The sequence below is a fragment of the Lentzea fradiae genome (assembly GCF_900100955.1).
GTDB classification, from domain to species: domain Bacteria; phylum Actinomycetota; class Actinomycetes; order Mycobacteriales; family Pseudonocardiaceae; genus Lentzea; species Lentzea fradiae.
Map to the genome: position 1 here is coordinate 1 of NZ_FNCC01000005.1, position 115,343 is coordinate 115,343.

93 protein-coding genes (1 of these 93 running past the window's edge) are annotated in these 115,343 nt (G+C 70.2%); 60 read left to right on the plus strand and 33 right to left on the minus strand.

The window, feature by feature from the left end; all coding sequences use genetic code 11:
• The 3 genes from BLT23_RS12220 to BLT23_RS12230 form a co-directional block, all read left to right on the plus strand.
• Positions 1–707: glycosyltransferase (locus tag BLT23_RS12220; protein WP_143035910.1), on the plus strand; the 707-nt coding region annotated here is incomplete at its 5' end.
• Positions 708–743: 36 nt separating this feature from the next.
• Positions 744–1,871, plus strand: a complete 1,128-nt coding sequence (locus tag BLT23_RS12225) for a hypothetical protein (protein ID WP_090048630.1) — start codon at positions 744–746, stop codon at positions 1,869–1,871.
• 17 nt (positions 1,872–1,888) lie between these two features.
• Positions 1,889–3,064, plus strand: a complete 1,176-nt coding sequence (locus BLT23_RS12230) for a DUF5624 domain-containing protein (protein ID WP_090048632.1) — start codon at positions 1,889–1,891, stop codon at positions 3,062–3,064.
• A gap of 50 nt (positions 3,065–3,114) precedes the next feature.
• On the opposite strand, the gene BLT23_RS12235 is transcribed toward BLT23_RS12230, so the two are convergent.
• On the minus strand, positions 3,115–4,920 hold the full coding sequence (locus tag BLT23_RS12235; protein WP_090048634.1) for an AMP-dependent synthetase/ligase: 1,806 nt from the start codon (positions 4,918–4,920) through the stop codon (positions 3,115–3,117).
• A 1,029-nt stretch (positions 4,921–5,949) separates the two neighbouring features.
• Here BLT23_RS12235 and BLT23_RS12240 point away from each other — a divergent pair.
• The 17 genes from BLT23_RS12240 to BLT23_RS12320 all read left to right on the plus strand — a co-directional run bounded on the left by BLT23_RS12240 (position 5,950) and on the right by BLT23_RS12320 (position 25,379).
• Complete coding sequence (locus BLT23_RS12240) at positions 5,950–6,849, plus strand: alpha/beta hydrolase family protein (RefSeq protein WP_176946711.1); 900 nt, start codon at positions 5,950–5,952, stop codon at positions 6,847–6,849.
• Complete coding sequence (locus BLT23_RS12245; RefSeq protein WP_218133728.1) at positions 6,846–8,540, plus strand: aldehyde dehydrogenase family protein; 1,695 nt, start codon at positions 6,846–6,848, stop codon at positions 8,538–8,540. The genes BLT23_RS12240 and BLT23_RS12245 overlap by 4 nt, the downstream gene beginning before the upstream one ends.
• A gap of 50 nt (positions 8,541–8,590) precedes the next feature.
• Positions 8,591–9,088, plus strand: a complete 498-nt coding sequence (locus BLT23_RS12250) for a hypothetical protein (protein ID WP_090048637.1) — start codon at positions 8,591–8,593, stop codon at positions 9,086–9,088.
• Positions 9,085–10,068 (plus strand): bifunctional lysylphosphatidylglycerol flippase/synthetase MprF, encoded by a 984-nt coding sequence (locus BLT23_RS12255; RefSeq protein ID WP_090048638.1) that lies wholly within the window; start codon positions 9,085–9,087, stop codon positions 10,066–10,068. The genes BLT23_RS12250 and BLT23_RS12255 overlap by 4 nt, the downstream gene beginning before the upstream one ends.
• Positions 10,069–10,094: 26 nt before the next feature.
• Complete coding sequence (locus BLT23_RS12260) at positions 10,095–11,042, plus strand: ferritin family protein (protein ID WP_090048640.1); 948 nt, start codon at positions 10,095–10,097, stop codon at positions 11,040–11,042.
• A gap of 31 nt (positions 11,043–11,073) precedes the next feature.
• A complete protein-coding gene (locus BLT23_RS12265) occupies positions 11,074–12,690 on the plus strand; it encodes an aldehyde dehydrogenase family protein (RefSeq protein ID WP_090048641.1) in 1,617 nt (538 codons plus the stop codon).
• A complete protein-coding gene (locus BLT23_RS12270; RefSeq protein ID WP_090048643.1) occupies positions 12,687–13,817 on the plus strand; it encodes an acyl-CoA dehydrogenase family protein in 1,131 nt (376 codons plus the stop codon). The genes BLT23_RS12265 and BLT23_RS12270 overlap by 4 nt, the downstream gene beginning before the upstream one ends.
• A 40-nt stretch (positions 13,818–13,857) precedes the next feature.
• Positions 13,858–15,123: an aspartate aminotransferase family protein gene (locus BLT23_RS12275; protein ID WP_090048672.1), complete on the plus strand. Its 1,266-nt coding sequence runs from the start codon at positions 13,858–13,860 to the stop codon at positions 15,121–15,123.
• An 11-nt stretch (positions 15,124–15,134) separates the two neighbouring features.
• The gene (locus BLT23_RS12280) at positions 15,135–15,608 is read left to right on the plus strand and encodes an SRPBCC family protein (protein ID WP_090048674.1); all 474 of its coding nucleotides are present in this window, start codon (positions 15,135–15,137) and stop codon (positions 15,606–15,608) included.
• Entirely contained in the window at positions 15,605–17,329 is a 1,725-nt protein-coding gene (locus BLT23_RS12285) for a GMC family oxidoreductase N-terminal domain-containing protein (protein ID WP_090048676.1), read from the plus strand. Before BLT23_RS12280 ends, BLT23_RS12285 begins: the two co-directional genes overlap by 4 nt.
• Positions 17,330–18,025, plus strand: a complete 696-nt coding sequence (locus BLT23_RS12290) for an ABC transporter ATP-binding protein (protein ID WP_090048678.1) — start codon at positions 17,330–17,332, stop codon at positions 18,023–18,025.
• A complete protein-coding gene (locus BLT23_RS12295) occupies positions 18,025–20,538 on the plus strand; it encodes an FtsX-like permease family protein (RefSeq protein WP_090048680.1) in 2,514 nt (837 codons plus the stop codon). The genes BLT23_RS12290 and BLT23_RS12295 overlap by 1 nt, the downstream gene beginning before the upstream one ends.
• Positions 20,539–20,673: 135 nt before the next feature.
• Positions 20,674–21,831, plus strand: a complete 1,158-nt coding sequence (locus BLT23_RS12300; RefSeq protein ID WP_090048681.1) for a sensor histidine kinase — start codon at positions 20,674–20,676, stop codon at positions 21,829–21,831.
• Complete coding sequence (locus BLT23_RS12305; protein WP_090048683.1) at positions 21,828–22,454, plus strand: response regulator transcription factor; 627 nt, start codon at positions 21,828–21,830, stop codon at positions 22,452–22,454. Before BLT23_RS12300 ends, BLT23_RS12305 begins: the two co-directional genes overlap by 4 nt.
• A gap of 47 nt (positions 22,455–22,501) precedes the next feature.
• Positions 22,502–23,113 (plus strand): VanZ family protein, encoded by a 612-nt coding sequence (locus BLT23_RS12310; protein WP_090048685.1) that lies wholly within the window; start codon positions 22,502–22,504, stop codon positions 23,111–23,113.
• Positions 23,110–24,216 (plus strand): glycosyltransferase 87 family protein, encoded by a 1,107-nt coding sequence (locus BLT23_RS12315; RefSeq protein ID WP_176946712.1) that lies wholly within the window; start codon positions 23,110–23,112, stop codon positions 24,214–24,216. Before BLT23_RS12310 ends, BLT23_RS12315 begins: the two co-directional genes overlap by 4 nt.
• Positions 24,217–24,341: 125 nt before the next feature.
• Positions 24,342–25,379 (plus strand): NADPH:quinone reductase, encoded by a 1,038-nt coding sequence (locus BLT23_RS12320; RefSeq protein ID WP_090048689.1) that lies wholly within the window; start codon positions 24,342–24,344, stop codon positions 25,377–25,379.
• Between the two features lie 58 nt (positions 25,380–25,437).
• Here BLT23_RS12320 and BLT23_RS12325 read toward each other — a convergent pair whose 3' ends face one another.
• The 4 genes from BLT23_RS12325 to BLT23_RS12340 are packed head-to-tail and all read right to left on the minus strand — an operon-like array spanning position 25,438 to position 30,378.
• Positions 25,438–26,682, minus strand: a complete 1,245-nt coding sequence (locus BLT23_RS12325; protein WP_218133729.1) for a CHAT domain-containing protein — start codon at positions 26,680–26,682, stop codon at positions 25,438–25,440.
• Positions 26,676–28,160 carry a tetratricopeptide repeat protein gene (locus tag BLT23_RS12330; protein WP_143035911.1) on the minus strand — a complete coding sequence of 495 codons (1,485 nt, stop codon included), beginning with the start codon at positions 28,158–28,160 and terminating at the stop codon, positions 26,676–26,678. The genes BLT23_RS12325 and BLT23_RS12330 overlap by 7 nt, the downstream gene beginning before the upstream one ends.
• A complete protein-coding gene (locus BLT23_RS12335; RefSeq protein ID WP_090048693.1) occupies positions 28,157–29,155 on the minus strand; it encodes a hypothetical protein in 999 nt (332 codons plus the stop codon). The genes BLT23_RS12330 and BLT23_RS12335 overlap by 4 nt, the downstream gene beginning before the upstream one ends.
• Positions 29,152–30,378, minus strand: coding sequence for a hypothetical protein (locus BLT23_RS12340; protein ID WP_143035912.1), 1,227 nt, complete (start codon positions 30,376–30,378; stop codon positions 29,152–29,154). Before BLT23_RS12340 ends, BLT23_RS12335 begins: the two co-directional genes overlap by 4 nt.
• Before the next feature lie 101 nt (positions 30,379–30,479).
• Between BLT23_RS12340 and BLT23_RS12345 the strand changes: the two genes are divergently transcribed.
• Both BLT23_RS12345 and BLT23_RS12350 read left to right on the plus strand, forming a co-directional pair.
• Positions 30,480–31,247 carry a hypothetical protein gene (locus tag BLT23_RS12345; protein WP_090048697.1) on the plus strand — a complete coding sequence of 256 codons (768 nt, stop codon included), beginning with the start codon at positions 30,480–30,482 and terminating at the stop codon, positions 31,245–31,247.
• 10 nt (positions 31,248–31,257) lie between these two features.
• Positions 31,258–32,046: a hypothetical protein gene (locus BLT23_RS12350; RefSeq protein WP_090048699.1), complete on the plus strand. Its 789-nt coding sequence runs from the start codon at positions 31,258–31,260 to the stop codon at positions 32,044–32,046.
• Between the two features lie 48 nt (positions 32,047–32,094).
• Here BLT23_RS12350 and BLT23_RS12355 read toward each other — a convergent pair whose 3' ends face one another.
• From BLT23_RS12355 to BLT23_RS12365, 3 genes are read right to left on the minus strand one after another with little or no spacing between them, the layout of a single operon-like run.
• Positions 32,095–32,760 (minus strand): 3-oxoacid CoA-transferase subunit B, encoded by a 666-nt coding sequence (locus tag BLT23_RS12355; protein WP_090048701.1) that lies wholly within the window; start codon positions 32,758–32,760, stop codon positions 32,095–32,097.
• Positions 32,757–33,437, minus strand: a complete 681-nt coding sequence (locus tag BLT23_RS12360; RefSeq protein WP_090048703.1) for a 3-oxoacid CoA-transferase subunit A — start codon at positions 33,435–33,437, stop codon at positions 32,757–32,759. The genes BLT23_RS12355 and BLT23_RS12360 overlap by 4 nt, the downstream gene beginning before the upstream one ends.
• Entirely contained in the window at positions 33,434–34,624 is a 1,191-nt protein-coding gene (locus tag BLT23_RS12365) for a thiolase family protein (RefSeq protein ID WP_090048705.1), read from the minus strand. Before BLT23_RS12365 ends, BLT23_RS12360 begins: the two co-directional genes overlap by 4 nt.
• Positions 34,625–34,712: 88 nt before the next feature.
• Here BLT23_RS12365 and BLT23_RS12370 point away from each other — a divergent pair, with 88 nt between their 5' ends.
• Positions 34,713–35,597 carry a LysR substrate-binding domain-containing protein gene (locus BLT23_RS12370; protein ID WP_090048707.1) on the plus strand — a complete coding sequence of 295 codons (885 nt, stop codon included), beginning with the start codon at positions 34,713–34,715 and terminating at the stop codon, positions 35,595–35,597.
• 29 nt (positions 35,598–35,626) lie between these two features.
• Here the strand turns inward: BLT23_RS12370 and BLT23_RS12375 are convergent, their stop codons facing one another.
• From BLT23_RS12375 to BLT23_RS12405, 7 genes are all read right to left on the minus strand, one after another.
• Complete coding sequence (locus BLT23_RS12375) at positions 35,627–37,744, minus strand: DEAD/DEAH box helicase (protein ID WP_090048709.1); 2,118 nt, start codon at positions 37,742–37,744, stop codon at positions 35,627–35,629.
• Positions 37,741–39,063, minus strand: coding sequence for a BREX system ATP-binding protein BrxD (gene brxD, locus BLT23_RS12380; protein ID WP_090048711.1), 1,323 nt, complete (start codon positions 39,061–39,063; stop codon positions 37,741–37,743). Before brxD ends, BLT23_RS12375 begins: the two co-directional genes overlap by 4 nt.
• Positions 39,060–41,765 carry a BREX-2 system phosphatase PglZ gene (gene pglZ, locus BLT23_RS12385; protein ID WP_090048712.1) on the minus strand — a complete coding sequence of 902 codons (2,706 nt, stop codon included), beginning with the start codon at positions 41,763–41,765 and terminating at the stop codon, positions 39,060–39,062. The genes brxD and pglZ overlap by 4 nt, the downstream gene beginning before the upstream one ends.
• Positions 41,765–45,580 carry a BREX-2 system ATPase PglY family protein gene (locus BLT23_RS12390; RefSeq protein ID WP_090048714.1) on the minus strand — a complete coding sequence of 1,272 codons (3,816 nt, stop codon included), beginning with the start codon at positions 45,578–45,580 and terminating at the stop codon, positions 41,765–41,767. Before BLT23_RS12390 ends, pglZ begins: the two co-directional genes overlap by 1 nt.
• Before the next feature lie 6 nt (positions 45,581–45,586).
• Entirely contained in the window at positions 45,587–49,210 is a 3,624-nt protein-coding gene (gene pglX, locus BLT23_RS12395; RefSeq protein WP_176946745.1) for a BREX-2 system adenine-specific DNA-methyltransferase PglX, read from the minus strand.
• 21 nt (positions 49,211–49,231) lie between these two features.
• Positions 49,232–53,581 (minus strand): BREX system serine/threonine kinase PglW, encoded by a 4,350-nt coding sequence (gene pglW / locus BLT23_RS12400; RefSeq protein WP_090048716.1) that lies wholly within the window; start codon positions 53,579–53,581, stop codon positions 49,232–49,234.
• 182 nt (positions 53,582–53,763) lie between these two features.
• Positions 53,764–56,052, minus strand: coding sequence for a GmrSD restriction endonuclease domain-containing protein (locus BLT23_RS12405; protein ID WP_090048718.1), 2,289 nt, complete (start codon positions 56,050–56,052; stop codon positions 53,764–53,766).
• A gap of 188 nt (positions 56,053–56,240) precedes the next feature.
• Between BLT23_RS12405 and BLT23_RS12410 the strand changes: the two genes are divergently transcribed.
• The 4 genes from BLT23_RS12410 to BLT23_RS12425 are packed head-to-tail and all read left to right on the plus strand — an operon-like array spanning position 56,241 to position 58,589.
• Positions 56,241–56,753 carry a YbaB/EbfC family nucleoid-associated protein gene (locus BLT23_RS12410; RefSeq protein WP_176946713.1) on the plus strand — a complete coding sequence of 171 codons (513 nt, stop codon included), beginning with the start codon at positions 56,241–56,243 and terminating at the stop codon, positions 56,751–56,753.
• The gene (locus BLT23_RS12415) at positions 56,750–57,049 is read left to right on the plus strand and encodes a hypothetical protein (RefSeq protein ID WP_090048722.1); all 300 of its coding nucleotides are present in this window, start codon (positions 56,750–56,752) and stop codon (positions 57,047–57,049) included. The genes BLT23_RS12410 and BLT23_RS12415 overlap by 4 nt, the downstream gene beginning before the upstream one ends.
• Positions 57,046–58,101, plus strand: a complete 1,056-nt coding sequence (locus BLT23_RS12420) for a hypothetical protein (RefSeq protein ID WP_090048724.1) — start codon at positions 57,046–57,048, stop codon at positions 58,099–58,101. Before BLT23_RS12415 ends, BLT23_RS12420 begins: the two co-directional genes overlap by 4 nt.
• A complete protein-coding gene (locus tag BLT23_RS12425; protein ID WP_090048725.1) occupies positions 58,098–58,589 on the plus strand; it encodes a DUF6346 domain-containing protein in 492 nt (163 codons plus the stop codon). Before BLT23_RS12420 ends, BLT23_RS12425 begins: the two co-directional genes overlap by 4 nt.
• A gap of 21 nt (positions 58,590–58,610) precedes the next feature.
• Here BLT23_RS12425 and BLT23_RS12430 read toward each other — a convergent pair whose 3' ends face one another.
• Entirely contained in the window at positions 58,611–60,308 is a 1,698-nt protein-coding gene (locus BLT23_RS12430; RefSeq protein WP_090048727.1) for a M14 family zinc carboxypeptidase, read from the minus strand.
• Between the two features lie 512 nt (positions 60,309–60,820).
• Here BLT23_RS12430 and BLT23_RS12435 point away from each other — a divergent pair.
• The 4 genes from BLT23_RS12435 to BLT23_RS12450 all read left to right on the plus strand — a co-directional run bounded on the left by BLT23_RS12435 (position 60,821) and on the right by BLT23_RS12450 (position 64,562).
• A complete protein-coding gene (locus BLT23_RS12435; protein WP_245743909.1) occupies positions 60,821–62,350 on the plus strand; it encodes an alpha/beta fold hydrolase in 1,530 nt (509 codons plus the stop codon).
• Between the two features lie 245 nt (positions 62,351–62,595).
• Positions 62,596–63,483, plus strand: a complete 888-nt coding sequence (locus tag BLT23_RS12440) for an IS5 family transposase (RefSeq protein ID WP_218133730.1) — start codon at positions 62,596–62,598, stop codon at positions 63,481–63,483.
• A gap of 456 nt (positions 63,484–63,939) precedes the next feature.
• Entirely contained in the window at positions 63,940–64,176 is a 237-nt protein-coding gene (locus BLT23_RS12445; protein WP_090048728.1) for a hypothetical protein, read from the plus strand.
• 113 nt (positions 64,177–64,289) lie between these two features.
• Positions 64,290–64,562, plus strand: coding sequence for a hypothetical protein (locus BLT23_RS12450; RefSeq protein ID WP_090048729.1), 273 nt, complete (start codon positions 64,290–64,292; stop codon positions 64,560–64,562).
• A 188-nt stretch (positions 64,563–64,750) separates the two neighbouring features.
• Here the strand turns inward: BLT23_RS12450 and BLT23_RS12455 are convergent, their stop codons facing one another.
• Both BLT23_RS12455 and BLT23_RS12460 read right to left on the minus strand, forming a co-directional pair.
• Positions 64,751–65,182, minus strand: coding sequence for an ATP-binding protein (locus BLT23_RS12455; RefSeq protein WP_090048730.1), 432 nt, complete (start codon positions 65,180–65,182; stop codon positions 64,751–64,753).
• 624 nt (positions 65,183–65,806) lie between these two features.
• Positions 65,807–66,379 (minus strand): chorismate mutase, encoded by a 573-nt coding sequence (locus tag BLT23_RS12460; protein ID WP_090048731.1) that lies wholly within the window; start codon positions 66,377–66,379, stop codon positions 65,807–65,809.
• A 177-nt stretch (positions 66,380–66,556) separates the two neighbouring features.
• Here BLT23_RS12460 and BLT23_RS12465 point away from each other — a divergent pair, with 177 nt between their 5' ends.
• Both BLT23_RS12465 and BLT23_RS12470 read left to right on the plus strand, forming a co-directional pair.
• The gene (locus BLT23_RS12465; protein ID WP_090048732.1) at positions 66,557–66,985 is read left to right on the plus strand and encodes an organic hydroperoxide resistance protein; all 429 of its coding nucleotides are present in this window, start codon (positions 66,557–66,559) and stop codon (positions 66,983–66,985) included.
• 17 nt (positions 66,986–67,002) lie between these two features.
• Entirely contained in the window at positions 67,003–67,569 is a 567-nt protein-coding gene (locus BLT23_RS12470; protein ID WP_245743910.1) for a hypothetical protein, read from the plus strand.
• Between the two features lie 56 nt (positions 67,570–67,625).
• Here BLT23_RS12470 and BLT23_RS12475 read toward each other — a convergent pair whose 3' ends face one another.
• Complete coding sequence (locus tag BLT23_RS12475) at positions 67,626–68,408, minus strand: SDR family NAD(P)-dependent oxidoreductase (RefSeq protein ID WP_245743911.1); 783 nt, start codon at positions 68,406–68,408, stop codon at positions 67,626–67,628.
• A gap of 55 nt (positions 68,409–68,463) precedes the next feature.
• Here BLT23_RS12475 and BLT23_RS12480 point away from each other — a divergent pair, with 55 nt between their 5' ends.
• The 4 genes from BLT23_RS12480 to BLT23_RS12495 all read left to right on the plus strand — a co-directional run bounded on the left by BLT23_RS12480 (position 68,464) and on the right by BLT23_RS12495 (position 72,986).
• Positions 68,464–69,063 carry a TetR/AcrR family transcriptional regulator gene (locus BLT23_RS12480; protein ID WP_245743912.1) on the plus strand — a complete coding sequence of 200 codons (600 nt, stop codon included), beginning with the start codon at positions 68,464–68,466 and terminating at the stop codon, positions 69,061–69,063.
• A gap of 175 nt (positions 69,064–69,238) precedes the next feature.
• Positions 69,239–69,847: a (2Fe-2S)-binding protein gene (locus BLT23_RS12485; RefSeq protein ID WP_425434376.1), complete on the plus strand. Its 609-nt coding sequence runs from the start codon at positions 69,239–69,241 to the stop codon at positions 69,845–69,847.
• On the plus strand, positions 69,844–70,815 hold the full coding sequence (locus tag BLT23_RS12490; protein WP_090048735.1) for an FAD binding domain-containing protein: 972 nt from the start codon (positions 69,844–69,846) through the stop codon (positions 70,813–70,815). Before BLT23_RS12485 ends, BLT23_RS12490 begins: the two co-directional genes overlap by 4 nt.
• Positions 70,812–72,986: a xanthine dehydrogenase family protein molybdopterin-binding subunit gene (locus BLT23_RS12495; RefSeq protein WP_090048736.1), complete on the plus strand. Its 2,175-nt coding sequence runs from the start codon at positions 70,812–70,814 to the stop codon at positions 72,984–72,986. The genes BLT23_RS12490 and BLT23_RS12495 overlap by 4 nt, the downstream gene beginning before the upstream one ends.
• Before the next feature lie 18 nt (positions 72,987–73,004).
• Here BLT23_RS12495 and BLT23_RS12500 read toward each other — a convergent pair whose 3' ends face one another.
• Together BLT23_RS12500 and BLT23_RS12505 are read right to left on the minus strand one after the other, a co-directional pair.
• Positions 73,005–73,481: a DinB family protein gene (locus BLT23_RS12500; RefSeq protein WP_090048737.1), complete on the minus strand. Its 477-nt coding sequence runs from the start codon at positions 73,479–73,481 to the stop codon at positions 73,005–73,007.
• Positions 73,478–74,092: an SAM-dependent methyltransferase gene (locus BLT23_RS12505; RefSeq protein WP_090048738.1), complete on the minus strand. Its 615-nt coding sequence runs from the start codon at positions 74,090–74,092 to the stop codon at positions 73,478–73,480. The genes BLT23_RS12500 and BLT23_RS12505 overlap by 4 nt, the downstream gene beginning before the upstream one ends.
• Before the next feature lie 236 nt (positions 74,093–74,328).
• On the opposite strand from BLT23_RS12505, the gene BLT23_RS12510 reads away from it, so the two are divergent.
• Complete coding sequence (locus BLT23_RS12510) at positions 74,329–75,225, plus strand: DUF1963 domain-containing protein (protein WP_090048739.1); 897 nt, start codon at positions 74,329–74,331, stop codon at positions 75,223–75,225.
• Between the two features lie 46 nt (positions 75,226–75,271).
• Here BLT23_RS12510 and BLT23_RS12515 read toward each other — a convergent pair whose 3' ends face one another.
• Positions 75,272–76,462, minus strand: a complete 1,191-nt coding sequence (locus BLT23_RS12515) for an FAD-dependent monooxygenase (RefSeq protein ID WP_090048740.1) — start codon at positions 76,460–76,462, stop codon at positions 75,272–75,274.
• Positions 76,459–77,856 (minus strand): MFS transporter, encoded by a 1,398-nt coding sequence (locus tag BLT23_RS12520; RefSeq protein WP_090048741.1) that lies wholly within the window; start codon positions 77,854–77,856, stop codon positions 76,459–76,461. Before BLT23_RS12520 ends, BLT23_RS12515 begins: the two co-directional genes overlap by 4 nt.
• Before the next feature lie 364 nt (positions 77,857–78,220).
• Between BLT23_RS12520 and BLT23_RS12525 the strand changes: the two genes are divergently transcribed.
• A complete protein-coding gene (locus BLT23_RS12525) occupies positions 78,221–79,654 on the plus strand; it encodes an alpha/beta fold hydrolase (RefSeq protein ID WP_090048742.1) in 1,434 nt (477 codons plus the stop codon).
• Positions 79,655–79,661: 7 nt separating this feature from the next.
• Here the strand turns inward: BLT23_RS12525 and BLT23_RS12530 are convergent, their stop codons facing one another.
• Both BLT23_RS12530 and BLT23_RS12535 read right to left on the minus strand, forming a co-directional pair.
• Positions 79,662–80,357, minus strand: coding sequence for a GAF and ANTAR domain-containing protein (locus tag BLT23_RS12530; protein WP_090049394.1), 696 nt, complete (start codon positions 80,355–80,357; stop codon positions 79,662–79,664).
• 58 nt (positions 80,358–80,415) lie between these two features.
• Positions 80,416–81,267, minus strand: a complete 852-nt coding sequence (locus BLT23_RS12535; protein WP_090048743.1) for a YhjD/YihY/BrkB family envelope integrity protein — start codon at positions 81,265–81,267, stop codon at positions 80,416–80,418.
• A 90-nt stretch (positions 81,268–81,357) separates the two neighbouring features.
• Between BLT23_RS12535 and BLT23_RS12540 the strand changes: the two genes are divergently transcribed.
• Positions 81,358–82,071, plus strand: a complete 714-nt coding sequence (locus BLT23_RS12540; protein ID WP_245743957.1) for a CDP-alcohol phosphatidyltransferase family protein — start codon at positions 81,358–81,360, stop codon at positions 82,069–82,071.
• Here the strand turns inward: BLT23_RS12540 and BLT23_RS12545 are convergent.
• Genes BLT23_RS12545 through BLT23_RS12555 form a run of 3 tightly spaced genes read right to left on the minus strand, consistent with a single transcriptional unit; the run spans position 82,033 to position 85,398 of the window.
• The gene (locus tag BLT23_RS12545; RefSeq protein WP_090049398.1) at positions 82,033–83,487 is read right to left on the minus strand and encodes a phytoene desaturase family protein; all 1,455 of its coding nucleotides are present in this window, start codon (positions 83,485–83,487) and stop codon (positions 82,033–82,035) included. The two genes, BLT23_RS12540 and BLT23_RS12545, sit on opposite strands and share 39 nt — an antisense overlap.
• Complete coding sequence (locus tag BLT23_RS12550) at positions 83,480–84,601, minus strand: glycosyltransferase family 2 protein (protein WP_245743913.1); 1,122 nt, start codon at positions 84,599–84,601, stop codon at positions 83,480–83,482. The genes BLT23_RS12545 and BLT23_RS12550 overlap by 8 nt, the downstream gene beginning before the upstream one ends.
• Positions 84,598–85,398, minus strand: coding sequence for a carotenoid biosynthesis protein (locus BLT23_RS12555; RefSeq protein ID WP_090048744.1), 801 nt, complete (start codon positions 85,396–85,398; stop codon positions 84,598–84,600). The genes BLT23_RS12550 and BLT23_RS12555 overlap by 4 nt, the downstream gene beginning before the upstream one ends.
• Positions 85,399–85,505: 107 nt before the next feature.
• Between BLT23_RS12555 and BLT23_RS12560 the strand changes: the two genes are divergently transcribed.
• On the plus strand, positions 85,506–87,047 hold the full coding sequence (locus BLT23_RS12560; RefSeq protein WP_090048745.1) for an FAD-dependent oxidoreductase: 1,542 nt from the start codon (positions 85,506–85,508) through the stop codon (positions 87,045–87,047).
• Between the two features lies 1 nt (position 87,048).
• Here BLT23_RS12560 and BLT23_RS12565 read toward each other — a convergent pair whose 3' ends face one another.
• Entirely contained in the window at positions 87,049–87,717 is a 669-nt protein-coding gene (locus BLT23_RS12565; protein ID WP_090048746.1) for a GntR family transcriptional regulator, read from the minus strand.
• 149 nt (positions 87,718–87,866) lie between these two features.
• Here BLT23_RS12565 and BLT23_RS12570 point away from each other — a divergent pair, with 149 nt between their 5' ends.
• The 12 genes from BLT23_RS12570 (at position 87,867) to BLT23_RS12625 (ending at position 102,716) form a co-directional block, all read left to right on the plus strand.
• Positions 87,867–89,066, plus strand: coding sequence for a CaiB/BaiF CoA transferase family protein (locus BLT23_RS12570; RefSeq protein WP_090048748.1), 1,200 nt, complete (start codon positions 87,867–87,869; stop codon positions 89,064–89,066).
• Between the two features lie 11 nt (positions 89,067–89,077).
• A complete protein-coding gene (locus tag BLT23_RS12575; RefSeq protein ID WP_090048750.1) occupies positions 89,078–91,165 on the plus strand; it encodes a hydantoinase/oxoprolinase family protein in 2,088 nt (695 codons plus the stop codon).
• Between the two features lies 1 nt (position 91,166).
• On the plus strand, positions 91,167–93,035 hold the full coding sequence (locus BLT23_RS12580; RefSeq protein WP_090048752.1) for a hydantoinase B/oxoprolinase family protein: 1,869 nt from the start codon (positions 91,167–91,169) through the stop codon (positions 93,033–93,035).
• Positions 93,036–93,040: 5 nt separating this feature from the next.
• Positions 93,041–93,655, plus strand: a complete 615-nt coding sequence (locus BLT23_RS12585; RefSeq protein WP_090048754.1) for an isochorismatase family protein — start codon at positions 93,041–93,043, stop codon at positions 93,653–93,655.
• Positions 93,652–94,545: a hydroxymethylglutaryl-CoA lyase gene (locus tag BLT23_RS12590; protein WP_090048756.1), complete on the plus strand. Its 894-nt coding sequence runs from the start codon at positions 93,652–93,654 to the stop codon at positions 94,543–94,545. Before BLT23_RS12585 ends, BLT23_RS12590 begins: the two co-directional genes overlap by 4 nt.
• A gap of 89 nt (positions 94,546–94,634) precedes the next feature.
• Positions 94,635–95,540, plus strand: coding sequence for an SDR family NAD(P)-dependent oxidoreductase (locus BLT23_RS12595; RefSeq protein WP_090048758.1), 906 nt, complete (start codon positions 94,635–94,637; stop codon positions 95,538–95,540).
• 77 nt (positions 95,541–95,617) lie between these two features.
• The gene (locus tag BLT23_RS12600; protein ID WP_090048760.1) at positions 95,618–97,612 is read left to right on the plus strand and encodes an oxidoreductase; all 1,995 of its coding nucleotides are present in this window, start codon (positions 95,618–95,620) and stop codon (positions 97,610–97,612) included.
• 100 nt (positions 97,613–97,712) lie between these two features.
• Complete coding sequence (locus BLT23_RS12605) at positions 97,713–99,311, plus strand: ABC transporter substrate-binding protein (RefSeq protein WP_090048762.1); 1,599 nt, start codon at positions 97,713–97,715, stop codon at positions 99,309–99,311.
• A gap of 31 nt (positions 99,312–99,342) precedes the next feature.
• Positions 99,343–100,191, plus strand: a complete 849-nt coding sequence (locus tag BLT23_RS12610; protein WP_090048764.1) for an ABC transporter permease — start codon at positions 99,343–99,345, stop codon at positions 100,189–100,191.
• Complete coding sequence (locus BLT23_RS12615; protein ID WP_090048766.1) at positions 100,191–101,165, plus strand: ABC transporter ATP-binding protein; 975 nt, start codon at positions 100,191–100,193, stop codon at positions 101,163–101,165. Before BLT23_RS12610 ends, BLT23_RS12615 begins: the two co-directional genes overlap by 1 nt.
• Entirely contained in the window at positions 101,158–101,937 is a 780-nt protein-coding gene (locus tag BLT23_RS12620) for an ABC transporter ATP-binding protein (RefSeq protein ID WP_245743914.1), read from the plus strand. Before BLT23_RS12615 ends, BLT23_RS12620 begins: the two co-directional genes overlap by 8 nt.
• Before the next feature lie 11 nt (positions 101,938–101,948).
• Positions 101,949–102,716, plus strand: coding sequence for an IclR family transcriptional regulator (locus BLT23_RS12625; RefSeq protein WP_090048767.1), 768 nt, complete (start codon positions 101,949–101,951; stop codon positions 102,714–102,716).
• A 113-nt stretch (positions 102,717–102,829) separates the two neighbouring features.
• On the opposite strand, the gene BLT23_RS12630 is transcribed toward BLT23_RS12625, so the two are convergent.
• The 4 genes from BLT23_RS12630 to BLT23_RS12645 form a co-directional block, all read right to left on the minus strand.
• Positions 102,830–103,135 carry a Dabb family protein gene (locus BLT23_RS12630; RefSeq protein ID WP_090048769.1) on the minus strand — a complete coding sequence of 102 codons (306 nt, stop codon included), beginning with the start codon at positions 103,133–103,135 and terminating at the stop codon, positions 102,830–102,832.
• Between the two features lie 64 nt (positions 103,136–103,199).
• Positions 103,200–103,946 (minus strand): maleate cis-trans isomerase family protein, encoded by a 747-nt coding sequence (locus tag BLT23_RS12635; RefSeq protein ID WP_090048771.1) that lies wholly within the window; start codon positions 103,944–103,946, stop codon positions 103,200–103,202.
• A 3-nt stretch (positions 103,947–103,949) separates the two neighbouring features.
• Positions 103,950–106,019 carry an FAD-dependent oxidoreductase gene (locus tag BLT23_RS12640; protein WP_090048773.1) on the minus strand — a complete coding sequence of 690 codons (2,070 nt, stop codon included), beginning with the start codon at positions 106,017–106,019 and terminating at the stop codon, positions 103,950–103,952.
• Positions 106,020–106,228: 209 nt separating this feature from the next.
• Entirely contained in the window at positions 106,229–109,105 is a 2,877-nt protein-coding gene (locus BLT23_RS12645; RefSeq protein ID WP_143035914.1) for an AfsR/SARP family transcriptional regulator, read from the minus strand.
• A gap of 289 nt (positions 109,106–109,394) precedes the next feature.
• Between BLT23_RS12645 and BLT23_RS12650 the strand changes: the two genes are divergently transcribed.
• From BLT23_RS12650 to BLT23_RS40680, 7 genes are all read left to right on the plus strand, one after another.
• Positions 109,395–109,709 (plus strand): 2Fe-2S iron-sulfur cluster-binding protein, encoded by a 315-nt coding sequence (locus BLT23_RS12650; protein ID WP_090048777.1) that lies wholly within the window; start codon positions 109,395–109,397, stop codon positions 109,707–109,709.
• 38 nt (positions 109,710–109,747) lie between these two features.
• The gene (locus BLT23_RS12655; RefSeq protein ID WP_090048778.1) at positions 109,748–110,950 is read left to right on the plus strand and encodes a cytochrome P450; all 1,203 of its coding nucleotides are present in this window, start codon (positions 109,748–109,750) and stop codon (positions 110,948–110,950) included.
• A 470-nt stretch (positions 110,951–111,420) separates the two neighbouring features.
• Complete coding sequence (locus tag BLT23_RS12660; RefSeq protein ID WP_143035915.1) at positions 111,421–112,089, plus strand: cupin domain-containing protein; 669 nt, start codon at positions 111,421–111,423, stop codon at positions 112,087–112,089.
• Between the two features lie 48 nt (positions 112,090–112,137).
• A complete protein-coding gene (locus tag BLT23_RS12665; RefSeq protein ID WP_176946714.1) occupies positions 112,138–113,367 on the plus strand; it encodes an ABC transporter permease in 1,230 nt (409 codons plus the stop codon).
• A complete protein-coding gene (locus BLT23_RS12670) occupies positions 113,351–114,136 on the plus strand; it encodes an SDR family NAD(P)-dependent oxidoreductase (RefSeq protein ID WP_090048783.1) in 786 nt (261 codons plus the stop codon). The genes BLT23_RS12665 and BLT23_RS12670 overlap by 17 nt, the downstream gene beginning before the upstream one ends.
• Positions 114,137–114,232: 96 nt before the next feature.
• The gene (locus tag BLT23_RS12675) at positions 114,233–115,048 is read left to right on the plus strand and encodes an acetoacetate decarboxylase family protein (protein WP_090048785.1); all 816 of its coding nucleotides are present in this window, start codon (positions 114,233–114,235) and stop codon (positions 115,046–115,048) included.
• Positions 115,049–115,050: 2 nt separating this feature from the next.
• Positions 115,051–115,343, plus strand: partial view of an SDR family NAD(P)-dependent oxidoreductase gene (locus BLT23_RS40680; RefSeq protein WP_176946715.1) — the 5' end (the start) only. The gene runs 466 nt beyond the window's last position; the window shows 293 of its 759 coding nt (coding positions 1–293); the start codon lies at positions 115,051–115,053; its stop codon lies beyond the right edge, outside the window.

Below are 115,343 nucleotides of genomic sequence, written 5' to 3' on the forward strand. Positions count from 1 at the left end.
CCCGCGTCTTCGGCCGCGCCGACATCGTCACCGCCCCCACCCCCCGCGCCGTGCAGCTGCTGCACGACAGCGGCTTCCCCGAACGCGCCCTGCCGGTCTCCTGCGGCATCGACATCTCCCGCTACCAGCGCGAGGTCACCCACAACGACCGCCCCACCGCCCTGTTCGTCGGCCGCCTCGATGAAGAAAAGCGCGTTGGTGAGTTCCTGCGCGCCTTGGCTCGTGTGCCCGCAGCCGTCGGTGAGATCGTCGGTGACGGCACGTGCCGATCCGAGTGGGAGAAGTTGGCTCAGGATCTCGGCATCACGGACCGGGTTCGGTTCCACGGCTTCGTCTCCGAGGACGAGCTGCTCGACGCCTACGCCCGCTGCGACCTGTTCGTCATGCCCGGCGTCGCCGAATTGCAGAGCCTCGCCACGATGGAAGCCATGGCCGCGGGCAAGCCCGTCATCGCCGCCAACGCCATGGCCCTGCCCCACCTCGTGCACTCCGGCCGCAACGGCTGGCTGTTCGAACCCGGCGACGTCAACCAGCTCACCCAGCGCCTGCACACCCTCGTCCACGACGCACCCCTGCGAACCCGCATGGGCGCCGCCAGCAGGGAAATCATTTCCCGTCACGCACTTGCCGCCACGTTGCAGCGGTTCGAAGAGCTGTACGCACAGGCGATGGGCCGCACCGCGCCCGTCACCGCACTGGCGGCCTGACCCCGATCCATCCAGCCTTTGAGACAAGGAGCATCAGTGTCCAACACCGAACCAAGCCACCCGAACGCGAAGATCCTGTCGGTCCACCAACATCTCGCCACGTCCGGTGCGCGCGCCGCGCACCTCTTCCACACCAGTCGCGGGCTGCACCTCGTCGTTCCCCAGCTGGCCGAGGACGTGCCGGGACGCGCACCGGACATGAACGGTGGCAACGCCGACGTCGACGCCATCGTCTACCGCTGGGAGAACGAGCAGTTCGTCGAGGTGAACCGCCTGCCCTCGCCCAGCGGTGAGGACGCGCTGACCTTCCACAGCGGAGGGAAGCACTACCTGGCGTTCGCCAACCTCCGCACCGGCCAAGGTCCTTACGAGACCGACGTCCACTCGCTCATCTACCGCGAGGACGAGGACGGGGAGTGGATCGTCGACGAGACGCTGCCCACCTTCGGAGCCAAGCAGTGGCACCACTTCTCGATCGGCGACCGCGAGTTCCTGGCACTGGCCCAGGGCCTGACGATGCCCGGTCTCACGCCCAAGGGCCACGGCCGTTCGGTCATCTTCGAACGCGTCGACGGGCGCTGGAAGGAGTTCCAGGTCCTGGGTGGACGGTGGGGCTACAACTGGGCGCACTTCCGCATCGCCGGACAGGACTTCCTGGCCTACGCGGACCACGTCACGCCCAGCGTCGTCTACCGCTGGGACGGCGAGTCCTTCATCCCGTACCAGACCTTCGCGGAGAAGTTCGGCCGGAGCTTCCTGCACTTCTCGCAGGACGGCGAGGAGTGGCTGGCCTTCGCGTGCATCAACGGCGACTCGACGCTCTACCGCTGGAACGGTGAGCTCTTCGAGCCGCACCAGTCACTCGGTGGCCTCGGTGGCCGTGAGTTCACGCTCTTCCGCCACGGGGGCGGCCTGTTCCTCGTCCGCGTCTGCTTCATCGAGGGCAGGCCGCCCGTCGCCAGGACCGACCTGATGTCGCAGCTCTACAAGTGGGCCGACGGGAAGTTCGAGGTGGTCGAGGAGTTCCCCACCTTCGGCGGCACGGACGCGGGCTTCTTCGAAGCCGGCGGGAAGACCTTCCTGGTCGTCGCCAACAGCCTCACCCCGGACGTGCGGTTCCGCCAGGACAGCGTCGTCTACGAGCTCTCACTCGACAACGCCTGACCCAGAAGGACGATTCGATGCGATACCAGCCCAACCCGCACTTCATGAAGCTGTTCGAGATGTTCACCTCCGCCCCAGACAGCATCGGGCACACCCTGCAGCGGCGGCTGGGCGACGCCCACTCCGACGCCCCGTTGCTGCTCGCGACCGGCACCGACCTGGTGCTGTTCCCCGGCGGCGGGCGCCCGCCCACGTCGGTCGACTTCCGCAAGGGCACCAGGGGGTTCTTCGAGATCACCGCGGTCTCGCACCTCGGCCTCGCGGTCCCCTACCTGGCCAGGCTGCGCGAGCTCGGCGACTTCGGCTGCAAGAAGACCGCCAGGGAGCTCATCGCGCAGTGCCGCGTCGTCCAGGACTTCAACAGCGTCTCGTACTGGCGTGACGAGGTCGCGGTCAGCGCGTGGCGCGGGCACGAGGAGAAGATCACCGACCTCGTCGACTACACCTGCGCGACCACCGCGGACTACCTGGAACGCGCGATCGGCGACCCGAAGCTGCTGAACTTCGAGTACCTGCGGGCGAACCTGATCGAGGGCGACGGACCGGACGCGGTGCCCGTGTCGTTCAACGACATGATGGCGGCCACCTTCGCCCTGTCGGCACTGGACTCGCTGCACCGCAGCCTGAAGTGGCTGCACGAGCAGTCCGTCGACTGGGCCAGGCTGATGGTGATCGTCGCCGGTGGCGCCGGACGTCCGAGCGCAGGGCTGACGTGGCAGAGCAACAACCTGTGCCCGCTGCTGTACGAAGCCTCCGGCCACCGGCTCGACCCGGCCAAGGTGATCATCGCGCCGTCCGCCCCGACCGTCGAGCCCGAGCAGCTCGCCGACCGCGAGTTCTCCGCCAGGGCGGAGGCGCAGTACCGCAAGTTCTGGTACGGCTGCCTGTCGTCGGCGGAGATGAGCCGGGTGATCTGGCCGGGCTACCCGGCGTTCGAGAAGCGCATCGACCAGGTGCCGGTGGTCGACGCCGACACCAGGGTGGTCGACGCCATGCCGCGCGTCCGGTCCGTCGACGACAAGCGGGCGATCGTGACCAGGCTGCGCTACGTCATGGAGGACCCCGGCGCGCAGATCGCGACCGCCGGCATGCAGTTCGTGCTGGACCAGCTGAGCGCCAACGGGAACCGGCCGGAGCTCGTCGAGCTCCCCGGCTTCACCCACATCACCTACCCGGTGGCGTCGCGGAGGTAGGGCACCGCGACAGCCCTGGTCCGGAGAGGACCAGGGCCGTCGCGGCGGGGTCAGCGCGAGGGGACCTGCTCGGAGTAGCACGCCTCGACCTCGTCGGCGAACGCCTCGACCACCACCCCGCGTTTGATCTTCAGCGAGGGCGTCAGGTAGCCGTTCTCCGCGGTGAACTCCGCCGACAGGACGCGGAACCTGCGGATCGACTCCGCCTGGGACACCGCGGCGTTCCCGAGGTCGACGGCCTCCTGGAGGTCGGCGCGCAGGTCGGGGTCGTCGCGCAGGTCGGCCACGGTCGCCTCGGCCGGCTTGCCCCTGTTCCGCTTCCACAGCTCGAACTGCTGGGGATCGACGGTGAGCAGCGCGGCCACGTACCGGCGGCCGTCGCCCACCACGACCGCGTTGCCCACCAGCGGGTGGCTGTTGACGCGGTCCTCCATGATGCCGGGGGAGACGTTCTTGCCGCCACTGGTCACCAGGATGTCCTTGCTGCGCCCGGTGATGACGAGGTAGCCGCCGTCGTCGACCCGGCCGAGGTCGCCGGTGGTGAACCACCCGTCCGCGAAGGACTCCCGGGTCGCCTCCTCGTTGTTCCAGTAGCCCTGGAACACGGTCGGTCCCTTGATCAGCACCTCGCCGGCCTCGGAGATCCGGATCGACATGCCGGGCAGCGGCCGTCCCGCCGTGCCGGGCCGGAACGCGTCAGGGGTGTTGAGGGTGGCGGTCGAGGTGGTCTCGGTCAGCCCGTAGCCCTCCAGCACGGTGATGCCCGCGGAGTGGAAGAAGTGGACGAGCCTCGGCGAGAGCGCGGCGCCGCCCGACAGGACGTACCGGCAGCGGCCACCGAGGACCTCGCGCAGCCTGCGGTACACGAGCCGGTCGAAGACGGCGTGCCGCGCGCGCAGCAGGGGTCCCGGCGAAGCGGACGACGAGTGCGCGACGGCCGTGTCCTCCGCGGCGTCGAACACCTTCCCCTTGCCGCTGCCGTGGGCCTTCTGCCGGGCACCGTGGTAGATCTTCTCCAGCACGTACGGGACGGCGAGGACGAACGTCGGGCGGAACGTGGCGAGGTCGGCCACCGCGTCGCGGACGTGCGAGGTGTGGCCCAGGGTGACCCCCGCCGACACCGCGCCGATCTGGAGCATCCTGCCGACGACGTGCGCCAGTGGCAGGAACAGCAGGGTGGACGCGGCCTCCGCGCCGTCCGCCTTGAACAGCGGCTGCAGCATCTCCACCGTGTGCCGCGCCTCGGCGAGGAAGTTCGAGTGGGTCAGCACGCATCCCTTGGGGCGTCCGGTGGTGCCCGACGTGTAGATGATCGTGGCGACCTCGGAGTTCTCCGTCGCCGCCCGGTTGGCCAGGACGTCCTGCGCGGGAACCGCGGAACCGGTCTTCGCCAGCTCTCCGGCCGCGTCCTCGATCCGCCACACGGGGGCGTCGCGCCCGGCCTTGGCGAACGCGCCGCGCGTCAGGCGCTCGTGCTGCTCGGTCTCCACGATCGCCGCGCTCGCCCCGGAGTCGGCGACGATCCAGTCCACCTGTTCCTCGGAGGAGGTGACGTAGACCGGCACGGAGATCGCGCGGGCCGCCCAGAGGGCGAAGTCGAACAACGTCCACTCGTAGCGGGTCGACGACAGGATCACCACCCGGTCGCCGGGGCGCACCCCGGACGCGACGAGACCTCGCGCCACCCGCACGACCTCGTCCCGGAACTCGCGGGCGGTCACGGGGGTCCAGCCCGCTCGCGTCTTGCGGCGGAACGCGACGGACGCCGGGCTCCGCTGGGCGTTGAGGTGCACGAACTCGGCCAGGCCGCCGGTGGCCTGCTCGGTGGGCAGCGGAGCGGTGGCGACCTCGCGCATGGGAACTCCTGGTGTGAGAGCCGGTGCCCGAGGTGTTCGAAAGCAACCGGCTCGCGACCCGTCATGTGAACGACGGGCGAAGTCCGCGCCGGATACCCGAATGCGAACGCGAGCGGTGGCGGAAGATATTCGAGAAACGGGCCGGGACGTAACGGCAGAATATTAACGGCCATGATCGGGTGATGCGCGTCACTGTGGCGGCGATGCGCGAATGCGAATTCCTGGACAGGTGTTGTGAGCTGCTCTTTTGCTTGAGGTCGGGTGCGGTTTCCCGGACGGGGGCCTGGTGGGGAGCGCTGTGTGATCTCATTTGGTGGCTCAAATGCATCGGTCGTTGATGTAAATGTGCCTCCGTAGGTCGCGGGGGGAGAGGGGGAATGCTTTTGGAATGCCGCCCCGGTGGCGGGTCGCACTCTGGGGGACGGATCGCGGCTGTGGCGGGAGCGTGCGGGAAGATGATGTTGAAAAAGCTTGTTTGTGCAGGTTGACGTGGTGGCGAGCGTTGATCTTGCGCGTGTCGTGCGTCCGTTTGGCCGCGTCCGTCGAGCGGACGTCATATAACGAGACAATCACAGATGCATGGTGTGGACAACTTTTCAGGTGCCCTTTCGTTCATGTTGTTCGGGTCCGTTGGACGTGTCTCAACAGGGTTCTCCGGCTCGCGCGGACAGGGCTTCGACAGCATTTGAGCTGATCATGGGACGTCTGGGCGGTCCGTGCGGCGCCGTTTCGGTGGGCCTCGCCCGGAAATGCATCGGTGACCAATGCGTTCGCGAGGTGGTCCGATTCGCGGCGAGCCGGTCCGGGCGGGTTGTTTCCTTGGTTATGGTTGACGTGCTCCGCGACCCGCAGTCGTGTCCATTCCGGGAGTCCGGCGACTTCGACCTGGTTCACGCGGCGCGAATCTGCTTATCCGAACGTTCTCGCGTTCGTCCTTGCACACAGTCAGGCCCTGGTCCCGTGGAGGCGTGTCGTGGTTCACCTGTTCTGCTCCGCTCCGGCGGCGGCACCGCTGGGCGGGTGCCCGCGATGAGCGGTGACGTGACCACGGACGACGCGCGGCTGCTCGTGCTCCCGGTCGACGACCGGGACCACCTGGGCCTGCGGGTGTTCGACCCGGCCGCGCAGGACGACAGGGCGCCGGTCGTCCTCGTCGTCCCCGCGATGGGGATCGTCGCCACCTACTACGACCCGCTGGCGCGCGGCGTGGCCGCTACCGGCTCCCCGGTCGTCGTCTGCGACCTGCGCGGTCACGGCGGCAGCACGCCCGGTGTCTCCCGCGCGTCCCGGTTCGGGCAGCAGGAGCTGGTGGCGGTCGACCTCCCGGCGGCGGTCGCGGTGACGCGGCGGGAGTTCCCCGGCAGGCCCGTCGTGCTGCTCGGCCACAGCATCGGCGGACAGCTCGGCGCCGCCTACCTAGGCAGGCCGGAGGCGGACGTCGACGGGCTCGCCCTGATCGCGTCCGGCACCCCCCACCACCGCGTCTACCCGCGGCTGCGGGGCCTGCGGGTGCTGCTGGGCACCCAGACCGCCGCCCTGCTGGGCAGGGCGTGGGGTTACTTCCCCGGTGACAGGGTCGGGTTCGGGGGCAGGGAGTCCGCCCGCGTCATCACCGACTGGGCGCGGTTCGCGCGCACCGGCCGCTTCGCCCCCGCCGGCGCCGACCTCGACTACGAGCAGGCCATGTCGCGTGTGGACCTGCCGGTGCTCGTCGTGTCCGTCGAGGGCGACCTCATGCACACGCCCGCCGCGATGGACGAGCTGACCGGGAAGCTCGCGAGCAAGCGGGTCACCCGGCTCCGCTACACCGCGGCGGACGCGGGGCAGAAGCTCGACCGGTACCGCTGGGTCCGCGTCCCCGGCCCGCTGCCGGGGTGGCTGCGGGACTGGTGGCGCGACGTCTCGGACGACGAGGGGGCACAGTCGTGAGCACGGCTGACGGCAAGGCGTCCGACCCGCTGGCCGCGGTGCACGGGCAGGCGGGGGAGTGGGCCGCGCTGCCGCTCGCCGAGAAGCGCGACCTCCTCGCGCGGATGCGGGAGCGCGTCGCGCGCGTGGCACCGGAGTGGGTGCGGTTGTCCTGCGAGGGCAAGGGAATCCCGCTCGGGTCGACGCTGGAGAGCGAGGAGTGGCTGGCCGGCCCTTACGCCGTGCTCGGCTACCTCGGCGCCCTGGAGCGCACCGTGGCCGTCCTCGCCGACGGCGGTGACCCGCTGGAGCGGGTGCGCGTCCGGCAGCGCCCGGACGGCAGGCTCGCCTTGCGCGTGCTGCCCCACGACCTGTCCGACCGGTTGCTGCTCAACGGTTTCGGCGCCGAGATGTGGACCACGCCCGGTGTCACGCGCACCGAGCTGCGGGAGAGCGTCGCCCGGCGGCTGCGCGCACGCGAGGTCACCGGGGGCGCGGCGCTCGTGCTCGGGGCCGGCAACGTGTCGGCCACCGCGCCGCTCGACGTGCTGTACAAGCTCTACTACGACAACGCGGTCTCGGTCTGCAAGCTCAGCCCGGTCAACGGCTACCTCAAGCCGGTGCTGGAGGACGTCTTCGCGCCGTTCGTCGAACGAGGGTTCGTCGCCTTCGCCTCCGGCGGCGCCGACGTCGGCGCGCGGCTCGTGACCGACGACCGGACCGCCACCGTGCACATCACGGGTAGCCGCGCCGCCCACGACCGCATCGTGTTCGGTGACGCCGCACCGGGTGCCGGCCGCGCCCCGTTGCTGAGCAAGCCCATCACCAGCGAGCTGGGCGGGGTCGGCGCCACCGTCGTCCTGCCCGGCCCGTGGACCGCGGCCGACCTGAGGTACCAGGCGTGGCACACCGCCACCCAGAAGCTGAACAACAGCGGGTTCAACTGCACGGCCTCGCAGGTCGTGGTGCTGCCCGCCGACTGGGAGCACGCCGACGTCTTCGTCGCCGAGCTGCGCGCCGCCCTGCGTGCCGCGCCGTCGCGCCCCGGCTACTACCCCGGGACGGACGACCGCCTGGACGCGGCGCTCGCCGCGCATCCCGGCGCGGAGGACCTGGGCACCGGCTGCCGGAGGCTGTTCATCCCCGCCCTCGACCCGGACGCCGCGGCGGAACCGTTGTTCCGGGAGGAGTTCTTCGCTCCCGTGCAGGGTGTCGTGCGACTGCCCGGCACGCCGCCGGAGTACCTGCGCTCCGTCGTCGACTTCTGCAACACGACGCTGGACGGCACGCTCGGCGTCAACCTCGTCGTCCACCCGAGGACCCGCGCGGCGATGGGCGCCAGGTTCGACGAGACCCTGGTGGCACTGCGCTTCGGCGCCATCGCGGTCAACACGTGGACCTCGCTCGGCTACATCACGCCGAGGGTCGGCTGGGGCGCGTTCCCCGGCCACGACCTGCACGACGCGGGCAGCGGCGTCGGCCGCACCCACAACGCGCTGCTCGTCGACCACGTCGAGCGCACCGTCCTGACCGGCCCGTTCCGCCCGGCACCCCGGTCGCTGCTGCACGGCGAGGCGGCGGTCATGCCGTTGCCGCCGTGGTTCCTGAACAACGCCACCGGACAGCGCACGGCCCGCCTGCTCACCCGGTTCGCCGCAGAACCGGGGCCCCTGCGGCTCGCGGCCGTGGCTCTGTCCGCGGTCAGGCCCTGACCCCACCGACGCACGCCCGCTCTTCCCGAGGCGGCCCCGAAAGGATTCCTGTGGACCACGTCAACCACTTCGACACCAAGGCGACGTACTGGATCATGCGCGCCGAGTACCTCGTCGGGTTCATCGTGTGCGCGGTGCTGATGCTGACGCACCTGGGCGACATCCGGTGGTGGGCCGCCATCGTGCTGTTCTTCTCGATCGACGTCATCGGCTACTACCCCGGCGCGATCGCGTTCAAGCGCGCCGGCGGCGGGCCGATCCACAAGGCGTACTACGTCCTCTACAACACGATGCACAACTGGTTCGCGGCCGCGGCCATCGTCGGTGTGTGGATCCTGGTCGCGGGCCCGGAGTGGGCCCTGCTCGCCATCCCGCTGCACCTGTGCGCCGACCGCGGCCTGCTGGGCAACACGCTCAAGCCGTTCAGCATCGCCTTCGAGCCCGAGCCGCTGCCCGCGTTCCAGGCGTTCATGGCCCAGGTGACCGGGCAGCGCCCGCAGCGCCAGGTGCGCGTCGACCGGGCGGAGCCGAAGGTCGCCGCGTCGTGATCACCGCGGAGGACGAGGAGATCCTGACGTCGCTGCGGAAGTACGGCGACCACCCGAGCGGGTTCCTGGCCTACAACCAGGACACCAGCCATTTCCGCGGCGAACGCGTGCCCGGCACCGTCGCCTACCGGGTGCGGGGCCGGCACGTCGTGCAGCTGTGCGGTCCTCTCACGCACGAGGAGCACAAGGCCGCCCTGCTGGCCGAGTTCCGCGCGTGGGCCGCACGCGAGCGGCTGCGGATCTGCACCGTGCAGCTGTCGAGGAGCGACGCCGGCCTCTACGCGGAGGAAGGCTTCGTGGTCAACCAGCTCGGCCGCTCCTACAGCGTCGACCTGGAACGGTTCACGATGCGCGGCGGCCCGCTGGCCAAGGTCCGGCAGAACATCGCCCGCGCCAAGCGGGACGGCGTCACCGTCGAGGAGAGCACCGGGCAGGACGACGCGCTCGCGGCGATCGACGCCCGGTGGCTGCGCGCCAAGGGCCGCCACGTCAAGGAGCTCGACTTCATGATCGGCGAGCGGGGCGGCAGGGGCGCCGCCCACCGCCGGGTCTTCGTGGCGAGCGTCGCCGGCCGCCCGATCGCCTACATCTCCTACTCCCCGGCGTTCGGCAGCAGGCCGGGGTGGCTCTACGACCTGACCCGCCGCGACCCCGGCGCACCCGTCGGGACGATCGAGCTGGTCAACGTCACCGCCCTGCTCCGGTTCCAGGAGGAGGGCGCGGGCTGGCTGCACCTCGGCCACACGCCGTTCGCCGGTCTGGCCGCCGGAAACGAGCTGCCGGGAGCGTCCAGCAAGGTCGTCTCCCGCGTCACCGGTGTGATCGCCGAGCACGGCAAGGCGGTCTACCCCGCCCGCACCCAGGAAGCGTTCAAGCGCAAGTGGGCGCCGCACGTCGTCGAGCCGGAGTACGTCGCCTTCGAGGGCGGCGTCTCCCTCTCCGCGCTGTGGAACCTGCTCCGGCTCACCAGAGCCGTCTGACATCCCATCTCGAGGAAGAAACACCGATGGACAACACGATCAGGCCCGAAGTCGACTGGGACAACACCGTTCCCGTGCTCGAAGGGGCCAGGACCCTCGAACTGACGCCGGAGAACTGCGACCTGCAGTACTGGCTGGACGAGGTCGCGGGCAGGCTGCTGCGCCGCATCCCCACCGGCCACACGCCCGGCGCCGACGTCCCCGAGCAGGTGCTCAAGCCCGGCCCGCTGCGCGACGCGCTCATCGAGGAGTTCGCCTTCCGCTCGATCGCGGAGGAGAAGGTCGCCCGCGCGCTCGGCCACCTGGTCGCCCTCGCGCCGGACCGCATCACCACCGAGTTCTTCGCCACCCAGCTGCTCGACGAGGCCCGGCACGCCCGCGTGTTCCGCGACCACCTCGCCGAGATCGGCATCCCCGAGGCCGAGATCGACAGCACCATCACCGCGGTGGCGGGCAAGCCGATCGAGTCCGTGCTCGACCCGCTGGAGGACTTCGGCCTGACCGTGATCCGCGACCAGCGCGACTTCTACGGCGGCGTCATCATCCTCACCGTCCTCGTCGAGGGCGTGCTCGCGCCGTTCGGCGAGCTGAGCGAGCGCAAGTGGGCCGAGCTGGACCCGGCGGGCGCCGAGATCGAGCGCGGCGCGGGCATGGACGAGATCCGCCACCTCTCCGTGGGCAGCAGCGTGGTCAAGCGCCACCTGCAGGAGCAGCCCGGCGAGCGGGGACGCATCCTCGAGCTGATCGGCCGCGGCCGCGCGATGTGGGAGAACCTCCCGATGCAGCCGGTGCTGTTCCAGCGCGAGAGCCTGTTCCAGCAGGGCCTGGAGGAGTGGGGCCACCTGATCCCGGACTACGAGGTCTGGCCGGGCCGCAAGCTCGTCGACACCAGCGCCGAGGAGCGCATGGTCACGGCCGCCACCTGGTCCCAGGAGACGCAGGACATCCGCCTGCGCTACATGGGCCTCCTCTGAACGACCTCCTGCGAACAGAACCAGTGAAGACGTGAAGACATATCCTTCGTACATCGCGGGACAGGACGTCCCGACCGACAAGTGGATCTACACGATCCGCGCGTCCAGCCTGTTCGCGGACGCGTTCAGCGCCATCAGGCTGAAGCGCGAGCTGGCCGGTGCCGGTGAACCCGACACCACCGACGAGCGCATCGTCGGCCGCGTCGCGCTGACCTCCGCCGAGCAGTGCCGGCAGGCGCTGCGGGCCGCCCGTGCCGCGCAGCCCGCGTGGGCGGCGATGCCGCTGGAGACCAGGCTCCGGTTCGGCCGGCTCTTCCACGAGCGGGCCATCGCCCGCCGGGAGGAGTTCATCGAGGTCCTCGTCGCCGAGGGCCACCCCCGCAGGCTCTCCGAGTGGGAGGTCGCGGGTGTCATCCAGGGCACGGCCCCGGAGACGCTCGCCGTCAACGCGCGGATGATGGAGCAGCGGGAGCACATCGGCGACCGGGAGGTCCGCCTGGTCCGCAAGCCGGACGGCGTCGTGTGCCTGAGCCCGCCGCAGAACGCGGCGGCCTCCAACTCGCTGCTCGGCGTGCCGGCCCTCATCGCGGGCAACAGCCTCGTGGTGAAGGCGCCGCGCAGCGCCCCCTACGGCGTGGCCTGGGCGTGGCGCGAGCTCGTCGTGCCGTCGTTGCAGGACGTCGGCGCTCCCGACGGCGTGCTGAACATCGTCTGCGGCGTGCCGAACGTGCTGCTCGACCAGTGGCTCGCCAGCGACGACGTCGACGACATCATGTACTTCGGCGGCAGCGAGCGCGGCATCGAGATCGGCAAGCGCTGCGTCGAGCACGGCAAGAAGTCGGTGCTGGAGCTCGCGGGCAACGACGGTGTGCTGGTCTGGGAGGACGCCGACCTCGGCAACGCGGCGCAGGCCGTCGCGGAGTGCTTCTACGGCTCCAGCCAGATCTGCATGGTGCCCAAGTACGTCATCGCCCACCCGCGGATCGCCGACGAGTTCATCGAGCGGGTCAAGACGATCGTCGCCGAGATCCGGCCGGGCCGGCCGGAGGACCCCGACGTGCTCCTCTCTCCGGTGTTGCGCACCACCGAGTTCTTCAGCGTCCTCGACGAGGCGGTGGCCGCGGGCGCCGAGCTGGTGCACGGCGGCCAGCGCATCGCGGAGGACGGCACCCCCGACTCGTCCGGCGTGTTCCTGCAGCCCACCCTCGTGCGGGTCGACGGCTACGACAGCGCGGACAAGCTGCGGGCGGTGCGCAGCGAGACGTTCTACCCGCTGCTGTCCATCGTCGTGCCCGGGGTGGACGTGCCCGGTGACGCGTTCGGCGAGGCGCTGCGGTTCATGAACGGCAACCCCTACGGGCTGCGCAACTCGCTGTGGTCGGAGGACTCCGCGCTCGTCGAGCGGTTCTGCGCCGAGCTGAGCTCCGGCGGCATCCTCAAGGTCAACGACAGCCACCTCGGCTTCGTGCCCGGCCTGCCCACGCACGGCGGCACCGGGCTGTCCGGCGGTCCGTTCGGCGAGGTCAACTTCCCGATGCTGCGGACCAGCCACCTGCAGGCGATCTCCATCGCCACGAACGTGTCCCCGCGTTCGCGGGTGTTCGAGAGCGCGCTGCCGCCCGCCGGAACCCCCGAGGTCGCGCTGTGAAGTTCCTGCGGCGCGAGTACGACACCCTGGAAGCACTGCTTCCCGGACTGGACAAGGCGTTGAGCGCGGTGCCGCTCAGCGAGCTGGAGCGGCGCGGCGGTCCCGGCATCGCCGCGTTCCGCGAGGCGGGCGGGGCCGGGCTGCTGGTGCCGTCCGAGCACGGCGGCATCGGCGCCGGCGCACGCGACGCGGTGCGCTGCACGCGTGCCATCGCCACCCGGTCGCCGTCCGTGGCCGTCGCGGCCACGATGCACAACTTCTCGGTGGCCAGCCTGGTGACGCTCAACGCCACCAGCACCGGCTTCGAGTGGCTGCTGCTCGACGCGGTCGCCCGCGACCGGCGGATGATGAGCAGCGCGTTCGCCGAGGGGCGCACGGGCCAGGGCGTGCTGACGCCCACGATGTCCGCGCGCCGCACCGAGGGCGGCTGGCTGGTCTCCGGCAGCAAGAAGCCGTGCAGCCTGTCCGCCTCGATGGACCTCATCACGGCGAGCGTGGCGCTGACGGAGGACGACGGCACGAGCAGCCTCGGCATCGCCGTCATCCCGGCCGCCACCGAGGGCATCACGGTGCGGCCGTTCTGGAACTCGCTCGTGCTCGCGGGTGCGGAGAGCGACGAGGTGGTGCTCGCCGACGTGCTGGTGCCGGACGAGCTGATGATCAAGCCGGTGCTCGACCCGGAGACGAACCTCGACGACCTGAACACCACCGGGCTCGTGTGGTTCACGCTGCTGGTCTCCGCCGTCTACCTCGGCACGGCCAGCGCGCTGGTGGACCGGCTGCTCGAGTCCGGTCGCGGCGACACCGCGACGCGCGTCGACGTGGTGACGGACCTGGAGGCGAGCGCGCTCGCGCTCGACCGGGTCGCCTGGACCGTCGACTCCGGCCAGTCGGGCAACGACGTCCTGGCCGAGGCGCTCACCACCCGGTACGCCATGCAGCGCACGATCCGGCGGGTCGTCGGCACGACCGTCGAGCTGCTCGGCGGCATGGCCTTCGTGTCGTCGCCGGACGTCAGCCTCCTCGCGGCCAGCGTGCACGCGCTGGCGTTCCACCCGCCGGGGAGGACGTCCACGGCGGCCTCCCTCGAGCGCTACCACGCGGGACACCCGCTCCGCATCGACTAGGGACGGGCACCCCTCCCTTCGTTACCGAATCCTGGAACCAATGACCTCCACACAGTCAGCGCTCCCGTCGGAGCGCGAGCTCCTCGACGCCTTCCGCACCCACCTGAGCCGCGGCCGCGCCTCGCTCGGCGAGATGTTCGGCGGCTTCTGGGAGACCGCGTCCAGCGGTGCCTCCGTGCACACCTCCGACGGGCAGCGGTTCGTCAACTGCGCCGGCTACGGCGTGTTCATCCTCGGCGGCACCCACCCGCACGTCACCGAGGCCGTCGCGACCCAGGTGCGCACCAACCCCGTCGCCACCCGGCTCCTGCTCGAACCGGTGAGCGCCGCCGCCGCGAAGACCCTCGTCGACGTGTGCCCGCCGGGACTCACCAAGGTCCACTTCGTCGGCTCCGGCACCGAGGCCACCGAGACCGCCATCAAGATGGCGCGCGCCAACGGCAGGCGGCGGCTCATCACCACCGTCAACGGCTACCACGGCAAGACCCTCGGGGCGCTCAGCGTCACGGCCCGCGAGATCTACCAGAACTCCTTCACACCGCTGCTTCCCGACGTCACCGCCGTGCCGTTCGGCGACGTCGAGGCGATGGAGGCGGCGCTGCGCGACGGCCCGCCCGCGTGCATCATCGTCGAGCCGGTGCAGGGCGAGGGAGGCGTCGTGTTCCCGCCGGAGGGGTACCTCACCGCGCTCGGTGAGCTGCGCACCCGCTACGGCGCGTTCCTGGTCGTCGACGAGATCCTCACCGGGCTCGGCAGGCTCGGGCGCTGGTGGGGCCACGGCACCGAGACCGTCACCCCGGACGTGATGCTGGTCGGCAAGGGCCTGTCCGGCGGTGTCGTGCCGGTGGCCGCCGCCGTCGCGACGGCCGAGGCGTACGCGCCGTTCGACAAGGACCCGTTCCTGCACACCTCCACGTTCTCCGCGGCGCCGATCGCGGTCGCCGCCGCGAAGGCCGCGATCGAGGCGATCGTCATGGAGGACGCCGTCGCGAAGGCCGCGAAGATCGGCGCGGAGCTCAAGCGGCGCGTCAGCGACTCCGCCGGGCGCCACTGCCCGCACCTCGTCACCGAGGTCCGCGGCGAGGGCCTGCTCGTCGGCGTGGAGATGGCGGACCCCGGCCTGGCAGGCGAGCTGGTGCTGGAGCTCATCGACGGGCGCGTGCTCGTCAACCACTCGATGAACAACTCACGGGTCCTGCGTCTGACGCCGCCCGCCACGATCTCGGCGGACGACCTCGACCAGGTGACCACAGGCTTCGACAGCGCGTTTTCCGTGCTCGCCGGGCGTTTCCCGGCGAGCCGGTGAGGAGGGACGCCATGCAGATCGTGCGGATCGACGGCATCGTGCCGGGCCGGCAGGCCACCGAGGTGTACGAGACCGTCATCGACTTCGGCCGCTACGTCGAGCTCGTCGAGACGGTGCGCGAGATCGAGATCGAGCCCGCCGCGGCGGACGGTTCGGTCGTGAGCCACTGGGCGGTGAACTTCCGCAACGGCATCCTGCGCTGGACCGAGCTCGACGAGTTCGACCGGGACGGCCTCGTCAGCCGCTTCACCCAGACCGCGGGCGACTTCGAGACCTTCGCGGGCGAGTGGCGGGTGAGCCAGGAGGGCGACGACGTGGCCGTCTCCTTCCACGCCGAGTTCGACTTCGGCGTGCCGACCCTGGCGAGCATCATCGACCCGGTCGCGATCCGCGTGCTGACCGAGTCCATGAAGGACATCCTCACCGGGCTCTTCGACGGCACCGTCGAGTTCCTGCCGCCGAGGCTCCCGGCCGGCGTCCGGTGAGCACCGCCGGGCACGACTACGACGTGCTCGTCGTCGGGTCGGGGTTCAGCGGCGCGGTGACGGCGCTGCGGCTGACCGAGAAGGGCTACCGGGTCGGTGTGCTGGAAGCCGGGTGGCGCTTCGCGGACTCGGACTTCCCGAAGAGCTCGTGGCACCTGCGGAAGTACCTGTTCGCGCCGAAGCTCGGGCTGCGCGGGTTCCAGCGCATGAGCAAGCTGGGCCCGCTCATCGTGCCCACGGGCGCCGGTGTCGGCGGTGGCTCACTGGTCTTCGCGAACACGCTCTACGAGCCGGGGCAGGGCTTCTACGACGACCCGGCCTGGTCCGGCATCACGGACTGGCGCGACGAGCTGGCGCCGCACCTCGACCAGGCGCGGCGCATGCTCGGCTCGGCGGTGAACCCGACGACGACACCCACCGACCGGGCCGTGCGCGCGGTCGCCGAGGAGATGGGCGCCGGCGCCACGTTCCGGCCGCTGCCCGTGGCCGTCCACTTCGGACCGCCGCGGGAGGTGGACGACCCGTACTTCGGGGGGACGGGACCGAAGCGCTCCGGCTGCCGGGAGTGCGGCGAGTGCCTGACCGGCTGCCGGTACGGCGCGAAGAACACGGTCGTCAAGAACTACCTGTACCTGGCGGAGAAGGCGGGCGCGGAGGTCCTCGCGCAGACCACCGTCCGCTCGGTCCGCCCGCTCGACGGGACCGGCGCCGCCGGGTACGCCGTGCACACCGTGCGGACCGGGGCGTGGTTCCCCGGCCGGACGGCGAAGGTGCTCACCGCGCAGCAGGTCGTGTTCGCGGCGGGCGCTCTCGGCACGCAGCGGCTGCTGCACCGGCTGGTGCGGGAAGGCGCGCTCACCGAGGTCTCGCCGAAGCTCGGCAGCCTCACCAGGGCGCCCTCCGACCTGCTGGCCGCCGTCGCCCCGAAGGTGACGGAGGACGACTACAGCACCGGTGTGGCCGCCACGTCGGCGTTCCGCCCCGACGAGGACACCCTCGTCCAGGCGGGTCGCTACGGCCGCGGCTCGAACTCGATGGGTCTCGCCACGACGCCGTTCGTCGACGCGGTGGGCACGGCGCCGCGCTGGCTGCGCTGGCTCGGCCAGGTCGTGCGGCACCCGCGCACCGCCGCGCGGTTCCTGAACGTCCGCCGGTGGTCCGAGCGGTCGATCATCGTGTTCGTGGTGCGCCGCGGCGCGGGCACGCTGACCGTGTCGCCGAAGGCGCGGGGAGGGCTCACCGCCCGCCCCGACCCCGGTGCGCTGCCCACCGTCACCTCCGAGCTGGTCGGCGACGTCGTGCGCAGGACCGCCGCGCGGATCGGCGGCGTTCCGGCCGGCACCCTGCCGGGACTGGCGCACGTGCCGGTGGTCCTGCCGTTCGTCGGCGGCTGCCCGATCGGCGAGACGCCCGAGACCGGTGTCGTCGACCCCTACCACCGGCTGCACGGGTACACCGGTCTGCACGTCGTCGACGGCTCGACCGTCACGGCCGACGCGGGCGTGAACCCGTCGCTCACCATCACCGCGCAGGCCGAGCGCGCCATGGCGTTCTGGCCCAACCGCGGTGAGACCGACCAGCGGCCCGCGCAGGGGACCGGCTACCGGCGGGTCGAGCCGGTGCCCCCCGCGAAGCCGGTCGTCCCGCCGCACGCGCCCGGCGCGCTGCGCTGGTCCCGCCCCGCCGATCAGAAGTCGTCCGTTGCCCAGAAAGGGAGTTGAGTGACCGCGAGCCCAGTGTTGCGCGCCGAGGGAGTGAGCCGGGAGTTCGGCCGCGGCGAGACCGTGACGAAGGTGCTGCACGACTGCCACCTCGAGGTGTACGCGGGGCAGACCGTGGCCATCGTCGGCAAGAGTGGCAGCGGCAAGTCCACGTTCGCCAACTGCCTGTCCGGCCTGGACCGGCCCACCGGCGGCCGGATCACCCTGCTCGGCCAGGACCTCGCCGAGCTGGACGAGCCCCGGATGGCGCGGATGCGGGCCGAGCACATCGGGTTCGTGCTGCAGAAGGACAACCTGGTCCCGACGCTCACCCTGGAGGAGAACGTCGCGGCCCCGCTGATCATGTCCGGGGTGAAGCTCTCGGCGGCGCTGGAACGGGCGCGGGCCGCACTGGCGGAGGTCGGTCTCACGCACCGGGCCCGCAGCTGGCCGGGGCAGGTCTCCGGCGGCGAGGCGCAGCGCGCCGCGGTGGCCAGGGCGTGCGTGAGCGAACCCGCGATCGTCTTCGCCGACGAGCCGACCGGCGCGCTGGACGAGGAGAACGGCCTGCGCGTGCAGGAACTGCTGCGCGCGATGGTGAAGGAACGCGGCGCGGCCACCGTGATCATCACGCACGACCTGGACCTGGCGGCGGGCGCCGACGTCGTCGCCACCATGACGGCGGGCACGCTGCGCGCGGCGGGACGGGTCTTCTGATGGCCCTGGACGCGACCATGCTGGTGTCCCGCTCCCTCATGCGGAGCTGGTACTTCCGGCCTGCCAGGCTGGCCGCGGCGATCGCCGCGGGCATCGCGGGCGTGCTGCTGACCACCGCGGTGCTGGTCGTCTACTTCGCCGTCTACGACGCCCTGCGGGGAGCGCCGATCACGGCCGTGCGCGACGAGGTCGTCGCCGTGGAGGCCAGTGCCCCCGCCGGCCTGGCGCCGTCGGTCGTCGACGAGGTCGGGCAGCGGACCGGCCTGCCGACGACCTCGATGCTCGTGGTCAGCGCCAGCCGCCTGCAGGACGACGGCACCACCACGCCGATGCTGGTGTTCGGTGTCGAGCCGGAGCTGGGTGACTTCGTCGACGACGACCTCGCCGAGCAGACCCGCGAGCACCCGCTCGGTCCCGGCGAGGTGTACCTGGCCGCCGCGTGGGCCGACCAACGCGGCGTCAAGGCGGGGGACGAGATCCGCGTCGGCGGCACGACCGACGTGCGGACGTGGAAGGTCGCCGCGATCCTGCGCGGCGAGGTCGCCAACCGCGGCTCGGTGATCATCGCGCCCCGCCCCGTCGTCGCGGAGGCGTTCGGGCGCGGCGAGTTCACCGACGTGGTCCTGGTCGACCAGCGCGGCCAGGACCGGGCCCGCGTGGTCGCCGACGCCACGGCCGCCGTCGACGGCGCGGCCGCGGTGAAGGACCCGAAGGACCTGCTGTCCGGGTACCGCAAGTCGTTCCAGACGTTCCTGACCATCCTCGCCATGTTCGCGGTCATCGCCGTGCTCACCGCGGGGGTCGTGCTGTACCTGACCTGGCGGCTCGCGCTGGACGACGCCCGCCCGGCGCTCGCGCGGATGCGCCTGACCGGGGTGCGCACGTCGCACCTGATGGCGGGCTCGGCCGCGGTGATGGTGCCGATCCTGCTGGTCAGCTACGCGATCGGCGTCGTGCTCGGCGTGCTCGTCGGCAGCAGGCTCGACTCGTTCAGCCGCCAGATCACCGACCTGAGCCAGCAGGCCGTCACCCCGGGCACGCCGTGGCAGCTGCCCGCACTGGGCGCGCTGCTGGCGGTCGTGCTCATGTTCCTCGCGGCGTGGGTGTCCGGCGTGCGGCGGTTCACCAAGGTGGAGGCGATCGAGGCGGTGTCCGGGCGCGGCGAGGTCGCCGTGCTGCCGGGCGGCGTGCGCAAGCCGTTCCTCCTCGGGGCGGGCCTGCTCGTCACCGGGGTGCTCGTCGTGCTGCTGGGGCCTCCGCTCGTGCAGTCGGTGGGCCTGGTGCCGCTGCTGGGCGGCGCGGCGCTGCTGAGCGTCGTGCTGCCGGTCGTCATCGGGCTGGCGCTGCGCAAGGGCGAGCCGGGCCCGGTGCGGCTGGCCGTGAGCAGGCAGCTGCAGCTGGGATGGCGGCGCAACGCGGCGCTGTGCGTGACGTTCACCGTGTCCGTGGTGTCCGCGGTCGGCATGGCCGGCGTCGCGGGCAGCATCCGGCACGAGGTGGCCGCGTCCGTCGAGCGGTGGACGCCGGGCGACCTCTACGTGCAGGCCGCGCCGCTGGGCACCAACCTGCGCAACGAGACCCTGCCCAGGGAGCTGGAGCAGGAGCTGCGCGCGGTGGACGGGGTCGAGGCGGTCACCACGTTCTCGTTCACCTACCTGGAGCTCGACGGACGCCGCGTCCAGGTGTGGAGCTGGGCCCGGTCGGACCTCGACCGCCTCTCGCGCCTCACCGTCACCGAGGGCCCCGCGGACGTCCTGACCCTGCTGGGCCAGGACGACATCGCCGTGTCGGTCAACTACGCGGACGCCCAGGGCGTGGAGGTCGGTGACCGGCTCGACCTGCCGCTGCCCACCGGCCACCGCTCGGTGACCATCAAGGCCGTGGTCGACGACTCGGCTTCGGACGGCGGCATGCTGATCGCGAGCCCCGAGCTGTACGCGGAGCTGACCGGGTCGACCCAGGTCTACGCGTTCTTCGTCGGGGTCGGCGCCTCCGCCGACAAGGCGGTCGTCCGCGACGCCTTGGCCGCCGTCGTCTCCGACGCCCACCCGAGGTCACGGGTCGTGACGCAGCAGATCCTGCGCGACACCGTCGCGAACATCACCGCTCGGCTGGTCAGCGCCTTCGAGGTGTTCGCCTGGGTGATGTTCGTGCTGGCCGTGCTGATCGGCGCGGCGTCGCTGGCGTCGGGCCTGGTGGACCGCAAGCGCGCCAACGCCCTGCTGCGGCTCAGCGGTGCGACGGCCAAGACCGTGCGCAGGCAGCTGACGGTCGAGGTGGTGCTGATCGCCGCCGGGTCGGCCCTGGTGTCGCTGCCGGTGGGGTGGCTCGCGATCGTGGCGCTGCTCGACGCGCAGGCGGTGCAGAGCGGGATCAGACCACCGGTCGAGATCCCGGTGCTGCTCAGCGCGCTGAGCCTGCCGCTGGTGATCGCCTGCATGCTGCTGGCGCTGGTGATCGCCAAGCCGGGCAAGGCCAACACCCCGTTGCGGGACCTGCTCGCGCAGGACTGAGCACGGCGCACGGGAGCGGCGGCGACGACCGGGTCGCCGCCGCTCCCGTGCGTTCGCCCGGACTGGCCGGATGGCCAGTCACCTCGGCTGGAAGGGCGAGGCAGGTCGTCCACCCCGGCTCGTACGATCGCGGACGTGTCGGAACTCCGCAACGGGCTGCTGGTCGCGACCGCGGTCACGGCGACCTTGCTCTCCCAGGTCGCGGCCACCTGGCCACTGCGCGGCCGGGAGGTCGCCGTCCTGGCGCTGGTCGCCGTCACCGGCGCGGCGGCGGCGTTCCTGCGGCCCACCGTCGTCGCGGCCGTCACCGCGGGCGTCTCCGTGTTCGTCGTCACCGGGCTGCTCATCGGGTTCAGCCGGGCGTTCTTCCAGAAAGGCCCCGGCGTCGGCGGGGAGGCGGACCTCCAGTTCGCCCCGCTGAACGCGGCCGAGGCGGTGGCGCTCGTCGTGCTGGTCGTCGAGCTCGTCCGGAAGGCGAGTCCACGGGTCGCGGCGGTGGGCGTCGCGGCGGTGACACTGGCCGCCCTCCACGCCGCGCTGGTTCGCCGGGCTTCCGCTTTCTCCGTCGGTGACGACGTCCTGCTCGTTCTGCTCGTCGGGGTCGCCGCCGTGTGCGTCGGCGTGGCGTTGCGGATGCGGGGGCAGTCACGTGCCCTGCTGGCGGCTGCGGCAGAGGAACGGGCGCGGCGCGACGAGCGGCTCGACATGGCCCGTGAGCTGCACGACGTCGTGGCACACCACGTGACCGGCATGCTCGTGCAGGCGCAGGCGGCGCTCGTGGTGGCGGAGCAGGACAAGGACAGGGCCTGCGCGATGCTGCCGGGGATCGTGGACGGCGGCACGGACGCCTTGGGAGCGATGCGGTCGATGGTCAGGACGCTGCGCGACGACAGTGCCGCGGCCTCGGCCGCGACCGCCACCACCGACCTCACGGCCGACCTGCGCGCGCTGGGGGAGAAGTCCGGTCTCCCCGTGAAGATGAGCATCGAGCTGCCGGAGATCGTCCGGCCGGAGCTGGGAAGATCGGTGCTGAGGCTGGTGCAGGAGGCGTTGACCAACGTGCGCAAGCACGCGCGTGACGCGACGTGCGTCGAGGTCGACGTGCGGCTGACGGCCAACGCCGTGTTGTTGTCCATTGTGGACAACGGGTCGGCGCGGCCGTCGCATTCGGGAGGCTTCGGGCTGGTGGGGATGCGGGAGCGGGTGCACGAGCTGGGCGGGCGCTTCTTCGCGGGCGCCACGGGTGAGGGCTGGCTCGTGACGGCCGAGCTGCCGCTGGAGGTGGCCGCGTGATCCCGGTGCTCATCGCCGAGGACCAGGACATGGTCAGGGCGGGGTTCCGGCTGATCCTGGAGGCGCAGCCGGACGTCACCGTGGTCGCGGACGTGGCGGACGGGCTCAGCGCGGTCCAGCGGGCCCGCGAGCTCCAGCCGCAGGTGTGCCTGGTCGACGTGCGGATGCCCGGCCTGGACGGCCTGGAGGTCACGCGGCGGCTCGTGCCGCACACCCGCGTCGTGGTGGTCACGACGTTCGACACCGACGAGGTGCTGGACAAGGCGCTGGACCTCGGCGCGTGCGGGTTCCTCACCAAGGACGCGAGCCCGGGCCTGCTGGTCGAGGCGGTCAGGTCGGCGGCGCGGGGTGACGTCCTCGTGTCACCGCAGGTGGTCTCACGGGTGTTGCGGCGCTCGGCGCAGCCGGTCGTGAACACCGAGTCCGACGTGCTGAACGCGCGTGAGCTGGAGGTCGTGCGCCTCGTGGCGCAGGGGATGAGCAACAACGAGATCGCGGCCGGGCTGAAGCTGTCCGTGTCGTCGATCAAGGCGTACCTCGCGTCGGTGCAGGCGAAGGTGGGCGCCCGCAACCGCGTCGAGATCGTCGCGTGGGCGTTCCGCGCGCGCGTGGTGGCCACCTGACCGTGGCCGTCCGGCCAGTCCCGCGCTGATCGCCTGTCCTGACGGCCATGATCTTGTGGCCGTCGGACCGATCCGGCGGCACCCCGTCCGGCGGCACGCTCGTCCACATCGGATTCGGTGTGGACGAAAGGTTCTGGGCTGTGGTGGAAGAGGCGTGGTACGCGCTCCTGCAGATCTCCGAGGCGCTCTCGAACCCGCTCATCGCGGCAGGAGTGGTGCTCGGAGCGGTCGCGCTGGGCGCGGGCGGGTGGTTCGCGGCCGTCCGGTGCGGGTGGAGGCCGGTTCCGTCGGTGCTGGCGGGCATCTCACTGGGTGTCGTGCTGGGCGTGACGTTCTCGCGCACACTGCCGGACTGGGCGGGCCGCGACCAGTTCTGCCAGCTCAACGGTTTCTCGTTGAACGGCTCGGCGGAGCTGTTGAACGCCTTGCTGTTCGTGCCGCTGGTGTTCTGCGCGGTCCTGGCGACCCGGCGCCCGCTCGCGGTGGCGGTGTCCGGGGTGGCGTTGAGCGCGGTGATCGAGATCGTGCAGCCGCTCACCAGGCGCGGGCTGTGCGAGACGCAGGACTTCCTCAACAACAGCGCGGGAGCCGTGGTGGCGGCCGCTCTCGCCGCCGGTGTGGTCGTGCTGGAAAGGCGTCGCCGGGCGGTGGCGCGGTGAGCTTCCTGCGCGACCCCCGGCGGGTCTGCGCCGCCGTCGCGGCCGGCCTCCTCGTCTGGGTCTGCGTGCGGAGCCTCGGTTCCGGTGTGCTGGACCTGAGGGTCTACCTCGAAGGCGGCGCGGCCTGGCGGTCGGGGACGGACCTGTACACCGCGGACTTCCACGGGCCCAACGGGTTGCCGTTCACCTACCCGCCGTTCGCGGCGCTGTTGTTCAGCGCGTTCACCCCGCTGCCCCTGCCGGTCGCCGCCGCAGTGTTCACCGCCGCCGGCATCGCGCTCTTCGTCGCCGCCTGCCGTGCCGCCGCCCCGCACGGGCAGGCCGCGTACGGGCTGGCCGCGTTGTGCCTGCTGCTCGAACCGCTGCGGGGCGGCCTCGACCTCGGCCAGGTCAACCTGGTCCTGATCGGCCTCGTCGCCCTCGACTGCCTGCTGCCGCGCACCCCGTGGCCGCGCGGCCTGCTCGTCGGACTGGCCGCCGCGATCAAGCTGACCCCGCTGGTCTTCGTGCTGTTCTTCCTGTGCCGCAAGCGTTGGCGACCGGCGCTGACCGTCGTGGCGACGTTCGCGGCGTGCGCCCTGACCGGCTGGCTGCTCGCACCCGGCCAGTCGCAGCGGTTCTGGTTCCACGCGATGCTCGACCCGGAGCGCGTCGGCGGTCTCGCCTACAGCGCCAACCAGTCGTTGCGCGGCCTGCTGTTCCGGCTCGGCGCACCCGAGTCCGTGTGGCTGGTCCTGGCGCTGGCCGTGGTGGCGGTGACCGTGCTGGTGCTGCCAGGACTCCGCGACGACCTCACGGCGCTCGTGGCCGTCGCGGCGGCGGGACTGCTGATCTCGCCGGTGTCCTGGTCGCACCACTGGGTGTGGATCGCACCCGCCCTGGTGCTGCTGCGCGGCCGGACGCGGGTCGCGGTCGCCGCGGCGTTCGCCGTCGGCCCGCACTGGCTCCTCCCGACGGCGGGCGACCGCGAGCTGGCGTGGACCTGGTGGCAGCACCTGGTCGGCAACAGCTACGTGTGGCTGGGCCTCGCCTTCCTCGGCTGGTGCGTGGTCGCAACGGCCAAGACGCGGCGGCCCGCCGAGGTCCGCACCGCAGCTGTGTGAACGCGGGAAAAACATCCGGCGCCGGGGAATTAACCGGGGTATCCCCCGGTTGTCCGGGGTGCGGCACCGCTGTGACAGCGCTGTCCCGAATGCGGTCGAACCAGGCTTTGGGAAGGAAATCTTCGGTGAAAGCAGTCGTCTACAGCCGGCACGGCGGTCCGGAAGTCCTGTCGCTGACCGAGCGCGACGTGCCGGAACCCGGCCCCGGTGAGGTGCGGGTGCGGGTGGTCGTCTCCGCCGTCAACCCCACCGACTGGAAGGCCAGGACGGGCCTCGTCCTCGCGGATGCGCCCGACATCCCGGAGACCGTCCCCAACCAGGACGGCGCGGGTGTCGTCGACGCGGTCGGGCCCGATGTCACCGGCTACGCCGTGGGTGACCGCGTCTGGCTGATCCTGGCCGCCGCCTACGGCCCTGACGCGGGCACCGCGCAGGAGTACGCGGTGCTGCCGGTCGAGAAGCTCGCCCCGCTGCCCGATGGCGTCGGGTTCGACGAAGGCGCGGGCTTCGGCATTCCCGCGCTCACGGCGCACCGCGCGCTCACGGTCGGCGAGGACGGCCCGTCGCGTCTCGCGCCCGGTGCGCTCGAAGGCAAGACCGTGCTGGTCAGCGGAGGCGCCGGTGCCGTCGGCAACGCCGCCATCCAGCTCGCCAGGTGGGCGGGGGCCGTGGTGGTCACCACGGTCAGCAACGACGCCAAGGCCGCGCTCGCCGAGGCCGCCGGCGCCCACCACGTGCTGCGCTACCCCGACGCCCAGCTCGGCTCGCGCATCCGCGAGATCGCTCCCGAGGGCGTCGACCTGGTGGTCGAGGTGGCGGCCAGCGTGAACGCCGAGCTGAACCTGGAGGTGCTGCGCACCCGCGGCACGATCGCGATCTACGGCGACGACCGGGGTACCGGCATGCTCAGCCTGGAGTTCATGGCGAACGTGTCGCTGAACGTGCGCTACCAGTACCTGGTGCTGTACACGGTCGGCGTGGACAAGCTGCTGGCCGGTGCCGAGGACGTCAACGCGGCGCTGGCCGACGGCGGGCTGCGGCTCGGCGAGGACAGGGGAGTTCCGGTGCACCGGTTCCCGCTGGCCGACACCGCCGAGGCGCACCGCGCGGTGGAGAACGGCGTCACGGGCAAGGTCCTGATCGACGTCAGCCCGGCTTCGTGAGCGATGTCCTCCCCGCTCCGGTCGGGGGAGCGGGGAGGACGTTCCATTGTGGACTGTCCTAGCCCCGGGTGGTGGTGAACGCGGCCCAGAACACCGGTGCGTCCTCGATGCGGGCGTGCTGTTGCCAGGCCGCGGCCTTCGACCGTTGCCACGCACCGAGCTCCGCGATCGGGTCGGGCTGGTCGTGTGCGTGGTCGACGGCGACCACCGCCTCCGGCAACGCCGTCGTCGTCTCGGTCGCGCCCACTGCGAAGCGGCGCAGTCCCGCGTCGGTCGGCAGGGTCCACCTCGTCGCCGTCACGTACTCGGCGCCGTTGTGGATCGCGGCCGCGACCAGGCCCAGCGGTTCGGCGAACCGGGTTTCACCGCCGCTCTCGCAGGCGATCAGCGCGACCCGGTTCGGCATCGGCCACGGTTCGCCCGCGCGGTGGCCGAAGACGATGTCCGCCGCGGTCACCGGGCGGTGGGCGCGGACCAGCCCTGCCCGTCCGGTGCTGGTGGCGCCGCAGCTCAGGTGCAGGCGGGTGTCGAGGCTGTGCTCCGGGGTGGTGACGTGGCCGACGTAGAGCAGGCGGGCCGCCTCGCCGAGCACGGCCACGAGCTCGTCACGGGTGATGTCGGCACGGCGGACGCCGGGGGCGGGCACCAGCCGGTCGCCGAGCCGTGCCACCAGGTCCGTGATCGCGCCGGGCGCGGGGCCCAGGACGCTGCCCAGCGCCGAGTCGTCGGGGAACCCCGGCACCACCGGGTCGAGCACGCAGGCGACCGGGCCACCGGGCCGCCACGCGGACACCCGCCTGCCGGGCGCGTACCGGACGGTGGCGGGCGGCAGCGCCGAGACGTCCACTTCGTCGACCATCCGCGTGCCGTGGTCGACCAGCAACGCTTCCCACGGCACGTGCGCGGTGGACGGCGATGGCTGGATGCGCAGGTGCGGGCGCGTGCCGCGGTCCAGCAGGAGGGTGAGCTCCGCGGCGAGCGGATGCGGGATCAGCTCGGCGGCCAGCGCCGCCGAGAGAGCGTTCTCCCGGTCGCGGTCGGCGAACGCGCCGTGGCGCAGGGCCCGGTCGAGGGCCTCCGGCACGGTCTCGGAGGGGAGCGGGGACGGCAGCGCGACGGTCAGATCGTCCAGCACAGGGCCTACACGGGCGCGGTCGAGCACCATCACGCGCGGGTCGTCCGGCGCGTGCTCCCACCGCCACGTCAGGTAGAGGTCGCCCGCGTCCACGTACTTCACCTGCACCACCGGCCTGGCCCCGCGCGGTAACCGGTCGACGACACGCAGGTCCAGCCGCGTCACCACGCCCGCACCCGTTCCGCCGAACGGACCGGGAGCCGGTAGCGCTCCTGCGCCGCCTCGATCCACGGCTCCAGCAGGGACTCACCCGAGGGTATCGCCTGCACCGCCGGCGGCACGGCGAACCCCTTGACCGGAGCGCTGTCCGGTCCTCCCCGCAGACCCGCCGTCAACGCGGCCGCCGCATACGGCAGCTCCTCGTCCGTGTCAGCCATCCGGTACGCGGAGCGGAAGGTCAGCGCTTCCGAGTCCGGTGTGGACGGTCCGGTGTCCAGGGCGACACCGGCCGCCTTGTTCTCCAGCACCTCCAGGGCGAGGTCGGTCAGCCCCAGCTCGGCGATGATCCGCAGGGCGAGGGCCAGCACGGGGTCCGCGACCGAGCGCACCCACCGCTCCCGTGCCGTACCGGGAGCGAACCGGTGGCGCAGGGCGTCGGTGGCCAGCGCGGCGGGCAGGGCGAGGTTGAGCGCGGACCTGAGCCGCTCGGCCCTGGTGGACCCGCGGGTCAGCCTGCCGATCGAGCCCAGCGCCGCCTCGGCACGGCCCGCGTCGACGCGGGCGACCTCGTGCCACGCCTTGTGCTCGACGGCCAGCGCCCGTGCGGCGAGGAAGGACTCGTCGGCGGCGCGGTGCAGCCGGGCCTGGAGAAGCATCCGCCCGTGGATCGTGTGGCACTCGATCAGAGCCAGGTCGTCACCGGCCCGCACGAGAGCCTCGGCGGCCTTGCGCAGCAACCGGTTCGCCTTGGTGAGCCGCGTCCGCCGGACCGCGACGGCGGCGCGTCCGAGGAGGCAGTGCGCGGCCCGCACCTCGATGCCGAGCGCCGCGTACTGCTCGGCGGCCAGGTCGTAGTGCCGGTCGGCGGTGCCGAGGTCACCCGCGCCGAGCGCGAACCGGGCCAGGTCTTCGCGTTCCGGCGGGGCCGGTGCGGCGGTGCGCAGTTCGGCGGCGAACCGGACGTGCTCCCCGGCTTCCTGGTCGCCGGTGGCCTGCACGGCCAGGGCGAGCGTGACCAGAGCGCCCGGTGCCAGGGCGGGAGCCGTGACCAGTGCCAGGTCGAGCGCACCGCGGGCAGCGGGTTCCGCCTCGGCGGGACGGCCCAGTGCGACCAGGGCCCGCGCCCGTGTGTGCGCGGCGAGCGCAGAATCGTCCACTTCGGACAGAACGGCGAGCGCTTCGTCGTACCGGGCGGCCACGAGCAGAGCACAGCCCAGCCGGGCCGTCGCGGCCTCACGCACGTCCGGAGAAGCGATGTCCACCGCGGCACGGGCGAACCGGATCGACTCCTCGACATCGCCCCGGTCGAGCGCGACGGCGGCGAGGTTGCTCAGCGCACGGGCGCGCGTGTCGCCGGAGGAGGAGTCGGCGACGCGGTGGAGCAACGGCAGAGCCCCGTCGAGGTCTCCCGCCGTGAGCCGTTCGACCGCCTCGGTGAGCAGGCCGTCGTCAGGCCCCGGCGGAACGGGGTCACCGGTGAACATCATCGGCGGCCCGCCTCGCGTTCGGTGAGGCTCGCGGCGGGGGAGGTGAGCCGGGTGCGGGCGAGGGCGATGACGGCCGTCTGCGTCGCGATGTCCACCGGTGCCCCGATTCTGTCGGCGTCGGCGAAACGCGGTGCGAACACAACGGGCGCGATGTCCTCGCTCAGCCACGTCGCATCGACATCGCTGGCGCCGACGAACGCGCCGCCGTCCGGATACAGCGGCACCTCAAGGTCCGGCCCGCACCGCGCGAGCAAGTCCACCGGCTTGGCTGCGGGCGCCGCCTCGACGGACACGGACAGCACCGTCGCCCCCGCTGTCCGGCGCACCTCCCACCACACCGGTGCCACCGCGTCGAGCACTCCGGCGGGCACCAGCGACCAGTCCACCGCCGTGGCACCCGACCGCAGCCGCAACCCGTCCCGCGACGGCGCCTCGCCCGCGGCCAGTGCCCACTCCACGCGCCGTTTTGCTGCCGCCGGGGACACCGTCACGCCGAAGTCCTCCGCGATGGTCTCGACCTGTTCGTACAGGGCCAGAACTTCCGCCGAGACGTTCCCCGCCGGTGCGGTGACGTTGGCCAAGGCCCGTGTCACGGCTTCGTCGTCGTCCAGCAGGTGTTCGACGGCCGCCGTGTGCACCGCGATCTCGGCGGCGAGCAAGGCCGGGTCGAGCGCGGGGATGCCGCCGATCGTCGACGCGGGCCACCACGCCTGCGCCCACCGCAACCACGCCAGAGCTTCGACGGAACCACCGAGGAGAGCGAGCTCGACCTCCGTGACGTCGCCGAGGATCGCCGCCGCCGCGGTCGGTCCGTAGACCTCCCAGAGCCACTCGGCGGCCTGCTCGGCGTCGTGGATCTCCACGGCGGGCACCGGGTCGCCGAGGACGTCCCAGGCGAGCAGTGCGCCACGTGCCTCGACCAACGCCGTCCGTTCGGGTCGCGAGGGGAGGGAGCCGACCCGGATCACCCCGTCGGCACGGCGCACGGCCGTCATGCGGTGCCCGCCGCGAGCGCGGCCTTGACCCGGTCGCGCTGGTCCAGGATCACCGAGCGCAGCGCCCCGTCGAGCAGGTCCCGCAGCTGCCCGACGTCCTCCGCCCGCAGCTCACGACCGTGCAGGCGGCTCCACAACCGGCGCAGGTACGCCTGCCGCACCTCGGTGACCCCGGCGTCGGACGCGGGCATCCGCAGCGCCCGCTGGACGTACGGCTCGCGCTGCCAGCGCCGCCGCATCCGCAGCTGCGCCGGTGCCGTCACCGGTTCGGCCGGGTCGAGCGCGCTGCTCGCCGCTCGTCCCGCGGCCATCGCCAGCCTGCCGCGTTCCTCCGCCAGCTGCCACGGCTGGGCGCACCGGCTGATCTCGTCGCGCACGAGCGCAGGGACGGCAGGCATCCGTTCGCGGTGACGCGCTGACGTGAACGCCGCGAAGAGCCGTTCGAACACCGACCGGTCGAACGGCATCGGCATCGCCCGCTTCGTCGCGCGGTGCCCCAGCGCGGGCTGCGCCGGGACGTCCTGGCCGGTCAGGCCGAGGTCCCTGGCCACACCGGGCGACTCCAGCCCGGCGGCGGCCGCCGTGCCGGCACCGGCCGCGACCAGCCGGTCGAACACCTCCTGGTCGGTCAGCGCCGCCAGCACCGCCTCCGGGTCCGGCGCCGGACCGCGCGGCGGCGTGCGGGCCGTCCACGCGGCCGCGAGCAGGGCGGCCAGCTCGGCGCCGGTGGCCGGGTCCGTGACGTGGGCGCGCAACCGTTCCACGGTGACCTCGCCGCCCGCGTCCCGGATCTCGGCGACCACCGCGTCGGCGACCCGGTCGGCGTCGGGTCCGGGCGGGCCTTTGGTCACCGCCAGCTCGTAGCAGCGCTGGAAGTAGCTGTCCTGCGGGTTGCCCCCGGTGATCCGCGCCCGCCGCCGCGCCTGCTTGAGCACACCGAACCACGCGGCGGCCGCGGCCAGCGCCGGTCCCGCGGCGGCGATCAGGGCGCGCAGCTCGCCGACGTGCTCACCGGCCACCACGGCGCCACCGAGGTGCGGGTGCAGGGCCGGGCGCAGCACCAGCGGGTCGAGGACCAGCTTCACGGTCCTGGCCAGCGGTCCGCCGTCCCTGTTGCTCAGCGCGGCGACGGACGCCCCCAGCTCCCGCCACTCCTCGGCGATCACCAGAGCACGCGGCGAAGCCGCCGTGAGCTGCGCTGTTGCCGGTCCGTCCGCTGTCATCACCCGCAGTTTAACGGCGCCCGGCGGCCCGGAAGTTGTGATCGGGAGGCACCGCCCGAGGCCGCAGCATGGTCTCTGGTGACGACGAGAGGGGGCGACCGGTGGCGATCAAGGTGATCTTCACGCTGATGACCGCGGCCCTGGTCGGGCTGTGGGTGCTGCTCGGCAGGGTCACCGGGGACTGGTGGGACGGCGGCAACCCGATGATGTACTTCGCGATCGGGATCGCGGTCGTGGGGGTGGTGTTCGGCTTGGTCGACTGGGGCGACACCGACGAACGCCGGGCGAAGTCCTTCGCGGACCTGCCGCTGGCGGTCGGCGTGGTCGTCTCGGTCCGCGCCACCGGGCTGACCGTCAACGACGAGCCGCACGTGGTGGTCGGCCTCGACGTGCTCACCCCGGACGGCGACCGGTTTCGCGCCCAGGCCCGGCACGTGGTGCGGCGCAACGAGATCGGCACGCTGACGGCGGGCACCCGGCTGCCGGTGCACCACCGTCCTGGCGCCACCGACGGCTTCGTCACGATCGCGGCCAGCCTGGACGACGTGGCCGCGCAGGAGCTGTCGCAACGCGTCGACCTCGCCGCCGGGTGGCTGACCGAGGCCCAGTGGCACGTGCTCGCGCACGGCACGGCGTTCGAGGCCGTGGTGATGCGGGTCGAACCCACCGGCGTGGTCGATGACGGCGCCACCGAGATGGATCTGGCGTTGTCGTTCGATGAAACCGTGGTGCGCCAACACATCCCGCAACGCGCGCTCGCCGCGGTCCAGGTCGGTGCGGTGGTGACAGTGCGGCACCTGCCCGGCGCGCAACCCACGTCCGTGATCGTGGTGCCGCACGGCCTGCGCGTCCCGGCGATGACCTGGTGAGGAGATCGACATGACCGAACGCAACCGCCTGTTGTGGCGCCGAGTCCTGCTAATCTGCGGCCTGATCGCGTCGGCAGCCGGCGTGTACGCGTGGACCTCGTTCAGCGAAGACCTCATGACCGCCGGTCCCCAGGGGGTGATCGCGCTCATCGTCGCGATCAGTGTCGTGGTCTGGCTGTGGGGCGGCGAAGACGACTCGTTGGTGCCGAAGGAGTTCGTGAACCTGCCGGTCGGCATCGGAACGCTGCGGTCCATGAAACGCACCACCCTCGAAGTCAACGGCGTGCCGCAGTACGACGTGACGTTCGACGTGGCGACCGCGCAAGGCGCTCGTTTCACCGGAACGCAACGCATCCTGCTGGACAGGGAGATCGTCGAGGAGCTGCACCCCGGCCTGGAACTGCCGGTGCACCACCGGGTCGACGGACGCACCGACGTGGCGATGGCGTTCGACGTCGACGGCGAGGACATCGACCTGACACGGCTGGCCGTGCAGGTGGCCCAGGGCTCGCTGTCCCCCGAACTGGCCGACGTCGCCCGGCGCGGGCTGCGCACCAAGGCCGAGGTCGTGTCGTTCGAACCGACCGGGGCCATCCGCGCCGGACAGGCCGTCGTGATCGTCGGGCTGCGGGTGAGAAGGCCGGACGGCAGCACGTTCGACCACGTCAGCGAAAAGCTGATCGGCGCAGAGGAATTGCCCTACCTGCGCCCTGGCTGCATCGTCGGCGTGCGGTACCTGCCCGAGCGGGAAGACCTGGTGGTGACCGCCGTCGTCGTGCCGCAGCGGGGCACGCGGTGATCATGGTGAGCCAGTCACCACCTGCCGTCCCCGTATCCCGGAAGCGGTTCAGGCGGCCCGCAACGGCACGTCCAGCCGGGCGGCGAGCTCGTCGTAGGAGATGCCGAACGTCTCCACGACCACGGCCCCCTCGGCACCGAGCTCGAAGACCGCGAGATCGGTGTAGAGCCGGCTGACGCACCGCAACCCGGTCAAGGGATAGGTGCACTCGCGGACCAGCTTGGCGGTGCCGTCCTTGGCGAACAGGGTCATCATCACGAAGACCTGCTTGGCGCCGATGGCGAGGTCCATCGCCCCGCCCACGGCGGGGATCGCGTCCGGCGCGCCGGTGTGCCAGTTGGCCAGGTCGCCGTGCGCCGAGACCTGGAAGGCGCCCAGCACGCACACGTCGAGGTGGCCGCCGCGCATCATCGCGAACGAGTCGGCGTGGTGGAAGTACGCCGCCCCCGGCAGCTCCGTCACCGGCACCTTGCCCGCGTTGGTCAGGTCGGGGTCGATCTCGTCACCGGTCGCGGCCGGGCCCATGCCGAGCATGCCGTTCTCGGTGTGCAGGACCACGCCCGCGCCGGGGCCGAGGTGGTCGGCGACCAGGGTGGGCTGGCCGATCCCCAGGTTGACGTAGGATCCGGCGGGGATGTCGCGCGCGATGCGGGCGGCGATCTCGTCCTTGCCGAGCGGGCCCCTGCCGGTGTGCTCGCGGATCGGTGCGGTCATGAGGTGGCTCCGGCTCGGTCTGGGACCACGACGACGCGGTCCACGAAGATTCCCGGCGTGACGACGACCTCGGGGTCGATGTCACCCGGCTCGGCCACGGCACCCACCTGCACGACCGTGGTCGTGGCGGCGGTGGCCATCACGGGGCCGAAGTTCCTGGCCGTCTTGCGGTAGACCAGGTTGCCCACCCGGTCGGCGACGTGGGCCTTGACCAGCGCGACATCACCCTTGATCGGGTACTCCAGCACGTAGGCGCGGCCGTCGATGACCCTGGTCTCCTTGCCCTCCGCCAGCGGCGTGCCGACGCCGGTGGGGCAGAAGAACGCGCCGATCCCCGCACCGGCCGCGCGCAGGCGTTCGGCGAGGGTGCCCTGGGGCACGACCTCCAGCTCGATCCGGCCGGACCGGTAGAGGCCGTCGAACACCCACGAGTCGGACTGGCGCGGGAACGAGCAGACGACCCGGCGCACCCGTCCCGCCGCCAGCAGCGCGGCCAGCCCGGTGTCGCCGTTGCCCGCGTTGTTCGACACGATCGTGAGGTCCTCGGCGCCCTGCCGGATCACCGCGTCGATCAGGTCGACCGGCATGCCCGCCATGCCGAACCCTCCGATGAGGACGGTCGACCCGTCCTCGATCCCGGCGACCGCCTCGTCGGTGGACTCGCACACCGTCGTCACGCCGCACCCCGCACGTTCTCGATCACGACGGCGAGCCCCTGACCCACACCGATGCAGATGGCGGCGACACCCCAGCGTCCGCCGGACTCGCACAACCGGTGTGCCAGCGTGCCGAGCACCCGCCCGCCCGAAGCGCCGAGCGGGTGGCCGATCGCGATCGCGCCACCCTTGGCGTTGACGATCTCCGGGTCGACCTTCCAGGCGTCCACGCACGCGAGCGACTGCACGGCGAACGCCTCGTTCAGCTCCACCGCCGCCACGTCGCCCCAGCCGATCCCGGCGCGTGCCAGCGCCCGTTCCGCCGCCTCGACCGGCGCGATCCCGAACCGCTGCGGCTCCACCGCGAACGACCCGCGCCCGGCGACCCTGGCCAGCGGCGCGAGGTTCGCGCGGTCGCCGAACGCCTCGGTGCCGAACAGCAACGCCGACGCCCCGTCGTTGAGCGGCGAGGCGTTTCCGGCGGTGATCGTGCCGTCCTCGCGGAACACCGGCTTCAGCCCGGCCAGCTTCTCCGGCGTGCTGCCGTCGCGAATGCCCTCGTCCCTGGCCAGCTCCACCCCCGGCACCGGCACGACCAGGTCGTCGTAGAAACCTTCGGACCACGCCCGCGCCGCCCGCCGGTGCGACTCGGCCGCGAACGCGTCCTGCCGGTCCCGAGGCACCCGCAACGCCTCGGCCAGCTGCTCGTTCGCCTCGCCGAGGGACACCGTCCACTCCTTCGGCATCCGCTCGTTCACCAGCCGCCAGCCGAGCGTCGTCGACACCGCGGTCACGTCCCCAGCGGGGAACCCGCGTGACGGCTTCGGCAGCACCCACGGCGCACGGGTCATCGACTCCACGCCCCCGGCGACCGCGACCTCCGCGTCCCCGGTCTCTATCAGCCGCGAGGCGATCATCGCCGCGTCCAGCGACGACCCGCACAGCCGGTTCACCGTCGTCGCGGGCACGCTCACCGGCAACCCGGCCAGCAGCACGGCCATCCGCCCGACGTTGCGGTTGTCCTCACCGGCGCCGTTGGCGTTGCCCCAGACCACCTCCCCGATCTCGGCGGGGTCGAGCCCGGGGGCCTTGGCCAGCACACCGCGCAGCGCCACGGCCGCCAGGTCGTCGGGCCGGACATCGGCCAGCGCGCCGTTGAACCGCCCGAAAGGCGTGCGCGCCGCCGCGTACAGGTAAGCGGAGTTCACAGCCCCGACGCTACGTCCGCGGCTTGATATCGTGAAGTACAAATATCATGACCAATAGATACGTCCTCCATATCAATGGACTGAACCCATGGACCTGCGCCAGCTGCGGTACTTCGTCGCCGTCGCCGAGGAATGCCACTTCGGCCGCGCCGCCGCCCGCCTGCACATGGCGCAACCCCCGCTGTCCCAGCAGATCCGCACCCTGGAAGACGACCTCGGCGTCCAGCTGCTGCGCCGCACCACCCGCCGCGTGGAGCTGACCGAGGCAGGCGCGGCCTACCTGGACCGGGCCAGGAAGATCCTCGCCGCCGTGGACGATGCCGGTCACGAGGCCCGAAGGGTCGCGGCAGGCTCCGTGGGCCGCCTGGCCATCGGCTGCGTGGGCTCCGCGACCTACAGCCTCCTACCGGCCCTGGCCCGCGGCCTCTCCGCCGAACTGCCCGGCGTCGACTTCGCGTTCCGCGGCGAGATGCTGGTCCCCGACCAGGTCCGCGCCCTGCGTTCGGGCGACATCGACATAGCGCTGCTCCGGCCACCCGTAGCCGACACCACCATCGCGATGAAGGTCCTGCGCCGCGACCGCCTCGTCGCGGCACTCCCGTCCGACCACGCCCTGGCATCCCGCCGCAGGCTCTCGGTCGCGAAACTGCGCGACGAACCGTTCATCGTGCACTCGGGCCGCCGCGACTCGGTGATGTTCGAGACCGTCCTGCACCTGTGCCGGGCCGCCGGTTTCGACCCCGCGGTCCGGCACGAGGTCGACGAGACGTCCACCCTCGTCACGCTCGTCGCCGGTGGGCTCGGCGTGGCGATCGTGCCGGAACCGGTGTCCGCGCTCCGGCTGGGCGGGGTGGTGTACGTGCCCCTGTCGGACCGTGCCGCGACGAGCGAGCTGGCCGTGGCGCACCTCGCCGACCGCGCGGAGCCGCACCTTCAGCGAGCCGTGAACGCCGTGACGGCACTCGTCCGGTAGCGCTTCGTGCGGTGCGGGTTCTGCCTTGATCAACGACGTTCGACGACGTTGAAACGGATCGGCTCTTCCAGCGTTCGTTGAGCCCCTTCGAGATCAGCGAGGCGTGATGCCAGCGTGGCCATAGCCAGATGCCGTGGCAGCGCCTCGTTGAACTTCAGCCCTGTCAGAGCCCTCTCGTCAACGTCGGGCAGGACGAGACGTGCAACCGCATCACTTGTCGCCGCTCGCCACATCTCACGAGTCAGATCCGTGCGCAGGCGGATCGACACGTCATCGACTCGCTGCTTCTCGTCGGTTAGTTCCGACAGCGTGGAGGCGAGGGTGGCATTCGCGCGATATCCCGCCCACGTCCACCATCGAACATCGGTGCTGCTTCTCGTGACCAGCGTTCCGCCGGGGTGCACATGCGCTTCCGCCTCTTCGCGCTCGTCGCTCAACGCGCTCAACGCCCGCCGGGTCAGCTTCACCGGTGGATCAGCGCCCAGCAGAACCTCGCGGACGGCACGTGTCAGCTCGAACGAGGCCGCACCGGTGCCAGGCGTGTGCCACCGTGCCTTACCACCGTGCTCCGCTTCTTCGACAAAACAACGGCGCCGTTTCCAGTCGATCCAACCGACTTTCCAACTGCGGCCTGCCAGCAGGAGCAGCCGCGGTCCGTCGACCTTCTCGGTCAGCAGAGCAGGATCGGTGCGGCCGATCTCGCGGCGTCCGTGCAGGACGGTGAACTGCGGCGGAGCGGTGAACACCGCTGTCATGTCCATGAAGTGCCGCCTGCCGAACTTCTGCTCGGCAGCAGGACCGATGAACAGCAGCTCACCGTCCTGATCAAGGAAACCGTTCTCCACCAGGTATTTCAAGATCGGCGTCGCGCTGTGGTCGAACGGTGCCAGGCCGTTCCAGCCCTCGGCCCACAGCCGAGAGCCGATTCGGTTCTCCTGCAGGGCAAGCGCCAGCAGCTGCTGAGCCACGATGTGTCGTGGTTGCGGCGGCGCGGTCACCGGCTCGACGAACCCGCGGCTCCACAACAGGAGCAGTGCCGCCGTCCAGGGCACCTCGTGACGCTGGATGGCGAGGAACAGGCAGTTGCGAGTGGTACCCGGCCTGCGGCCGGTACGCCCGAGTCGCTGGAGGAACGATGCGACGGAACTTGGTGCATTGATCTGGATGACCCTGTCGAGGTCGCCCACGTCGATACCGAGCTCGAGCGTGCTGGTCGAGACGATCACGCAGTCACGCGCCTCTGCGAACGCGAGCTCCGCTCGGCGTCGTTCGTCAACCGACAGCGACGCGTGCGACAAGAACGTAGTCACGTTCAGATCGCGCAAAGCGGCACCAAGCTCTTCCACGAGCTGGCGGGAATCACAGAAAACCAGGCGTTTCTCTCCGCGGTGCAGGGTCGAGATGACCGTTGCGGCGTTGAACACCGAACCGACGTAGTCCATCTCGATGTCGACCGTCGCCACGGGAGGGGCTGGAGCGGCGACCACTTCCGGGGCGATCACCTCAGCCGCTCGTGAACCCCTGCTTGAGCCTTGTAGCCAGCGAAGCAAGTCATGAGGGTTGCCTACGGTTGCAGACAGGCCGACGCGTTGGATTTCTCTGCCCGCTACGTTGGTCAGCCGTTCGAGGACAGCAAGCAGATGCCAGCCCCGATCGTCGCCGGCGAACGCGTGAACCTCATCGACGACGATGGTCCGCAACGAAGCGAACAGGTGCTGCTGCTCCACCTTCACACTGACGAGCATTGCTTCCAGCGACTCGGGTGTGGTGAGCAGGATGTCCGGCGGATCACGCAGAATGCGCTGGCGGGCGGCCTGGGTGGTGTCACCGTGCCAAAGCGCGACCCTTCGGCCGAGCCAGGACGTGTAGGACTCCAGTCGTGGAAGCAGGTTGTTCAGCAGTGCCTTGATCGGGCAGACGTAGATCACCGAAAGACCCGTCCACTTGTGCTGTTCCATCGCGCTCAGCAATGGAAAGCAAGCGGCCTCGGTCTTTCCTCCCGCAGTGGGGGCGAGCAGGACTGCGTCATTGCCCGCCATCAAGGGCCGGATTGCTTCGGCCTGCAGCGGCCGCAACGACCTCCATCCGAGCGTGTTGACGATGTGGTGCACCAGAACGGGGTTCAGCTCGTCGAGTCCGGTGTTCACGGCAGATCCAGCTCGACATCGCCAGCGCTGGCAGAGGCGTTCCTCTCGACCTCGTTCAGCTCAGCGGAGGTGACCGTCAAAGCGTAGTGAACGCGCGGGTCGAAATCAGGATGCTCGTCAACGCGATCCAGCACTTCGGCCACGAGCTTGCGCAGGAACACCCGGGGCGCGACACCGACCCGGCCACCCAGCTCACCAGTCACAGCAGCCGCCAGAACACCGAGATAAGCGTCATCGACGGTAGAAGTGATCCGACCCGCGTTGCGAGCCACACCGGCGTAGAGGTCACGCACAGCGCGCCCGAGCTCTGTCAGCCGGTCGAGGTCGAAACCTGGTAGCCGGAGCTGGACGGCTCTGGGCGAGTCGAATCGTGGGTCTGTGGTGAAGTCGGTGGCCAAGCGCTGTGCCAGAGGAGGCAACCGCTGTACGCCTTGCTGTCCGTCGAAGAACGCGGGTGTCCCTGTGATGACGAGGAAGAGACCGGGGAAACGACCCGCGTCGATCTCGTCGAGCAGCTGGCGAAGGGCGTTCAGGCCCTTCTCCCGCACGTCCCCTCGAACACGCTGGAGTGTCTCGATCTCGTCGAGGACGAGCAGGAGGCCCGGATGGCCACAGTCGCGCAACACGGTGAGCAGCCCCTGGAGGAAGCCCAGTGCGGCGAAGTGGTCCAGATCGCCTCGCACACCCGCGGTACGACGCGCGGAGGCGGCCACCGACTTCTGGCCGCCCAACCAGGCGATCAGTGCCTCCGCTGTGGCTGGGTCGCCGTTGACACGTGCTTGTCGGTAACCGCGCAGAGCGGCCGCGAAGGCCGGGGTGGTGCGGGCCACCTCGGCCAGCCGCTGCTCCAGCAACACATCGACAGCGGCCGAGAGGGCGGTGTCGTCGTCTTCGTCGACCTCTCCCGCGTCCAGCACCTCTTCTTCGAGCGTGTAGAACCACGAGTCGACCACGGGACCGAGTGCGCTGGGCCGATGCGTGGCTGTGCTCAACCGCTCGGTCAGCCTGCGGTACACCGTCTCCAACCGGTGCAGTGGGGTCTCGGTCTCCGAGATCTGCACCTCCGAGGTGGCGAGCCCGGACCGTTTCGCTTTCTCGGAGAGCCAGCGAGAGAAGAACGTCTTACCTGACCCGTACTCGCCCCGGACAGCGTGAAAAGCCGCACCGCCCTTGGCAACCGTTGCCAGGTCCTCGTCCATCGCAGGTGCGAAACGGTCGAGCCCCACTGCGAAGAGGTCGAGACCGGCCTGCGGCACCGTGCCACGCCGCAGGGCTGCGATCACCTCGCGGCGGCGTGCCTCGCTGACGGGCCCGGTCACGGCTTCTCCACGTTGAACTGTTCACGCAGCAACTGCAGGTTGAGCTCCAGAGTCCGCCCTCCATCCACAGAGGACAACACCGGGTATCCCTCGACGTTCAGCAGCCGCTGCAGGATGCTGACGAGGAACTCCGGGTTGCGTCCAGCCCGTCCGGCCGCTGTGGCGGCCTCGGCGAGTGAGCACCGGCCGCCGGCTGCGCTCAGTTTGTCGATCACGGCGGCGACCTCCGGCTTCTTCGGAGCCTTCGGCACAAACGCCTTCTGCGCGTCGTAGATTTTCGACGCGACGACTGATGCTCCCAGAGTCGGCGTGGCAGGTAGTGCCTCTTCGACGGTGAAAAGTGGTGCCGACTGTTCCGCGGCCTTCGCCTCCTTGCGGCTTTCCGGCTTCTGGTTCTTGCGCCCGGGGACAGGCTTGACACGCACCGTGGTGCTGCGCCACCACGTCGGCGTCACCATCTCAGGTGACAACAGATGCCATCCGGACGGCAAAAGATCCGCGGAGGGCAGGAAGACCAGCACAGGCACCGTCATCTCGGCGAGTGCGGCGCCACCGTGGTATCCGGCCTTTCGCGGCGTGTAGTGGATGTCCTCACGCCAGGGGACGACGACGCTGCCGGCGCCATCCAACACGCGCGGACCCGTCAGCGCGATTTCCCCGGCTTCCGGTGTGCCGGTCCGCCATCGTGCGGACTGCACTCCGGACGCGGGAACCGGGCCTGAACCGGCAGGGGTCCTGTCGAGGACATGTCCGTGGTCTGACACGAGCACGACGGGACGCGCGTAGGCACGGGCAGCGTCCAGCAGTTCGGCAAGATAGGTGATGTCGGTGAGCCGCCATCCCGTGCGGTCGCCTTCACGGCCGTGATCCAGAGCGTCGTCGATGGTGTTGAGCACGACGGCGACGACGTCATCCCCAGCCAGCGAAGCGATCAGCGGCTCCGCCAACCGTTGCCCGGCATGACCTGCGATGTCGCCTTTGTGGAGCAGAAGGGCGTTCTTGCGGTGCTTGCGCCAGAACGACTCGAAACCGTTCCTCTCGGTGGCCTGATCGCCACTGGAGAGTCCTCCGGTGAGCAGACAGGCTCGACTGACACGAGTAACGGAGGGAACGGCCGAGACAGCCGACGTGCGTTCTCCAACCCGTGGCGACGCTTCGCTCCAGCCTCGACCGGCCAGCTGTTCGCCGAACTCGGTGGCGACAGCGCTGCTCATGCCGTCCAGCACGATGACCAGAGGTGCGTGCGCGGCACCTGACAGGGGCAATGCGACTCGTTCGAGAACGTCCTCGATGAGCAGGCATCCGCCCGGAGCGTGAGTGGAAGCGCTCTGGGTCCACACTGTGAGGTGTTTCGCGAACTGCTCGTCCAGCCTGTCACGACGGGCACGAACAGCGTCATACAGCGACCGGTATGCCTGCCCGACCACTGGATCGTGCACCGAGTCACCAGCCCACAACAACGCGAGTGCCCGGTCCACCCAGCCCCAGTCCGCGAGATGAGCACGCACCCCCGAAGCGACGGAGTCGACCACTTCCTCGGGCTCAGCAAGCCATCGGGCGAGGCGAACAGCAGTCGCCGCGGCTGTGGCGCGCTCCGGGAACAGGCGAGCAAGCGCATGCTCTTCGACGCCGCCCAAGGCGGCTTCCGCAGCTTCCAGCCGACCACGGGCGAGCGCGGCCGTGAGCACGCGCAGCCGCGCGCTGAAACTGCTCGTCAAGAAGCGGTTGCCGACCAAGGCGTCGGTGAGGTCGGCGCTGACGGCCAGGTCGTCCGCTTGGCGGATGACGTCCAGAACCTGCTGGCGGGCCATCGCGGCATGCGCGGCACCACTCGCCGCCTCGATCGCCCAGCGGTCGAGAGTTCCCTCGACCGCATCGACGAAGGCCGTCAGCTCATTGCCGCGAGGACGCACCTGACCGAGCAAGCGACCGATCTCGAGAGCCGTCTGCGTGGAGGCATCAGGCGCCGTGATGGCAGAGGCGAGGACTCCCAGAGCCATGGCGTCTTGAGCGCGTCCCTCCGAGGCGAGGGACATCAGCACGACCGCGGCTCCACCGACTTTCTCCGTGAGCCACGACGTCAGCCCGGCCTGTTCGGACCGAGGCAGGGAGGCGAATGCCGATCCCGCCACGCTGCGAGACCACGTCAACAGGCTGCTGGCGTCGAGAGTTCCCTCAGCGAGATCTCCACTGCCGAGCCGCGCGCCGATCAAGGCACGCACCGCGGCGTCCCTGGTCAAGACCTGACCCGAGCGGCGCCACCCACTGGCAGGCTCCGCGTCGAGAAGAGCGTCGACGAGCCAACGCTCGCGGCGGATGCGCGGGTCCACGTCCACCGCGCCGAACCGCTGCTTCACGATCTCCACCCGGTCGACCGTGCAGGTGGCACGGCCGAGCGCGTGTCCTCGGAGATCCCAGCCCAGCTGGGCGTCCTCGACGCTGGTCGTCACGACGAGCACGTCGTCGGTGTCCGAAGTCGCCGACCGATGTGCACGCCACGCATCGACGATGCCGAGCACGGACGGTTGGTCGGTCACCGCGACCCGTCGGGACTTGCCGCTGATCCGCACGGTGAACTCACTCGGCGACGACCGGTCGTAACGACCGTGCACGAGCACCAGACGGCGGTCTTTCGCGCCAGGCAGCCTGGCCTCGAGCAACGCCTCGAGGATCCGCCGGTTCACCTCAGGAACAGCACCCATCAGGATCCGTTCTCCTCGGACACCACACGCCACATGATCTCGATCTTCTCACCGGGGTGCCGACTCGCGTAGGTGCGGATCTCCTTCTGCATGTCCGCGATGAGCCCGGCGAGCTCCTGCTCCACCTCGCTGGACCGCACGACCCGTGCGGCGCGGGTGGGACCGGACGGGGCGGATTGCGGTTCTGCCGGCGGTGTCCTGGACACAGGCGGGTTGCCGTGGCCCGTCAGACTCACGTCGGCCGGGCCTGCCACCGGGGCGGCCTGAGCCGGCCCACTCGCGGAGACGGCCTTGTCGGCCGCTGCCCTCCGTGCGACTTCGTTGATCAGTGCGACAGCCCGCTGGCGGACCGACCCCAGCACGGGGACGAGAGCCCGGGTGAACTCGTCGTCCGCCGCGGCTTGCCGCACGTCGGCGACCAGCCGCTCCGCCTGGTCACCCACGTCCCCGCGACCGACCAGCCCGTGCACGGAGTCCAGCAGGGACCAGTCGACGGAGTCGAGGGCCGCGAGCACGGACGGTGCGGAGGTGATCGAAGCACCGATCACCTGGTCGGAAGCGTCGTAGTTCGCATTCACGAGCTGCCGCAGCAACGGGGTCGCGTCGTGCGCACCGGACAGCCGAGCCAACAAGTCCGCAGCATCGCGAGCTGTCTTCGCCCGGCCCTCCTGCGCTGAGATCCCCAACGCCGACGCATGCTTCTGAAGCGAAGCATGCAGGCCGTTCACCGCGGACTCGAGTTCCGTGGCCTTCGCTCGCACCTCTGCCGCAAGCTTGTTGACGTTGCGGGCGAACAACAGGTCCGGCGTGTGGACGCCGAACAACGCGGCCGCTCGGTCACGCGCGGCCGCGAACTCCTCGGCCGAGGGCAGCTCCTGCGCACGCAGTGCGTAACCAGGCCCGACCTTGTCCAGGTCAGGTGCCTCGGCCGGCCCGCCGTTGAACATCCACGCGCGATCGGAGATCAGCGCATAGGTGGCGATGACCAGGTTGGCGACGGGCTTGTCGAGCCCCGTGTAACCGAGCCCGGCAATCCACCGGCGGATGTCCTCGACAGCGTGGTCACCTGTCACTTCCTGCTGCGCGGCGTACTGCTCGATACGGCGTCGCCACTCGTTGGACAGGTTCAGCGGCCCATCGCTCACCTCGCCCAGCTCCAGCGGGTGCACGATCCGCTTGACCAGCGCGAGCTGGTTGCGGTCGACCACGACGCGCCGTCCGCCCTCCCACGCCCGCACGATCCAGCCGTAGACCGTGCGCAGCTCGCTCACCGTCACCGGCTTGCGGTTGTGCGACGGGTCGAAATCGGGGTGCTTGGGATAGAGGACGTCGAACATCCCGTCAGCGAGCTCGAGCAGGTTGTACTCGAACCCGGCACCCCCGTGGAGCCGCGGTTTGTGGGCGGGCAGGAGCGTCATCACGTGCCCCTGCTCGCCGACGTCCGAGCCGATCGTGCTCTCCTCGGCGTGAGAGATGCCGTAGAGCTGTTGCAGCGCTGCCGTGAGCTGCGAGGTCAGGTTGTCCCTCTGGGCCTGGAGCTGGTGCCGGACGCGGACACGGTCATCGGCGGACAGGTGAACGGCGTGGTCCTCGAGCCTGTCGCGTTCCAGCAAGTAGCTGATCTTGAGGAGGCGGCCCAGCTGCCCGGACTTCTGCGCGGACATGAAGTGCGGCAGCCAGATGACCGTCGCCGCCTCGGTGCCCGAACGCACCAGCCGGGTGACGCGCCCGGCGTCGTCGCTCGGGTGGTGGTTCGGCGCGTCGAACGGGTAGTCGAGGATGAACCGCACCCGCCCGTCCACGCTGGGGCTGAACTGGGCGTCGACCAGCTCCTGGCTGTCGCGGACGTTGGCGAAGATGAACTCGGCGGTGCGGCGGGTACCTCGCCAGATCACCTCCCGCTCGGAGACGAACTCGCCGGAGTCCTTGACCCCCAACGCCTTCCACAGCTGGTCCCGCACCCAGACGCGGCGGGCACCGACCCGGTCCTGCTCGCCGACCGCGTCCAGCAACGGCTCGATGTCCAGATCGGACAGGTGCAGCGCGAACACCGGGTCTTCGTCGCCTTCGGCACGCAACTCGCCGAACTCGGCCTGCAGTTCGCGGAGACGGCTCACGACCACGTTGCCCGGCGCGACGGTGCGGGAGCGGATGGAGCCGTGGTTGAGCGCGGCCAGACGTGCACCCGTCAGCCTGGCCAGTGCCGGCACCTCTGACGTGAGAGATGAGAGCAGCAGCGTCTTGACCAGCCGGTCGTCCGCGATGTACCGCTGGTCGGTCTCGCTGCCGTACTTCTCCAGCAGATATGCGCGCACCTTGGAGTGGAACCGCTGTGCCGCCTCGGCTTCCCGGCGAAGCCGATCGGTGAACGCCTCGCCGGTACCGTCCGACAGCACGTCCCACAGGTCGCCCAGGGGAATCAGTTCACCCAGCTTCATGTCAGCGCGTCGACGGCGCAACATCTCCTGCAGGAGCTTCAGACCCGTGCGTTCCCTCTGCAACGCACCGGAAAGAGCGACCAACACGTTCAGCAATGCAGGGGACAACGGATACACGTCACGGAAGTCCGACCACGTCGCACCCGTAGCTCCGCCTGAGTCGAGCAGCACGTCCCGCGACATCGCGTTGGCCGACTCGATCCCGGCGAACGCGTCGTTGAGCGCGGCCTGGGCCTCGGGCTTCGGCTTGAGCACACGCTCCTTGATGATGGGGATGAGGTTGCGGTCTTCCAGGTTGACGACGTCGAACCGGCCGGCGAGGTACTCGACCTGCGCCTCCAGGTTCTTCACGTCGGCACCGGTGACGTCCTCACCGACCAGCTTCGAGAGGTCGCGCTGACGTGAGATGAACGAGACGATCGGCAGCACACGGTTGGCGTCACCGGACTCGATCAGCTTCACCAGCTTGCTGACCTGGTTGTTGACGAACTGCTGGTCCGACATGTGGGCCTGCAGCCACAGGATCAGCTCGTCCAGGAACAGCACAAGCCCGTCGTAGCCGAGCTCTTTCGCATGCTGGCTGACGACCGCGAGACCGTTCTCCAGCGGGATGAACGCGTCCCGGTCACCACTGGCGCCGCGCACGTAGGACGCCATCGGCCCCGACAACAGCGCAGAGACGAGCGCGCCACGCACCGGATCACCCGCGGCTGCGGCAAATGCCTGGTCGAGCTTGGACGTGGTCCAACTGGACACGGCTTCCGCATCGATGACGTCGAGGTCGTCATCAGAGCTGCTGGAACCGTCGGCATGGCTGTTGCCGCTGTCCAACCACTGGGCGAACTTGGCGTCATCGCCAAGGAAGTCGCGCTGCCGCCGCGCGTCGTCCAGCATCGCGTCCGCACGGTACACCGGCGGCGTCTTCTCGTTGGGGTGCAACCTGCGCACCGCAGAGACATAGCCGCCGAGGATCGCGGAGTCGATGTCCGCAGCACCGACGAGGTGGTACGGCACCATCATGAACTTCTTGCCGCGCAACCACTCGTCGTGCTCGGCGATGACCGGCTGCAGACCGGGCTTGGCACGTGCCGTCGGCTCGTTGTTCAGCACGGCGTGCAGCACCGTCAGGAAGTGGCTCTTACCAGAACCGAACGACCCGTGCAGATAAGCGGCATGCGAACTGCCGTCCCGGACCGCGGCCCGGACGATCGACAGCGCCTTGGCGAACGCGGCCTGGAGCTGATCGGTGACCACGTACTCGGCGACGCGGGCGTCGGTGTCGGTGAAGCCACCGGACAGCTCGACCTTGAAGTCGCCGGCGTGCACCGACTCGGGGATGTTGATGACGTCCCGGAGGAACATCTCTGTCGTGCTCACTGCCGATCAGCCCTTCTTCGCCGCTCGCCGGCCACGCGTCGATGCAGCAGGTCGCCACTTGCGCAGATCGTCCTCGCTCAGCTGGTGAGTCGCCCGCTGCGCATTGAGGTAAGCCTCGTACTCCTCGGCCGGGCTCCCGCCCCACTCATCGTCGTACTCGCTGTGCCACTGCTTCACCCAGGGCATCAGTTCCTGAAGACCGGCGAGCAGCGGCGTGAGCTTGTCTGCGCCCCACCCGGACTGCTCGACACGGTCGTTGACGGTGTTGACGATCGCCTGCGCTTGGTCCTTGTGGTCCCACCCGGCCCAGCCGAGCAGCAGCGTCGGGTCGGAGTCGGGGCTGGCGTCGGGGTAGGAGATGAAGCGTTCCTTGGGCACGTCGAGCTTGCCGCGCTGGGACCAGTAGCTGGTCTTGCGGAAGTCACCGGAGCCGTACTTGGGCGGCACCGGGATGTCGAGCCGTTGGCCGGTGCGGTCTTCCTCGCGCTGCAGCTCCCAGACGTGCTCCCACTCGGCGCGCTTGCGCAGGCCGGAGTCCTTGTAGCGCAGTGCAGCCAGGTAGGGGACGTGTTGGTCGGCCACAACCTGCTCCAGCACCTGGGCGAGGGTGAGGTCGCGCTTGCCCAGGTGGTCGGTGGCGTACAGCTGCGCGACCGACTGCATGTCTGCGTCGTCGCGGAACTTGTCGGCCAGCTGGTTCACGGTGAGCGCCCTCGGCTGCTTCATGCCGTCGCGTAGGGCGAACCAGATGTCTGGGTTTTCGCAGCGGTCCAGCAGCCAGTTGCGCAGGGCTTCGGCTTCTCGTTTTTCCCAGGGGACTGTGGCCCAGCGGCGCTTGCACTCCGGGCGTTCGATCAGGGCGATATCCCGGCGCTTTTCGATCACGTCGATTCTGGCCTGGACGATGTCGCGGTACCAGTCTGGCCAGTGGGTCGGGATCTCGGTGATCGGGGTGGAGCCGTGGCGCGTGAACCAGGCTGTTTCGGCTTCTCCTGCGGCGACTTTCCTGGCTAGGACGATCTCGAAGGCTCGCTCGCCGAGTTTGATTTCCGGCACCGCGTCGGTGTCAGATGCTTTGAGCTGGGCGGTCTCCTTCTCGCTGAGCAGGCCATACGAGCCGTAGACCTGCCAGTCGAGTTCTTCCTGAAGAGTGATCATCCGTGCACGCATGTGGCGGTGTTCGCCGCGTGCCTTTTTAAGCGCGTCCGGGACAGGGGCTGCTGCGTAAGCTGTTTCAGATGGCTCCAATCGGGAGAGTTGTTGCGCCAATTTATCCATCTCACGGCCAAGAGGCAGCGGCAGGCTCGGGGGAAGCGGGAACTCCTGCAACTTAGTTCCCGTGAACTCATAGAACTCCTCCCAGTCATCTCCTCGGTAACCTTCGTTGACGCCACCGTTTCCCTTGCCGTGGCAGACCTGCTTGAGCCAGAAGCACGCCATGGATGAGTTCAATACACCAAGCAAGGCCAAGTGAACATCTTCGCTCGCGCCCTCGGGAAGCTTGATGACCGGTGCGTGTCGATTAAATACCTTTCCGCCGCGATCGAGAATAAAGTGATTGTGTGTAGCGACGCAGGCAAATGAAATGGTGAGACCGCCGTATCGGCGCCAAAAGAACATGGAGTACTCGTACCACTTGAGTCCGCGTTCCAACTGTGTCTGGCCGTACGCGCTTCGCTCTCGTAGAATTGTTCGGTTCGGCCACAGTAGGCGTTCGATCTCTGGTGTGATCTTTGCTGTGAGTGAGGGATCTTCGGGATCGTATGGCCAAAGGAATGTCAGTGCATTGGCTGTCCGCCAATCTCGGACTGATTCTCCGTCAACCATTGGTCGCTGGAGATCTACGCTCTTTCGGCGCAGGGTATCATTGCCAAGCGCGTAGGCATCGTCTGCGCGTGTTACGGCGCCGAAGCCAATGCTCGCTTGATCGCCGAGTCGGCCTGTTCCTGAAGCTTCTATTTGTGCTTGGAGGGCTCCTGCGCCTCCGCCGCTTAGTGACCAGGGATGTGTTGCAATGGAAGCGCGCTCGACGTCCTCCACGCTGATCCACTCGGACTCGCTGCCTGCTCGGCTGGTCTGGGAGGCGATCGCCGTCCAGACGAGTCCCTTGCTCGGATTTGCTGGTTGTGAAGGTTCTCCGCGGACGCCCAGGACGGCTCGAACTTGCTCTGATGGTCGACTGATGTGGTTTCGCCCGACAAGGATTACGGTTGGTGTGCCATGACCTGGGATGTAGGCGCCTGACGTGTCGATGACATGCGTAAGATGGACAGTTGGAAAAAATTTCTCAATCAGCTTCTTGCCGAACTCGCGCTTCATGAACGAGTTTGCGGTGACCTGTCCGACGAATCCTGCGTTTCGATCTGAACCGTGCCTGCGGATAGCCAGTTGGAATAGGCGTTGCGCGAACGGAACTGAAAGTGCGTATGTTCCCGCGCAGGCACTGAAGCGCTCGCGGTAGTTTTCGTTCTCCTGCTTATCCTTGGCCGTGATATAAGGCGGGTTCCCGACAACTGCATGGTAGCTGGAAGTCTTCAGCAGTTCGCATGAGTTGATGAACTCGCTGACATCTTCGGTTCGATAAATGTGTTCTTTGGTGAATTCGAGTAGGTTGATTTGCTCGTTTTTAATTCCTGCGCCGTGCATGAGCGAGTCGCCTACTGCGATATTGATCGGAAAGTTGGCGGCCTTCCGTAGTTGGGGTTTTCCGCCAACGCGCAGGGCCGCAATCAGAAGTCGAAACCGGGCGATTGAGGCTGCGAACGGGTTCTTGTCGCAACCATGCACTGACTCCAGTGAGCGGCGGATCAATGTCCAGTCATCGGTTCCTGGTTCGGCAGCATGCCACTTGCTGTACAGCCGGGTGAAGATCCCGAGCAGGAAGTGCCCGGAGCCACAGGCCGGGTCGATGGTGCGCAGCCCGGTGAGTCCGAACTCCTCGACCGCAGGTTCCAGCGTGAGATCGAGGATGAATTCCTCGACGAACTCCGGAGTCTGCAGCAGGGCGTAGGTCTTGCGAGCGTGCTCGGACAGGTCCTGGTACAGGTCACCAAGGAACCGCGTATCCCATTCAGGGTCGGTGAAGTTGAACCGAACCTCACCGTCATCGCCGCGCCGCCGCCAGAACGTGATCAGCGCCGTAGCCGCCTCGAACGACGGAGTGATCTCCCACAACGGGTTGTACCGCTTGTCGAACATCCCAGCCACAGTCGGATGCGTGGACGCGAGGTGGTCAAAGGCCTCCACGATCCAGTCACGGTCGTTGAGCTGCGGATTCGCCTTGAAGAACGCCTCGTGCCGCTCCTCGGCATCAACCAGCCGCTCCCCAGGCCCAGCCAGGAACGGCCACTCGATCAGCCCGTTGTCTTCGCAGAACCGCACGAACACTGTCCCGAGAACCCACGCAGCAGCAACCTGCGTAACCCGCTCATCCCGCCAAGCCCCATAAGTGGCCGCAGTGCGCCGAGCCTCAAAAGCCTCGTCGTACTCAGCGCGAAGAGCCTTGGCGAACTCCTCGACCTCGTCACTGCGGATGCGCAGGTCGTCTTCCAGGATGGTGACCTGCTTGCGCAGTTCCTTCACCAGCTCGGCCTGGTTCAGTCGAGTCGCCAACGCTGCGTTTCCCTCCATCGAAGTCATCACAAAGCTCACTCAGGCCGCGCTACCGCGAAGCTCAGCCAAATAGGTGCCAGTCAGCACAACACGCTCGGAGTCACCCAGCACCTCAACGGTCCGGCCGTCGAGCGAGACGCCGTCAACGGCAGACTCGCCCGGACACAGCAGCCACAGGCCGCGAGGCGCATCGGTCGACCTCCTGGCCGCGTTCTGCAGCTTCGTCAGCAGATCGTGACCGCCCTCGTCGAAGTATCTGGCCAGCAGGCCGGCGTCGTGCACGAACAGCACGGCGTTGCCGGAGTCGAGCAGACGCTCCTCGACGCGTTTCCACGCGGCGCGGACGTACGACGCCAGGCCGGGGGACATCTGGCCGGACTCGGTGAACCGCGCGTCCACGCCGAGGACCTTGCCCCAGTCCTGGCCGCGTTCCTCCACCAAAGCACGGAACTCCCGCAGGAACTCCTGGTTGAGATCCACCGGCCGCACCGGGTGGGTGCGTGCGATCGCCTCGGCGGCGCCGGGCAGGTGGCTGCCGCGGAGCGTCAGTGCGAGGAAGCCACCGCGGTCCGCGGCCGCCGCCAGCTTGGCTTCGGTCAGGGCGAACGGGTCGTGGCCGGTGGCGAGCAGGCGCTGGTGGGCGCTCACCGACGTGCCGGTCGACGAACTCAGCCTGGCGGCGTCTGGTGCGGGCGGGCGGAACTTCTTGGTCGCGGTGTCGAACTCCAGCGGGAAACCTGCGGCGTGCAGCGCCTCGGCGACCTGGACGTGCGTGGGCGGATCCGGAACCACCAGTTCCGGGAAACGGGCTCGGACCCTGCTCATCAAGTCGGCCACGGAGATGCCGGTCTCTCGGCGGACGCCGGCGCCGGCCTGTGCGATGCGCAGAGCCTTCGACAGCTCCAGGTCGCGTGGGTACAGCTCGAGCCTGGGTGAGTCCGCCGCGTTCTGCGAGACCGCCGCGGCCAGGCTGACCAGGCGGGTGTCGGCGAGCAGGGCCATGCCTTCCGGTGGGTTGACGGCGCGCAGCTCACGCAGCACCACGCCGCGTCCTGGCAGTGGATCTTGCTGGACCAGCTCGTCGGCGCGCTTGCCCAGGGCGGTCGCGTACTCCGCCAGTTCGGGGCCGCTCGGGTCCTCTGTGCCGATCAGCGACTCGCACGCCACCAGCACGCGTGAGCCGCGACGCAAGACCACCAGACGTGGTCCCTCGTCCTCCTCGGCCGAGTGCAGTCCGCTCCAGATTTCCGCCTCGACGGCGGCACGGACCACGGCGAGCGCCTTCGCGATGGTGCGCTCCGGCGTGTCGTTGGCTGCGCCATGCCGCGCGCGCACGGCCGCGGCGAGCTCGAGTGCTGTCATCACTCGGCCGGCAGTCGTGACGGTCTCCACGAGCTCCTCGCGGACCGCGCGAAGCCAGGACTGAGCTGCCCATTCTTTGACAGCCGCCGACTGGTGCCGGGATACGCCCGTCTGGGCGATGCCGACAAGTTTCGCCACCTCAGCCTGGGTAGGCCAGGGAGCAGGAACACCGGAAGCGTCCGGAAGTCCGAGCGTCAGGCGCAGCACATCCGACTTCGACGACCCCTTGCGACCTGCTGGCGGGGCCAGCAGACCAGCCATCTCGTCGATGGTGAGGAGGCTGCCTTCCGAGAACTCATCGCTTCGCAGCGGGTCCTTGGCCGATCGGCGCGGAGCCTGCCCTGCAGGGCGGCGCAACGCGGCCGTCCACTGCTTGTGCCTCCGGTTGAGCTCCTTGCGGATGACCGCACCAGCGCCGCGGGCCTTCGCGATCTGGTGCAAAGGAACGTCGAGGAGCGCTCCCACGGTGGTCGCGCCGAACGCCTGCGCGACGGACACCGCGCGAGGGGAAAGCCCGGCGGCATCGAGCGGGGTCTTCAAGTCTGCGGCGAGAGCGTGCGCGTCCCTGACTTCGTCCACCGAATCGGTGGCGATGTCCACCGTCTCGGGTGTCGTCGCGGGGCTCGCCGCGTCGGCCTTGGTGAAGATCGCGCGCCAGGCGTCCTGCATCTGACGCAGGGTGTCGAACCGCTTGTCGACGTCCCGGTGGAACGCGCGCAGGAAGAACTCCGTGAGGCCGTCCTGCAGCGCGACCTCGAACAGGTCGGTTGCGATGGCGGGAGTCTCGTCGGTGGTGGTGCGCGGGTCGGTCATCCCGTCGCCCCACACCGGACGTTGCGTGGAGGCCATCTCGTGGAGAGTGACCGCCGCCGCGTACAGCTCGGCGTGGTCGTCGAACACCGGGCGGCGGGCCGTGCCGAGGAACGGGTCCAGGTAACCCGTCGTGCCGGCTTCGACCACTCGTTCCGAGATGTTGTGCAGGGAGAAGTCGAAGAGCATCAGCTGCCACGACCGGTCGGCGCGCTGGAAAACGCCGAAGTTGTCCGGTTTGAGGTCGCGGTGCCGCACGCCTTTGGCAGCGAGCTGGTCCAGGGCGGTGAAGAGGTCACCCCCGAACCGCTCGAGCTCGTGATAGGTCAGGCGCCCCTCGGCACGCAGCCGGGCACCGAGCGAGCGGTCACCGGCGTACTCGAGGTCGAGGACAGTGCGGTCACCAAGCGTGCGCGGTCCACCCAGCAGGCGTACGACGACGCCACCGCCGACCAGTTCCAGAGCACGCGCCTCGTTCTGGAGCCGTTCTGCCTTCTCCTCGTCCAGTGCGATCTTGATGACGCGCTTCTCGGTGCGTGGTTCGTCGTCATCGAGGTCTGTCGAGCGGACCACGAGAAGGGCTTTGGCGGTCGCGCCGGTGCCCAGCACTCGCTCGACCGCCCAGTCGCCGTCGATGCGCTGACCTGGGACGGCTTCCAGCGGATCGACGACCTGGGAGTTCGTCTCCGGTGCGGGAGAGTCCTGCTCGACGCGGTCGAGACCGTCCAGGAACGCGTCGGCCGAGTCCAGCCGGTCCGCGACGTCGGCCCTGGTGGCTCGGTAGACGAGGTCGTCCAGCACGTCGGGCACGCTGTCCGACACCGCGTACGGATGCAGCCCGCTCTCGGCCGTCAGGCGTTCGACCAGGCCGCTGCGTGCGGTCGCCGGTGGCTGGCCGGTGACGATGAGGTACGCGAGCGCACCCAGGCCGAAGACGTCGAGATCCACCGGATCGGCGTACGGCGTGTCGAACTCGGGAGCGAGGTAGACGCCTGCGACGTCCGCGACGTGCTTGCCGCCGGTCGACGTCAGGATCGAGCCCAGACCGGTCGTGTCGAAGTCCCTGGCCGCGCTCTGCCAGTCGATGATCTGCAGGACGGGGGAGGAGCCGTCGTCCTTCGCGGACACGTACACCGATCGAGCGGCGAGTGCACGGTGGTAGAGCGAGCGGCTGTGGGCATACCGCACCGCTTCGGCGAGCTGGCGGACCATGTCCAGGCGTGTTTCCGGCGTCAGCGACTCGCCGTGCAGAGCGAGATACGAGTCGAGCCGGAGGTCCTTGGCCCGGTGCCGGAAGCGGATCGCGGGCCCGCCCTGGTGCTCGCGGATCTCCAGAGCCTGGGCGATGCCGCGGTGCGTGATGCCCTGCAGCACCTGGTACTCGCGCCGGGCCGCGCGTTCGACCGACTGCCTGGCCTCTTCGGTGGCCTGCTGGGCGGTGAGGTAGACCCGCACCCGGCCTTCCTCCCGCACCATGCCGCGCCGCTCGGCGAGCCGGTCCTCCCACGTCGGTCCGGCGTCCAGGGGGTCGGGCGTGAGGCTCCAGTCGTCGCCGAACCTCAGGTGGGCGGTGGAGACCCGGATGCCGATCTTCTTGAGCAGGTCGGGCAGCCTGCGGGAGAAGTCGGCCGTGACTCGCTGTGACTCACGGTGAGGTGGCCGGCTGAGCAGGTCACGCCAGATCCACGGCAACCCGCTCTCGTGGTCGTCGCGTGCGTACACGCGCGTGCTTTGCACCTCGTCGAGGGACGACTCCAGGTCAGGAGCCGACAGGAAGACCACAGGTTCGACCCGGGGGACCCGGCCTTTGATGTTCAGCTGCTTCGCAGCCCACTCGAGCCGGGACTTCAGTTCCTTCGACTTGAGGTCGGTGAGGTGCAGCGGGTTGGACAGCGTCCGGAGACGGTGGGTTCCCTCTGTGCGGAAGCTCCAGGTGTCGCCGTTGTTGACGACCTTGCCGGGGTGTCCTTTCAGCTCGACCAGGTACAGCCCACCGGGCACCGCGATGAGCAGGTCGCACTCGTTGATCCGGCCGGAAGCCGCGGTGAAGGAGAACGTCGCCCACGCGCGATGCGGTTCGGCGTTGGGCATGAGCCGCTTGACCTGGTCGAGACCGTCCTGCTCCCAGGGATAGGGCGAGACCCGCTCCTGGAACCACCGTCGCTGGGCGGGCGGCGGGCCGGGCTTGGGTGGTCCTGGCCGGTCCGCTGATACCACGTTGATCTCCCCGAAGTGCTTTGCACGGCAGTGCCGGCGATGCTACTGCCTGATGCACGAAGCCACTCACGAGTATCGTGCAATCCCCGGGCTGACCTGTGCATCACTCAATGACCTGGTCGTTGATGGCACGCCAGGTGTTACACGACGGACAAGCAGCGGCTAATCCGCCTTTTCGGCGACTAAGAGGGCCACCGGGTTGTGATGTAATCGTGCGCCTGGGCGATGCTCAGCTGCCTGGTCGTGTTGTTCGCGCGGACGAAGAACACCTCTTCGCTTTTGCTCGTGCGGGTGAACACGGGCTTCGACGACGGATGCACGTCGATCAGGACGACCCACTTCCCGTCCGTCTGCTCGGCTCTTGCCCTGACGTGCAGAGTGATGGGGCTGTCTCCACAAGCGCTCATCAGGCCCGAGGTGATCGCGTTGACGTACTTGTCGATGTCCATGCCGCTGACCTGGAAGTCGGTGTCCAGTCCGACGATCTTCTTGTCGTCCGAGATGCCGATGCCCAGCGTTCCGCCCGAGCTACTGTTCAGGAAAGCGGCGACGCTCTTGGTCACTGCGTCGCTGGGGTAATGCGACTTGCCGGACTGCGCGTGCTTGCCCACACCCGTCTGCTTGAACTCGACCTCCGCGGACTCCTCGGTGAGAAGAAGGTCTTTCACGCTGGGGCCCGTCCACACAGGTTTGTTGACGGTTCCGGGGACCGCCGCCGTGCCCGTCCGCAGCTTGTCGAAAGCAGTCTTGATGACCGTTGCGATGTGCTTGCGCCGGCGTTCGAGGAACTCGTCGTATCCGAGCTGCTCCCATCCTTCCGGCAATGCGTGCAGGAATCGTGTGCGATCACGTTGTTCGGCGGGGACGTAGGTCTCCCACAGCTTGGGGAAGTACTCAACAGGAGACTCGTGAGTGGGTTTCTTGCCCGGCCACTGGAGCATCGCGTAGTTCGCCAGTTGGTTCTGGCGGCTCACGGTCTTGATGCCCTCCGACTCGAGGTACTTCCGGCGGAAGAGCTGGTATCGGTCAGCCGCGCCTTTGTAACCCGACGCCGGATCCAGCACCTCGGCGACTTTGAGGGGTGCGAACAGGACGTCGGCGTCCAACAAGACCAGTGCCGCGTGGTACGCGAAAAGGCTGGGCGAGTAGCCGGCGGAGGTGGAGAGCAGGTCGGGCAGTGCCACCTCCCAGAAGTCGTTCGTCAGCTGGGTGGCGATCACCGCGTCGAGCACGCCGATGAACTCCGCGCCGGTCTTGGCCTCGGCGAACCGGCGGAGATCCTGTTCCATCCGGCTCTCGGACGAGCCTGTGTAGCGGCCCGTGATCGTGCACATGAAGAACCAGCGGGCGATGACGGGACGAAGTTCGTGCGCGCTCAAGCCGAAGTCCCGCCGGCCGACCAGGAAGGTCACGTACGAGAACACGATGGTGAACCTGGACGTGACCATCGAACGGCTGCGGTAGCCCGCCAGCCGCAGCGCTCCGAGGAAGTCGTGCCAGTTGTCGAGGTCCAAGGCGAAGTTCTGCGCCTCGCGCAGCACCTCGAACTGACGCAGGCGAGCCTCCTCGGACAGCTTCCCGGTCTCCGCGTCTTTGCCCCGCAACACCGAGTAAACGGCCTGCAACCTCGCTCGTCGCAGCCCGAGTCCGACCGTGACGCGCAGCAGCTCGTCAGGGCTCGGTTCGATGAAGTGGTTGTAGGGCGTCCGCTTGTCGGTGCTCGGGAACTTGGCTGCCCGGCAGAACGCCTCCAGCTCACGGCGACCGGCGTCCCAGTGCACCGACATCAGGGTGAGGATGAAGTCGGCCTGCTTGAGCTCGACGCCCTCGGAGTTGATTCGAACGAAGATGTCGGCGACTTCCTCTTCGGTGGCGTTGGCCGACAGCTCGAGCGCCGTGAACGGGTAGTCACGGAGGTCGTAGAGGCGGTCGATGGCCTCGATGATCCGGTCTTCCTCGTCGTGGCTGACACCCCGGTTGGCGCGCAGGCGTTCGATGAACTCGGTCTGGAACCGGTGCCTGGACTTGGGCCCGGACCACAGCTGCGACACATCACTGATGTACTCGGGGTCCTGCTGGATTGCCGCGTCCGGCACGGCGAAGCGCTGGTCGCGTGGCCGGAAAGCGATTGCCAGGTGCATTTGCCGGTACTCGTTGTCGACGACCGGACGGTTCCTGATCACCGAGTAGAGCGAGGTCAGGCGTTGTTGCCCGTCCACGATCAGCCTTCGTGCGACCTGTTGCTTGTCGTTGGTGCCGATCTGCCTGGTGCCGGTGGGCACCGCGGGGTTCTCCCAGAACAGGAAGTACCCGACCGGGAATCCCCGGTACATGGAGTCGAACAGGTCCCGCACCTTCGTGCGAGACCACACGAAAGGCCGCTGGATCTCGGGCAGTCCGATGTCGCCGTCCTCGATCTCCGCGAGCAACTTGGATAACTGGTAGTTGACCTCGCGGAACAGCGCCTTCATCGAACTTGTTCCCCCTGACCGGCTGTGGTGTCGCAAGCCCTATCGCCAGGCATGGCGGCTTCGTAACACCAGCGCGCTCCAGCTTCTCGCCATGAGCCTATCGGGTGTATTGGAATCGGCTGTATGGTGCATCACGATCCGTTATGGTTCGTCACGTTGTGCATGTACGTCCCCGGGGGAACCACGTGATGGATCCTGACCAGCTGCTCAGCCAGTTCGAGGGCAAGCTGGCGCAGGCGCAGGCCAAGAGCGACGCCATCCGTGAGAACCTCGCGCGGTTGCAGGTCACCGAACGCAGTCCGGACGGGCAGATCGCGGTGACCGTCAACGACGCGGGCAACCTCGTCGGGTTGGAGCTCGGGCAAGCGTTGCAGCGCAAGGACAGCGCGGCCGTCGCCCAGGACATCATGCGCACGCTGCAAGCCGCGCAAGGTCGCATCGCGACCGTGGTGCAGGAGTCGATGGCGCCCCTGGTGGGCGAGGACTCCGAGACCATGCACCTGATGATGGCGAAGCTGCGCAGCGCACAGCCATCGCCTCAGACGTACGGGTCCGGCGCCGGCGGCTGGGGTCCGACGGAGCCCCGGCTGGGTGCCATCGAGGACGACGCGCCGCCTCCGCCACCGCCCCCGCCGAGCCCGCTGCGGCGTCGCCCGGCAGAGGACGACGACGACTTCGGTGGCGGGAGCATCCTGCGATGAACTACCGCATCGACCTCGCCGAGATGGATGCCCACGCCAAGCGCGTCGACGAGATCGGCGGCCGCATCGGCACCGCCATCGGTGCGGGCGGCGCGGCGTCGAACCCCGAGGCGTTCGGCCTGCTCGGCATGCCGCTCGCGGCTCTCTGCTCCGCCGCGCAGCACATGGCCATGAACACCCTCCACGACGCCGCCGAGGCCGCGCTCGACCACCACAGGCGGGTCAAGGCGTGGCGGGAGGACGTCGCGAACAACGAGGACGAGCAGGCCGGTCGCTTCGGAACGGGTGACTCGTGAGCACGCCGAGCATCGGGCCCGCGCCGGTCAAGAACCCCCTGGTCCGCACGGGCGACGACGCACCGGCGACGGAGGGGGCCGGCCTCTTCCACGACGTCCGCGAAGCCGTGACCGGCTTCGCGGACGGCAACTGGGCGGAAGGGCTGCTCAACCTCGCGAGCGCCGCCGGGGACGTCGGCAAGATGCTGACCGACCCGCTGGCGTACCTGGTCAGCGCGGGGTTCGGCTGGATGTTCGAGCACGTCAGCTTCCTCAGGGAACCGCTCGACTGGCTCACGGGCGACCAGCAGACCCTCGACGGCATGGCGCAGACGTGGTCCTCGGTGTCGAGCTACCTGGACGAGATCTCCACCGACCTCAAGAACGCCGTCGACAAGGACGCCGGGCAGTGGGCGGGCCAGGACTCCGCGAGGTACCGCGAGTTCGGTGCCGACCGCGCGGACACCTACGGCGCCGTCGGTACCGCGGCGCGGGGGATGTCGATCCTCATCACGATCTGCAAGACGATCCTCAAGGTCGTCCGCGACATCGTGCGCGACCTGATCACCGAGGCGATCGGCAAGCTGGTCAGCATCTGCCTCCGCTGGGCGCCCGCGATGGCGGCGCTGGGCGCGGGCATCGCGGGCGCCGTGGCCGAGGGTGTGCCGGTGGCGGTGCGCTACGCGCAGAAGTGCATCGAGTGGTGCCGCAAGCTCACCAAGGCGTTCGGCAAGGCCGGTGGCCTGTTCAAGAAGCTCGACGACGTGCTGGCCAACGCGAGCGTCAACCTGGCCAAGCGCGGCGACGACTTCGTGACCGTGCTGAAGCAGGCAGCGAAGGCGGACCTCGCGCGGAAGGCGCAGGACTTCACCGTCGGCGCCATGCTGCGGGATGCCGGAGCGGGTGCGAAGAAGGTCGTCGTCGACGGCGTCACCGGACTCCCGAAGGACATCGGTCCCGCGATGGTGGAGGAGTTCCGCAAAGAGGGCGCCAAGATCGTGGACAACCGGGGCTGGAAGGACTGGCGCGAGCTGAAAGCGGAAGAAGCCGAGAAGGAGAAACAGGGCAGGTGAACGTTCTCCGGCGCGTTCTCGTCGCCCTCGTCGTCCCGCTGATCGGCTACCTGCTCGCCGCCACGATCTTCAACCACTTCTACAACCAGGTCGAACCAGGAGACCTGGCGGAAGCGAGGCTCGTGGCCACGGTGAAGTCCTGTGAGCGCCGCGGTCCGGTGGCGTGGCGCGGTTTCGGCTACTACCACGAGTGTGAGCTCGAAGTCAGGATCAGTTCGAGCGGAGAGACGTACACGTCGGACGTCACGGGGTGGCTCGCACCCGAGGACATCGGCAAGCAGTACGCCGTCCACGCCATGCGGCACAACAGGCCGTTGCAGCCGGATGTGCGGTCGCAGAGCCAGGTCTTCATCGGCTGGCTGTGCACGTTCGTCTTCTCGATCGCCTATCTCATGCTGATCGCCTGGATCGCGAGCCACGTGTGGCCTGGCGAGGGCCTCCCGGGGGCCCGGCGCCCAGCCGTGAAACGTGATCGCCGCCGGCCCTGACGGCCGGCGGCGACCGGCGTGTCACAGGGTCAGGCGCCACCAGTCGAGGTCACCGGTTCCGAACCAGATGACCTCGTGGATGCGCAGCTGCCACTTGCCGTTGCGCGACTCGCGGGACAGGTCGACCTCGATCGAGCTGAACGGGGTCGGCCCCGTGGACGTGCGGTTGGCCTGCAGCTTGTACGTCGTGCCGTCCGGGGCGACGAGGTCCAGCGACATGATCGACGACGGCAGGTTCTTGAACTGCGCCTCCAGGCGGGCGTTGGTCCGCGGGCTGCCCTCGCAGCCGCTCACCGTGATCTCCCTGACGACCGGCGGCGTGCGGGTGATGATCGGGACGTCGGTGTCGTCGCGGACCGTGCACTCCGTCGTCGGCGCGGGCACCGGCGCGTAGGGCGCGGCGGCGTTGCGGGCCGTGTGCGTCAGCATGGGCAACGCCTTGGGCCAGAAGAAGTCCGCCTGGCACGAGTAGGCGGGGAAGAAGCCGCCGCAGGTCTCCTCGGGGCCGGAACCCATCTCCCACACGAAGGAGGCCACGCCGAGCTCGTCGTACACCCAGTCGTCCGTGGTGCCCGACGCCGAGTAGAGCACCTGACCGGACTGCCCGTACTGCCAGCCGGTGCCCGCCATCTCGGCCAGGTCCTGGGCGAGGTCGCGCAACGGGGCGTCGTTGCCGGACCGCCGGTCGATGTCGCCGCCGGTCCACGGGAACAGCACGTAGTTGCCGTAGCTGTGCAGCGACAGCACGATGCCCGAGGTGTCGCCGGGCGCGGGCGCACCGGGCTCGGCCGCGCGGCGGTCCGGGTAGAGCGAACGCCACAACGACTGCAGCGCACGGGTTTCCGGCTCCGAGTCGGGCTCGGTGCCGTGGTAGGTCTGGTCGCACTGCCGGTCGGAGGCGTTCAGAGTGCCCCAGTTCGAGCTGGTGTTGCGGTTGAGGTCGACACCCCAGTGCGACTGCGACACCGTGCCGCAGGAGGTGCCCTGGTGGTTGGTGTCGTTGCCGTTCTTGCGGTGCGACACCGGGGAGTCGCCGCCGCTCACGACCTTGTCGACGCCGTCGGGGTTGGCGATCGGCACGACCCAGAACTCGGTGGTGTCCAGCATGGCCGAGACCTGCGGGTCGGTGCCGCCGACCAGGTGGTCGATCCAGCGCCACGCCATCTCGCCGGTGGTCAGCTCGCGGGAGTGCAGCTGGCCCATGACGAAGAAGCGCGGCTTGGGCGCGGTGGGCGTGAGAGCGCAGTCACCCTGGTTCTTGCGGGTGATGCAGATGGCTTTCAGGTCGTGGCCGCCGCGGTTCTGCGTCTTGAGCCACGAGTCGCCGTAGTCGACGACGGTGGCGAGTCCGGGATGCTCGCTCGCGACCTGGTCGAGGTGCCGGTAGTGGGCGTCGACAGTGCGGTACCCGCCGTAGAAGGTGTCGGCGGTGGCCGAGACCCCACCGGCCGGCTCCGGCAGCACCTGCTCACCGGTGGGAGAGAACCCGGCGCGCTTGAGCGCGGCCTCGGTCCCCGCATCGCCCAGCACGTACAGGCTGTCGCCGTCGCGGTGCTCCATCACGTCGAAGCCGCCGGCGAACAGCGCCTGCTCGGCGCCGAGAGGAGCGTGCACCTCGTACAGGCGCATCCCCTCGTCTGGGGCCGCCACCGCCGGGCCGGCTGCCACGAGCATGGCAGCGGCGCACAGCAAGGCGAGCCGTGATCTGTTTCGCTTCATCAGGTCCTTCCCGTGGGTGCGGGGTTCCGCGGCGCGTTGATCACCTTTCCAGCCCACAAGGTCGGAGGACCTGTCGATACAGACAGGAAAACGTTTTCCGGTCTCAACTGGCAATCGTGAGGCCAGCGTCTCGATTGGCTTGAGGGCGTTCGGCTCCCGTTCGCCAACGTCGCCGCGACACGTCGCCGGTGAGGATGATCGTGAGGCCGAATCGTTGGTCTCGTTGTGCTGAAACGACTTTCGTAGGTGGCCGAAAGTACTAGACGTCGTGGACAGCGCTTCGAAGGTCCTGCTCGGATGGGAAACGCCCGGATCCCCGTCCCGAAAGGACCGCCGTGCGCAGTTCGGCCGTCACCGTGCCCGTGATCGTCACCGCGCTCGTCCTCGCCGTCACGACGGTGCCGGTGAGAGCGTCGACAGATCCGTTCGAACGTTATGCTGGCCAAGAACTGCTTTGGGGCAGCTGTGCTTTCACGCCGCAGCCGGATGCGCTGCCTGCGGAGTGCGCGCTGATGACCGTGCCCAGGGACTGGGCCGCACCGGACGCGGGACGGGACCTCGTCGTCTCGGTCAGCCGGGTCGCCGCTTCCGGGGAGCACGCCGGTTCGGTGCTGCTCAACCCCGGTGGCCCCGGTGTCCAGGGCACGTCCCTGCCCGGTGCGCTGGCGGCTTTGCAGCCGGAGCTGCACCAGGGGCGTGCGTTGATCGGCATGGATCCGCGCGGCACCGGGCAGGAGGGCGGCACTGAGCCCGAGGCGTGTGAGGTGCCTGCCGATCGGCTCTCGCAGCGCACGGATCTCGACGCGCGCGACCGTTCGGCGGGCAGCATTGCCGAGCACCTGAAGCTGCCGCGCGCGGTTGCGGAGGCGTGTCAGAGCGACGCGCTCACGCCGTTCCTCACCACCTGGCAGACCGCGCATGACATGGAACTGCTGCGGATGCTGCTCGGTGAGTCCACTTTGGATTACATGGGGTACTCCTACGGGACTTGGCTGGGTGCCAAGTACGCGTCGCTGTTCCCGCGCAGTGCGGGCAAGATGGTGCTGGACTCCAGTGTCGACTTCCAGGGGCGCCTGCAGGCCGCGTTCGAGGCGTGGCCGCAGATCAACCAGCGGATGTTCGAGGGATCGTTCGTGCCGTGGATGACGCGGCAGTTCCCGGAGGTCGGCGCCACGCCGGCGGAGGCCGCTGTGAACTGGGAGCGGGCCCGCGAGTTCTTCGTGAGCGCGGGCACCGTTCCCGACAACTTCGACGGGATCTTCACGGGCATGGGGAACCCGTTGCGCTGGGTGCTGGGAGCGCTGGTGTTCGTGCTGGGGGTGCGGGGCGCGAACGGGGAGATCGAGACGACGGTGACCGGGTCCGGTCTTGCGGCACGGCTGGACGCGGCGGCTCGCGCGGAGTTCGGCGTGCCGTTGGCGTCGCTGACGCCGGTGGTGTTGGCGAACGTGCTGGCCGACTATCCGGAGGACTACGAGTACTTCCCGCAGACGCGGTATGCGGTGGCGTGCGGTGACCAGCCGACCCGGTCGGCGGCCTGGTACCGGCGGCTGTCCGACCGGCAGGGGCCGCGGTTCCCGCTCTTCGGCTGGCAGTACGGCCTGAGCGAACCGTGCGCCTTCTGGTCCGACGCGCCTCGCCAGGAGCTATCTGTGCTGCCTGCGGAGGTCGTCGGCCGGGTCTTGGTCGTGCAGGCCGAGCTCGACCCGCAGACCGGGTACGAGCAGGGCAGGTCCGCCGTGCGTGCGGCGCCTGGCGTCAGTCTCGTGTCGGTCGCCGACAGCCCGTTCCACGGCCAGTACGCCTTCGAGGGCAACCCGTGCGTGGACGGCATGGTGAACGTCTTCCTGCTGCGCAACTCGCGGCCCGGCGACGTCACCTGCCCCGGTGTTCCGCTGCCGAACGAGACGGAGGTCCACCCGGTGCCCGGACCGGTGCGCGGTGCGCCGGTGCTCACGACGGCGGTTGCCCATCCCTCGCTGGCCGCACTGCGTGAGGCGGTTCGGACGAAGATCGGCGACGCCGGTCCGTCGATGCGCTGACGTTCGGACGGCCCATGGTGGGCAGCCGACACTGATTCGGCCCGCGTGGCCGTGGCCCGCAACCACCGCCTTCTTCGAACAGGGCGGTGGTTGTCGCGGTTGATCGAACATTCCTGTGTCGGGTTGTCGCTGGTGTCCTGAGTGCCTGTTTCCGAGCTTGATCGGGTGAGTGCCCTGTGGTGGGCAGACGAAGGAACTCCTGGTAGATCGGACGTTGTCGAAGCGCCGCTCTGCCAGGAGTTCCGTTGTTATCGTGCCCGATCCCCGCGGGCGGTTCCACCGCGGGTCCCGCTTGTTGCCGCCTGGCCGCCACCCATCAGCCCAGTCGACGGACGTGCCGGTATCCCACCGACCTCACCGACGCCCAGTGGGCCGAACTCGACCCACTGCTGCCCGACCCGGCGTGCCTGGCCGGTCACGGCGGACGCTGGGAGAAGCACTGCCGCCGGCTGATCGTCGACGCGATCCTCTACGTGGTCGACAACGGCATCAAATGGCGGGCACTGCCCGTCGACTTCCCGCCCTGGCCCACGGTCTACAAGCGCTTCGCCGCCTGGGAGAAGGCCGGCGCCACCCAGCGGCTGCTGGACGCGCTGCGTGACCGGGTTCGGTTGGCCGACGGACGGGCCGCCGCGCCGTCGGCGGCGATCATCGACTCCCAGTCCGTGCGCGCCGCACCCACCGTGGCCACATCAACCCGCGGCTACGACGCGGGTAAGAAGGTCCAGGGACGCAAACGCCACATCGCTGTGGACACCCTCGGACTGCTGATCGCGGTACTGGTGACCCCGGCATCCACATCGGACAGAATCGCCGCACGCTCACTGTTGCGACGCCTCCGCTCCGCCGCGGGCCGTCGAGTCCGGCTGGTCTGGGCCGACGGCGGCTACACCGGAACCCTGCTCGACTGGGCACGCAAGACCCTCGCGCTGACCGTCGAGATCGTGAAACGGCCCGACCTGCCGCACTTCACCGTGCTGCCACGGCGATGGGTGGTGGAACGAACCCTGGCCTGGATCACCAATCACCGCCGCTGCGCCCGCGACTACGAACGACTACGCCACCACCACGAGGCCATGGTCCGATGGTCGATGATCCGCATCACCGTCCGACGACTCACACGACCTCAGTAGCTCGGAAACAGGCACTGAGAATTCCTCGTTCGACTGACGATGGTGCTGAATACTTGCCGTGCGTAGTTAGCCGCCCTCCGATGCGGGCGTTCTGCGCGCGCCGTAACCGTGGTGGGGCATATCGAACGAGTTACCTGATTGGCATTCCGTCACCTGAGGTGATCTTGCTGTCGATTGGCAGGCCCTTGTGCGCCAACGTGTCGGTGTGCTCGGTGGTACCACGAACGAGTGGTCGTTCTGTGACGACGCATATCCCCGCGCCCGCCTGGAAACAAGGACCCCTGTAGGTCGCACAGCCGCCTTTTCAACTCGATAGTGTGAATGTTCGTTCTTGTTCACGCATTCGCGTGATAGATGGCTTGTGTGGTCACGTTGTTCGGTTAAGGTTCACGAGGATTGCAGTGGGTCGGCATGCACGCCTCTGTAATCCGAACACCATTCATCTAAGGGGATTTCGTGCTGAAGAAGGCAGGGGCTGCTCTCGCTGTCGCGGGCGCGTTCGTCGGTGTCGGTTCCTCGGCATCGGCCGATGCCCCTGAGGTCGGCGTCACCCAGCAGTCCGGAGTCGCCCACCTCGACGACTCCGAAATCCTGAGTGACCTCGACGCCTGCTTCGTCGACGTCAACGTCATCGCGGTGCCGGTCTTGTCCGGCAACGACAGCGGGCTGTGCGCAAACCCCGACGAGAGCTGACGTGAGTCGGCGCTCCTGGTGAGCGTCGTTGACGGACGGAGCGGGACCGTCCTCGGTTTCCTCCGTCGATCCGCAGTGTCCGGATGAGTACTCAACTTGAAGAAGGGCAAATCATGGAACTGAAGAAGTTCGTTGCCGCTGCCGCTGTCGGCGTGGGTTTCCTGATGGTCGGCACCCCCGCGTTCGCGGGTGGCGAGTACGACCACACGGTCCGCGTTTCGGACTTCGAGTACGAGCACAACCACCAGGTCGGCCTGGTCAACATGAACGAGTCCGACATCCTCAGCGACATCAACCTGTGCCACCTCGACGTCAACGTCATCGCGATCCCGCTCCTGTCGGGCAACGACAGCGGCTCCTGCGTCAACTCGGAGATCGACGACTGACGGACTGAGGTCCAGCAGTAGCGGACGACGTGCCGGCCTTCGGGCCGGCACGTCGTTTTTGCTTTCTGGAGAAGACTGGTTTCCGGGGACGGACTGGGGCGTGTGGTGGGGTCACCAGGTGCGCTGAGTCCGGGAGTCGTGGGTGCGCGTCGACGACGCGGCTGCCGTCGAGGGTGGAGGCGGGAAGGTCAGGACGTCGTCGGGCACGGCACGACGGCCCACACGCGCTTGCCCACCGCTTGCCGAGCCACGCCCCACCGCCGGGACAGTCTGTCGACGATGACCATGCCGCGGCTGCGCACCGAATCCGGCGTCGACTGCTTCAGCCGCGGTGCCGCGGGGGAGGCGTCCTCCGTGACGACGGCGACGAGGCACGGGTCGGTTGACCGGCGCAGCTTCAGGCGCGCGGGGAAGCTGGCGTGGTCGTACACGTTCGAGACCAGTTCCGTGACGACCAGCAGCACGTCGACCAGGTCGTCCTCGTGCAGGTTCGCGAGGACGGCTTCGGTCCAGCGCCGGACCTTGCCGGTGTCGGGTGCGGTGGGGACGAGGTCGAGTGCATGCCAGCCACCAGCAGGTTCTCCTCCGGTCGAGGCATGGCTCCGTTCTGATGGCGTCACTCTGCTGAGGTACCTCAGGGGTGCTGGCCGAAACTTGGCTGACCTCGAGGTGATGCGGTCGACACGTCCAGTCAACGTTGACGAGGCAAGTCAATGTTGATTCGAGGTTGATTGGACGTTGACTGCACGGGATCAATGTTGACTGCATCGTCTCGACGTTGACGACTGCTGGATCACGTTGCGAGTGCAGCTGTCCGCCATCGACCTGGCGACACACCGTGCTGAACGTGGGGCTGGACCCGCGGGTCATCGGAGACCCCGAGCAAGGCGTTCCCGGCGGTGGACGCCGCGCAGGTCGAGGCCGCGTAGGTCGAGGCCGGGCTGCGGAAGGCCGCGGCGGAGCTCGCCCGGCTCGGACTGGAGTTCGAGACCTGTCTGCTGGACAGGGGACCGGCGGCCGAGGAGGTACTGCGCGAGGCGTTGGACCGCGAGCGTTGCGACATCATCGTGATCGCGCCGGTGTCCGTCTCGAACCGGCGTTGACGCCGCTGTTCGAGAAGCTCGTGAACATCGTGCGGACGCGGGCACCGGAATCCGTGCTCTGCTTCGACGTCGGGTCGGACACGACCGTCGACGCGGTCCGGCGGTGGTGGCCGGTAGCCGGCGGATGGGCCGACGCCCAGGTCAGCAGACCGAGTGCACCGCTGTGCCGAGTGCCTCGCGGTGCAGTGCGTCGAGTCGTTCGAGCACGGCCGCGGAACCGGTGGCGATCGCGAGGTGGACCCGGCACGGAATTCGGTGCGCCCGGAGGTCCTCCGTGGACTTGAGCTGTCCGAGCAGGTCCGACGTCAGCCGGTCGAGGCGGGTGCGGATCAGGGAAAGGTCGGGACGGGTAGTGGGTACTTCCTCGGGACGGGCCGTCCAGCGCGCGAACAGTCCTCTCTGGACCACCTTGCTCGCGGTGATCTGGTCGCGGAAGAACGCCGCCGCGTCGTCGGCGTCGAGCCCGAGCGCGGTTGCTTGAGTCCGCACCTGGTCGAGCACCTGCTGTTCGCGGGCGGGGTCGTCGATCGGTGAGGTGGTGCCGAACTTGGCCGCCGCCACGTCGTCGCTCACCCGGAGGCGCTCTACGACGAAGCTGGTCAAGCGGCTGAGCGACTCGTCGGCGGAGGCCGAGGCCGGGGGAGTGGTCAGCGCGACCGTTCCCGCGATCGACAACGCGGCGACGCCGCGGGCCACTCTCGTGCGCGTGCTCACCTGTCTGCCTCACATTCCGTGACGGGATCGGTACCAAAAGTCACTCTAGCGAGCCGAGTGACGGTTGTCCGCAGAAAATGAGATAGAACGTTCGGTCTTGACGCGCGGGCATGACGGTGTCAGGGTGAGAGAAGAGATAGAACGATCGGTCTCGTCATCCGTGAGAGGACTTCCGTCATGAACGCACCCCTGTACACCGGCATCGCCACCTCGACCGGCGACGGCAGGGCAGGAGGCAGGGCGAGGTCCGACGACGGCCTGCTCGACCTCGGTCTGGCGATCCCGAAGGAGATGGGTGGCCCCGGTGGCGCGACCAACCCGGAACAGCTGTTCGCGGCGGGCTGGGCGTCGTGCTTCCACTCGGCCGTCAAGGCTGTCGCGGCGCAGCGGAAGACCGCGATCGCCGATTCCGCCGTCGTAGCGGAGGTGCAGGTGCTGCCGACGCCGGAGGGCGGGTTCAGCCTGAGTGCCGCGCTGCACGTCGAGCTGTCCGGTGTGGACCAGGTGACGGCGGACGAGCTGGTCGAGGCCGCTCACGCGATGTGCCCGTACTCGAACGCGACGCGCGGCAACATCCCCGTCACCGTCGACGCGACCGTCGCCTGAAGCTGGAGGAGAATCCTGTGACTGCCACCAGTTCCACCGCGTCGTCCTTGCGGCGGTTGTACTTCGTCCGTGCTGCTTTCGCTCTCGTCTGGGCCGTCCTCGTGGGCGTGACCGGCGCCGAGCTGGGGCCGGTCGGCATCGCGCTGGTCGTGCTCTACCCGCTGTTCGACGTCGCCGCCGCCGTGGTCGACGCGCGGTCGTCCAAGCGGAGCCAGAACGTGCTGGGCCTGTACGTCAACATCGCTGTCAGCCTGGCGGCGTCGTTCGGCATCGCCGTTGCCGCCGGGGCGTCCGGTGTCCCCGGTGTCCTGCGGGTGTGGGGTGCCTGGGCGATCGTGTCGGGCATCGTCCAGCTCGTCGTCGGCGTCGGTCGCCGGAGGATGGGCGGCCAGTGGCCCATGATCCTCAGCGGCGGCCTGTCCGTCGGTGCCGGCACGTCGTTCGTCCTGATGGCTTCGCAGCCGGGTGCCGCCCTGACCGGTGTCGCCGGGTACGCGGCGCTCGGCGGCATCTTCTTCCTGGTCTCGGCGATCCGCCTCGGGTCGGCGATGAAGTCCTCGGTGAGGGTGCCGTCCGCGGTTTGACGCCTGCGCAAGCGATCCAGCCGGTGCCCCGCGTCGTGCGGGACACCGGCCTCCGCTCAGATCTGGTTCTCGCCGCCGTCGACGTAGACGGTGGCGCCGAGCATGAAGCTGCTGTCCGGCGAGGCGAGGAACGCCACCACGGCGGCGACCTCGTCGGGGTGGCCGAGCCGTTTGGCGGCGATGCGGGCCGCCTCCCTCGCCTTGAACGCCTCCGCGTTCTCGCCCGCGAGCTCGGTCATGCCGGAGGTGTCGGTCGGTCCCGGTGAGACGGCGTTGACCCGGATGCCCCGGTCCTTGAGCTCGTTCGCCCAGGTCCGCGTGTACGACCGCAGCGCTGCCTTGGACGCGGAGTAGGCGCCGAAGCTCGCCGCGCCCCTGTCGGCGGTGGTGGAGGCGTTGATGATCACCGACGCGCCCTCGTTGAGCAGCGGGAGCGCCTTCTGCACGGTGAACAGCGTGCCTTTGACGTTGACGTCGAAGATGCTGTCGAAGTGGTCTCCTGTGGTCTCTTCGAGGGTCGCGAACGAGGCCGTGGCGGCGTTCGCGAACAGCACGTCCAGGCCCTTGCCGCGGGCGGCGACCTGCTCGTAGAGGCGGTCGAGGTCGTCGGCGTCCGTGATGTCGGCGGGGATCGCGGTGACGTTCTCGCCGATCACCTCCACGGCGTCGTCCAGCTCGTTCTTGCGGCGGCCGGTGATGAACACGTGCGCGCCCTCCGCCACCAGCCGCCCGGCGGTGGCCCTGCCGATCCCCCGCGTGCCGCCTCCGGTGATGAGAGCGGTCTTGCCGTCCAGCCTGCCCATCCTGACCTCCGCGTTTTTAAGCACCGATCGGTGCATAAGTCGAACCGTAGCACTTCTGCACCGATCGGTGCAGAAGACGTAGGATGAGGAGGTGGAGAAGGTGCAGATCGGCAGGCCGCGGGAGTTCGACGCCGACGAGGCGCTGGAGAAGGCGATGCTGGTCTTCTGGGAGCAGGGCTACGAGGGTGCCTCGCTGACCGATCTGACCGAACGGATGGGCATCTCCCGCAAGAGCTTGTACGCGGCCTTCGGCAACAAGGAAGAGCTGTTCCGCAAGGCGTTGCGGCGGTACGAGGACGGGCCGGTGGCCTACGTCGCCGAGGTGTTGCGGGCGCCCACCGCTCTTGAGGTGGCGCAGGGCTTCCTGCGTGGTGCGGTCCGTGCCAACACCCGTCCCGACTGTCCACGCGGCTGTCTTGGTGTGCAGGCCGCGCTCGCCGCCGGGGAGTCCGGCCGGCCCGTTCGCGACCTGCTGGCGGACTGGCGTGACAGCGGGGTGACCTACCTGCGTCAGCGGTTCGAACGTGCCGTCGAGGAGGGTGACCTGCCCGCTGACGCCGATCCCGAGCTGATTGCGCGGTACCTGATGACCGTCGCGAACGGGTTGGCCGTGCAGGCGTCGGGTGGCGTGGAGTACGAGGTCCTCCGGCGGGTCGCCGAAGCCGCCCTGCGGAACTGGCCGCCCGTCTAGTTCCTGACCTGCGAGTTCGAAGTGCCGGCCGAGTCGGGCCGGGGTGGTCGCGCGGGCTCCTGCCGTATATCGGCGTTATCCGTATGCCTGTTGCCGTTATAGGTGGGGTGGGTTATGTTTCCGGTGATACGGAGATGGTGGTAACGACGCTAACGGGTTCGGGTCGGGAGGGGAAGTGGCTGAGTCGACTGGTGCTGCGCGACCCACGCGCAGGACCGTGCTGAAGACCGCCGCGGTGACCGCGGGAGGAGCGGCGCTCGCGCCGCGAACGGCTGTCGCCGCCGGAGCGGGGGAGGTGGCGGCAGGGCCGGGGGAGACCGCGGTGGTCACGTTGTCCGTCAACGGGAAGAGGCGGGCCGTCGAGGTCGAGCCCAGGGTCACGCTGCTGGACGCGTTGCGGGAACGGCTGGGGCTGACGGGGACCAAGAAGGGGTGCGACCGCGGCGAGTGCGGCGCGTGCACGGTCCTGGTCGACGGAGAGCGGGTGAAGTCGTGCCTCACGCTCGCCGTGATGCGGCAGGGCAGTGAGATCACGACGATCGAAGGGCTCGCTCAGGGGGAGCGCCTGCACCCGGTGCAGGAGGCGTTCATCCGGCACGACGCCTTCCAGTGCGGCGGGTGCACGTCCGGGCAGATCATGTCGGCGGTCGCCTGCATCGACGAGGGGCACGCCGGGTCGGACCAGGAGATCCGGGAGTGGATGAGCGGCAACCTCTGCCGGTGCGCCTGCTACCAGAACATCGTCGCCGCGGTGGCCGACGCGGCCAAGGGGGCGAGGTCGTGAAGTCCTTCGGGTACACCGCGGTGCGCGACCCCGGCGAGGCGGTGCGGCTGGGCGGCCGGCCGGGCACCGCGTTCATCGCGGGCGGCACCGACCTGCTGAACCTGATGAAGGACGGGGTCACGCGTCCCGACCGGCTCGTCGACGTGAACGGGCTGGAGCTGGCGTGGGTCACCGAGACCGCGTCCGGCCTGCGGATCGGCGGGCTTGCGAGGATGCGTGCCGTGGCCGGGCACGGTTCGGTGCGGCGCGGCTGGCCGGTGCTCGCCGAGGCACTGCTCGCGTCCGCGTCGCCGCAGGTGCGCAACATGGCGTCCATCGGCGGAAACCTGTTGCAACGCACCAGGTGCGGCTACTTCCGAGACTCCGGTTCGCCGTGCAACAAGCGTGTTCCCGGCAGCGGCTGTCCTGCCATCGACGGGTGGAGCCGCGGTCACGCCGTGCTGGGCGGCAGTGACGCGTGCATCGCCACCCATCCGTCTGACCTCGCCGTTGCCATGGTCGCGCTCGACGCTGTCGTGCTCGTGCGGGGTTCGGGAGGGGAGCGGCGGATTCCGATCGGCGAGTTCTACCTCCGCCCCGGCACCACCCCGCACGTCGAGAACGTGTTGCGGCAAGGGGAACTCATCACCGCGGTCGAGGTGCCCAGAACCGGTATGGCGCGACGGTCGCGCTACCTGAAGCTGCGTGACCGTGCGACGTTCGAGTTCGCTGTCGTGTCCGTTGCCGCCGCGGTGGAGCTGAACGAACGACGGGTGCGTGACGTCCGGTTGGCGTTCGGTGGCATCGGAACCACGCCGTGGCGTTCGCCCGAAGCCGAGGAAGTGTTGCGAGGCAAAGACCTCACGGCGGACACGATCGCACGCGCTGGGCGGGCTCTCGTGCGCGACGCCAAACCCCGCCACGACAACGAGTTCAAGGTGGACCTGGTGCAACGCGCACTGGCCGAGCTGCTGGAGGGCCTGCGATGACCGAACTGGTGGGCCGGTCCGTCGCGAGAGTCGACGGACGCGCCAAGGTGACCGGTGCCGCGATCTACGCGGCAGACCAACCCGTCCCGGACGCGCTGCACGGCGTTCTCGTGATGAGCACCGTGGCACGAGGGGAGGTCCTGCGGATCGACGCTTCGGCAGCATTGGCCCATCCCGGAGTGGTCGCCGTGCTGACGCATCGCGACCTGCCGAAACTGGTCGTGCCTCATTTCCCTTACGTCAAAAGGTTCATCCCGATGCAGGGGACGGCTGTGCACCACGTCGGGCAGCCGGTCGCGATCGTGCTGGCCACCACGTTGGAACAGGCACAGGAGGGTGCGGCGCTGGTGTCTGTCGACTACCGCGCCGAGAAGCCGAGCGTCGTGATCGACGACGCGCGCGAACCCGCATTCCTGCCGCAACCGTTCCGCGACCGCCCCAACGAGATCAGGCGCGGTGACGCGGCGTCGGCACTGCGCGAGGCACCGGTCCGGCTGGAGGCGCGGTACTCCAGCGCCACCCGCCACCACAACCCGATCGAGCCGCACACGACCACCGCCCGGTGGGACGGCGACCGCGTGACGCTGTTCGAGTCGGCGCAAGGCGTCCTGGTCACCAGAACCGTTGTCGCGACGGCGTTCGGCCTGCCGCCGGAGTCCGTGCGGGTGGTGGCGCCGTACCTCGGCGGCGGGTTCGGTGCGAAAGGCCCGGGCTGGCCGCACACCCTCCTCACGGCGGCGGCCGCCCGCGTGGCACGCAGGCCGGTGCGCCTGGTGCTCAGCCGCGCGCAGATGTACACGTCGGCGGGACATCGCGCGGAGTACCGCCAGCACCTGCGGATCGGCGCCACCCGTGAGGGCCGGCTGACCGCCATCGCCGAGACGTCGACCGCACAGCTGACCGCGACCGAGGACTCGGTCTTCAACCGCAGCGACTCGACGATCGGGCTCTACACGTGCCCGAACCTCCATGTGCGGCACGAGGGCGTCCGGCTCGACGTCGCCTCGTCCAGCTACATGCGCTCGCCCGAGACCACGTCGCACTTCGGCCTGGAGACGGCGCTCGACGAGCTGAGCTGGCAGCTCAGCATCGACCCGCTCGAACTGCGCCGGCGCAACCACGCCGAGTTCAACCAGGAGACCGGAGAGCGGCTCACGAGCAAACGCCTGCTCGAGTGCTACGCGATGGCGGCCGAAAGGTTCGGCTGGGCCCGCCGGCAACCGAGGACCGGCGCCACGAAGGACGGCGACGAGTACGTCGGCTGGGGCATGGCCACCGAGACGCACACGTTCGCCGCCATGCCGTCCACGGCGTCGGTGACCGTCGGCGTCGACGGAAAAGCGTTGGCACAGCTGGCGACCCAGGACATCGGCACCGGCACGTACACGGTCGTCACCCAGATCGTCGCCGACGCGCTGGGCCTGCCGTTGCGCGACGTCCAGGCGCAGATCGGCGACAGCGCACTGCCCCCGGCTGGCCTGTCCGCTGCCTCCGCCACGATCCCGAGCATCAGCGGTTCGGTCGACCAGGCGGCACGAGCGGCCAGGGACGCCGTGGTGGCCCTCGCCGTGGCAGACCGGCACTCCCCGCTGTTCGGTGCGGCACCAGCCGAGATCGAGACCCGTGACGGCCGCCTCGTCCACCTCCGCGACCGCCACCGCCACGACACCTACCGCGCCGTCGTCGGCCGAGCAGGAGAACCGGTCCGGAGGACCGCGACCGTGCTGAACCAGGGCGGCCACACCTACGGGGTCGTGTTCCTCGAAGCACGCGTGCACGCACGCTTCGGCTCCGTGCGGGTCACGAGAGTCGTGACCGCGCACGACCTCGGCCGCGTGATGAACCGCCGCACGGCACGAGGCCAGGTGCTAGGCGGTGTCACGTGGGGCATCGGCCACGCGCTGATGGAGCACACGGTGTTCGACCGCAACACCGGCCGCGTGGTCAACCCGAACCTGTCCACCTACCTCGTGCCCGTGAACGCGGACGCACCGCCCGAGGTGGAGACGTTGTTCGTGGACAAGCCCGACCCTGCGAGCACGGCGATGGGGGCGCGCGGTTTCGGCGAAACCCCGATCACCGGCGTGCCCGCCGCCATCGGCAACGCGATCTACCACGCCACCGGCAGGCGCCTTCGCGACCTGCCGATCACCCAGGACAAGCTGTTGTGAGGGGTGCAGCGCGTCCGGTCAGCGGCCGGTGCGGCCGTCGATGAGCTCCCGCAGGATGTCGGCATGGCCCGCGTGCCGGCCGGTTTCCTCGATCAGGTGGGTCAGCGCCCAGCGGAGGCTGGGGCCCGGTTTGCCCTGCCGCGGCACCGGAGCGCCGAGGTCGGGGCAGGTGTCGAGGACCTCGTTGGCCTGGCGTACGGCTTCCCGGTAGCGGCCGGTCACCTCGGCGATGGTGTCGTGGGCGGCGGGGTGGAAGGTGGCCGGCCAGTCGGTGACCTCCTCGCCGAGGAACGTCGCTCGTTCCACGAACGTGAGGTGGTGGACGAGGCCCAGCAGGGTGGTGCCGGACGGGACGGCCGGGGTGCGGGCCGCGGGTTCGGGGGCGTCGGCGAGCTTGGCGGCGATCGCGGTGCGCAGGTAGTCGAGGAAGCCGCGCAGCACTTCGGTTTCGCTGGTGCCGGTGCGGGGTGGTGGGGTGTCGCGCCTGGTGGTCATCGGGGGTTCCTGCGGATGACCAGGACGTGGTCCACGACTTCGGCGGTGCTGCCGTCCGGGCCAGTCGCCGTGCGGGTGGGGGAGTCCGCCCGGATCGTGGACCAGGTGGACGGGTCCAGGTCGATTTCCGCGGCGACTTCCCGCGGGGTGGGGAAGTGCGCGTTCTGGTCCCAGGACCAGGGGGCGGCTGAGCCGTGGTCCACGATGAGGAGGGTTCCGCCCGGGCGCAGTGAGTTGGCGGCTTTTCTGAAGACCTGTGCTCGGTCCAGGGTGAACGGGGTGTGCAGGTAGTGGGCGTTGACGAGGTCGTAGGTGCCGGTGGGGAAGTCGTCGTGGAGGTCGTGCCGGTGCGCGGTGACCTGGTCGGTCAGGCCGTGCGTTGCCGCCGCTGTGGTGAGTTTCTCCACTGCCACCGCTGAGATGTCGGCCGATGTCACGCGCCAGCCTTGGCGGGCCAGCCAGAGTGCGTCGCCGCCTTGACCGCAGCCGAGGTCGAGGGCCTCTCCCGGTGGGAGGGCAGTGACGGTCTCGATGAGACGGACGTTCGGTCGTGGAGCGGTGGTTCGGGGTGTTCCGTGGACGTTGTCCCAGAACGTGACGGGGGTGGTCATCCGGCCTCCTGAGGTTCTCCTGGCCAGTGTCGGACGAGAGTGCCTTGGGACGCACGGAAAGTTGCTGTTCCGGCAACCTGCGAGGTCTGGGTTCTACTGCGGACGAGGATTTGCCGGGGCGGTTCTCACGGCAGTTTCATCGGTGGTCAACGGAAGTGGTGGCGGAACCGGACAGATCCGTCTTGAGTGGACCGTGTGCGAGAGCGGTCTCACATGGTCTGCCATGATCCTGCGTCATGGATCGTTACGAGCAGTTTCGCAATGCCGCGATCGACAAGGGGATTCCCGAGGAGGAGGTCGGCAGGTTCGCCGGGCACCTCAGGTTCGCGATCAGGGCTGTGGCGAAGAAGGACGGGGACCAGGTCGTCGGGCGGATGGGCGGGCTTCCCCGGTTACCGGTGGGCGTGGAGTGGCCCGGCAACGGCTATCCGTTGCCGTTCATCGGTTCCGTCGACTGCGCGGCCTTGCCCAGAGCGGAGAAGCTCGGGCTTCCCGAGGACGGGACGCTGATGTTCTTCCTGCACCACGAGGAGGACATGGACGCGTGTTCCCCGGACTCGGGTTACGCGCGGGTCTTGTACGTGCCGGCCGGTACCGAGACCGAGGTGGCGGCGGCGCCTGACGGGCACGACACCATGACGCACTTCTGCGACAACATCCCCTTCATCCAGCCGGAGTTCGAGATCACGGCCTACGTGGGGCCGGACCTGCCGGAGTGGATCGAGGACCGCGACGTCGACTGGGAGCCGGAGTCGGTCAAGCAGGAGTTCGCCCTGCTGAAGCACGTCGACGAGCTGTGCGCGGTCGTGGAGGAGCTGTGGCCGAGCCGGGGCTACTACAGCACGTTCCGGTTCGGCGGGTACTGCTCCAACGTCGGCAGCAGCGACGACCCGTGGACGCAGATGGCGTACGACAACCTCAGGGACGCCCTGGCAGCCACCCCGGACATGCCGAGGGAGGAGCAGACGCGGGTGACCGATGAGGAGGAAGCCCGGCTGATCCGGGAGTGGGTGACGCTCGCGCAGTTCCCCACGCAGAGCGATGTCTACTACGGCTGCTTCCTCATGAGCGCCGAGGACCTCGCGGCGAAGCGCTTTGACCGGGCGCGGTCGTTCACCATGTTCACCGAGTAGGTCTTGCCCGCGCGCCCGTCGGAGACTCCGGTGGGCGCGCGGGGAATCAGGAAACCGGGGCGAACTCGGGCAGGGTCAGGGCCGAGTGGGCGGGATGGCCGCCGGCGGGTGCGGCGGTGAGGTGGCGCAGCACGTCGTTGCGCTGTGCCAGGGCTTCCGCGGTGGCGGGGACGAGCGTGCTGCCGCCTTCGCTGCCGACCAGGGCCTGGTTCAGTCTCACGAACTCGCGGACGCCCCACTCGTAAGCGGCGAAGCCGGTGGTGTGGTCGCGGTCGGCGAGGGAATGCGCGAGCACGTAGGCGCCCGCGAGCGCGAGGCTGGTGCCCTGGCCGGTGAGGAACGACGGGGCGTACGCGGCGTCGCCCACCAGTGCCACCCTGCCGTGTGACCAGCGGGGCAGGTGGATCTGGCTGACCGCGTCGAAGAACAGGTCGTCCGCGTCGCGCAGAGCGACGAGCATGCCGGGGATCTCCCAGCCGGCTCCGGCGAACGACGTGATGAGCAGCTCGATCTGCGCCGCGGGGTCGCGGAACGCGGCGTACGGCACCTCCGGCCGCGTGACGACCATGAGCGCGTGCGTCTCGTCGCTCCCGGAGTTGTAGAGCGCCGCCGCCTTGCCGGGGGCGTTCCATACGACGGCCTCGTTGGAGAGCCCCAGCTCCTCGTGCAGGGTGAACACGCCGAAGCTGAAGCCGAGGTACCGGTGGAACCGCTCCTCCGGGCCGAACACCAGCTCGCGGGTGTGCGAGTGCACGCCGTCCGCGCCGACGACCAGGTCGAACGAACGGTTGCCGCCCGCGCGGAAGGTGACGTCCACGCCGTCGGCGTGCTGGTCGAGGGTGGCGATCGAGTCCTCGAAGAGGAACTCCACGTCGTCGCGGACCGCGTCGTGCAACGCCTCGGTGAGGTCTCCACGCCGGATCTCCAGGTCATGGCCCGACTCGCCGCCGGTGACGGTGTGGGGGTGCAGTGAGGTCACCTCGTCGCCGTGCTCGTCGATGAACGTCATCCGGCGCAGGTCCACGTGCACGTCCCGCAGGCGGGGCAGGACGCCCATCCTCCTGACGACCTCCAGTGCGGTGCCGCGGACGTCGACGGGGTAGCCGCCGGTGCGGGGCGCGGCGGCCTTCTCGACCACCGTCACGTCGAAACCGTGGCGGTGCAGCCAGAACGCGAGCGCCGGACCGGCGATGCTCGCTCCGGAGATGAGGATCTTGCGTCGGCCGGTGCCGGTCATCGCGTGACTCCCTTGCTCATGGTGCGGGTGATGAGGAGGCCGAGCGCCGTGATGGCGCCGGCGACGGCGAAGCCGATGACGAACGCCGACTCCGCGGGAACGTCGGAACCCGCCGGGGTCGCGGCGGTGAGCAGTGCGCCGCCCGCCTGCACGCCCACGGCGAAGCCCAGGACGCGTGTGACGAGCACGAGTCCGGTGGCGATGCCGGTGTCGCCCTCGTCGACGGACGTGGCGGTGTTCGCCAGCAGCGCGGTGACGGCCACGCCGCTCGCGAGCGCGATCAGCATCTTGGCGACGACGAGGTGCCAGACCTCGCTGTGCACGACCGCCACGAGGACGAGGGAGGCCGCCATGACGACGGTCGCGGCGGAGATGACGCCTCGTGTGCCGAAGCGTCGTGCGCTGAACCCGCCGAGCGGTCCGGCCACGACGGCCGCGATCGCGCCGGGGATCAGGTAGAGGCCGATCAGCGTGGCGTTCGCCCCGAACCCGTAGCCGTCACCGGAGAGTTCGAAGAGCTGCGGGACCAGGTAGATCGCGCTGGAGGTGCCGATGCAGAGCACGAACGTGAGCAGGCACGACTTCCACACCGTCGGCAGTGCCAGCATCCGCAGGTCGACCATCGGCGCGGCGGCACGGCGTTCGACGGCCACCCAGGCCGTGACGAGCACCGCCAGCAGGACGACGAGGCCCGCGAGGACGAGCGGGGCCGAGGCGATGTCCGCCGCCAGCGCCAGCACGAGCAGGAGCGTGACGAGCGACCCGCTCAGGAGCGCGAAACCGGGCCAGTCGATCCGGCCGCCGTCCTCGCGGCCGGGAGGGTCCTGCGGCAGCAGCAGGTGCGTCGCCGTGGTGGCGGCGACGAGGGCGAACGTGGGCAGCGCGAACATCCAGTGCCGGGACAGCTGCTCGGCGACCGGCCCGGCCGTCAGCGTCCCCACCATGCCCCCGGCGATGAACAACCCGCTGATCACGCCGATGGCGACCTTCGAGCTCCCGGTGGGCAGGTGCTTGCGCACGACGATGAACGACAACGGGACCGCGCCCACCATCGCCCCTTGCAGGACCTGGCCCGCCAGCAGCACGGGCGTGCTGGGCGCGGCCGCCGACACCAGGCCGCCGAGGCACACCACCCACATCAGCCTGACCAGAACGGGTTTTCCGCCGTAGCGGTCACCGAGCTTGCCCGCGACCGGGGTGACGAGCGCGCCCGTGATCAGCAGGACGATGCTCAGCAACGCGCCTTCGGACCGCGTCATGCCGAGCTCGCGTTGCAGCAGAGGCAGCGTCGGTGTCACCACCGATTCGAGGGCACCGGTGGCGAGCGTCAACGTTCCGAGCGCCACCAGGGCGCCCTTGCGCAGGGTGGGCGGAGGTGACAGAGCTGTGGTCATGGCGGTCCTCTTCAGGTCGGAGGCGTGCGGGGACGTCCGGCCGCCGTGGAGGAACGGGGGCCGGTCTCGTCGAGCCGGTGGGTGTGGCGGGACTCTTCCGCGCCACCGAGACCTGTCTAACGGACCGGCGGTGGGCCGGTGGTGAGCGCGGTCTGTGCGATCGGTGAGCCGGATCTGTGAGAACTCTGTGTGCCTCAACGGGATGCGCGCGGGCGTCACGGTACCTGCGCCGTTCGGCCGTGCCGGTCGGGAAGCTCGGGGTAAGCCCGTGGTCTGACACGACGCCATCCCTCAGGTTGTTGCTCGCGTACTTCCCCTGGTTGCAGCCTCGACGGCACCAAGATCCCGAACCTGGAGGAAACCCTTGCGCTCCACACTGTCCGCGGCCGTGGTGACGGGCTTCGTGCTCGCGTTGTGCACCGACGCCGTCGCTTTCGCCGCACACCGGACCGACTGGAAGCCGTGCGCGGAGGTGGCGTCCGGATGGGACCAGGAGGACCGGCGCACCGAATGCGCGATGGTGGAGGTTCCGCTCGACCACGCGAAACCCGATGGGCGGCGGATCGAGATCGCGGTCAGCAGGGTCAAGGCGACCGGGGACAGGACCGGTGTGATCCTGGTGAACCCCGGCGGTCCCGGGCAGCAGGGCGTCACGATGCCGCTCGGGCTGGCCGAGAGCGACGCGGGCGGCATCGGCGTGCACCACGACCTGGTCGGCTTCGATCCGCGCGGGATCGGTTACAGCACGGCGGTCGAGTGCGATCCCGATAGGACACAACCGGATCCGGCGTTGTCGCCGAAGGAACGCGCCCGGTTCACCGCCGAACGCGACGCGGCGCGCAACCGAGAGTGCTTCGACCGCGACCCGGATCTTGTGCGGTCCATGACGACCGAGAACATCGCGCGGGACATGGACGTCATCCGCAAAGCGTTGGGCGAGAAGAAAATCGGCTACTACGGCGTCTCGTGGGGCACCGGGCTCGGCGCGATGTACCGGACGTTGTTCGACGCGAACGTGAGCCGGATGCTGCTCGACTCGGTCGTGCCGCCGGTGCTCGACGTGCGGGTGATGGACGACGGCCAGGTCGCCGCGGGGGAGAACACCTTCCACGAGTTCGCCGCCTGGATCGCCCGCTACGAGGCCGTCTACCACCTCGGACGGACGCAGACCGCTGTCGTGCAGGCACTTCTGGACCTGCGCGCCGAGGTGACGGCGCATCCGCGGACGATGCCCGACGGCAGTGTCGTCGACGGCGACGCGGTGAGCGAGATGTTCGCCTACCCGCGCCGGGACTGGGCGTACGTCGCCGCACAGCTGAAGTCCATCCGGGACGTTTCAGCCGCGCCGCGGCGCACCGGCGGGCTCGGCTGGGACGCGGGTCTTCTCCGGAGCCACCAGTTCCCGCAGACGGCGATCCTGTGCAACGACTCCCCGAGCACCCGCGACTTCGAGACCGTGTGGCGCCACCGGGAGGAACGCGTCACGAACTTCCCCGCTGTGGGCCGCTTCGCGAGCTACGAACGGATGTGCGTCGGCTGGCCGACGCAGGGGAAGGCGTGGGACCTCAAGCCGGGAACGAGCCAGGTGCAGCTGGTCGGGCACCTCTACGAACCCGTGACGCCGATCGGCTGGGCGATCGAGATGCGTGCGCGCGTCGGCGGTGAGCTGATGACGGTCCTGGACGACGAGCACGGCACCGTGCACGACCGGTCCTGCGCCGACGACGTGGTGCGGTTCTTCGACACGGGCCGCACGACGACGCGCAGCTGCGCCGGAGCGCCCGTGCCTGCTCCGTAACGGTGGCTCAGTCCTGGCCGCGGGTCTCCACGAGCCAGGCCGCCACCTGGTGCAGCTTCATGTTGGCCGTCTGCGACGCCTCCACCAGCATCCGGAACGCGGCGGCGGAGTCGATGCCGTGCCGCTCCATGAGGATGCCCTTGGCGATGCCGATGAGGTCGCGGTTCTCCAGCGCGACTCCCAGCTGCGCCTCCCGCTGCGCCCCGACCAGCGCGATCGCGGCGTGCGCCGCGAAGAGCTGCCCCTCCGCCTCGGTGCGGTCGTCGAACGCGTCGATGCGGCTGGAGTAGAAGTTCAGGGCGCCGAGGGTCCTGTCGGTCACGAACAGCCGGTAGGACAGCAGCGAGTGGAGGCCGTGCGCGGCCGCGGCCGGGCCGAACGACGGCCACCGGGGCTCGGTGCCGACGTCACCGACGCGGAGCGTCTCGTGCTCGGCGATGGCGTCGACGCACGGCCCCTCGCGGAGGTCGTACTGCAGCTGGTCGACGGTCTCGACGACCGGGCTGGTCGGCTCGACGGTGCGGATCCTGCCCTGCTCCACGAGCGAGATGCCCGCGTGCTCCGCGTTCGGCACGTACTCGACGGCGGCCTTGACGATCGCCCGCAGGGTAGCGCCGAGGTCCGGTTCCGCCTGCAACGACCGGGCGACGGCGCTCAGCGTCGTGGCCAAGCCCTTGAAATCGTCGTCGAGCCTCGTACCCACGATGTCCTCCTCCACCGGCGTCCGCCCTCCAGCTTTCCGGAAGAACGGGACGGACGCATCACACCTGGCTGTGCTCGTGGCGGGCGGACGACCGCGTGGTGGCGTGGACGCTGATCGCGATCCGGTAGCCGGCCAGCAGGATGAAGTGCAGCCCGAACAGCCAGAGGGCGAGCGCCACGGCGTCGCCGACGAACGGCAGGCCGCCGAACGGGATGCTCCAGTCCAGCGGGATCGCGAGGAACAGCAGGAACCCGTGCAGGAACCCCGCGAGCACCGCGGCGAGGCAGAACGAGGCGGGGGCGACGACCCGCAGCGGCAGCGCGGACGGGCCGGTGCCGGCCAGCACCAGTCCGATCGCGACCCACAGGGGCAGCAGCACGAGGTGGAACGACAGCACCACGCCCTGCGCGAGCGGCCAGCCGCCCGCCTCGTAGAGCGGCGCGACCTGCGGCGCGAAGGCGAGCGGGAACGAGACGAGCAGCGGCGAGGCGACGAGCACCGGCACGAACCGCAGGCGGCCCGCCCAGCCCGTGGTGCCGCGCACCCGTTCGCCCGCGACCGCGACGAGGCCGCGCCGCAGCCCTTCGCCGTAGAGGCTCGCGGGCAGCAGCATCGCGAGCAGGAGCGGCCAGCTCGCCGACAGCGCGGCGTTCGTCAGCGCGGACAGCGCGGGTTCGGGGTCGTGCGCGTCGGTCAGCGACCGGGCGAAGAGGAGCGTGCCGTCGCGGACCATGTCGTCGCCGAACAGGATCGCCGCGCCACGCAACGCGATCAGCAGCACCGGCACGACGGCGACCGTGCTGTAGAACGTCAGCCCCGCGGTCCACAAGGACAGGTCGTGGCCGTGCAGCGACTTCTGGACGTGTCTGGTCACCGACACGAGCTGGGCCTTGAGGCCGGTCCGGGGCATGGCCTCCGGTTACCCGGCGCGGCGTGGTCTCATCCCGCCGGCGCGTGTGATCCCGCGCGGTTCCACACGGGCGAATAGGGTTGGGGGGTGATGGACGGCGAGCGCGACGACCCGGTGGCGGGCTGGTCCCGCCTGCACGGCGAGGACGTGTCCGGCAACCGGCTCGTGGTGGGCTGGCTGAGGTTCGTGCACGCGCTGGCCCGCCACTTCGACCGCGTGCCACCGGACCTGCTGTCCGTGGCGGGCGTGGTGGTCGCCGCGGCGGCGGCCGGTGCGGCCGTGGCGTGGCCGTTCGCGGCACTGGTGCTGGTCGTGGCCAGCGGGGTGCTCGACGGGCTGGACGGCGCTGTCGCGTTGCGCACCGGGCGGGCTCGTCCGCTCGGCGCCGTCGTGGACGCGGTCGCGGACCGGCTGTCGGACCTGTGCCTGGTGGCCGTGCTGTTCGTGCTCGGCGCACCGGCCTGGAGCTGCGCCGCGCTCGCCGCCGCGCTGATGTTCCACGAGTACGCGAGGGCGAAAGCGCAGGTCGTGGGCATGGGCTCGGCCGGTGCCGTCACGGCGGCGGAACGGCCGACGCGCGTCATCGTCGCCGCCGTGGCGTGTGCGGGCGCGGGCGTGTTCCCCGGCGGCACTCCGGGCACGGGCTGGTCGTGGGGCGTGGTGTGCGCGGTCGTCTGGGGCGTCTGCGCGCTCGTCGGGCTGGTGCAGCTGGCGGTGGGCGTGCGGCGCGAGCTGACCGGGCGGCCGTGGGTCGACCCGGTCGGGTCAGGCAGGCCCGATCAGGCCGGCGACGATCGCGGCTGACAGCGTCACGATGGGCAGGCCACCGCCGGGGTGCGCCGACCCGCCCACGAGGTGCAGGCCGCGCACCGGGCTCGTGTTCGCGGGCCGCAGCATCGCCGCCCGCGGCCCGTTGGACGACGAGCCGTAGATCGACCCGCCCACCGAGCCGGTGTCGCGCTCCCAGTCGGCCGGTGTGCGGGTCTCTCGCCACCGCAGCCGGTCGCGCACGTCGAGGCCGCGGGCGGCCAGCACGCCGAGCACCCGGTCCGCGTACGACTCGGCGAGGCCGGGCGCCGTCCAGTCGACAGGTCCGTGCCGCGGCGCGTTGACGAGCACGAACCACGCCTCGTCACCGGGCGGCGCGATCGCCGGGTCGTCGGGGGAGCAGACGTAGACAGCCGGGTCGCGCACCGGCTCCGGCGTCTTCCCGAAGATCGCGTCGAACTCGGCGTCGTAGTCGGCGGGGAACAGCACGCGGTGGTGCCGCGGCTCGGGCGTGCGCCCGCGCAGCGCGAGCAGCAGCACGAACCCGGACAGCGACGGCTGCACCCGCCGCAGGCTCCGCAACGGCCGCGGCGACGGCACCAGGTCGCGGTACAGGTGCTCGGCGTCCACATCGGACACCACCAGGCCGGCGCCCACCCGTTCACCACTGGCGAGCCGCACACCGGTCACGCCGCCGGCGCCGGTCTCGACGCGGGACACCCTGGCGCCGAACCGGAACTCGACGCCGAGCTTCTGGCAGCGTTCGAACACGGCGTCGCCCAGCAGCCGCAGGCCGCCGCGCACGTACCAGCCGCCGAACCGCTGCTCCATGTACGGCACCACGGACATCAGCGCCGGGAGGCGGCGCGGGTCGGACCCGCTGTAGGTGGCGTACCGGTCCAGCAGCATCCGCAGCCGCGGGTCGGTCAGCCGCTTGCGCCCCAGGGACCGCAGCGTGCGCCACGGCGCGATCGCCATCAGGTCGCGCGGGCTCGCCGAGCGGCGCACCAGGTCGCCGACGCTGAACGGGCGGCGCAGCACCGGTTCCTCCACCAGGTCCCACACGTGGGCGGCCTCGGCCATGAGCGAGCGCCACTGCCGCCCTGCCTCCTGCCCGAACGCCTCCGCGATGGCGGCGGCCGGGTCGGTGTGCGGCAGGTCGAGCGTCGAGCCGTCGGGGAAGCGGTAGTGGCACACCGGGTCCACGGGCACGAGGTCGACGACCTCGTCCAGCGGGGCGCCGGTCGCGGCGAACAGGTCGCGGAAGACGTCGGGCAGGGTGAGCAGCGACGGGCCGGTGTCGAAGGTGAACCCGTCGCGCCGCAGGACGCCGAGCTTGCCTCCGTGCGTCTCCGCCTGCTCCAGCACCGTGACCCGGTGGCCCAGCGCGGCCAGGCGCGCCGCGGCGGCGAGCCCGCCCATCCCGGCTCCGATGACGACGACGTCAGCCACGCCGGTCACTCCCTCGCAGCGTCCTGCCCTTCCAGGTGAGGCGTCCCGTGCGGCGGGCCCACCAGGACCGGCCGAGCAGCCCCAGCAGCACCGCCACCGACACCGGCTGGGCCAGCGCGTCCGGCCACGCGCGGCCACCGGTGTGCCGGGCGGTGACGACCCGGCCCGCCACCGCGGCGAGGTAGCCCACGAGCCCGGCCCGCGACCCGGCCAGCGCGGCGAGCGGCGGCAGCAGGTACAGCCAGGCGAGCCCGGTCGCGAGCGCCGCGGCACCGGCCGGGCTGCTCGCGGCGGACCACAGCGACTTGGTGTAGCCGTCGCGCACCTCGGTCCAGCCGTCGTACATCCGGCAGGTCGCGACGGTGCTGCCGTCCACGACGACGCCCCTGCCGCCGGAGCGGCGCACGGCCCGCATGATCGCGATGTCGTCGAGCACCTCGGTGGCCACGGCCTCGAACCCGCCCGCCCGTGCGAGGGCGTCGCGGTCGAACACCAGGAACTGGCCGTTGGCGGCGGACAGCGACGGCCGTGACGACCGCTCCGCGACCCGCAGCGGCAGGAAGGTGAGCCACGACCACTGCAACAGCGGCTGCACCACCCTGGTCGGCAGGTCGTCGGCGACCTGGCGGGGGAACGGCGACACCGCCCCGAGCCCGAGGTCGCGCAGCAGCGTCACGGCGGCGGCGACCGCGTGCGGTTCCAGCACCACGTCCGCGTCGACGAAGACGAGCACCGCCCCCTTCGCCTCCGCCGCCAGCCGGGCACACGCGTGGGGCTTGCCGGGCAGCCCGTCCGGCGGCGGCCGTCCCGTGACGACGCGCAGCCTGGGGTCGCCGTCCGCCAGTGCGCGCACGACGTCCGCGGTGCCGTCCGACGAACCGTCGTCGAGCACGATGATCTCCAGGTCCGCCACGCCCTCCTGGGCCAGCAGCGACCGGATCGCCGGGCCGATGCGGTGCGCCTCGTCCCGTGCGGGCAGGCAGACCGACACCTTCTCGCCGACCTCGCCGGGGTGCGCCGGAGGGACGCGCATCAGGCGGGCGTTGAGCCAGGTGTGGCAGGTGGCGGCGACCGCACCGGCCGCCGCGGCGCGCACGAGCGCTTTTCCGATCACCGCAGGGTCCGCCACAGCGTCACGGCGAACGGCACCGCCGTCAGTCCCATGAGGACACCCGCGACCAGCGAGACCCAGGGCCTGTCGAAGAAGGCCGCGTGCGCCCACACCGACGACCCGTAGGTCCACAGGTAGAGCACCGGCGCGGGACCGGTCCGCAGGTCGAGCCCGGCCCGTGCGGACGCGGCGGGCGTGCCGCGGTGCAGCAGCCACATCATCAGCGCCGACACCAGCAGCCAGCCCGCGAAGTTCGTCAGCGGCACCCCGCCGACGCCCGGCAGCCCGGGGTCGGGGTGGGCCCACACCCAGTGGCCCGCGTCGACCATCTGCGGGTCGAGGAAGACGTCCCACGACGCGAGCGCCCAGGCGGCGACCGGCACGACGAGCCACCACCGCCGCGCGAGCGCGCGGCCGACGAGCAGGGACGGCCAGGCCATCATCACCCAGGCCAGCGGTACGAGGGCGGGCACGCCGAGCACCTCGGCCCCCAGCGTGCCGGTGTAGGCGTAGTCGCCGAACGGGAAGCCCGTCGTGAGGCCCACGTACTCGGCCAGCAGGCCGCCACCGCCCGCGACGACGAGCAGCCGGACCGCCGCCCGCGCACCGAACCGGGAGGCCGCGTCGCACACCGACGCGACGGCGAAGGCCACCACCGACAGGACCGTGGCCGGCAGCCGCTCGCCGGGGTCGGTCATCGAGTAGAAGATCTGCGCGAGGACCACGAGGAGGCCCGCTACCCACCCGGCGACGGCCACCGCACGGACCCCGGAGCGCGGGAGAAGTGTCGCTGGAGGCATGGTCGCAGACTAGGTGCCCCCGGTGAGGTCGGCATGACGGCTCGGCGTGACGTGGGCCGCGCCCCGTCCGTCGTGCGGACCGCCGGGCGTGCTGCCAGCATCGGGGAATGCCGTCCTCGCCCCGAGTCCCAGCGCGCCCCGGAACCGACCGCAACGCGCTGCTGCTGCCCGCGCACCCCGGCCGCCCGTCGGCCGCGCAGCCGGGACCACCGCCGCGGGTCGTCGTCGTGGGCGGCGGCATCGCCGGTGTCACGGCGGCGGTCGCCCTCGCGGAACGCGGCGTCGCGGTGCGGCTGCTCGAACGCGAGGCGGACCTGGGTGGCAGGCTGCGCGGCTGGCAGACCGGCGAGCACACGATGACGCGCGGCTTCCACGCGTTTTTCAAGCAGTACTACAACCTCCGGTCGTTGTTGCAGCGCGTGTCACCGGACCTCGGCGTGCTGCGCCCGGTCGAGGACTACCCGCTGCTGCACGCGAACGGGACGGCGGAGAGCTTCGCGGGCATCCCGCGCACGCCGCCGTGGAACGTGGCCGGGTTCGTGTTGCGCAGCAAGACGTTCACGCTGTCCGACCTGCGTCGGATGAACCCCGTCGCGGCCACTCGCCTGTTCGACGTCTCGATCCCGCGCACCTACGAGGAACTGGACGCGATCGACGCCTCCACGTTCCTGCGCGAGATCAACTTCCCGGAGGCCGCGCGGCACCTCGCCTTCGAGGTGTTCTCCCGCAGCTTCTTCGCCGACCCGGAGAAGCTCTCGGCGGCGGAGCTCGTCACGATGTTCCACATCTACTTCCTCGGCTCCAGCGAGGGCCTGATCTTCGACGTGCCGCGCGACAGCTACCCGGCGACGCTGTGGAACCCGTTGCGGGACTTGATGCTCGGCCTCGGGGTCGAGCTGAGCACGGGCGTGGAGGTGTCACGGGTCGACCGCGGTGCGGACGGTTTCACCGTGCACACCACCGGAGAACGCGTCGAGGCCGACGCCGTGGTGCTCGCCGCGGACACCGGCGGACTGCGCCGGTTGGTCGAGGCGTCGCCGTCGCTCGGGGACCAGGACTGGCGTGAACGGATCGGCGAGCTGCGCACCGCGCCGCCGTTCCTGGTGAGCCGACTGTGGCTGGACCGCCCGGCGCACTCGGGCCGGCCCGCGTTCCTCGGCACGAGCGGGTTCGAGCTGCTGGACAACATCAGCGTGCTGGAGCTGTTCGAGGACGAGGCGCGTGTGTGGCGGGAGAAGACCGGTGGCTCGGTCATCGAGCTGCACGCCTACGCGTTGCCGGAACACGCCGACCACGACCAGGTGGTGCACGACCTCGTGAAGCAGATGCGGTCGGTCTACCCGGAGCTGGCCGACGCGCGCATCCAGCACGAGGAGCACGTCTTCGCCGACGACTGCCCGTTGTTCGCGCCCGGCGGGTTCACCCGGCGGCCCACCGTCGAGACCTCGGACCCGGCGCTGGTGCTGGCGGGCGACCTGGTGCGCATCGACCTGCCGGTCGCGTTGATGGAACGGGCCGCCACCACCGGTTTCGCGGCGGCGAACGCACTTCTGGCGCACTGGCGGGTGCGCGGTCACGACCTGTGGTCGGTCGCGAACCAGGGCCGGTCGGCACTCCTGCGCGCGGCTGCCCGGCGCACGGCCTCGTAGTTCAGGCCCCGGACTGCTCGCGGATGGAGTGCCACGCCGACTTGATGTGACTGCACATCACCGACTGCGCCCATTCGCCGTCGTGCGCGCGCAACGCGGTGACGAGCTCGTGGTGGTGGGCGAGGCTGCGCCGCAACGACTCGGGGTTGTAGTGGGCGAACGTGCGCCACACGATCGGCACCTGCACGACCGACGCCAGCACCGTCGCGAGCCGGGTGTTGCCCGAGCCGTCGAGGATCGCCCGGTGGAACCGGTTGTTCAGCTCGGTCAGCCGGTCGAGGTCGGCCGGGTGGCCGTCCACGACCAGGGCGTCCATCCGGTGGGCCAGGTCGTCGAGCTGGTCGGTGTCGACGGTGCCGCGTTCGGCGGCCAGGCTGCAGCCCCACGGTTCGAGCACCGTCCGCAGGCTGAAGATCTCGTCGAGGTCGGCGACGTCCCAGCCCTTGACCTGCACGCCCTTGTTGCGCTCGTAGGTCAGCAGGCCCTCGGCGGTGAGCCTGCGCAGGGCCTCCCGGACGGGGGTGCGGCTCACCCCGATCGAGTCGGCGAGCTCGCCCTCGCGCAGCCAGTCCCCGCCCGTCCGCTTCCCGGACAGGATCTCGTCGCGGATCAGCCGGTAGGCGTGGTCGGCGGCGTGCCGGCCGTCCTGTCCGTTCAGCGTGTCGCTCATTGAGAACGCACGGTAATAGATCCTGAGAATTGTATGCAACCGTGAGTTCACCGTTGACACGGTGTCATCGCCAACCTAGCTTCTGCCTTGTCGGAGGTTGACTTAGATCACGCTCCGCTAGATGTTGCATACAACGAGGGGTTTGGCGGATGAGCGAACAGATGCCCTTGGCTGATCTGCGGGTCGTCGAGCTCGGTCAGCTGCTGGCCGGGCCGTTCTGCGGTCAGCTCCTGGGCGACTTCGGTGCCCAGGTGATCAAGGTGGAGGACCCGCGCAACGGTGACCCCATGCGGCAGTGGGGCCGGGAGCGGCCCTACGGACGATCGCTGTGGTGGCCCGTCGTCGCCCGCAACAAGCAGTCCGTCACCGCCGACCTGCGGACCGAGGAAGGCCAGAAGCTCGTCGCGCGGCTCATCGCCGAGGCCGACGTGCTGATCGAGAACTTCCGTCCCGGCACGCTGGAGCGGTGGGGCATGAGCCCCGAGAAGCTCTGGGAGACGAACCCGAAGCTGGTCATCACCAGGGTCAGCGGCTACGGCCAGACCGGTCCGTACTCCAAGCGCGCGGGCTACGGCTCGATCGGCGAGGCGATGGGCGGCATCCGGTACACCACCGGCGACCCCGACCGCGCCCCCTCCCGCACCGGCATCTCGCTCGGCGACTCGCTGGCCGCGACGTTCGCGTGCATCGGCACGCTCGTCGCGCTGCACAACCGCGAGCGCACCGGCAAGGGCCAGATCGTCGACTCCGCCATCTACGAGGCGGTGCTCGCGATGATGGAGTCCCTCGTCCCCGAGTACCAGGTCGCGGGCTACCAGCGCGAGCGCACCGGCACCACGCTGCCGAACGTCGCCCCGAGCAACGTCTACCCGACCGCCGACGACGAGATGGTCCTCCTCGCGGCCAACCAGGACACGGTGTTCCGCAGGCTCGCCGACGCGATGGGGCGTCCCGAGCTCGCCACCGACGAGCGCTACGCCACCCACGGCGCGCGCGGCAAGTACATGGAGGAGCTCGACGGCCTCATCGCCGAGTGGACGGCCACGATGAAGGCCGACGAGCTGCTCGAGCTGATGAACGACAAGGGCGTGCCCGCCGGCCGGATCTACCGCGCCAAGGACATGCTGGTCGACCCGCACTTCGCCGCCCGGGAGGCGATCGTCCGCCTCGTGCACCCGGAGATCGGCGAGTTCGCCATGCACAACGTGGTGCCCAAGCTCTCGGACACGCCGGGCAGCATCCGCCACGTCGGGCCCGAGCTGGGCGAGCACAACGAAGCCATCTACCGCGATCTGCTCGGCCTCGGTGACGACGAGCTGGCGTCGTTGCGCTCGGCCGGTGTCATCTGAGGAGGACGACAATGACCTACCGGCTCGGCGTGGACGTGGGCGGCACGTTCACCGACATCCTTCTCATCGACGAGGAAACAGGCCAGACGTACCGGGCCAAGACCTCGTCCACCCCCCAGGACCAGTCCATCGGCGTGCTGCGCGGCATCGAGCGCGTGTGCGAGGTGGCGGGCGCTGACCCGACCGAGATCACGTCCGTCTACCACGGCACGACCGTGGCGACGAACGCGATCCTGGAGGGCAAGGGCGCCAAGGTCGGTCTGGTGACCACCCACGGCTTCCGCCAGGTGCTCCAGATCGCCCGGTCGTTCGTCCCCGGCGGCCTCGCGGGCTGGATCATCTGGCCCAAGCCGGAGCCGCTCGCGGCGCTGGAGAACACCGTCGAGGTCAAGGGCCGCATCGCGGCCGACGGCTCGGTGGTCGACAAGCTCGACGAGGACGACGTGCGCGCCCAGCTCGCGAAGCTGCGCACGGCGGGCATCGAGGCGCTGAGCGTCAGCCTGATCAACTCCTACGCGAACGCCGAGCACGAGCGCCGCGTCGGCGAGATCGCCGCGGAGGAGCTGCCGGGCGTCCCGGTGTCGCTGTCCTCCTCGGTGCTGCCGGAGCTGCGCGAGTACGAGCGCACGATCACCACGGTCGCCAACGCCGCGGTGCAGCCGCAGGTGAAGCTCTACACGGCGAACCTCGCCTCGAAGCTGCGCGAGGGCGGCCTCACCGGCAAGCTCAGCATCCTGCGCAGCGACGGCGGCCTGGTCTCGGCCGACGCCGCCGCCGACAACCCGGTCAGCCTGCTGCTGTCCGGTCCCGCCGGTGGTGTCACGGGCGCGACCTGGGTGGCCGAGCAGGCGGGCTTCTCCGACTTCCTCACGTTCGACATGGGTGGCACGTCCACCGATGTGGCGCTGGTGCAGAACCTGACGCCGCGGATCGGCCGTGAGACCAACGTCGGCGACCTGAAGGTGCGCGCCACTTCGGTCGACGTGCGCACGGTCGGCGCGGGCGGCGGCTCCATCGCCCACGTCCCCGCGCTCACCCAGGCGCTGCGCGTCGGCCCGCAGTCCGCGGGCGCCTCGCCCGGCCCCGCCGCGTACGGCAACGGCGGCACCGAGCCGACCGTGACGGACGCGAACGTCGTGCTCGGCTACCTGCCGACCGAGCTCGCGGGCGGCGAGATCAGCCTGGACCGCGACGCCTCGCGGGCGGCGGTCAAGTCCATCGCCGACGCCACCGGGCTCGGGTCGGTCGAGGCCGCGGCCGCGGGCATCATCGACATCGTCAACGAGAACATGTTCGGCGCGCTGCGCCTGGTCTCGGTGCAGCAGGGCTTCGACCCGCGCGACTTCGCGCTGGTGGCCTTCGGTGGCGCCGGTCCGCTGCACGCCAACGCGCTGGGCAAGCTCACCGGTGCCTGGCCGGTGATCATCCCGCCGTCGCCCGGTGTGCTGTGCGCCTACGGCGACGCGACCACGAACCTGCGCGACGAGGCCGTCCGCACGCTCGTGCGCCGCTTCAGCGAGTTCACCGACGAGAGCCTGCGCGCGCTGCTCACCGAGCTGGGCGACAAGGCCCGCGGCACGCTGGTCGACCAGGAGGTCGACGAGGCCGACGTCCGCGTCGTCTACTCGGCCGACCTGCGCTACCACGGCCAGGGCTTCGAGATCCCGGTCGAGGTCGACATCGACGCGTTCACCGGTGACGGGGCGGGCCTCGGCAGCCTGCGCGCCGCGTTCGACGTGGAGCACCAGCGGCTCTTCTCCTTCGTGCTCGACAACGAGCACGAGGTCGTGACGATCCGCGCCACCGCGCACGGACCGCGCCCGCAGGTCGCCTCCGCGCAGCTCGCCGAGGGCGGCACGGACCCGTCGGCCGCCCTGCGCGACACCACCCGCATCTGGGTCGAGGGCGGCGAGGTGGAGGCCGGCGTCTACGAGCGGTCGAAGCTGCTCGCGGGCAACGTGGTGACCGGTCCGGCGATCGTCACCGAGATGGACTCCACCACTCTCGTGCTCCCCGGCCACGCTGCCGCGGTGCACGCCAGTGGCAGCCTGCTCATCCGTCCGGTCGCCGAGACCGCTGAGCCCATCACGGAGAACTGACATGGCACGGCTTATCGAAACCGCGACCGAACCGTTGCGGCAGGTGGACGTCGACGTCGTCACCCTCGACCTGGTCGAGAACGGGCTGCGCAACGCCCGCTACGAGATGGACGAGGTGCTGTTCCGCACGGCCCTCTCGCCCGGCATCCGCGAGCAGCACGACGAGTTCCCGCTGATCGCCAACCGCGACGGCAAGATGGTCGTCGGCCAGTTCGGTCTGTCCATCCCGGACTTCCTGGAGAACTTCGACGGCGACATCGAGGAGGGCGACGTCCTGCTGACGTCGGACCCGTACTCGTGCGGCGCCGCGATCAGCCACGCCAACGACTGGCTGGTCGTCATCCCGATCTTCTTCGAGGGCCGGATCGTCGGCTGGTCGGCCATGTTCGGCCACATGTCCGACGTCGGCGGCAAGACGCCCGCGTCCATGCCGACCGACGCGCGCACCATCTTCGAGGAGGGCGTGGTCATCCCGCCCTTCAAGCTCTACCGCAAGGGCGAGCTGGCCGACGACGCGCTGCGCATCATCCTCAACCAGGTGCGCAAGCCGGACTGGAACCGCGCCGACCTCAACGGCATCGTCGCCGCGTGCCGCACGGCCGCGCGCCGCGTGCAGGAGATGTGCGCCCGGTTCGGCATCCACACCTACAACTCGGCGCTGGACCAGCTGCTCGACCGCAACTACCGCGCGATGAAGGTGTTGCTGCAGGCCGTCTTCAAGGACGGCGAGACCATCTCGTTCACCGACTACATCTGCGACGACGGCCTGGGCTACGGCCCGTACGAGCTCAAGCTCAGCCTGACCCGCAACGGTGAGAAGGTCACGCTGGACTTCAGCGGGTCGAGCCCGCAGGCCCAGGGCCCGATCAACTACTTCATCAACGAGAACCTCATGCGGATGTTCTTCGGCATCTACATGATCACGGTCGCGGACCCGCAGATCCTCTGGAACGACGGCTTCTACCCGCTGGTGGACGTCATCATCCCGGAGGAGTCGTTCTGGAAGCCCAAGTACCCGGCCGCGCTCAACGCGCGCAACCACGGCATCGGCCGCGTGTTCGACCTCTTCGGCGGACTGCTCGGCCAGACGAACCCCGACCTGCTCAACGCCGCGGGCTTCTCGTCGTCGCCGCACTTCATGTACTCGGGCAACTACAGCGAGGGCGACCGCAAGGGCGAGTGGTTCCAGCTGTACTCCATCGGGTTCGGCGGCATCCCCGGCCGTCCGCTCGGTGACGGGCCGGACGGGCACTCGCTGTGGCCGTCGTTCGTCAACATCCCGTGCGAGTACCTGGAGTCGTACTACCCGCTGCGCGTCGAGCGCTGGGAGACCGTCGCCGACACCGGTGGCGCGGGTGTGCACCGCGGCGGCAACGCCGTGGACGTCGCCTACCGCTTCCTGGAGCCGGGCACGATCGCGATCCACGACGACCGCTGGCTCACCTACCCGTGGGGCGTCAACGGCGGCGAGCCGGGTGCCCGCAGCCGCAAGTGGATCGAGCGCGCCGACGGCACCACCGAGGTGCTGGGCAGCAAGGTGCACGACGTGCCGGTGCAGCGGGGCGACCTCCTGCACTTCGTCACGTGGGGTGGTGGCGGCTGGGGCGACCCGCTCGCCCGTGACCCGGAGCTCGTCGCGCTGGAGGTCCGCCGCGGCCTCGTCACCGCGCAGGGCGCGCGCCGCTACGGCGTCGTCTGCGACGAGGACGGCGTGGTCGACACCGAGGCCACCGAGAAGCTGCGCGAGGAGGTCCGGTCCACGCGCGGTCCGCTGCCCACGTTCGACCGCGGCCCCGAGCTGGCCACGATCCTGGAACGGGCGCTGGAGGAGACCGGTCTGCCGGCTCCGCTCAAGCCCGTCGTGTCGTGAGTGACATGTCCACTTCGGACGACCCGTTCGACGGGACGCTGACGGGAGGAGGTAGTCCCGCTCTGGTCCTGATCGACCTGATGCGGGCCTACTTCACCGAGGGCAGCCCGTTGTTGCTGCCGTCGCGCGACTGCCTGGACTCGGCTTCCCGGGTCCTCGCGGCCGCGCGCTGGCACGGGGTCCCGGTCGTGCACACCAGGGTCGCCTACGCCAAGGACGGCGTGGACGGCGGCCTGTTCGTCCGCAAGGTCCCGGCGCTGCGGCTGCTGTTCGACGGCGGTGGCCCGCTCGGCGAGTTCATGCCGGAGGTCGAGCCGGCCGACGGCGAGCAGGTCGTGGTGAAGCAGTACCCCAGCGCCTTCTTCGGGACGCCTCTCGCGTCCGCGTTGCGGGCGCGCGGGGTCGACACCGTCGTCATCGCCGGGGTCAGCACCAGCGGGTGCGTCCGTGCGAGCGCGCTCGACGCGTTGCAGCACGGGTTCGTGCCGCTGGTGGTGCGGGAGGCGGTCGGCGACCGCACGCCCGAGACCCAGGAGACGAACCTGTTCGACATCCAGGCGAAGTGCGGCGAGGTCGTCGGCGAGTCGCACGTGCTGCGCTACCTGGCGGAGAAACGATGAGCATCGAGATCGTCGAAGTGTCCCCCCGGGACGGTCTGCAGAACGAGAAGACCGTACTCAGCACGGCGGACAAGGTGGAGCTCGTCGAAAGAGCCGTTCGCTCGGGGGCGAAACGGGTCGAGGTCACGAGTTTCGTCAACCCGTCGCGCGTGCCGCAGATGGCCGACGCCGACGAGCTGATGGCCGCCGTGCCGCGGTACGACGGCGTCCGCTACGCGGGGCTGGTGATGAACGGACGGGGCCTCGACCGCGCGCTCAAGGGCGAGGTGGACGAGGTCAACGTCGTGGTCGTGGCCACGGACACGTTCTGCGGCCGCAACCAGGGCGTCACGACCAAGGAGGCGTGCGAGACCGCGTCCTCGCTCGTCGCGGCGGCGCGGGAGGCGGGGAAGTTCACCACCGTCACCATCGGTGCCGCCTTCGGCTGCCCGTTCGAGGGCGAGGTGTCGCTCGACCGGCTCGGCGAGGTGCTCCGGCAGGTGCACGCCGCCGGCGCCGACGAGGTCGCGCTCGCGGACACCATCGGCGTCGCCGTGCCGACCGACATCACCGCGAAGCTCGCGCTGGCGCACGAGATCATCGGTGACGACGCGGTGCTGCGGCTGCACCTGCACGACACCCGCAACACGGCGGTCGCCAACGCGGTCGCCGCTGTCCAAAGTGGAGTGTTCGTGCTGGACTCCAGCATCGGCGGTGCGGGCGGCTGCCCGTTCGCGCCGGCCGCCACCGGCAACGTGGCGACGGAGGACCTCGCGTACCTGTTCGCCCGCATGGGCCAGGAGACGGGGATCGACCTGGAGGAGACCGTCGCGGCGGCCGTGTGGCTGGAGGAGAAGCTGGGCAAGAAGCTCCCCAGCGCGCTCGCCCGCGCGGGGAACTTCCCTTCCTGAGACAGGCACGAGCAGGGGGCGGCCCACCGGACACGGTGGCCGCCCCCTTCGGTTTTCCCGCTCACCGGGACGCGGTGCGCGGGCACGACATGGCTGATGAGGAGAAGCGGATGCCGAACGGTGTGCTGACGGGGAAAGTCGTCGTGGTCACCGGCGCTGGTGCCGGGCTGGGCAGGGCGTACGCGGAGCACGCGGCCGACGCCGGGGCGACCGTGATCGTCAACGACGTCAACGCGGAGGGCGCGGAGACGACCGCGGAATCGATCCGGAAGGCGGGCGGGGCGGCGCACACCAGCTCGCACTCGGTGAGCGACGCGGACGCCGTGGAGGAGCTGTTCGACTGGATCGAGTCCGACCTCGGCCCGCTCACCGGGCTCGTCAACAACGCGGGGATCGGCTACGGCGCCTACCCGTGGGAGGAAGACCCGGCGCGGATGCAGCGAGCGGTGTCCGTCAACGTGCTCGGCACGTTGCTGTGCGGAGCCAAGGCGCTCGCGCTGATGACGCCGCGGGGCAGCGGTTCCGTGGTCAACATCGGGTCCGGCGTGTCCCTCGGCGTGACCGGCAGGGCGACGTACGCGGCGTGCAAGGGCGCGGTGGCGTCGGCGACCTACGCGTGGGCGCTGGACTGCGCGGACACCGGCGTGCGCGTCAACAGCGTCAGCCCGATCGCCGTGACGGGCATGACACCACAGGGCTTCACCGGTCCCGGCGGCTCCGCGCTGAACGACGACCCGAACCGGGTCGCGCCGCTGGTGACGTGGTTGCTCAGCGATCTTTCCGTGCCCATGACGGGGCAGACGCTCCGGTTCGACGGCCGCTCGTTGCGGATCATCACCCACCCCCGTCTGGGGGAGCCGGAGCTCGTCCGGCCGCAGTGGACGGTCGGCTCGTTCGTGTCCGCGTTCGAGGAGACGTTCTCCGACCGCCTGGAGGACATCGGCTGGGAGCGCAGGCCGTCGCCGCGTCCCGGTGCGCCGGTGGTCCGGCCGTAAACCCGAAACCACTTTCGTAGAGCTGCTGTAGAGGACTCGCGCGGAGGATTCCGCCAGAGTTCGACGGGAGGAAGACCGTGACGTTCGAGCACCTCTTCACACCGGTGACGGTCGGGCAGCACCAGATCCGCAACCGCGTGTTCATGTCGTCGGCGACGCTGATGTTCTCCAACGACGGCATCGTCACCGACCGGCACGTCGCGTACTACGCGGAGCGCGCCCGCGGCGGCATCGGCCTGATCATCCCGGAGGAGCTGGAGATCCACCCGAGCGCCGCGGGTCTTCCGGTCAAGTGGCTGCACGGCTGGCCGGACCAGGCGGTGGCGGGTTTCCGCAAGCTGACCGACGCCGTGCACGCCCACGGGGCGAGCATCTTCGCGCAGCTCGACCACGCCGGCACGATCCACGACCCGGCCGTCTTCGACGCTCCCGGTGCCGCGATGGCGCCGTCACCGTTCGGCCACCCCGGCCGGGAGACGCCGAAGGCGATGGAGCGCGACGAGATCGCCGAGGTGATCGAGTACTACGCGCGGTGCGCCCGCAACGCCGTCGAGGGCGGCTTCGACGGCATCGAGATCCACGCGGCGCACGGGCACCTGCCCGCCCAGTTCTTCTCGCCGCTGTCGAACTTCCGCACCGACGAGTACGGCGGGTCGTTCGAGAACCGGATGCGCTTCATGCTGGAGGCGCTGGAGGCCGTGCGCGGTGCCGTGCCGCACGGCTTCCCGGTGGGTGTGCGCATCAGCCTGCACGAGTTCGCGCCGGGCGGCCTCGACTTGGAGGGCACCATCGAGGTGGCCAAGGCGATCCAGGCCGCCGGTGTCGACTTCTTCGACCTGTCCGCCGGTCGCCCGCCCTACAGCTACCAGCGGTCCATCCCGACCGCGGACCAGCAGCCGGCCGCGCACCTGCGCGACATGGCCGCCCAGTTCCGCGCGGAGGTGCCGGGCACGCCGACGTTCCTCATCGGACGCGTCGTCGACCCCAAGGTCGCCGAGGACGTGCTGGCCAAGGGCCAGGCGGACATGGTCGGCATGATGCGGGCGCACGTCGCCGACCCGGAGATCATCAACAAGACCAAGCAGGGCCGCGCGGACGAGGTCCGCTACTGCGTCTCCTGCAACCAGGAGTGCTTCGCCCGCGTCGCGTCGGGCCGCCCGATCGCCTGCATCCAGAACCCCGCCACCGGCCGGGAGCTGACGCTCGCGATGTCGCGGCTGCGGCGTGCGGAGAAGGCCAAGCGGGTGATCGTCGTCGGTGGCGGACCGGCCGGCATGGAGGCCGCCTGGATCGCCGCCGCGCGGGGCCACGACGTCGAGCTGTACGAGGCCGCCGGCGAGCTGGGTGGCCAGGTGCGCTGGCACGCCAAGGCCCCCGACCGCGCCGAGTTCGGCAACATCGTCGAGAACCTCAAGAACCAGCTGCGGGTGCACGGCGTCAAGGTGCACCTGGGCGTCCGGCTCACGGCCGACGACCTCGTCGAGGCCGGTGCCGACGTGACGATCGTGGCGACCGGGTCCAAGCCGCGCGTGCGCGACGCGTTCGCCGAGTGGCGCCCGGACCTGCCGCACCTGCCCGGGTTCGACACGGCCGACCTGTACACGTCGTGGGACGTCATGTCCGGCGAGCGGCCCATCTCCGGCCGGGTCGTCGTCCTCGACGGCGACGGCAGGCACGAGGGTGCCGCCGTGGCCGAGAAGCTCGCGGCCCTCGGTGTCGAGCTGCACGTCGTGACGCCGTTCCCGCAGTTCGCGCCCGGACTCGTCCCGTCGCTGGAGTTCGCCTCCTCGCTGGGCAGGGTGCTGCGCGGCGGTACGTCGATCAGCACGACGAGCCTGCCCACCGCCGTCGAGGGCCGCACCGTGCGGTTCCTGCAGACCGCGACGGGTGAGGAGTCGGTGATCGAGGACGTCGACGCGGTCGTCGTGCTCGGCGGCAAGGTCCCCGACGAGGACCTCTACTTCGCCGTGCTGGACCGCCTGCCCGAGGTGCACCGCATCGGTGACTGCGTGCAGCCGCGCCGCATCGCCCAGGCGATGTACCAGGGCCACAAGATCGCGCGCGAGATCTGACCATCTCGCGGATCGCGCCGAGGCAGCCCACGGGCCACTCGGTTGGACAGCTTGAACCTTGTTGCGAGCACGCACCCCAGGCGTGCCGGATGGAGGATACATGCGTCGGACCAAAGCCGTCGCCGCCGTTCTCGCCACAGTGGTGCTGGCGGCGGGTTGCGGTGGTGCTGCCGAGAGTGACACCGGAGGGGTCTCCACGGAGAGCCTGATGATGGGCACCCCGGTGATCCCCCAGAGCCTCATCCCGACCTCGGACCCGACGGTCACGCAGACGATGAGCATCCAGTACGGGGAGACCCTGCTGAACTACGCCGAGCAGCCGGCGGGTGACTCGCAGATCAACGACCCGGAGAAGAACAGCCCCGGTCTCGCGGAGAAGTTCGAACGCACCCCCGAGGGCATCGTCTACACGTTGCGCGACAACGAGTCGAGTGCCGGCAACAAGCTCGACGCCGACGACGTGATCTTCACCTACGAGCGCATGGTCGCCACCAAGGACCCGATCGGCACGTTCGTCATGACCGTGTCCGGGATGGACATGGCGAACCCGGTCACCAAGATCGACGACAAGACCGTGCGGCTCAACGGGTCCAACACCCCGATGGGCCTGCTGGCGGCGATCTTCCCGTACATGATGGTCCTCGACAAGGAGCTGGTGGAGAAGAACGCCACCGCCGAGGACAAGTGGGCGACCGACTTCACCCGCACCAACTCCGCGAGCTTCGGGCCGTACGACATCAAGAACTTCCGTCCCGGCGAGCAGATGGTGCTGCAGGCCAACGAGAAGTACTGGGAGGGCGCGCCCGCGTTCAAGACCGTGACGCTGCTCGCGACCGCCACCCAGCAGGTCACCCAGCTCGTCAAGGCAGGCACGGTGCAGTGGGCGTCCTCGGTGCCCAACAGCTCCTACGCCGAGCTGAAGGACGACCCGAACCTGCACTCGACGGTCTCGGTCACGAACGTGCAGAACGTGCTGCAGCTCAACGAGACCAACGTTCCCGCCCTCAAGGACCCGAACGTGCGCAAGGCGATCTCCAAGGCGATCGACAGGGACAAGCTCGCCTCGCTGGTCTACAACGGTGTGGCGAAGCCGGCGAAGGGCCCCGTCTCGTCCGCGACGCCGGGTCTCACGAACGTCAAGTCCGACAACTACGACTTCGACCTCAAGGCCGCCCAGGACCTGATGGCGAAGTCGGAGTTCAAGGACGGCTTCCAGCTGGAGATCGCGACGAGCAAGCAGTCGATCAAGCGCATCGACCCGGCCACGCTGGCGGTGTCGCTGCGGGAGATGCTGAGCCCGCTCAAGATCGAGGTCAGCGTCCGCGAGGTCGCGAACCACGCCGAGTTCCAGGCCGCGCTGAGCAACCGCCAGTACGGCGCCTACCTCAGCAGTGAGGGTGCCGCGATCGCCGACATCGCCTACGGCATGTCGACCTACCACGTCACCACCACCACGCAGAACTACACCAAGCACGGGTCTCCCGAGCTGGACGCCGCGATCGCGGCTGCCTCGAAGGCCCCCGTGGGCGCGGAGCGCGACGCGCTCTCCGCCAAGGCCGTGGAGCTGTTCAACGAGCAGATGTACTCGGTCCCGCTGGTCGACGAGTCGGACGCCTACGTCGCCAACAAGGGGATCTGCGGTTTCGGGACCTACCCGTACATGGCGGTCAGCGCCGGCAAGCTCAAGCCCTGCGCCTGACCCACCCGCCACACCCGCTCTAGGAGGACTCATGAGGATCGGTGCGCGCAGATCGGTGCCGGGCTGGGCCGTGGGCAGCGCGGTCGTCGCGTTCGTGCTGCTGTGGGCGGCGTTCGGGCCGCTGCCGCACGATCCTCGTTCTCCTGCGCTCTCCTCGGCCAACCAGGCCCCCGGCGGGGACTTCTGGTTCGGCACGACGGAGTCCGGTGTGGACGTGTTCTCCGGTGTCGTCGCGGCCTCGCTGTCGACGCTGCCGATCGCCTTCGCCGGGGTGCTGGCCGGACTGCTGGCCGGCACCGCGGCGGGCATCGCCCTCTCCGGGCACTCTCCCGTCCAGGAGGGCTTCATGCGCCTGGTGGACCTGTTCCAGAGCTTCCCGGTGATCCTGGTGGCCATCGTCGTCGTCGCACTCGCCGAGGGCGACAGCGTCAACTTCTGGCTCACCGCCGCGATCGCCGTCATCAACTTCCCGATCTTCCTGCGCATCGTCCGCGGCAGCGCCCTGGTGGTGCGCACCGAGCGGTACGTCCTCGCCGCCGAGGTGATGGGCGCCTCCCGCTGGAGGGTCGCGCTGCGGCACATCGTGCCGAACGTCTCGAACGTCGTGCTGGCCCAGGCGTCGCTGTCGATCGGCTTCGGCATCATGGCGATCGCGTCGCTCGGCTACCTCGGCATCGGCTCCGCGCCGCCCGAGCCGAGCTGGGGCGCGTTCATCCGCGAGGGCGCCGACAAGCTCGGCGACGGCCGCTGGTGGATGGTCGTCTTCCCCAGCCTCGCGATCTGCCTGACCGTGCTGGTGTTCAACATGATCTCGCGCAGCATCTCCAAGGCGGGCGCGCCGAGCGGTCAGGCCGCGGCCGACCAGAAGGTGAGCGCGTGATGACCGCACCACTGCTGGAGGTCTCGGACCTCACCGTGCACTACCAGACCGGGCACAGCACGGTCGTCGGCACCTCGGGCTTCACCGTGAGCGCCCAGCCGGGCGAGATCATCGCCGTGGTCGGCGAGTCGGGCTCCGGCAAGTCCAGCGCCGCCGCCGGGATCATGCAGCTGCTGCCGGGTAACGCCGAGTCGACCGGGTCGGTCGTCCTGCGCCACGACGGCGAGGAGCACGAGCTCGTCGGCATGCCGGAGCGGGCACGCCGCCCGTTGCGCGGCACCGCGCTCAGCCTGGTGCCGCAGGCGACCGTCGGCGCCCTGCACCCCACCCGCCGCGTCAGCAAGCAGTTCGCGTCTCTTTTCCGCGCGCACAGCGTGCCGAAGGACGAGTGGACCTCTCGGGGTGTCGCGGCACTGGAGGCCGCGGGCATCGCGGACGCCGCCCGTGTGCTGCGGTCGTACCCGCACGAGCTGAGCGGCGGTCTGGCGCAACGCGTCGTGATCGGCCTGTCCCAGGCGATGTCGCCGTCGGTGCTGGTGGCGGACGAACCGACCTCCGCACTGGACGTGCGCGTGCAGCGGCAGGTGCTGACCGTGCTGTCGGAGACGGTGCGCGCCCGCCAGGCCGCGGCCATCGTCATCACCCACGACCTCGGTGTCGCGCGTTACTTCTGCGACCACGTCGCCGTCATGTACGGCGCGGTCATGGTCGAGTTCGGCCCGTCGGCCGCGATCTTCGACGCGCCGTCCCACCCCTACACCCGTTCGCTGCTGTCCGCGTCGACCGCGCGCCGCGCCGACTCCAGCCGTCCCGCCACGCGGGTGAAGCGGCGGCTGACCGAGGAGAGCGTGGCGGCCCGCTGCCCGTTCTTCGACGCGTGCGGGCACGGCGCGGGAACGGTGTGCGAGCAAGGACTTCCCGGCTGGCAGGAGCTGGACGGCGGACACCGGGCGCGGAGGAGCTGCGATGCGTGAGGAACCCGAGCTGATTCGCCTCGACGAGGTGCGCAAGACCTACACCAGGCCGGAAGGCGCGGTGCACGCGCTCAAGGGCCCGTCGTTGTCGGTGCCGGCGGGGCACCGCCTCGGCCTCATCGGCGAGTCGGGCAGCGGCAAGTCCACCATCGCCCGGCTCGTCATGGGGGTCGAGTACGCGGACTCCGGGACCGTGTCGGTGCTCGGCACCCCGATGTCGCGGGGCATGTCGCGCAAGGACCTGCTGGCCGTGCGAGGCCGGATGGGCGCGGTCTTCCAGGAGCCCGTCGAGTCGCTCAACCCGCGGTCGCGGATCTCGTCGGTCCTGGCGGAGCCGCTGCACATCCACCGCCGCGACCTGTCCCGCTCGGAGGTCGCCGACCGGGTCGCCGAGGCGATCACCACGGTCGGCCTGTCGACGGATTACCTGAACCGCTCGCCGCGGATGCTCAGCGGTGGCGAGGCGCAGCGCGTGGCCATCGCCCGCGCCCTGGTCAACGACCCCGCCCTGCTCGTGCTCGACGAACCCACCTCCGCGCTGGACGTGTCGGTGCAGGCGGAGATCGTGGCGCTGCTGGGTGAGCTCGCGGAGGGCTCCTCGGTCGGCTGGCTCTTCATCACCCACGACCTCACGGTCGCCGCGGCCGTGAGCGACACCATCGCGGTGATGTCGAGCGGGGACATGGTCGAGCTGGGGGAGGCGGCCCAGGTGCTCGAACAGCCCAGCCACCCCTACACCCGCGAGCTGCTCGCCGCGGCACTGACCTGGTGAGGAGAGAACCGATGGAACTGATCGAGACCAGAGGCAACGAGACCGGCCGCAAGACGCTGTCGGTGCTGCTCTGCTTCACCCCCGAACGTCCTCTGTGGAGCGTCGCGGAGATCGCCGCGGAGCTGCGGCTGTCGACGGCGACGGCCTACCGGCACGTCGGGCTGCTCAAGCAGATGGGCCTCCTGGCGGGCAGCAGGCGCGGCTACCGGCTCACGTCGAAGGTCGAGATGCTCGGCGAGGCCGCGCGGGTCCGCCGGGACGTCATCTCCGACGTCGCGCTGCCCGTGATGGCACGCCTGCGCGAGGCCGTCGACGAGAACGTGCTGCTGGCGGTGCGCAGCGGCGACCACGTCCTCGCGGTGCGCAAGCTGGAGTCCCGCAGCCCGGTGCGGATGCGGTTCGGCGAGGGCAGGCCGATGCCGCTGCACCGCGGCGCGCTCGGCCGGGTGCTGCTCGCCGACCTCCCGGTCCGCGAACGCGCGGCCTACCTGGAGCGGACCGGTCACGACCTGGCCACGCTGCGGCACGGCCCGTTGTCGACGGCCTCGCTGGACGCCGTGGCGCTCGCGGGTTTCGCGGAGAGCTTCGAGGAGATCGACGCCGGCGTGTGGGGAGTGGCCGCTCCCGTGCGGCGGTACGGCAGGGTGGCGGGCGTCCTCGGCCTGGCCGCCCCGCTCGACCGCACCGACTCGATGCGCCGCGGCCACATCCTGCGGCTGCTGATCAACGCGGCCAGGGAGATCGAGCGGCAGTCCTCCGCCAGTCGTTTCACCGCCTGAACCCCTTTCACGCCAAGGATTTCCGCTCCCGGCGAAGGCTTCCGCCAGGACAGGAGCGGGAACCAGCCCGGCCGGCTCGGAGCAGGACCGGCCGGGCTGTGGCATGTCCGCGCTCAGGACTGGGCCTGGACGAACACCTTGGCCGCCAGCACGGGGGCCAGAACTTCCTTCACCAGGGCGAGGTGCGCCTCGTGCGCGGAGTACTCGCGCCACCCCTGCTCGTCGTCGAACGCGGCGACGAAGACCAGGTCGGCGTTCCCGTCGCGCAGGCCGAGGTCCTGGTGCACCTCGATCGACCGCAGGCTCGGAATGCTGGAGCGCAGGCCGGTGAGGCCGTCGACCACGGCCGCCCTCTGCTCGTCGGTGACGTCCTCGCGCAACGTGAGAGCGCCGATGTGCAGGAACTTCGACTCGGACATCGCCGAGACCTCCTCGGTGTGAAAGGCCGTGTCCCGCCACAAGAGCGGGACACGGCCTGGTGGTTCAGAAGCGTTCGAGCAGCGATCCGTGCCCGGTGAGCTGGTCGTCGATGCCCGCGGTGCGCAGGGCGTGCCACGCGGTGGCGGCGTTGATCGCGATGACCGGCTTGCCGATCTCGGTCTCCAGCCGTGCGGCCACCTCGACGGCCGGCAGGTTCGTGCCCGCCTGCACCAGTGCGTCCACATCGGAGGAGTTGACGTCCAGGAACGCCTTGCGGACGTCCTCGGCCGGGACGTCGGCGATGTTGGTGGCGGACGTGCAGGCGAGGCCCTGCACCGCGTGCACCTCGTAGCCGAGCTCCTCGAAGAAGAGCCGGACCTGCTCGTCGCCGACGGGCTGGTACGGGGTGATGATGCCGATCTTGCGGGCACCGACCTTGGTGAGCGCCTCGTGGCACGCGCCGGCGCCGGTGGTGACGGGCAGCCCGTCGCAGCGCTCCTTCACGAACGCCTCGAACTGGGCGTTGCCCTCCTTGCCGCCCCAGAAGGTCTCGGCGGACATGCCCATCACGATGCGGTCGGGACGGCACGTCATGACGTCCCGCAGCGCGCGGCCGAGCTCCTCGCGCAGCTCGACGAGGAACTGCTCGAACGACGCGTCGTCGGCCAGGTCCTCGTTGCGGATCCAGATGCGGCCCGCGTGCCAGGAGACCCCCGGCGGCGTCATCCGGTTGTACTCCGCCTCGACCGTGGTGTTGGTCGACGGCACGATCAGCCCCATCAGGGCTCGGGGGGACACGATGTTGGGCATGGGTCACTCCTCCACAAGTGCGGTCAGTTCGGTCCACGGGGTGCGCTCGACGGAGACCGGCCCGCGGTCGGCGTCGGTGGCCGCGTAGGCGTCCCGCAGGCCCGCGGCCGCGGCGAGCAGGGCGGACACGGGCTGGATCACCAGCTCCACGCCGCAGTCGGCGAGCGTGGCCCGCGGCGGCAGCACGACGTCGTGCTCGTCGGCCTCGCTGCGGCCGAGCACCAGTGCGACGCCCGGCAGGTTCCGGTGCACCTCGCGCAACGTCTCGGCGTCCTTGACGCCCAGCACGAACACGAGGTCCGCCCCGGCCTCCGCGTACGCCTTGGCGCGGTCGATCGCGGCGGGCAGGCCCAGGACGCCGAGCGCGTCGGTGCGGGCGATCAGCAGGGCGTCGCGGCGCACGCGCCGGGCGGCGGCCAGCTTGGCCACCATCGCCTCGGTGGTCTCGATCTCCTTGCCGGGCAGGTGCCCGCACCGCTTCGGCGAGACCTGGTCCTCCAGCTGGATCGCGGCGGCACCGGCCCGTTCCAGGGCGATGACCGTCTCGGCGGCCTGCTCGGCGCCGCCGAAGCCGGTGTCGGCGTCGACGACGACCGGGACGGCCGCGGCGGAGGTGATGCGGGCGACCTGGGCGGCGAGGTCGGTGAGGCCGAGGAAGCCGCGGTCGGGCAGCCCCAGCGTGGCGATGCTCAGCGCGGCACCGGAGAGGAACACGGCTTGGTGCCCCGCCTGCCGCGCCAGCAATGCCGACAGCGCGTCGTGACAGCCGGGAGCCACGACCGGGCCCCGCGTCAGCAGCTCGGACAGCCGTCTGCCCGGTGACGCGGGGGAGCGCCGGGCGGCGTCGGTGAGTCGGCGCAGCTCCCGCGTGCTCGTCGCGAGCGACGTCATCAACGAGCTGCGGCGCAACGAGTTCCTGGTGGCCTCCGGGTCGTCCGCCGTCGCGGCGAGCCGGTCGTCCTGAGCCTTCTGCTTGACGGGGTCGCGTTCCTGCATCCGGTCGTAGTTCGCCTGCGCGGCGCGCTGGACGACCTGCATCGCCTCTTCCCGCCGCACCAGCGAGTACGCCTCGGCGCACCGCCGTGCGTCCGCGCCGTCCAGCGCGGCCAGCACCGCGTCGACCGCGGCGACGGCGTCGTGGATGCCGCTGTTCATGCCGAGTCCGCCGAGCGGGTTGTTGACGTGGGCGGCGTCGCCCGCGATCAGCACCCGGCCCCGTTCGAAGGTGGACGCCACCCGCTGGTGCACCTGGTACAGCGACGCGTGGTCGATCTCGTAGTCGGAGTCCTTGGGCACCAGCCGCTTCAGGCGTTCCTGCACCCGTGCGGGCGCGACGGCGGCCTCGTCGGACTCCTCGTCGCCGACCGGCACCAGCACCCGCCAGTGCCGCGGCGTGCGCAGCAGCACGCCCCAGTCGACCGGGTCCGACAGGTAGCTCACCCAGGCCAGGCCGGGGATCTCGTCCTCCAGCGCGTACCGGGTGGAGATCACCAGGAACCGCTCGGGCAGCGTGATGCCGTCGAAGGCGATGCCGAGCGACTTGCGCACGACCGAGCTGGCGCCGTCGGCCGCGATCACCCACGGGCTCGTCCAGCTGGCCGCCCGGCCGTCGCCCTCGACGAACACGAGGGCGCGGTCGCCCGCGTCCTCGACCTTGACGACCGGTGAGCCGTAGACGATGCGCGCGTGCGGGAACTCGCGCAGGCGTTCGGCGATGATGCGGGTCAGGTTGTTCTGCTCGTTCTGCAGCCGGTAGGGGAACGCCGTCTCCCCGGCCAGTGCCGCGAGGTCGAACTCGGCGATGACACCGGCGCCCAGCCTGCGGTACTGGTAGAGCGGCGCGACCAGTCCGGTGCGGACCAGCTCGGCCGCGACGTCCAGCTCCTCCAGCAGCTCCAGAGTGGACGGGTGGAACGTGGACGCGCGCGACTCGCCGGACAGCTCGGCACCGGCTTCCAGCACGGTGACCCTCCGGCCCGCACGGGCGAGTTTCAGTGCCGCGACGAGACCGACGGGGCCTGCGCCCACCACGATCACGTCGGGCGAGTCCACGGTGGGATCGACGTCAGCCACGGGTCCTCCTGCGCTCGACGTCCGGTGCTCTCACTCGCACCGGACGGTGGGCATGAGCGAGGCTAGGAAGACGGCGAACGCCGCGACAATCGCCGGGAGTCGTTTCCGTGCGGGTGAAACCCCGCGTTCCCAGCCGACGCGAAACACGGCGCCGGGCACGAGAAAGCGGGCCGGTCGAGGTTTCGACCGGCCCGCCACGGGAAAAACGGTTACTGCTCGGCGGACCGCATCCGGTTGTAGACGAGCCGGGCAGCCTCGTGGCGGCCCAGTTCGTTGTAGCGGCGCATGAGGTCACGGGCGAGCTCGGTCCGCCACGGGTCGGCGTCGAAACACCGTTCCATGACCCGGAGCTCCTCCTCGGGATCGTCCGATCTCCTGGTGAGGTCGAGCAACCGTGCGCCGACGCGTTGCCGGTGCCGCACCAGCTCGTGCGCGGCGGACTCGACCCACGGCTCGTACCGGTCGGAGGGGAGAAGCTCCCGGCAGGAGGCGTCGAAGAGCGCGGAGAGCTCCTCGCGCGTCGCCTCGGCTCCCTCGCACACCTGGCGCAACCGGACCAGGTCGCACGTGTCACCCGGAGGCAGGACCAGTTGGTACGTCGAGGAGTTCGAGACCACGTACCGCGAGTCGACGCCGCGGCCGAGATCGGGTTCCAGCGCGCGGCGCAGCCAGTACACCGCGGTGTTGAGGCCCCGTTGCGCGGCCTCCGCGGTCTTCTCCTGCGACCACAGCAGGTCGGTGATCTCCTCGACGTGCAGCGGGCGTCCCGTCACGAGCAGCAGCTTGAAAAGCTGCCTGGCTCTTCGTCTTCCCCACGCCGCCGTGGGCATCGGCGTCCCGTCGCGCATCACCGTGAACCCGCCGAGCACCGAGACGTCCAGCCTCGGGGCCACCGGCGCGGCCGGCTCGGCGGGAGCGGGCGGGGGAGCGGAGACGTGCCGGCGTGCCCGCGTCGCCAGGTGCCGGTTGGACTTCTCGCAGTCCTCCAGCGCCAGCGCGGCGAAACGGGCGGCCTCGTCGCGGTGCCCGGCGGCGGCGAGCGCGTCGGCCAGCTCGGCACGGGTCCAGGTGATCTCGTGCCGGTAGCCGAACGCCAGCGCCGACTCGTGGGCGGTCTCCACGAGCCGCAGGTCGGCGTCCCGCCCGGCGCAGGCCAGCTCGATCTCCGCCGCGAGCAGGTCGAGCTGGTGCGCCCGCCAGATGAACATCCCGTCGGCCTGGTGCCGCCGCAGCGTGCCGAGCAGGGCGCGTGCCTGCTCCGCCCGGCCCTCGCGCAGGTCGAGCCGCGCCTGCAGCAGGTCGAACCACCCGGCGTTGAACTTGGTCATGCCGCGTTCGGAGGCGGCCTCACGGCCCCGTTCCACCCACTCGCGGCACTCGTCGGGCCGGCCGAGGTCCCACAGCACCAGCGCCCCGTAGGCGAGGACCACGGGGAGGCGGCTCAGCGGGTCGCTGCGCTCCATCAGCCGCGCAGACACCTGCAACTGGTTCAGCGCGCCGGTGAGGTCGCCGTCGCACCGTCGCCCGTACACCGCGTCGACCGCCGCGTGGTAGGCCGTGAACGGGAGGTTGGACTGCGCCTGCGGGTGTTCGGTCGCCCGGCGCCGCATGCGCTCGGCTTCCTCGTCGCGGTTCGCGAGCAGCAACGACTGCCAGACGCACAGGTCGACGAACGGCTGCCACTGGTCGTGCGGGTCGATCGGGGCGACCGGGTGGTCCGATCGCGGCCGGATCGGCTGGTTGAGCGTCGAGCTGGCGAGCCAGTAGGCCGACAGCGACGCCTCGGCGGCCTTGCCCTCGCGCGCGTAGCTCTCCCGTGCGCGCAGGAAGGCGGCACGTGCCTCGGTGAGGTAGCCGCTGTGCATGTCGACGATGCCCTCGATGTGCGACAGCGCCGGGTTGTCCCGCAGCTGCGACTCGGGCAGGCCCGCGAGCCACTCGCCGACCTCGCTGATCCGGCCCTGCTCCACCATCCGCGGCGCGCGTTCCCGCAGCGCGTCCGCGACCTCGGACCAGTCGCCCGCCTGGATCAGGTGGTGCACGGCCTCGGCCTCGTCACCCTCACGCCGCCACGCCTGCGCGATGGTGCGGTGCGCGTCCCGCACACCCTCGACACCGACCCTGGCGCGCAGCATGTCGGCGAGCACGATCGCGAGCGCCCGGTGGTAGCGGACGCGCACACCCTGCCTGCCCACGGGCAGGACGAACGAGTTGACGCGCGGCGCGGAGACCAGCAGGGCACCGGCGGCGGGGCCGAACGCGTGCGCGCACACCGCGGGTTCCAGCTCGCGCATCAACGAGGTGCGCTGGACGAAGTCCGCGAGCTCCGGGTCCTCCATCAGCTTCGTGCCGAGCAGCACGGGCGCGCGGTGTTCGAGCAGGCGCCGCAACGCGACGTGGATCGGGCGGCGGGAGGCGGCGATCTCCTGGATCGCGGACGGCCACCCGTCGAGGTCGGCGGTGAGCTCGACGGCGACCCGGCGGCTCACGCGCCGGTCGTTGGCCGCGAGCACCTGCTGCGTCTCCTCGGGCGTGAACGCGAGGTCGTCGGGTCCGATGAGGACGAACCGGTCGTGCGAGGACTCGGCCGTCCACGGCAGGTCGATCAGGAAGCGGGACAGGCACACCAGCCGGCTCTGCGTGCGGGCGGGGAACGCCAGCACCTCCAGCAGGGTCGTCATGCTGCCGGACGGTCCCAGCACGTGCATCCCGTCGAGCACGAGGTGCACCGGCTCCCGCACGCGCGCGAGGGCCGCGCGTGCGAGGTCGGCGAGCTGGTCGAGATTCGCCTCGTCCCCCAACGGGAACGTCACACCCGTCAGTTCCGGGTGCCTCCGTGCCAAGGCGTGGAACACGTTCCGCAGGAACGTCGACGGAACGTGGTCGGCCTGTCGCAGCCGGTACCAGACCCAGGGTGAGCCTTGGTGTTCCGGCGTGAACTCCTTGGCGAACGTGGTCTTCCCGTAGCCCGAGGGGGCTTCCACGGCCACGATCCGCGCCGACGCCAGCGCCGGGTCCACGCGCGGGAGCCTGGGGAACACCACCGCGTCCCACCGGCCTGCCCGTACCTCGTGACCGAACGTCACTTCTGCTTGCGGATATGTGGTTCTTCGCAACGCCCCTCCATGCACATCAGCCGGATCGGCAGTGTTCGCGATCTTCTCGGTGCGCCCGGGATGAGGGCTCGGCGCGGCGGCGGCGGATGGTGCGCAGCCGTGCGGCGGTGGTGGTGCGGCTGGTCGGCCACACCTGTCGACCGAATGTAGATCGGTCGCCGCGATGCTTGGGTCACATCGGCGTAACGACAGATTACGCCGTTCAGCAGAGTGACCGGTGCTGTACGCACAGTCGCCGGGGGTAGTGAGGGGCTCCGTGATGTTCCGCTTGAGATCCGCAGACGGCAACGTGATCGAGCTCGAACCGGAGCACGGGGAGTCCGTGATGGACACCGCGGTCCGCGCGGGCGTCGACGGCATCGTCGGCGAGTGCGGCGGTTCGGCCTCGTGCGGCACGTGCCACGTGTTCGTGCCGGAGGAGCACCTCGCGCGCCTGGACCCGCCGGAGTTCGCCGAGGAGCAGACCCTCGGCTACACGGCGGTGCCGCGCACGGACGCGAGCAGGCTGGCCTGCCAGGTCCCCGCGGCCGACGTGGACGGTGCCGTCCTGGACCTGCCCGAACGCCAGTACTGACCACAGTGGATCGATCCCATCGGCCGTCAGGAGGACGGATGCCGCAGACTGCCAGCACGGGAGCGGTCGAGCTCGACCTCGACCCGTTCTCCGACGAGACCATCCACGAGCGCGAGCACTTCGACACCACCGTGCGCGAGACCGCTCCCGTCGTGTGGTTGTCCCGCTACGGGGTGTGGGCGACAGGACGGCACGCGGAGGGTGAGCAGGTCGTCACGGACTGGCAATCCTTCACCAACACCGCGGGCACCGGCCTGCTGGACACGCGCAAGAAGGAGAACTGGCGCGCGCCCAGCCCCGTCCTCGACGCCGACCCGCCGGACCACACCAAGTACCGCTCGGTCATCGCCTCGGTGCTGTCGCCCGTCATGGTGCGCACCTTGCAGGAGCACTTCGAGGAACGCGCCGCCCAGATGGTGGACGAGCTGGTGGAGCGCCGGGAGTTCGACGCTGCCCAGGACCTCGCCCAGGCGTACCCGCTCGCGGTGGTGCCGGAGATCGTCGGCATGAGCCCGGAGGGCCGGGAGAACCTGCTGCCGTACTCGGAGCTGAACTTCCAGGCGATGGGCCCGCGCAACGAGCGCTACCGGCGCGCCGCCGAACGCGCCCAGGCCGCCGTGGACTACGCCGCCACCGCCGTGCTGCGCGAGAACCTGGACCCCGACGGCATCGGCATGCGGATCTACGCGGCCGCCGACGAGGGCACGGTCACCGAGCAGGAGGCCGCGCTGCTGGTGCGCACGTTCGTCGGCGCCGGAGTCGACACCACCATGTACAGCATGGGGCTCACCCTCCACGCGCTCATGACGAACCCGGACCAGTGGGCGCTGTTGCAGTCCGAGCCGGGACGGGCGCGCAACGCCTACGAGGAGGCGCTGCGCTGGGCCACCCCCGGCCCGTTGCTCGGCAGGACGACCGCGACCGAGGTGGAGCTCGGCGGTGTCACGCTCGGCGCGGGCCAGAAGGTCCTCGTGTGCGTCAACGCCGCGAACCACGACCCGCGCCGCTGGGAGGACCCCGACCGGTTCGACATCACCCGGCGTGCCAACGGCCACCTGACCTTCGGCAAGGGCGTGCACGCCTGCGTGGGGCAGATGCTCGCCCGCGCCGAGGTGACGGCCGTGCTGAGCGCCTTCGTGCGGCGGGTGAAGTCGGTGGAGCTGGTGGGGGAGCCCGTCAAGCTCGACTCCAACTGGCTGCGCGGCTGGGAGCACCTCCCCGTGCGGGTCACCCCGCACTGAGCACTGCCCTGGCGGTCCTGTCCCGCGCTCCCTTCCTCTCCCTTCCCCGCCCGCCCGCGTGTCATCCGCCAGTGTTCACCGCCTCCTCTGCGTGACGTGGCTATAGGACGCGGGGGCCCCGCGTATCACTGGAGGGAACGCGGGGCCCCCGCGTTCCCGACGGGAAACACGAAAGAGAGTCGCGAGCTGGGCGGGGCGTTACGGACAGCACTTGTCGAAGCAGCACTGAGAACGTGCCCGTTCTGCGGGAGTCACGGGCGCGCGACGCGGTCCCGCCCGTCCGCCAACGGGCGGGGCCGCGTCTCCGGCGCTCGCGTCGTGGAGACCGCGTTGTAGAGACCGCGTAGAGCCGCCGGTCCTACGGTCATCGCCACCAGAGCCGAGTCGTCACCGACTCCAGGCGGTGGCCAGCCACATCCGGATGTCGAGTCAGATCCGGCCGATCCCCGGCCGGCCAGGGGGTGCAGACGATGAGGCCGTACGTGTCGTTGCCGCGGGCGCTCGCCGACGCCGAGGGCGTCGAGGGACCGAGGGTGCTGACCCAGGACCCGGAGTCCGGGTGCACCACGATGCTGTGGTCGCTGCCCGCGAACACCGTGGCGGAGCTCGGGGTGCCGGGCTACGACGCCGAGTACTTCCTGGTGTCGGGGCGGTTGTGCGACAGGTCCGGCACCTCGTGGCCGGAACACGCCTACCGGACGGTCAGGGCGTCGGGCTCGCTCGCCGTGTCCGCCGCCGAGCCGGCGGTGCTGCTGCGGCGCACCCTGCCCGCCACCGCCGAGCCGATGGACGAGCTGGAGATCGACCCGCGCGAGCGGAGCTGGGTCGAGGTCGCCGGCGGGAACGGCGGCGCGGGGCTCGCCCGGCTGCCGCTGCGCTGGCAGGTCGGTCGCGGCGACTGCAGCCTGCTCGTGCGGTTCGAGCCCGGCTGGGTGAGCCCGCACGGCAGGCACGCGCACAGCACGTTCGAGGAGTGCCTGGTGCTGACCGGCACGATCGAGACCGACACCGAGACCAGCGGGCCCGGCAGCTACGTGTGCAAGCCGCCGGGGACGCCCCAGTCGCCGCCGCGCGCACCGGGCGGCGCGCTGGTCTGGATCAGCCACGGCGGAGCGATGGACTTCCGCCCGGTCACCTGACCGTCCACGGCAGGGCCCCAGCGATCGAAGCGGATGTCAGGAGCCGAGATGAGCACAGTGCGGGACGCCGAGCGGGAGACCACCCCGCCGGCTGAGGCGGACGCGGCCGCGCCGGCCGGACCTGCCGGGAAGGCGGCGCCGAAGGGCGCACGGGTGAGCAGCCTGCGGTACGTGCTCGGCAGGCTGGTCTTCATCCCGTTCGCGGCCTTCGTCGTGCTGACGATGAGCTTCTTCTTCGTCAACCTGGTCCCGAGCGACCCCGTGCGGTCGCTCCTCGGCGCGTTCGCGACCGAGGAGGAGGTGGCGCGCCTCAACACCGAGCTGGGGCTCGACCAGAGCCTCTTCGCGCGGTACCTCGACTACGTCGGCGACGTGTTCTCCGGGTCGATGGGCGCGTCGTACTACACCAGCACACCGGTGCTCGACGACCTCGGCAAGCGCGTGCTGCCCACGGTGCTGCTGGTGCTGCTGGGCTTCGCGGTCGCGTGGCTGATCGGCGTGCTGCTGGCCGTCGTGATCGCCACGGCGAAGGGGCCCGTGAGCCGGGTGACCGACGGCGTCGTGTCGATGCTGCAGGCGATCCCCGACTTCGTGCTCGGCATCGTCGGCTCGCTGGTGTTCTTCTACCTGCTGGGCCTGGTGCCCGCCCCGGTCGGGCAGCTGCCGCTGGGCATCCTGCCGCCGGAGACGGTGACCGGGTCGATGGTCGTCGACGGCCTGCTGGAGGGCAACGCCAAGGCGGTCTCCGGCGGCGTGGAGATGATGGTGCTGCCCGTGCTCGCCCTCGGGCTGAGCAACTGCGTGATCTTCGCCCGCACGATCAGCGCGACGCTGCGCGAGGTGCTCGACGGCAAGTCGTCGGACTACGCGCGCTCGCTGGGCATCGGCAAGCCCACCGTCATCGTGCTCGCGATGCGGGCGTCACTGCTGCCGACCATCGCGGTCAGCGGCCTCGTGCTGGCCCACCTGTTCGGTGGCGCCGCCATCATCGAGCGCGTCTTCAACTGGCAGGGCCTCGGCCAGTGGGGTGTCGAGGGCGTCCTGCGCTCGGACCTCCCGGTGGCGCAGGGCTTCGTGGTCGTCGTCGCGACGATGGCGATGCTCGCCTACTTCGCCGCGGACCTGCTGATGTTCGCCGCCGACCCGCGGGTGCGGCACCAGAGGCTCAACCAGGCGGCCCTGCGCGCGGCCAAGCGCTCCCGGCGGATCGCCGAGTGGCGCTCGCGCCGGCAGGGCGAGGACAAGCAGGACGGACAACAGGATGACCAACTCAGCTGACCGCCTCTCCCCGCCGCTGGCGGGCAGGACGGTGATCGTGACCGGTGGCGCGGGCGGGCTCGGCAGGGCCTTCTCCCGCGGCCTGGTCGAGGCCGGCGCGCACGTCGCGGTGGCGGACCTCGACGTCGGCAGAGCCCGTGCCGTGGCAGCGGACATCGACCCTGATGCCGGTGTCGTGGACGGGTTCGCGCTCGACGTGTCCGAAGAGGACTCGGTGCGGGACTGCGTCGCCGCGGTGGCGGAACGGTGGGGCCGCATCGACGTCGTCGTGAACAACGCGGCGTTCCTCTCGGAGGCGCACCGCCGTCCACTTGAGACGTTCTCGGTCGACGACTGGATGACCACCCTCAAGGTGAACGTCCTCGGTCCCGCCCTGATGGTGCGGGAAACCCTGCCGTGGCTTGCCAGGCAGGGCGGCAGCGTCGTCAACATCGGGTCGAGCACCGTGCTCAACGGAGCGCGCAACCTCGCGCCCTACATCTCCAGCAAGGGCGGCGTGAACGCGTTCACCAAGGCGGCGGCGAGAGAGCTCGGCGCCCGCGGCATCCGCGTCAACGTGGTGCACCCCGGCTTCGTCGACGTGCGGCCGGTGAACGACCCGCCCGCCGAGGAGCTCCCCGGCCACCAGGCCGCCATCGCGGCGCGCTGCATCCCCCGGCCGGAGCTGCCCGCGGACCTCGTCGGGGCGGTCGTGTTCCTCGCCTCGGACGCCAGCTCGTTCATCACGGGACAGACCATCAACGTCGACGGCGGCGTGAACTTGCACTGAGGTCCTCGTGAGCACCGCCGACCGTCCTGTGTAGACGGGACGTAGAGGGCGGCGACGGAGGATGAAACCGGCAGCGCAGACGTCAAGGAGTGCGTAATGTCCATGTCAATCACCCCGTTCAGCGACGACCTCGAGCCGGTCGACGCACCCCATGGCCGCCCCGAAGGGTGGAGCGCGCCGTTCAACTCGTCGCCCTACACCGCGCCGGCGCACCCGATGGAGCGCAGCCGGATGATCCTCGTCGAGTTCGAGGCCGACGAGCAGGCGATGGCCGAGGCGATTCCCGCCCCGCTCGTGTGGGAGCCCGGCACGAGGGCGCTCGCGTTCATCGGCGCGAACCGCCAGACGCCCACCTCGCTGAACTTCCTGGAGGGCGCGATCATCCTCCAGGCGCGGCTGGACGACATCGTCGCCAACTACATCCCGTACATCTGGACCTCCGCCGACGAGCCGATGCTCGCGGGCCGCGAGGTGTCGGGCCGCCCGAAGCTGATGTGCGACCACCGCGAGGTCGAGGAGACCGGCAACTTCGCGTACTCGGAGATCGTGCGGCGCGGCCAGACGCTGATGTCCGCCGGTGTCACGATCGACTCCCACGCCACGGCCAAGGACCTCCCGCTCAAGGGCGGCTACCTGGCGGTCCGCAAGATCGTCATGCCGGAGAAGGGGCGGGCGACCCTCAAGCAGGTCATCCACCACGAGACCGGCGGCTCGTTCCGGCTCGACTGGATCTACGGCGGACGCGGCCAGCTGGAGCTGCCCAAGACCGCGCTGTCGGCCGTCGGCGAGCTGGCCCCCACCAAGATCACCGGCGCCTGGTACACGCAGGTCGGCTGGCACCTCGACTGGGGCCGCATCGCCTGGGAGTCCTGGGTTCCCCAGGACCTCGGCATCGAAGCCAGGGGTCACTGACCGTGGCGGGCAGGCTCGCGGGGAAGAGGGCGGTCGTCACCGGCGCCGCCGCCGGGATCGGCGAGGGCATCACCCGCCGGTTCCTGGAGGAGGGCGCCACGGTGCTGGCCGCCGACCTCGACCCCTCGGCCGTCGCCCCCGCCGGCCCCGGCGTGCCGGGCAGGCTGGAGGCGGCGCGCCTCGACGTCACCGACCGGCCCGGCATCGCCGCGCTCGCGGAGCGGATCGACCGCGAGTGGGGCGGCGTCGACGTCCTGGTGTGCAACGCGGGCGGCACGCTCACCCAGTACCCGCC

What these genes read in the sequence shown, in the direction of transcription:
- BLT23_RS12540 (WP_245743957.1), top strand. Translation starts at nt 81,358, where the DNA reads ATGGACGGCGAGCGCGACGACCCGGTGGCGGGCTGGTCCCGCCTGCAC.
- BLT23_RS12635 (WP_090048771.1), bottom strand. Translation starts at nt 103,946, where the DNA reads ATGCCCAACATCGTGTCCCCCCGAGCCCTGATGGGGCTGATCGTGCCG.
- BLT23_RS12430 (WP_090048727.1), bottom strand. Translation starts at nt 60,308, where the DNA reads ATGAAGCGAAACAGATCACGGCTCGCCTTGCTGTGCGCCGCTGCCATG.
- BLT23_RS12575 (WP_090048750.1), top strand. Translation starts at nt 89,078, where the DNA reads ATGACCTACCGGCTCGGCGTGGACGTGGGCGGCACGTTCACCGACATC.
- BLT23_RS12465 (WP_090048732.1), top strand. Translation starts at nt 66,557, where the DNA reads ATGAACGCACCCCTGTACACCGGCATCGCCACCTCGACCGGCGACGGC.
- BLT23_RS12275 (WP_090048672.1), top strand. Translation starts at nt 13,858, where the DNA reads ATGACCTCCACACAGTCAGCGCTCCCGTCGGAGCGCGAGCTCCTCGAC.
- BLT23_RS12565 (WP_090048746.1), bottom strand. Translation starts at nt 87,717, where the DNA reads ATGAGCGACACGCTGAACGGACAGGACGGCCGGCACGCCGCCGACCAC.
- BLT23_RS12355 (WP_090048701.1), bottom strand. Translation starts at nt 32,760, where the DNA reads ATGACCGCACCGATCCGCGAGCACACCGGCAGGGGCCCGCTCGGCAAG.
- BLT23_RS12240 (WP_176946711.1), top strand. Translation starts at nt 5,950, where the DNA reads ATGAGCGGTGACGTGACCACGGACGACGCGCGGCTGCTCGTGCTCCCG.
- BLT23_RS12515 (WP_090048740.1), bottom strand. Translation starts at nt 76,462, where the DNA reads ATGACCGGCACCGGCCGACGCAAGATCCTCATCTCCGGAGCGAGCATC.
- BLT23_RS12415 (WP_090048722.1), top strand. Translation starts at nt 56,750, where the DNA reads ATGAACTACCGCATCGACCTCGCCGAGATGGATGCCCACGCCAAGCGC.
- pglX (WP_176946745.1), bottom strand. Translation starts at nt 49,210, where the DNA reads ATGGAGGGAAACGCAGCGTTGGCGACTCGACTGAACCAGGCCGAGCTG.
- BLT23_RS12630 (WP_090048769.1), bottom strand. Translation starts at nt 103,135, where the DNA reads ATGTCCGAGTCGAAGTTCCTGCACATCGGCGCTCTCACGTTGCGCGAG.
- BLT23_RS12675 (WP_090048785.1), top strand. Translation starts at nt 114,233, where the DNA reads ATGTCCATGTCAATCACCCCGTTCAGCGACGACCTCGAGCCGGTCGAC.
- BLT23_RS12660 (WP_143035915.1), top strand. Translation starts at nt 111,421, where the DNA reads ATGAGGCCGTACGTGTCGTTGCCGCGGGCGCTCGCCGACGCCGAGGGC.
- BLT23_RS12280 (WP_090048674.1), top strand. Translation starts at nt 15,135, where the DNA reads ATGCAGATCGTGCGGATCGACGGCATCGTGCCGGGCCGGCAGGCCACC.
- BLT23_RS12510 (WP_090048739.1), top strand. Translation starts at nt 74,329, where the DNA reads ATGGATCGTTACGAGCAGTTTCGCAATGCCGCGATCGACAAGGGGATT.
- BLT23_RS12560 (WP_090048745.1), top strand. Translation starts at nt 85,506, where the DNA reads ATGCCGTCCTCGCCCCGAGTCCCAGCGCGCCCCGGAACCGACCGCAAC.
- BLT23_RS12295 (WP_090048680.1), top strand. Translation starts at nt 18,025, where the DNA reads ATGGCCCTGGACGCGACCATGCTGGTGTCCCGCTCCCTCATGCGGAGC.
- BLT23_RS12585 (WP_090048754.1), top strand. Translation starts at nt 93,041, where the DNA reads ATGTCCACTTCGGACGACCCGTTCGACGGGACGCTGACGGGAGGAGGT.
- BLT23_RS12580 (WP_090048752.1), top strand. Translation starts at nt 91,167, where the DNA reads ATGGCACGGCTTATCGAAACCGCGACCGAACCGTTGCGGCAGGTGGAC.
- BLT23_RS12620 (WP_245743914.1), top strand. Translation starts at nt 101,158, where the DNA reads ATGCGTGAGGAACCCGAGCTGATTCGCCTCGACGAGGTGCGCAAGACC.
- BLT23_RS12590 (WP_090048756.1), top strand. Translation starts at nt 93,652, where the DNA reads ATGAGCATCGAGATCGTCGAAGTGTCCCCCCGGGACGGTCTGCAGAAC.
- BLT23_RS12535 (WP_090048743.1), bottom strand. Translation starts at nt 81,267, where the DNA reads ATGCCCCGGACCGGCCTCAAGGCCCAGCTCGTGTCGGTGACCAGACAC.
- BLT23_RS12650 (WP_090048777.1), top strand. Translation starts at nt 109,395, where the DNA reads ATGTTCCGCTTGAGATCCGCAGACGGCAACGTGATCGAGCTCGAACCG.
- BLT23_RS12330 (WP_143035911.1), bottom strand. Translation starts at nt 28,160, where the DNA reads ATGATGTTCACCGGTGACCCCGTTCCGCCGGGGCCTGACGACGGCCTG.
- BLT23_RS12260 (WP_090048640.1), top strand. Translation starts at nt 10,095, where the DNA reads ATGGACAACACGATCAGGCCCGAAGTCGACTGGGACAACACCGTTCCC.
- BLT23_RS12665 (WP_176946714.1), top strand. Translation starts at nt 112,138, where the DNA reads ATGAGCACAGTGCGGGACGCCGAGCGGGAGACCACCCCGCCGGCTGAG.
- BLT23_RS12410 (WP_176946713.1), top strand. Translation starts at nt 56,241, where the DNA reads ATGGATCCTGACCAGCTGCTCAGCCAGTTCGAGGGCAAGCTGGCGCAG.
- BLT23_RS12235 (WP_090048634.1), bottom strand. Translation starts at nt 4,920, where the DNA reads ATGCGCGAGGTCGCCACCGCTCCGCTGCCCACCGAGCAGGCCACCGGC.
- BLT23_RS12520 (WP_090048741.1), bottom strand. Translation starts at nt 77,856, where the DNA reads ATGACCACAGCTCTGTCACCTCCGCCCACCCTGCGCAAGGGCGCCCTG.
- BLT23_RS12310 (WP_090048685.1), top strand. Translation starts at nt 22,502, where the DNA reads ATGATCTTGTGGCCGTCGGACCGATCCGGCGGCACCCCGTCCGGCGGC.
- BLT23_RS12610 (WP_090048764.1), top strand. Translation starts at nt 99,343, where the DNA reads ATGAGGATCGGTGCGCGCAGATCGGTGCCGGGCTGGGCCGTGGGCAGC.
- BLT23_RS12670 (WP_090048783.1), top strand. Translation starts at nt 113,351, where the DNA reads ATGACCAACTCAGCTGACCGCCTCTCCCCGCCGCTGGCGGGCAGGACG.
- BLT23_RS12350 (WP_090048699.1), top strand. Translation starts at nt 31,258, where the DNA reads ATGACCGAACGCAACCGCCTGTTGTGGCGCCGAGTCCTGCTAATCTGC.
- BLT23_RS12655 (WP_090048778.1), top strand. Translation starts at nt 109,748, where the DNA reads ATGCCGCAGACTGCCAGCACGGGAGCGGTCGAGCTCGACCTCGACCCG.
- BLT23_RS12405 (WP_090048718.1), bottom strand. Translation starts at nt 56,052, where the DNA reads ATGAAGGCGCTGTTCCGCGAGGTCAACTACCAGTTATCCAAGTTGCTC.
- BLT23_RS12555 (WP_090048744.1), bottom strand. Translation starts at nt 85,398, where the DNA reads ATGCCTCCAGCGACACTTCTCCCGCGCTCCGGGGTCCGTGCGGTGGCC.
- BLT23_RS12625 (WP_090048767.1), top strand. Translation starts at nt 101,949, where the DNA reads ATGGAACTGATCGAGACCAGAGGCAACGAGACCGGCCGCAAGACGCTG.
- BLT23_RS12570 (WP_090048748.1), top strand. Translation starts at nt 87,867, where the DNA reads ATGAGCGAACAGATGCCCTTGGCTGATCTGCGGGTCGTCGAGCTCGGT.
- pglZ (WP_090048712.1), bottom strand. Translation starts at nt 41,765, where the DNA reads ATGGGTGCTGTTCCTGAGGTGAACCGGCGGATCCTCGAGGCGTTGCTC.
- BLT23_RS12495 (WP_090048736.1), top strand. Translation starts at nt 70,812, where the DNA reads ATGACCGAACTGGTGGGCCGGTCCGTCGCGAGAGTCGACGGACGCGCC.
- BLT23_RS12595 (WP_090048758.1), top strand. Translation starts at nt 94,635, where the DNA reads ATGGCTGATGAGGAGAAGCGGATGCCGAACGGTGTGCTGACGGGGAAA.
- BLT23_RS12500 (WP_090048737.1), bottom strand. Translation starts at nt 73,481, where the DNA reads ATGACCACCAGGCGCGACACCCCACCACCCCGCACCGGCACCAGCGAA.
- BLT23_RS12505 (WP_090048738.1), bottom strand. Translation starts at nt 74,092, where the DNA reads ATGACCACCCCCGTCACGTTCTGGGACAACGTCCACGGAACACCCCGA.
- BLT23_RS12605 (WP_090048762.1), top strand. Translation starts at nt 97,713, where the DNA reads ATGCGTCGGACCAAAGCCGTCGCCGCCGTTCTCGCCACAGTGGTGCTG.
- BLT23_RS12340 (WP_143035912.1), bottom strand. Translation starts at nt 30,378, where the DNA reads ATGACAGCGGACGGACCGGCAACAGCGCAGCTCACGGCGGCTTCGCCG.
- BLT23_RS12450 (WP_090048729.1), top strand. Translation starts at nt 64,290, where the DNA reads ATGGAACTGAAGAAGTTCGTTGCCGCTGCCGCTGTCGGCGTGGGTTTC.
- BLT23_RS12370 (WP_090048707.1), top strand. Translation starts at nt 34,713, where the DNA reads ATGGACCTGCGCCAGCTGCGGTACTTCGTCGCCGTCGCCGAGGAATGC.
- BLT23_RS12435 (WP_245743909.1), top strand. Translation starts at nt 60,821, where the DNA reads ATGACCGTGCCCAGGGACTGGGCCGCACCGGACGCGGGACGGGACCTC.
- BLT23_RS12475 (WP_245743911.1), bottom strand. Translation starts at nt 68,408, where the DNA reads ATGCACCGATCGGTGCTTAAAAACGCGGAGGTCAGGATGGGCAGGCTG.
- BLT23_RS12615 (WP_090048766.1), top strand. Translation starts at nt 100,191, where the DNA reads ATGACCGCACCACTGCTGGAGGTCTCGGACCTCACCGTGCACTACCAG.
- BLT23_RS12230 (WP_090048632.1), top strand. Translation starts at nt 1,889, where the DNA reads ATGCGATACCAGCCCAACCCGCACTTCATGAAGCTGTTCGAGATGTTC.
- BLT23_RS12335 (WP_090048693.1), bottom strand. Translation starts at nt 29,155, where the DNA reads ATGACGGCCGTGCGCCGTGCCGACGGGGTGATCCGGGTCGGCTCCCTC.